The 112,248-nt window shown below is 61.2% G+C and carries 104 protein-coding genes, 2 tRNA genes, 1 other RNA gene and 1 pseudogene (1 of these 108 only partly in view); 50 read left to right on the top strand and 58 right to left on the bottom strand.

From position 1 onward, the window contains the following. Window positions 1-376, bottom strand: partial view of a dihydrofolate reductase gene (locus NIT7645_RS15465; RefSeq protein ID WP_008561836.1) — the 5' portion only. 101 nt of this gene lie to the left of the window's left edge; only the first 376 of its 477 coding nucleotides appear in the window; it begins with the start codon at window positions 374-376; the stop codon falls past the left edge of the window. 85 nt (window positions 377-461) lie between these two features. Beyond that, window positions 462-1,295, bottom strand: a complete 834-nt coding sequence (locus NIT7645_RS15460; RefSeq protein ID WP_008559084.1) for a thymidylate synthase — start codon at window positions 1,293-1,295, stop codon at window positions 462-464. A 220-nt stretch (window positions 1,296-1,515) separates the two neighbouring features. Between NIT7645_RS15460 and NIT7645_RS15455 the strand changes: the two genes are divergently transcribed. The 3 genes from NIT7645_RS15455 (at window position 1,516) to NIT7645_RS15445 (ending at window position 4,427) form a co-directional block, all read left to right on the top strand. Further along, a complete protein-coding gene (locus NIT7645_RS15455; RefSeq protein WP_037302212.1) occupies window positions 1,516-2,454 on the top strand; it encodes a hypothetical protein in 939 nt (312 codons plus the stop codon). A 4-nt stretch (window positions 2,455-2,458) separates the two neighbouring features. Further along, the gene (locus NIT7645_RS15450; RefSeq protein WP_008559601.1) at window positions 2,459-3,880 is read left to right on the top strand and encodes a surface lipoprotein assembly modifier; all 1,422 of its coding nucleotides are present in this window, start codon (window positions 2,459-2,461) and stop codon (window positions 3,878-3,880) included. Window positions 3,881-3,998: 118 nt separating this feature from the next. Continuing rightward, window positions 3,999-4,427: a VOC family protein gene (locus NIT7645_RS15445; RefSeq protein WP_008562217.1), complete on the top strand. Its 429-nt coding sequence runs from the start codon at window positions 3,999-4,001 to the stop codon at window positions 4,425-4,427. A 538-nt stretch (window positions 4,428-4,965) separates the two neighbouring features. Here the strand turns inward: NIT7645_RS15445 and NIT7645_RS15440 are convergent. The 3 genes from NIT7645_RS15440 to NIT7645_RS15430 form a co-directional block, all read right to left on the bottom strand. After that, window positions 4,966-5,463, bottom strand: a complete 498-nt coding sequence (locus tag NIT7645_RS15440) for a MarR family winged helix-turn-helix transcriptional regulator (protein ID WP_173644470.1) — start codon at window positions 5,461-5,463, stop codon at window positions 4,966-4,968. A gap of 79 nt (window positions 5,464-5,542) precedes the next feature. Continuing rightward, the gene (locus tag NIT7645_RS15435) at window positions 5,543-5,827 is read right to left on the bottom strand and encodes a succinate dehydrogenase assembly factor 2 (RefSeq protein ID WP_008560859.1); all 285 of its coding nucleotides are present in this window, start codon (window positions 5,825-5,827) and stop codon (window positions 5,543-5,545) included. Continuing rightward, a complete protein-coding gene (locus NIT7645_RS15430) occupies window positions 5,824-6,219 on the bottom strand; it encodes a helix-turn-helix domain-containing protein (protein ID WP_008560282.1) in 396 nt (131 codons plus the stop codon). Before NIT7645_RS15430 ends, NIT7645_RS15435 begins: the two co-directional genes overlap by 4 nt. A 97-nt stretch (window positions 6,220-6,316) precedes the next feature. Between NIT7645_RS15430 and NIT7645_RS15425 the strand changes: the two genes are divergently transcribed. Both NIT7645_RS15425 and NIT7645_RS15420 read left to right on the top strand, forming a co-directional pair. Then, entirely contained in the window at window positions 6,317-7,519 is a 1,203-nt protein-coding gene (locus NIT7645_RS15425; protein ID WP_008559641.1) for a pyridoxal phosphate-dependent aminotransferase, read from the top strand. A 9-nt stretch (window positions 7,520-7,528) separates the two neighbouring features. Continuing rightward, complete coding sequence (locus tag NIT7645_RS15420; RefSeq protein ID WP_008562866.1) at window positions 7,529-7,984, top strand: hypothetical protein; 456 nt, start codon at window positions 7,529-7,531, stop codon at window positions 7,982-7,984. 121 nt (window positions 7,985-8,105) lie between these two features. Here NIT7645_RS15420 and NIT7645_RS15415 read toward each other — a convergent pair whose 3' ends face one another. The 3 genes from NIT7645_RS15415 to NIT7645_RS15405 form a co-directional block, all read right to left on the bottom strand. Beyond that, a complete protein-coding gene (locus NIT7645_RS15415; RefSeq protein WP_008559249.1) occupies window positions 8,106-9,500 on the bottom strand; it encodes an MATE family efflux transporter in 1,395 nt (464 codons plus the stop codon). 143 nt (window positions 9,501-9,643) lie between these two features. Continuing rightward, window positions 9,644-10,585, bottom strand: coding sequence for a polyphosphate kinase 2 (gene ppk2, locus NIT7645_RS15410; protein ID WP_008559102.1), 942 nt, complete (start codon window positions 10,583-10,585; stop codon window positions 9,644-9,646). Window positions 10,586-10,782: 197 nt separating this feature from the next. Next, window positions 10,783-12,201 carry a pyridoxal phosphate-dependent decarboxylase family protein gene (locus tag NIT7645_RS15405; RefSeq protein ID WP_050687472.1) on the bottom strand — a complete coding sequence of 473 codons (1,419 nt, stop codon included), beginning with the start codon at window positions 12,199-12,201 and terminating at the stop codon, window positions 10,783-10,785. A 295-nt stretch (window positions 12,202-12,496) separates the two neighbouring features. Between NIT7645_RS15405 and parE the strand changes: the two genes are divergently transcribed. From parE to NIT7645_RS15385, 4 genes are all read left to right on the top strand, one after another. Beyond that, on the top strand, window positions 12,497-14,455 hold the full coding sequence (gene parE, locus NIT7645_RS15400; protein ID WP_008561322.1) for a DNA topoisomerase IV subunit B: 1,959 nt from the start codon (window positions 12,497-12,499) through the stop codon (window positions 14,453-14,455). A gap of 1,933 nt (window positions 14,456-16,388) precedes the next feature. Then, entirely contained in the window at window positions 16,389-17,141 is a 753-nt protein-coding gene (locus NIT7645_RS15395; RefSeq protein ID WP_008559111.1) for a hypothetical protein, read from the top strand. A 187-nt stretch (window positions 17,142-17,328) separates the two neighbouring features. Then, window positions 17,329-19,416, top strand: coding sequence for a molybdopterin-dependent oxidoreductase (locus NIT7645_RS15390; protein ID WP_050687470.1), 2,088 nt, complete (start codon window positions 17,329-17,331; stop codon window positions 19,414-19,416). Between the two features lie 133 nt (window positions 19,417-19,549). Then, window positions 19,550-20,320 carry a hypothetical protein gene (locus NIT7645_RS15385; RefSeq protein ID WP_008563197.1) on the top strand — a complete coding sequence of 257 codons (771 nt, stop codon included), beginning with the start codon at window positions 19,550-19,552 and terminating at the stop codon, window positions 20,318-20,320. 55 nt (window positions 20,321-20,375) lie between these two features. Here NIT7645_RS15385 and NIT7645_RS15380 read toward each other — a convergent pair whose 3' ends face one another. From NIT7645_RS15380 to proS, 4 genes are all read right to left on the bottom strand, one after another. Beyond that, window positions 20,376-21,077, bottom strand: coding sequence for an ABC transporter ATP-binding protein (locus tag NIT7645_RS15380; RefSeq protein ID WP_008562430.1), 702 nt, complete (start codon window positions 21,075-21,077; stop codon window positions 20,376-20,378). Further along, window positions 21,070-22,362 (bottom strand): lipoprotein-releasing ABC transporter permease subunit, encoded by a 1,293-nt coding sequence (locus NIT7645_RS15375; protein WP_008559764.1) that lies wholly within the window; start codon window positions 22,360-22,362, stop codon window positions 21,070-21,072. Before NIT7645_RS15375 ends, NIT7645_RS15380 begins: the two co-directional genes overlap by 8 nt. A gap of 88 nt (window positions 22,363-22,450) precedes the next feature. Further along, entirely contained in the window at window positions 22,451-23,263 is an 813-nt protein-coding gene (locus tag NIT7645_RS15370) for a glycosyltransferase family 25 protein (protein WP_278245784.1), read from the bottom strand. 111 nt (window positions 23,264-23,374) lie between these two features. Further along, a complete protein-coding gene (gene proS / locus NIT7645_RS15365) occupies window positions 23,375-24,727 on the bottom strand; it encodes a proline--tRNA ligase (RefSeq protein ID WP_008559255.1) in 1,353 nt (450 codons plus the stop codon). Here proS and NIT7645_RS19775 point away from each other — a divergent pair. The 4 genes from NIT7645_RS19775 (at window position 24,726) to NIT7645_RS15350 (ending at window position 28,504) form a co-directional block, all read left to right on the top strand. Further along, window positions 24,726-24,854 carry a hypothetical protein gene (locus NIT7645_RS19775; protein WP_278245779.1) on the top strand — a complete coding sequence of 43 codons (129 nt, stop codon included), beginning with the start codon at window positions 24,726-24,728 and terminating at the stop codon, window positions 24,852-24,854. The genes proS and NIT7645_RS19775 overlap by 2 nt on opposite strands. Window positions 24,855-25,017: 163 nt before the next feature. After that, a complete protein-coding gene (locus tag NIT7645_RS15360) occupies window positions 25,018-26,085 on the top strand; it encodes an AI-2E family transporter (protein ID WP_008561907.1) in 1,068 nt (355 codons plus the stop codon). 8 nt (window positions 26,086-26,093) lie between these two features. Next, a complete protein-coding gene (locus tag NIT7645_RS15355) occupies window positions 26,094-26,909 on the top strand; it encodes a P-loop NTPase family protein (RefSeq protein ID WP_008561305.1) in 816 nt (271 codons plus the stop codon). A gap of 47 nt (window positions 26,910-26,956) precedes the next feature. Further along, a complete protein-coding gene (locus NIT7645_RS15350) occupies window positions 26,957-28,504 on the top strand; it encodes a Ppx/GppA family phosphatase (protein ID WP_050687468.1) in 1,548 nt (515 codons plus the stop codon). Between the two features lie 59 nt (window positions 28,505-28,563). On the opposite strand, the gene NIT7645_RS15345 is transcribed toward NIT7645_RS15350, so the two are convergent. The 7 genes from NIT7645_RS15345 to NIT7645_RS15315 form a co-directional block, all read right to left on the bottom strand. Next, window positions 28,564-29,013 (bottom strand): hypothetical protein, encoded by a 450-nt coding sequence (locus NIT7645_RS15345; RefSeq protein WP_008561455.1) that lies wholly within the window; start codon window positions 29,011-29,013, stop codon window positions 28,564-28,566. A 106-nt stretch (window positions 29,014-29,119) separates the two neighbouring features. Beyond that, a complete protein-coding gene (locus NIT7645_RS15340; protein WP_008561027.1) occupies window positions 29,120-30,115 on the bottom strand; it encodes an endonuclease/exonuclease/phosphatase family protein in 996 nt (331 codons plus the stop codon). Continuing rightward, entirely contained in the window at window positions 30,096-30,794 is a 699-nt protein-coding gene (locus tag NIT7645_RS15335) for a molecular chaperone DjiA (RefSeq protein WP_008558847.1), read from the bottom strand. Before NIT7645_RS15335 ends, NIT7645_RS15340 begins: the two co-directional genes overlap by 20 nt. A 9-nt stretch (window positions 30,795-30,803) precedes the next feature. Beyond that, window positions 30,804-31,328: a GNAT family N-acetyltransferase gene (locus NIT7645_RS15330; protein ID WP_008563101.1), complete on the bottom strand. Its 525-nt coding sequence runs from the start codon at window positions 31,326-31,328 to the stop codon at window positions 30,804-30,806. Next, window positions 31,325-31,927 (bottom strand): VOC family protein, encoded by a 603-nt coding sequence (locus tag NIT7645_RS15325; RefSeq protein WP_008559837.1) that lies wholly within the window; start codon window positions 31,925-31,927, stop codon window positions 31,325-31,327. The genes NIT7645_RS15330 and NIT7645_RS15325 overlap by 4 nt, the downstream gene beginning before the upstream one ends. 134 nt (window positions 31,928-32,061) lie before the next feature. Continuing rightward, complete coding sequence (gene scpA / locus NIT7645_RS15320) at window positions 32,062-34,185, bottom strand: methylmalonyl-CoA mutase (protein WP_008562708.1); 2,124 nt, start codon at window positions 34,183-34,185, stop codon at window positions 32,062-32,064. Beyond that, complete coding sequence (locus tag NIT7645_RS15315; RefSeq protein ID WP_224832877.1) at window positions 34,148-35,095, bottom strand: hypothetical protein; 948 nt, start codon at window positions 35,093-35,095, stop codon at window positions 34,148-34,150. The genes scpA and NIT7645_RS15315 overlap by 38 nt, the downstream gene beginning before the upstream one ends. Window positions 35,096-35,288: 193 nt before the next feature. Here NIT7645_RS15315 and NIT7645_RS15310 point away from each other — a divergent pair, with 193 nt between their 5' ends. After that, a complete protein-coding gene (locus NIT7645_RS15310; RefSeq protein ID WP_037302751.1) occupies window positions 35,289-35,852 on the top strand; it encodes a DUF4174 domain-containing protein in 564 nt (187 codons plus the stop codon). 25 nt (window positions 35,853-35,877) lie between these two features. On the opposite strand, the gene NIT7645_RS15305 is transcribed toward NIT7645_RS15310, so the two are convergent. The 7 genes from NIT7645_RS15305 to NIT7645_RS15280 form a co-directional block, all read right to left on the bottom strand. Beyond that, complete coding sequence (locus tag NIT7645_RS15305) at window positions 35,878-36,405, bottom strand: hypothetical protein (protein WP_008559104.1); 528 nt, start codon at window positions 36,403-36,405, stop codon at window positions 35,878-35,880. Between the two features lie 9 nt (window positions 36,406-36,414). After that, window positions 36,415-38,460 (bottom strand): acetyl-CoA carboxylase biotin carboxylase subunit, encoded by a 2,046-nt coding sequence (locus NIT7645_RS15300; RefSeq protein ID WP_050687524.1) that lies wholly within the window; start codon window positions 38,458-38,460, stop codon window positions 36,415-36,417. 194 nt (window positions 38,461-38,654) lie between these two features. Then, window positions 38,655-38,858, bottom strand: a complete 204-nt coding sequence (locus tag NIT7645_RS15295) for a hypothetical protein (RefSeq protein ID WP_008558821.1) — start codon at window positions 38,856-38,858, stop codon at window positions 38,655-38,657. Window positions 38,859-39,329: 471 nt separating this feature from the next. After that, the gene (locus NIT7645_RS15290) at window positions 39,330-39,686 is read right to left on the bottom strand and encodes a hypothetical protein (protein WP_008560063.1); all 357 of its coding nucleotides are present in this window, start codon (window positions 39,684-39,686) and stop codon (window positions 39,330-39,332) included. Between the two features lie 69 nt (window positions 39,687-39,755). Next, on the bottom strand, window positions 39,756-39,896 hold the full coding sequence (locus NIT7645_RS19550; protein ID WP_008562807.1) for a hypothetical protein: 141 nt from the start codon (window positions 39,894-39,896) through the stop codon (window positions 39,756-39,758). A 235-nt stretch (window positions 39,897-40,131) separates the two neighbouring features. Then, a complete protein-coding gene (locus NIT7645_RS15285; RefSeq protein ID WP_008562932.1) occupies window positions 40,132-40,689 on the bottom strand; it encodes a DUF6497 family protein in 558 nt (185 codons plus the stop codon). A gap of 276 nt (window positions 40,690-40,965) precedes the next feature. Next, window positions 40,966-42,498 carry an acyl-CoA carboxylase subunit beta gene (locus NIT7645_RS15280; RefSeq protein WP_008561210.1) on the bottom strand — a complete coding sequence of 511 codons (1,533 nt, stop codon included), beginning with the start codon at window positions 42,496-42,498 and terminating at the stop codon, window positions 40,966-40,968. Window positions 42,499-42,736: 238 nt separating this feature from the next. Between NIT7645_RS15280 and NIT7645_RS15275 the strand changes: the two genes are divergently transcribed. The 3 genes from NIT7645_RS15275 (at window position 42,737) to NIT7645_RS15265 (ending at window position 46,845) form a co-directional block, all read left to right on the top strand. Then, window positions 42,737-44,053: a M10 family metallopeptidase C-terminal domain-containing protein gene (locus NIT7645_RS15275; RefSeq protein WP_008559228.1), complete on the top strand. Its 1,317-nt coding sequence runs from the start codon at window positions 42,737-42,739 to the stop codon at window positions 44,051-44,053. Window positions 44,054-44,098: 45 nt separating this feature from the next. Beyond that, a complete protein-coding gene (locus tag NIT7645_RS15270) occupies window positions 44,099-45,310 on the top strand; it encodes a multidrug effflux MFS transporter (RefSeq protein WP_008561034.1) in 1,212 nt (403 codons plus the stop codon). Between the two features lie 146 nt (window positions 45,311-45,456). Then, a complete protein-coding gene (locus NIT7645_RS15265; RefSeq protein WP_008558758.1) occupies window positions 45,457-46,845 on the top strand; it encodes a helix-turn-helix domain-containing protein in 1,389 nt (462 codons plus the stop codon). Between the two features lie 9 nt (window positions 46,846-46,854). Here NIT7645_RS15265 and NIT7645_RS15260 read toward each other — a convergent pair whose 3' ends face one another. From NIT7645_RS15260 to NIT7645_RS15235, 5 genes are all read right to left on the bottom strand, one after another. Further along, window positions 46,855-47,349 (bottom strand): P-loop nucleotide/nucleoside kinase family protein, encoded by a 495-nt coding sequence (locus NIT7645_RS15260; protein WP_050687466.1) that lies wholly within the window; start codon window positions 47,347-47,349, stop codon window positions 46,855-46,857. Between the two features lie 278 nt (window positions 47,350-47,627). Next, entirely contained in the window at window positions 47,628-47,867 is a 240-nt protein-coding gene (locus NIT7645_RS15255; RefSeq protein ID WP_008559143.1) for an HP1242/YdcH family protein, read from the bottom strand. 151 nt (window positions 47,868-48,018) lie between these two features. Then, window positions 48,019-49,674 carry a choline dehydrogenase gene (betA, locus tag NIT7645_RS15250; RefSeq protein ID WP_008562631.1) on the bottom strand — a complete coding sequence of 552 codons (1,656 nt, stop codon included), beginning with the start codon at window positions 49,672-49,674 and terminating at the stop codon, window positions 48,019-48,021. 93 nt (window positions 49,675-49,767) lie between these two features. Then, window positions 49,768-51,225: a betaine-aldehyde dehydrogenase gene (gene betB / locus NIT7645_RS15245; RefSeq protein WP_008560382.1), complete on the bottom strand. Its 1,458-nt coding sequence runs from the start codon at window positions 51,223-51,225 to the stop codon at window positions 49,768-49,770. Between the two features lie 352 nt (window positions 51,226-51,577). After that, window positions 51,578-52,786 carry a choline transporter gene (locus tag NIT7645_RS15235; protein WP_008559174.1) on the bottom strand — a complete coding sequence of 403 codons (1,209 nt, stop codon included), beginning with the start codon at window positions 52,784-52,786 and terminating at the stop codon, window positions 51,578-51,580. A gap of 162 nt (window positions 52,787-52,948) precedes the next feature. Here NIT7645_RS15235 and betI point away from each other — a divergent pair, with 162 nt between their 5' ends. Continuing rightward, window positions 52,949-53,524, top strand: coding sequence for a choline-binding transcriptional repressor BetI (betI, locus tag NIT7645_RS15230; protein WP_008560335.1), 576 nt, complete (start codon window positions 52,949-52,951; stop codon window positions 53,522-53,524). An 11-nt stretch (window positions 53,525-53,535) separates the two neighbouring features. Here the strand turns inward: betI and NIT7645_RS15225 are convergent, their stop codons facing one another. From NIT7645_RS15225 to NIT7645_RS15215, 3 genes are all read right to left on the bottom strand, one after another. Further along, a complete protein-coding gene (locus NIT7645_RS15225) occupies window positions 53,536-54,573 on the bottom strand; it encodes a DUF1036 domain-containing protein (RefSeq protein ID WP_037302204.1) in 1,038 nt (345 codons plus the stop codon). Window positions 54,574-54,635: 62 nt separating this feature from the next. Further along, the gene (locus tag NIT7645_RS15220; RefSeq protein WP_050687522.1) at window positions 54,636-55,568 is read right to left on the bottom strand and encodes a DMT family transporter; all 933 of its coding nucleotides are present in this window, start codon (window positions 55,566-55,568) and stop codon (window positions 54,636-54,638) included. An 84-nt stretch (window positions 55,569-55,652) separates the two neighbouring features. Further along, window positions 55,653-56,282, bottom strand: coding sequence for a LysE/ArgO family amino acid transporter (locus NIT7645_RS15215; RefSeq protein ID WP_008558744.1), 630 nt, complete (start codon window positions 56,280-56,282; stop codon window positions 55,653-55,655). A gap of 109 nt (window positions 56,283-56,391) precedes the next feature. Here NIT7645_RS15215 and NIT7645_RS15210 point away from each other — a divergent pair, with 109 nt between their 5' ends. Together NIT7645_RS15210 and NIT7645_RS15205 are read left to right on the top strand one after the other, a co-directional pair. After that, the gene (locus NIT7645_RS15210; protein ID WP_008562192.1) at window positions 56,392-57,282 is read left to right on the top strand and encodes a LysR family transcriptional regulator ArgP; all 891 of its coding nucleotides are present in this window, start codon (window positions 56,392-56,394) and stop codon (window positions 57,280-57,282) included. 54 nt (window positions 57,283-57,336) lie between these two features. Further along, window positions 57,337-58,026, top strand: a complete 690-nt coding sequence (locus NIT7645_RS15205) for a nitroreductase family protein (protein ID WP_050687464.1) — start codon at window positions 57,337-57,339, stop codon at window positions 58,024-58,026. Between the two features lie 150 nt (window positions 58,027-58,176). On the opposite strand, the gene NIT7645_RS15200 is transcribed toward NIT7645_RS15205, so the two are convergent. Then, entirely contained in the window at window positions 58,177-58,917 is a 741-nt protein-coding gene (locus NIT7645_RS15200; protein ID WP_008560183.1) for a YebC/PmpR family DNA-binding transcriptional regulator, read from the bottom strand. A gap of 188 nt (window positions 58,918-59,105) precedes the next feature. Here NIT7645_RS15200 and NIT7645_RS15195 point away from each other — a divergent pair, with 188 nt between their 5' ends. Further along, on the top strand, window positions 59,106-60,881 hold the full coding sequence (locus NIT7645_RS15195) for an SLC13 family permease (RefSeq protein WP_008561437.1): 1,776 nt from the start codon (window positions 59,106-59,108) through the stop codon (window positions 60,879-60,881). Between the two features lie 141 nt (window positions 60,882-61,022). Continuing rightward, on the top strand, window positions 61,023-62,693 hold the full coding sequence (locus tag NIT7645_RS15190) for an FAD-binding dehydrogenase (RefSeq protein WP_008560809.1): 1,671 nt from the start codon (window positions 61,023-61,025) through the stop codon (window positions 62,691-62,693). A 51-nt stretch (window positions 62,694-62,744) separates the two neighbouring features. Here NIT7645_RS15190 and NIT7645_RS15185 read toward each other — a convergent pair whose 3' ends face one another. The 3 genes from NIT7645_RS15185 to NIT7645_RS15175 form a co-directional block, all read right to left on the bottom strand. Beyond that, window positions 62,745-64,523, bottom strand: a complete 1,779-nt coding sequence (locus tag NIT7645_RS15185; RefSeq protein WP_008562633.1) for an SLC13 family permease — start codon at window positions 64,521-64,523, stop codon at window positions 62,745-62,747. A gap of 312 nt (window positions 64,524-64,835) precedes the next feature. Further along, window positions 64,836-65,648 carry a TIGR00282 family metallophosphoesterase gene (locus tag NIT7645_RS15180; RefSeq protein WP_037302748.1) on the bottom strand — a complete coding sequence of 271 codons (813 nt, stop codon included), beginning with the start codon at window positions 65,646-65,648 and terminating at the stop codon, window positions 64,836-64,838. Between the two features lie 127 nt (window positions 65,649-65,775). After that, a complete protein-coding gene (locus tag NIT7645_RS15175; protein WP_008559678.1) occupies window positions 65,776-66,273 on the bottom strand; it encodes a lactoylglutathione lyase family protein in 498 nt (165 codons plus the stop codon). A gap of 115 nt (window positions 66,274-66,388) precedes the next feature. Between NIT7645_RS15175 and NIT7645_RS15170 the strand changes: the two genes are divergently transcribed. Continuing rightward, window positions 66,389-67,303 carry a LysR family transcriptional regulator gene (locus tag NIT7645_RS15170; RefSeq protein WP_008559809.1) on the top strand — a complete coding sequence of 305 codons (915 nt, stop codon included), beginning with the start codon at window positions 66,389-66,391 and terminating at the stop codon, window positions 67,301-67,303. Between the two features lie 12 nt (window positions 67,304-67,315). On the opposite strand, the gene NIT7645_RS15165 is transcribed toward NIT7645_RS15170, so the two are convergent. Next, complete coding sequence (locus tag NIT7645_RS15165; RefSeq protein ID WP_008562723.1) at window positions 67,316-67,876, bottom strand: 5-formyltetrahydrofolate cyclo-ligase; 561 nt, start codon at window positions 67,874-67,876, stop codon at window positions 67,316-67,318. A 33-nt stretch (window positions 67,877-67,909) separates the two neighbouring features. Further along, the gene (gene mgtE / locus NIT7645_RS15160; protein ID WP_008560451.1) at window positions 67,910-69,298 is read right to left on the bottom strand and encodes a magnesium transporter; all 1,389 of its coding nucleotides are present in this window, start codon (window positions 69,296-69,298) and stop codon (window positions 67,910-67,912) included. Between the two features lie 133 nt (window positions 69,299-69,431). On the opposite strand from mgtE, the gene guaD reads away from it, so the two are divergent. Beyond that, a complete protein-coding gene (guaD, locus tag NIT7645_RS15155) occupies window positions 69,432-70,718 on the top strand; it encodes a guanine deaminase (RefSeq protein WP_050687520.1) in 1,287 nt (428 codons plus the stop codon). A gap of 28 nt (window positions 70,719-70,746) precedes the next feature. On the opposite strand, the gene NIT7645_RS15150 is transcribed toward guaD, so the two are convergent. From NIT7645_RS15150 to NIT7645_RS15140, 3 genes are all read right to left on the bottom strand, one after another. Beyond that, window positions 70,747-72,087, bottom strand: a complete 1,341-nt coding sequence (locus NIT7645_RS15150) for an 8-oxoguanine deaminase (protein WP_050687462.1) — start codon at window positions 72,085-72,087, stop codon at window positions 70,747-70,749. 115 nt (window positions 72,088-72,202) lie between these two features. After that, window positions 72,203-72,997 carry a histidinol-phosphatase gene (gene hisN / locus NIT7645_RS15145; protein WP_050672236.1) on the bottom strand — a complete coding sequence of 265 codons (795 nt, stop codon included), beginning with the start codon at window positions 72,995-72,997 and terminating at the stop codon, window positions 72,203-72,205. A gap of 65 nt (window positions 72,998-73,062) precedes the next feature. Further along, complete coding sequence (locus tag NIT7645_RS15140) at window positions 73,063-73,431, bottom strand: helix-turn-helix domain-containing protein (RefSeq protein ID WP_037302203.1); 369 nt, start codon at window positions 73,429-73,431, stop codon at window positions 73,063-73,065. A gap of 360 nt (window positions 73,432-73,791) precedes the next feature. Here NIT7645_RS15140 and NIT7645_RS15135 point away from each other — a divergent pair, with 360 nt between their 5' ends. Next, the gene (locus NIT7645_RS15135; RefSeq protein ID WP_008558929.1) at window positions 73,792-74,760 is read left to right on the top strand and encodes an NADPH:quinone oxidoreductase family protein; all 969 of its coding nucleotides are present in this window, start codon (window positions 73,792-73,794) and stop codon (window positions 74,758-74,760) included. A gap of 77 nt (window positions 74,761-74,837) precedes the next feature. Here the strand turns inward: NIT7645_RS15135 and NIT7645_RS15130 are convergent, their stop codons facing one another. Beyond that, a complete protein-coding gene (locus tag NIT7645_RS15130) occupies window positions 74,838-75,725 on the bottom strand; it encodes a LysR family transcriptional regulator (RefSeq protein WP_037302745.1) in 888 nt (295 codons plus the stop codon). A 127-nt stretch (window positions 75,726-75,852) separates the two neighbouring features. Between NIT7645_RS15130 and NIT7645_RS15125 the strand changes: the two genes are divergently transcribed. From NIT7645_RS15125 to NIT7645_RS15115, 3 genes are all read left to right on the top strand, one after another. Continuing rightward, complete coding sequence (locus NIT7645_RS15125) at window positions 75,853-76,068, top strand: DUF1127 domain-containing protein (protein ID WP_008563269.1); 216 nt, start codon at window positions 75,853-75,855, stop codon at window positions 76,066-76,068. Between the two features lie 212 nt (window positions 76,069-76,280). Continuing rightward, window positions 76,281-77,057: a Bax inhibitor-1/YccA family protein gene (locus NIT7645_RS15120; protein WP_008559079.1), complete on the top strand. Its 777-nt coding sequence runs from the start codon at window positions 76,281-76,283 to the stop codon at window positions 77,055-77,057. 101 nt (window positions 77,058-77,158) lie between these two features. Further along, complete coding sequence (locus NIT7645_RS15115; RefSeq protein ID WP_008561501.1) at window positions 77,159-77,632, top strand: GNAT family N-acetyltransferase; 474 nt, start codon at window positions 77,159-77,161, stop codon at window positions 77,630-77,632. Window positions 77,633-77,891: 259 nt separating this feature from the next. On the opposite strand, the gene rpmG is transcribed toward NIT7645_RS15115, so the two are convergent. From rpmG to gatC, 6 genes are all read right to left on the bottom strand, one after another. After that, a complete protein-coding gene (gene rpmG / locus NIT7645_RS15110; protein ID WP_007814563.1) occupies window positions 77,892-78,059 on the bottom strand; it encodes a 50S ribosomal protein L33 in 168 nt (55 codons plus the stop codon). Between the two features lie 109 nt (window positions 78,060-78,168). Beyond that, an RNA gene (gene rnpB, locus NIT7645_RS16225) (RNase P RNA component class A) lies at window positions 78,169-78,589 on the bottom strand. Between the two features lie 83 nt (window positions 78,590-78,672). After that, window positions 78,673-79,359: an N-acetylmuramoyl-L-alanine amidase gene (locus NIT7645_RS15105; protein ID WP_008558717.1), complete on the bottom strand. Its 687-nt coding sequence runs from the start codon at window positions 79,357-79,359 to the stop codon at window positions 78,673-78,675. After that, complete coding sequence (locus NIT7645_RS15100) at window positions 79,359-80,141, bottom strand: hypothetical protein (RefSeq protein ID WP_008558801.1); 783 nt, start codon at window positions 80,139-80,141, stop codon at window positions 79,359-79,361. The genes NIT7645_RS15105 and NIT7645_RS15100 overlap by 1 nt, the downstream gene beginning before the upstream one ends. A 39-nt stretch (window positions 80,142-80,180) precedes the next feature. Next, window positions 80,181-81,668, bottom strand: coding sequence for an Asp-tRNA(Asn)/Glu-tRNA(Gln) amidotransferase subunit GatA (gene gatA, locus NIT7645_RS15095; protein ID WP_050687461.1), 1,488 nt, complete (start codon window positions 81,666-81,668; stop codon window positions 80,181-80,183). 3 nt (window positions 81,669-81,671) lie between these two features. After that, entirely contained in the window at window positions 81,672-81,959 is a 288-nt protein-coding gene (gene gatC, locus NIT7645_RS15090) for an Asp-tRNA(Asn)/Glu-tRNA(Gln) amidotransferase subunit GatC (protein ID WP_008561736.1), read from the bottom strand. Between the two features lie 206 nt (window positions 81,960-82,165). Between gatC and NIT7645_RS15085 the strand changes: the two genes are divergently transcribed. Beyond that, entirely contained in the window at window positions 82,166-82,858 is a 693-nt protein-coding gene (locus NIT7645_RS15085; protein WP_050687459.1) for a metal-dependent hydrolase, read from the top strand. An 11-nt stretch (window positions 82,859-82,869) separates the two neighbouring features. On the opposite strand, the gene NIT7645_RS15080 is transcribed toward NIT7645_RS15085, so the two are convergent. Together NIT7645_RS15080 and NIT7645_RS15075 are read right to left on the bottom strand one after the other, a co-directional pair. Then, the gene (locus NIT7645_RS15080) at window positions 82,870-83,484 is read right to left on the bottom strand and encodes a DNA-3-methyladenine glycosylase I (RefSeq protein WP_037302744.1); all 615 of its coding nucleotides are present in this window, start codon (window positions 83,482-83,484) and stop codon (window positions 82,870-82,872) included. Window positions 83,485-83,565: 81 nt separating this feature from the next. Continuing rightward, complete coding sequence (locus NIT7645_RS15075; protein ID WP_008559562.1) at window positions 83,566-84,024, bottom strand: nucleoside deaminase; 459 nt, start codon at window positions 84,022-84,024, stop codon at window positions 83,566-83,568. Window positions 84,025-84,087: 63 nt separating this feature from the next. Here NIT7645_RS15075 and NIT7645_RS15070 point away from each other — a divergent pair, with 63 nt between their 5' ends. The 15 genes from NIT7645_RS15070 (at window position 84,088) to NIT7645_RS15000 (ending at window position 99,999) form a co-directional block, all read left to right on the top strand. Further along, a complete protein-coding gene (locus NIT7645_RS15070) occupies window positions 84,088-85,332 on the top strand; it encodes a pseudouridine synthase (protein WP_008558709.1) in 1,245 nt (414 codons plus the stop codon). Window positions 85,333-85,527: 195 nt separating this feature from the next. Beyond that, window positions 85,528-86,436: a 5-bromo-4-chloroindolyl phosphate hydrolysis family protein gene (locus NIT7645_RS15065; protein ID WP_008562273.1), complete on the top strand. Its 909-nt coding sequence runs from the start codon at window positions 85,528-85,530 to the stop codon at window positions 86,434-86,436. Window positions 86,437-86,504: 68 nt separating this feature from the next. After that, the gene (locus NIT7645_RS15060) at window positions 86,505-87,701 is read left to right on the top strand and encodes a toxic anion resistance protein (RefSeq protein WP_008561268.1); all 1,197 of its coding nucleotides are present in this window, start codon (window positions 86,505-86,507) and stop codon (window positions 87,699-87,701) included. Continuing rightward, window positions 87,698-88,654, top strand: a complete 957-nt coding sequence (locus tag NIT7645_RS15055; RefSeq protein WP_008559506.1) for a DUF2927 domain-containing protein — start codon at window positions 87,698-87,700, stop codon at window positions 88,652-88,654. The genes NIT7645_RS15060 and NIT7645_RS15055 overlap by 4 nt, the downstream gene beginning before the upstream one ends. 57 nt (window positions 88,655-88,711) lie before the next feature. Further along, window positions 88,712-89,899, top strand: coding sequence for an SPFH domain-containing protein (locus tag NIT7645_RS15050; protein ID WP_008559156.1), 1,188 nt, complete (start codon window positions 88,712-88,714; stop codon window positions 89,897-89,899). Between the two features lie 69 nt (window positions 89,900-89,968). After that, window positions 89,969-90,496: a cytochrome b/b6 domain-containing protein gene (locus NIT7645_RS15045; RefSeq protein WP_050687458.1), complete on the top strand. Its 528-nt coding sequence runs from the start codon at window positions 89,969-89,971 to the stop codon at window positions 90,494-90,496. A gap of 11 nt (window positions 90,497-90,507) precedes the next feature. After that, entirely contained in the window at window positions 90,508-91,665 is a 1,158-nt protein-coding gene (locus NIT7645_RS15040) for a TFIIB-type zinc ribbon-containing protein (protein WP_008561550.1), read from the top strand. Window positions 91,666-91,697: 32 nt separating this feature from the next. Beyond that, the gene (locus NIT7645_RS15035) at window positions 91,698-92,369 is read left to right on the top strand and encodes a nitroreductase (RefSeq protein ID WP_370728822.1); all 672 of its coding nucleotides are present in this window, start codon (window positions 91,698-91,700) and stop codon (window positions 92,367-92,369) included. Window positions 92,370-92,401: 32 nt separating this feature from the next. Next, window positions 92,402-92,851, top strand: a complete 450-nt coding sequence (gene dtd / locus NIT7645_RS15030; RefSeq protein WP_037302199.1) for a D-aminoacyl-tRNA deacylase — start codon at window positions 92,402-92,404, stop codon at window positions 92,849-92,851. A gap of 502 nt (window positions 92,852-93,353) precedes the next feature. Then, window positions 93,354-94,940 (top strand): ABC transporter substrate-binding protein, encoded by a 1,587-nt coding sequence (locus NIT7645_RS15025; protein WP_008560285.1) that lies wholly within the window; start codon window positions 93,354-93,356, stop codon window positions 94,938-94,940. A gap of 13 nt (window positions 94,941-94,953) precedes the next feature. Continuing rightward, on the top strand, window positions 94,954-95,910 hold the full coding sequence (locus NIT7645_RS15020) for an ABC transporter permease (RefSeq protein WP_008559095.1): 957 nt from the start codon (window positions 94,954-94,956) through the stop codon (window positions 95,908-95,910). Continuing rightward, window positions 95,907-96,722: an ABC transporter permease gene (locus tag NIT7645_RS15015; protein ID WP_008561483.1), complete on the top strand. Its 816-nt coding sequence runs from the start codon at window positions 95,907-95,909 to the stop codon at window positions 96,720-96,722. The genes NIT7645_RS15020 and NIT7645_RS15015 overlap by 4 nt, the downstream gene beginning before the upstream one ends. Further along, window positions 96,719-98,356, top strand: coding sequence for an ABC transporter ATP-binding protein (locus NIT7645_RS15010; RefSeq protein ID WP_008563239.1), 1,638 nt, complete (start codon window positions 96,719-96,721; stop codon window positions 98,354-98,356). The genes NIT7645_RS15015 and NIT7645_RS15010 overlap by 4 nt, the downstream gene beginning before the upstream one ends. A gap of 181 nt (window positions 98,357-98,537) precedes the next feature. Beyond that, the gene (locus NIT7645_RS15005) at window positions 98,538-99,374 is read left to right on the top strand and encodes an alkaline phosphatase family protein (RefSeq protein WP_008562762.1); all 837 of its coding nucleotides are present in this window, start codon (window positions 98,538-98,540) and stop codon (window positions 99,372-99,374) included. A gap of 52 nt (window positions 99,375-99,426) precedes the next feature. Beyond that, a complete protein-coding gene (locus tag NIT7645_RS15000; RefSeq protein ID WP_050687456.1) occupies window positions 99,427-99,999 on the top strand; it encodes a DUF4453 domain-containing protein in 573 nt (190 codons plus the stop codon). A gap of 16 nt (window positions 100,000-100,015) precedes the next feature. Here the strand turns inward: NIT7645_RS15000 and NIT7645_RS14995 are convergent, their stop codons facing one another. The 5 genes from NIT7645_RS14995 to NIT7645_RS14975 all read right to left on the bottom strand — a co-directional run bounded on the left by NIT7645_RS14995 (window position 100,016) and on the right by NIT7645_RS14975 (window position 105,845). Continuing rightward, window positions 100,016-100,942, bottom strand: coding sequence for an alpha/beta hydrolase (locus tag NIT7645_RS14995; protein ID WP_037302196.1), 927 nt, complete (start codon window positions 100,940-100,942; stop codon window positions 100,016-100,018). A gap of 126 nt (window positions 100,943-101,068) precedes the next feature. Continuing rightward, window positions 101,069-102,964: an acyl-CoA synthetase gene (locus NIT7645_RS14990; protein WP_008560348.1), complete on the bottom strand. Its 1,896-nt coding sequence runs from the start codon at window positions 102,962-102,964 to the stop codon at window positions 101,069-101,071. A gap of 181 nt (window positions 102,965-103,145) precedes the next feature. Continuing rightward, window positions 103,146-104,945: an ABC transporter transmembrane domain-containing protein gene (locus NIT7645_RS14985; protein ID WP_037302742.1), complete on the bottom strand. Its 1,800-nt coding sequence runs from the start codon at window positions 104,943-104,945 to the stop codon at window positions 103,146-103,148. A 181-nt stretch (window positions 104,946-105,126) separates the two neighbouring features. Continuing rightward, a tRNA-Gly gene (locus NIT7645_RS14980) sits at window positions 105,127-105,200 on the bottom strand. A gap of 99 nt (window positions 105,201-105,299) precedes the next feature. Next, window positions 105,300-105,845: an SRPBCC family protein gene (locus NIT7645_RS14975; RefSeq protein WP_008560479.1), complete on the bottom strand. Its 546-nt coding sequence runs from the start codon at window positions 105,843-105,845 to the stop codon at window positions 105,300-105,302. 249 nt (window positions 105,846-106,094) lie between these two features. On the opposite strand from NIT7645_RS14975, the gene NIT7645_RS14970 reads away from it, so the two are divergent. The 5 genes from NIT7645_RS14970 (at window position 106,095) to NIT7645_RS14950 (ending at window position 111,360) form a co-directional block, all read left to right on the top strand. Further along, window positions 106,095-106,808: a response regulator transcription factor gene (locus NIT7645_RS14970; protein ID WP_074964270.1), complete on the top strand. Its 714-nt coding sequence runs from the start codon at window positions 106,095-106,097 to the stop codon at window positions 106,806-106,808. 17 nt (window positions 106,809-106,825) lie between these two features. Next, entirely contained in the window at window positions 106,826-108,085 is a 1,260-nt protein-coding gene (locus NIT7645_RS14965; RefSeq protein WP_008561689.1) for an FIST N-terminal domain-containing protein, read from the top strand. Beyond that, complete coding sequence (locus NIT7645_RS14960; RefSeq protein ID WP_050687454.1) at window positions 108,070-110,280, top strand: hybrid sensor histidine kinase/response regulator; 2,211 nt, start codon at window positions 108,070-108,072, stop codon at window positions 110,278-110,280. The genes NIT7645_RS14965 and NIT7645_RS14960 overlap by 16 nt, the downstream gene beginning before the upstream one ends. A gap of 135 nt (window positions 110,281-110,415) precedes the next feature. Next, window positions 110,416-111,165 (top strand): sirohydrochlorin chelatase, encoded by a 750-nt coding sequence (locus NIT7645_RS14955; RefSeq protein ID WP_008560187.1) that lies wholly within the window; start codon window positions 110,416-110,418, stop codon window positions 111,163-111,165. 121 nt (window positions 111,166-111,286) lie between these two features. Further along, window positions 111,287-111,360 (top strand) — tRNA-Cys (locus tag NIT7645_RS14950). Between the two features lie 81 nt (window positions 111,361-111,441). Here NIT7645_RS14950 and NIT7645_RS14945 read toward each other — a convergent pair. Further along, complete coding sequence (locus NIT7645_RS14945) at window positions 111,442-111,651, bottom strand: hypothetical protein (RefSeq protein WP_242656113.1); 210 nt, start codon at window positions 111,649-111,651, stop codon at window positions 111,442-111,444. 80 nt (window positions 111,652-111,731) lie between these two features. Between NIT7645_RS14945 and NIT7645_RS14940 the strand changes: the two are divergent. Beyond that, window positions 111,732-112,248, top strand: a pseudogene (locus NIT7645_RS14940) (IS5-like element ISRusp2 family transposase); the annotation flags it as partial.

Here is a 112,248-nt window from a genome sequence, read left to right as displayed (position 1 = left end):
GCGTATCGGGAGAGTCGACGACAGTGTCGACCTCGGTGATGACCATACGGTCGGCAATCGGCAGCATCTCTCGGTAGATCCCTGCCCCACCAATGCCATAGATCCGCAGATAGCCCTGCGCGCGCGCCTCTGCCAGCGCGGCCTCGATGCTAGGGCAGACAATCTCCGCTGCGTTCGGATCGGATGACACCACAAGATTGAGCCGGTTTTTCAAGGGCTTGAACGGCAGGCTCTCCCAGGTGTTGCGCCCCATGATGACGGCCCCACCCAGGGTTTCGCGCTGAAAGCACTTCAGGTCTTCGGGCGCGTGCCAGGGGATGGTGTTGTCCTTGCCAATCGCGCCGTTCTGGTCGCGTGCAACGATAAGGGTAATCATGAGATACCTTTCATGGGGCGGGTCATGGGGCCGGTTGGCGTGACGGAAAAGACTGCATCAGGCAGCTGGGGACAAGGCGGCCGGATCAGACAGCAACCGGGGCCTTGATCACCGGATCAGGGTCGTAGTTCACCACCTCGAAGTCTTCATATGTGAAGTCAAAGATCGACGGGACATCCCGTTTGATGTGCAGCTCCGGCAGCGGTTTGGGGGTGCGTGACAGTTGCAGCTTCACCTGATCCATGTGGTTGGAATAGATATGCGCATCCCCGATCGTGTGAACAAAATCCCCGGCCTCATACCCCGTGACATGCGCCAGCATTTTCAGCAGCAGCGCATAAGAGGCGATATTGAACGGCACGCCCAGGAACATGTCCGCAGACCGCTGATATAGCTGCAGATGCATCTTGCGACCCTGCACCCGCACCTGCCACAGCGTATGACAGGGCGGCAGCGCCATGTCGGGCACATCGGCGGGGTTCCAGGCAGAGACAATCAGACGGCGGCTGTCGGGCGAGGTTTCGATCATCCGCACCAGATCTGCAATCTGATCGACACTGCCCGCACGATACAGCGGCTCGTCACCGGTTGTGCCCTCGGCCAGTTCAAGCCGCGGAAAATGCCGCCACTGATGGCCGTAAACCGGCCCCAGATCCCCGTTTTCATCGGCCCACTCATCCCAGATTGAGACGCCGTTTTCCTTGAGATATCGGATATTTGTGTCGCCAGACAGGAACCACAACAGTTCGTGTATGATAGAGCGCAGATGCAGTTTCTTGGTGGTCACCAGCGGAAAGCCATCGGCAAGCGGATAGCGGGTCTGCATCCCGAAATAGGAAATCGTGCCGGTCCCGGTGCGGTCCGAGCTGGCCTCACCATGGGTCAGAATCTGTTCAAGAGCCTCGTGATACTGGCGCATTCTGTCCTGTCCCCCTGGCCTCTGCCTGCTTTCTTTTGTCGTTGCCACAGGTCAATGGCAAAGTCAAAAGGTCCAATACCGCACTTGGCGGCGTTGGGCTGTGGTAACACATCCGCCACGGTTGCAGCCAACACATCCCCCACCCGGCCAATTCAATTGACTTTCGCAGGCCCGGGCCGGACACTGGCGCAAACAAAAATGATATTTGAGGGCAGTTGAAATGAAACGGGTTATGCTGGGACTCGCGGCGACGGCTATGCTGTCTGCCTGCGGTGGTGGAACAAACCCCTTTAACACAGGTGACGGGACCGACGGCGGCACCGGCAGCGGGATCACGATCCCCGAAAATCTGGCCTCTGACCTCGACAGCGTGGCCTATGACCCAGATGCGGGGACATTGGTGATTTCAGGGTTGAGCCTGGATGACACACCGTTTTCGGCAACCTATCGGCGCCGGCCCGCGCTCGACCGTGAGGGGTATCTGGCCTACACCGCGCAGGATTCATCGCTGGACCGGCACGTTACGGCTTATGTGCGCGAAATCGAGGATGGCGCCTTTGCGGTTGCGGTCGCGACAGGCGGGCAGTTTTCCTATTACTTTGCAGGCACCCATTATGGTCGCCGCGGCAACTATAGCGCGCCGACCGAGGACGTCGCCTCCGGCGGTATCGTGAGCTATGCGGGGACTTATGTCGGGCTTTTGAACATCGCAGGCGACGGCGGCGACCTGCTGCCAGTCGCGACCGGCACCCCCGCAGCCGTGCGCCCGACCCAGGTCGCAGAGGTGACAGGCGATGCCTTCATCAACGCCGGTTTCCGCGACAATGTCGTGAACGGGACCATCTACAACCGACAGATTCAGCCGCTGACCGATGGCGCAGCTGCCATTGACGCAACCACGCTGAACCTCGCCCCCACAACGATTGAAGCCAACGGAACCTTTGCTGGCGACACCTCGATTGAGGTGAACGGCACCCGCACCGTGGTTGGCGAATACGGCGGTATCTTTGCGGGCACAGATGCGACGTCTGTCGCAGGATCAGTCAGGGTCAGCGAACACCTCGACGGCTTCAACGGCGAGGAAGAGTTTGGCATCTTTGTTCTTGGCCAATGCGGCACTGCCTCCAGTTCGGACGTCTGCAACCAGCCGGTCCCTTGATCCGATGCGCAGGCGGCTGGCCGCTGCGCTGTTGCTGGTGGGGATGCTCCCAGCCCTGCCCTCGGCACAGCCCAAACCCGAATATCACCTGAGCCTGGATCAGGGCCGCCTGCTGGCGGCCCAGGCGCTTGGCAATGGCAAGCCGGAACTCACGCTGGATCTGACCAAGGCGCTGCTGCGGGCAGATCGGCAGGATTCGCTGGCCTGGTATCTGCGCGCCGCAGCCCAGGCACGGCTGAACGCAGCCGGTGCCGGGCGCAGATCTGCAGCGCGGGCCTATCGGTTTGCGCCCGACAGCGCCGGGAAGTTTCGCGCAGCCCAGCTGGCCGCGCGCCTGTCCGTCACCGAAGAACGCCATACGCTGGCACAGATCTGGCTGCGCCGGACAGCCATCCACGCCCCGGATGAAACCAGCGAAGAGCGGATCGCACAGGACTATAAGGTGCTGCGCCGCCTGAACCCCTGGGCCTTTCAGCTGCGCGGCGAGCTGCGCCCGTCAAACAATGTGAACAACGGCGCAGACAGCACGCTTGAGGTGATCGACGGGGTGCCGACCCTTGGCCGGTTTGGCCCGCGTGCGGTGGCTCTGGACGGTGTCGTGGGCGTGGTCGATGCCAGCCTGTCCCGCCGCCTGCATCAAACGGCAACAAGCCGCACCACGCTGAGCGCGCGGGCCTATGTGCAACGGGTGGCACTGTCCTCTGGCGCCAAGGCCGAGGCCGCGCTTCTGGCCCAGCAATCGGGCACCACGGTGCCACGCAACAGCGAATTTGGCTCCACCTATGGGGAACTGGCCCTGAGCCACGGTTTTGCCATCGGCCCGGCCGACAAAAAAGGGACCGCAGCGGTCGGCGTGGCGCTTGGCAGCGCGTGGTATGGCGGCGACAAAAGCTATGACCTGATGCGGCTGAATGGTCGGCGAAGCTGGCAATTGTCGGCCCAGAACGCCCTGATCGTCGATGTAAGCGGCGAGCAGCGGTTTGACCCGCGCAGCCCGGCACAGGACGGGCAGGTCTATGGGCTTGGGCTGCGGCTCAACCGGCGCTTGGGCAACGGTGACCAGCTGGATGTCAGCCTCGCGCTGCGCGACACCCGTGCAGGCCATGTCAATGCCACCAGCCAGACCGCAACCCTGCGGCTGGGCTACAAATTCGCAGACGCCATCGGCCCGGCGCGGATCTCAACCGGGTTGATCCTGGGGCGCACCGACTACGACCAGTATATCGCAGGCTTTCCCGCCCGCTATCTGCCGGACGGGCGCGAAGACACCTCGATCTATGCGGATCTGAACATCTTTTTCGAAGACTACGATTATGCAGGCTTTGCCCCCACATTGCGCCTGCGCGCGGGCAAGAGGGACAGCAATCACAGCCGCTTTCAGTCGCGCGAGGTGTCTGTCTCGCTTGGAATTCAGTCCAAATTCTGATCAACCGTTGATTTCGCTCTGGCCGCGCGGGCACATTGCATTAATGTTAGCGCCTTGAATCCCTGTCGGTGGATCCGCATCTGACAGGGAACGACAGACCGACAAGAGGAGCATTCAGATGCCGCTGAAATATCTGCACACCATGGTGCGCGTGAAGGACCTTGAGAAATCCATGGCGTTTTACGAGCTGCTGGGTCTCAAGGAAATCAAACGCCATGACAGCGAGGGCGGTCGCTTCTCTCTGATTTTCATGGCCGCCGAAGGCCAGGAAGACACGCCGATTGAACTGACCTACAACTGGGACGGCGATGATGCGCTGCCCAGCGACAGCCGTCATTTCGGCCACCTCGCCTATGCGGTGGATGATATCTATGCGACCTGCCAGCATCTGATGGACAATGGTGTCACCATCAACCGCCCGCCGCGTGACGGCCACATGGCGTTTGTGCGCTCGCCTGACAACATTTCGATCGAGCTGCTCCAGCATGGTGACGCCCTGCCTCCGGCAGAGCCGTGGGCGAGCATGGAAAACACCGGTCACTGGTAAGCCCATCGCAGTGCGCCGAAACTGCGCTGCGGGAAATGCATTCGACGGTCCTGTCCCATTCGGGCGGGGCCGTTTTCTTTTCGCGGTCTTGGCGGGGTCTTGAACGTGTCTTGGCGGGGCGCAGCCATACACGGACGCCCGCGAGGCTAGCTGAAACCGCCGCCTTGGTGCGGATCATCGCCGCGGCGTCCCTCCCCTCCCACCTCAGGCGAAGGTCATGAGGCAAAAGCGGCAACACAAACATCACCAACAGGGCACGCCCCCGTGGTGGTCATCGTCTATTCGGGAAAATCCGGGCCGAAAGGTCCATTCTGGTCCTTGCATCCGATCCATTCACGGCATTCTGCACAGGAAGATCGGGGTTGGCCTGGGTGTCTGACCTGTCCGTTTTGACAGCTCAATCTGCGCTGTGGTGCTCTGGCGCGCGGCGTTCTGCCCCGTATTCTGCCAAGTCCGACCTGTTCGCGGTCGTCACCATCAGCCTAAGTCTTGCGCGCCCCGCCATCGACGGGCCTCGCGGTTGCCAGCAAAAGCCGCGTCAGTAGATATAGCGGATCTGATCCGACCAATACCGTTCCACACGCTTGAGCGAGGCTGTGATATCTTCGATACCTTCGCTGCTGATCACACCTTTGCCTTCCAGACCTTCGGCGTGACGCGAAAACAAGGCCGCGACGATATCACGGATTTCGCGACCACGTTCGGTCAGGCGCACACGCACAGAACGACGGTCAATTTCGCAGCGCTGGTGGTGCATATAGCCCATTTCAACCAGCTTCTTCAGGTTGTAGCTGACGTTGCTGCCCTGATAATAGCCGCGTGATTTCAGTTCGCCTGCCGTGACCTCATTGTTGCCGATGTTGAACAGCAGCAGGGCCTGGACCGCATTGATCTCCAGCACGCCGACGCGCTCAAACTCGTCCTTGATCACATCCAAAAGCAAACGGTGAAGGCGCTCAACCAGGGCGAGCGCCTCAAGATAGCCAGTCATGAACCCCTTCTGGTCCTGCTGGCCGATTGGCAATTCCATACTCATCCGCATCTCCGACTCGAGGGTTACTTCGGAACACAATGCGGAAAATTCCCGAAAAATCCGTTAAGCTCGGATTTTATTCTTATTGGTGGGTTTGCGCGATATCCGCAATGAGCACAGAATAGCCCTGTGGCGCGGCGACCTGCCCCGTCACCCACTGGTACAGATCCTGATCGTTCTCGTGCAAAAGCGCATCGTAGAGATCAAGGTCGGCATCGCTCATCGCGGCCAGCTTTTGGGCGGCATAGGCCGACAGAAGGATGTCCATTTCCTTGATGCCCCGCCGCATGGAACGCATGGTCAGCCGCTTGATCCGGGTCTCGCGGCTTTCATCGGCAGGTGGCGGGCTGGCCTTCAGGTCGATCATTGCGGCACACCTTCGATAACCAGACGCAGACGTTTTTCCAGCCGTGCGGCGCGTTCGACATTGCCACGCATCTCTTCACGCAGCTGGCGCAGCTCTGTCAGGATCGCAGCCAGATCCTGCGGCACCTGCTCGCCTGCGGGGGCGTCCATGCCCTCGCCTTCACCCGTCAAGAGCCAGCCCATCGACACGTTCAACAGCCCCGCCATCATGGTCAGCTTGTTGGCGCGCGGTTCAGACAGGTCCTGCTCCCAGCCAGTCAGAGTGGTCTTCTTGACGCCAAGGCGGCGCGCCAGTTGAGCCTGTGTCATGCCTGCAGCCTCGCGTGCGGCTGCAACGCGGTCTCCAAAGGTTGCGGCCTCTGGCCCGTACCAATTCATGTCATCATTGCTCATAACTTGACCCCTTTCGGTCTGCCTGTTGATCTCACTTGATCGAGAGATAGGCGCACCCTATGACAGTTCCATATGATATTCAAACAGAGGTCATTTTATGCCATTTCTGTCCGACAGCCTGTCCCGCGTGAAGCCATCTCCGTCGATTGCAATCACGACACTCGCGGGTGAGTTGCGCGCAGCTGGACGCGATGTCATCGGCCTCAGCGCGGGAGAGCCGGACTTCGACACCCCCGAAAACATCAAGGCAGCGGCGATCAAGGCGATCGAAGAGGGCAAGACGAAATACACCGCCCCCGACGGCATCATCGAGCTCAAGCGTGCGATCTGTGACAAGTTTCAGCGCGACAACGGGCTGAGCTACACACCCGAGCAGGTCTCGGTCGGGACCGGTGGCAAACAGATCCTCTACAATGCGCTGATGGCAACGCTGAACCCCGGTGACGAGGTCATCATCCCCGCGCCCTATTGGGTGTCCTACCCCGATATGGTCCGCCTTGCAGGCGGCACGCCTGTGATCGTCGAAGGTCAGCTGGAGACCGGCTTCAAGATCACCGCCGAGCAGCTGGAACAGGCGATCACCCCGCGCACAAAATGGCTGATCTTCAATTCGCCCTCCAATCCGACCGGCGCAGGCTACCGCGCGGATGAGCTGAAAGCGCTGACCGATGTGCTGATGCGGCACCCGCAGGTCTGGGTGATGACCGACGACATGTACGAGCATCTGGTCTTTGGCGATTTCACCTTCTGCACCCCCGCAGAGATCGAGCCCGGCCTTTATGAGCGTACCCTGACCTGCAATGGCGTCTCCAAGGCCTATGCCATGACCGGCTGGCGCATCGGCTATGCCGCAGGCCCGAAAGAGCTGATTGCCGCCATGCGCAAGGTTCAGTCGCAATCAACGTCGAACCCCTGCTCCATCAGTCAATGGGCGACGGTCGAGGCACTGGAAGGGCCGCAGGACTATATCGAGACCAGCAAAGAGGCCTTTGTGCGCCGTCGCGATCTGGTGGTCGACATGTTGAACCAGATCGACGGTGTGACCTGCCCGGTGCCGGATGGCGCGTTTTACGTCTACCCTTCGATCAAGGGGTTGATCGGCCGCACCAGCCCGGCCGGGACCGCCATCAGCGATGACGAGGCCTTTGCCAAGGCGCTTCTGGCAGAGGCGGATGTGGCCGTGGTTCATGGCGCGGCGTTCGGCCTGTCGCCGAACTTCCGGGTGAGCTATGCCGCCTCCGACGATACCCTGCGCGAGGCCTGCCGCCGGATCCAGTCCTTCTGCGCCAGCCTGAGCTGAGCCGGGATCATGACAGCCTCTCTGCCCGAATATTACTTTCGCGTCCGTGACAACGGGGCGTTTGTCTTTCGGGTGGAGAGCGAAAACCGACAGCGGCGGCTGGAGATGGATCAGATCGCCGTTGTCAAACTGCGCAATGGCGAGATCAAGCCCCACGGCGATCGCACCCTGAGCGACGCAGACCTGAGCGCAATCCGGGCGTGGATGGCTGACCGGCAGGCGCTGCTGGCCACGCGCGAGATTGATGACATCCGCCGCACCATCGACCATCTCAACCACACGGCGCAATGGGCCCAAAGCCGCGCCGATGATGACCAGCTTGATGCGATCTCGGATGACTTGTTGCTGGCGATGCACGACCTGCGCAGCGTGCTGATCCGCAAAAAGGCGGACCGCCTGCAACGTGCAGCAAAGTCAGAGGCCAAGCAGGACAGCAAACAGGATAGCAAGCCGGAAAAGGGCTGATCGCCTCCGCCACACGTGTTTGCCAGCGCGCCGATTTCTGCGCGCCCCAAACCACTGCTTTTTCGCTGGTCCTGCGGCAGTGGCGTCAGATCAATGCATCCAGCCCCTAGCTCACAGTCCCCTAGCCCACAGCCTTGATGGAACGCATCCAGAACCGTGCCATCAGCAGGATCCCGGCGGCAGAAAGACCGATCACCAGACCGAACCAGACCCCAATGCCGCCCCAGCCAAAGACAAAGCCAAACAGATAAGACACCGGAATGCCGACCGCCCAATAGCTCAGCACCGCAATCACCATCGGCCAGGCGGTGTCCTGCACCCCCCGCAACAGCCCCAAGGCCACAACCTGCATCCCGTCCATCAGCTGAAACAGGGCCGCTGCCGCCAGCAACCCAACACCCAGTGCAAGGATCTGCGGCTTTTCCGGGTCATCGCTATCCAGGAAAAGCGCAATCAGCGGCTCGGGAATGGTCAGCATCAGCACGATACCGATCGCCGACATCGCAAGCGACATCGCCATCACCACCCGCGCGCCGCGCGCAAGATGGTCCCGATCGCGTCGCCCATAGGCATTGCCCGCCCGCACCGTCGCCGCATTGGACAGACCCAGATGCACCATAAAGGTGATCCCGGCGAGCGAGATCGCAATCCCATGCGCCGCCAGCGCAACCGTCCCGATCCAGCCCATCATCATGGCAGAGGCGGCAAACAGGCTGCTCTCTGCCACGGTGGTCAGCCCGATGGGCGTGCCCATCCGCAGCACCCGGCGCATCATCTCCCAATCCGGGCGCAGAGCGTTTTTCAGCAACTCATGCTCTGGCAGGATCCGCAGCGCATAGCCGATCACCAACCCGAATGAGATGAAATTGGTGACCAGTGAGGCAATCGCCGCCCCTGTCACACCCAGCTCTGGCGCGCCCCAATTGCCAAAGATCAGCGCATAATTGACCACACCATTGATCAGTGCCGCAAAGACAGAGAACCACAAAACCGCCTGGGTGCGTTCCAATGCGGCCAGATAGGATTTCACCACCATGTACAACAGCGCGGGGAAAATGGCCCAGCCGGCGATGCGCAGGTATTCCGCCGCGCCATGCGCGACCTCCTGGTTTTGGCCCAGAAACAACAGGATCGGCTCAGACCACCACAACAGCGGCACCGCCAAGGCGCCGTAGATCAGCGACAGCCAAAGCCCCATGCGGGTGGTGCGTCGGATCTGGCGCTCTTCTCCTGATCCGGCAGCGGCGGCAACCATCGGCATCACCGCAAAGGCAAAGCCCGAACCCAACAGGAAGATCGAGAAAAAATAGGTCGACCCCAGCGTGACCGCCGCCAGCTCAGCAACGCCATACCAGCCCAGCATCACCGTATCGGTGAGGCCGATGGAAAACTGCGCCACATGGCCGCCGATCATCGGCAGACCAAGCAGCAAGAGTGCCCGGGAATGGCCGAGAACGGTATTGGGCGACGGGGGCTTGCTGCCGCCTGTGGGCGGCAGGCCGCTTTCTGGGGTCATGGTATCAGTCATGACACCAGCCTTAGGCACGGCAGGGAATTACGGCAAGCCTGATTCTACCATCCGTTGCAACCGGTCCCGTCTTGCCCGCAGACAGCAAAAGGGGCCGGACGATACCGGCCCCAGACGGCTGTGGCGCGGGGCTAGCCTGCGCGATTGTCGGGATGCAGCGCCTTGCCCAGAATGTGGTCTGACCGCTGGATCACATGGTGCGCCTGCCCCACAATCAGCGGGTCGGGTGCGGCGGCAACCTGCAAATCCTTGCCGGGATAGTCGAGCGAGGCGAGAAAATGGCGCATGCAGTTCAGCCGGGCCCGTTTCTTGCAGTTCGATTTGATCACCGTCCAGGGCGCATCTGCCGTATCGGTGTAAAAGAACATCGCTTCCTTGGCTTCGGTGTAATCATCCCATTTGTTCAGGGACGCCTTGTCGATGGGAGACAGCTTCCACTGTTTCAAGGGATCGGTCTCGCGCGATTTGAACCGGCGGCCCTGCTCGCTCTGGGTGACAGAGAACCAATATTTGTAAAGCCGTATCCCCGAGCGCACCAACATCCGCTCCAGTTCGGGCGTCTGGCGCATGAACTCAAGATATTCGTTGGGTTCACAAAAGCCCATGACCCGCTCAACACCGGCCCGATTATACCAGGAGCGGTCATAAAGCACCATTTCACCGCTGGTGGGCAGGTGGTTGATATAGCGCTGGAAATACCATTGGCCGCGCTCTTCGTCGGTGGGTTTGTTCAACGCGACGACACGGGCCAACCGGGGATTCAGATGCTCGGTAAAGCGCTTGATGGTGCCCCCCTTGCCCGCCGCATCGCGCCCTTCGAACAACAGGACAAATTTCTGGCCCGTTTCCTGGGCCCACAGCTGCACTTTCAGCAGCTCCGCCTGAAGCAGGGCCTTTTCCTTTTCATAGGCCGGGCGCGACATCTTGCGCGAATAGGGGTATTGCCCGGTCTCAAAGGCGCGACGGATGTCCTCGTGGCTCGGCGTTGGTTTGGTCGCGATGACTGCGGGCACCTTTGCTTCGGCTTTGGGGGTCTTTGCGGCGGCATCCTGTCGGGTCATGTCTTTGGGCATTCGGGGCTCCCTCTCCAATGGCTATACACTGAGTTGTTTTGTTCGCCCCGGACTCTACCCCTCGTGCGCACTGTCCGCGCTGACCTGTGTCAAAGACAGCCGCCCCGCGCCCTGTTAATCAGAAAAAACGCGGGTTTCTGCATCACTCAGCATCGCCCTGCGTCACCCCGTTGCGCCCGTGCCCCGTGGCAAGGCGCTCAGACCGCGTCTGCCTCTCGTGCGACAGCGGCAATCGCGGCCTCAACATCGGCCACGCGGCTGCGATGATTGGTGATCGCCGCGCGCAGCATCACGACATCCCCAACCCGCGTGGTGGAAAACACCGCCTCTCCGCTTTCCTGCAGGCGCTGCGCGATACGCGCATTCAGGTCGGATTGCGCCTGCACCGGTAGATCCGCCCGCGCCGTAAAGACACAGACGTTGGACACCACCGGCGCCGCCAGCGCCATGCGGTGCTCTGCCTCGACCTGCTGCCCCATCACCTGCGCCAGCTGACAGTTGAGCGTGATCGCCTCGCCAAACGCCGCCGCGCCATAGGTCTTGAGCGCGGTCCACACCTTCAGCGCCCGATTTCCCCGGCTAAGGTCGATGCCGTAATCGCAAAACCACGGCTCCCCACCGGCAAGGCCGCGCTCTGCCCCTTCCAGATAGCTGGGCCGGGCCGCAAATGCGGCGCGATGCTCTGCCTCGTCGCGCAAGAGGGCCATGCCGCAGTCATAGCCGACATACATCCACTTGTGGAAATCCAGCGCGATGCTGTCGGCGCGACCGATCCCATCACTCAGCGATCGGTAAGGCTCATCCGCGATCCGCGTCCAGGCCCCAAAGGCCCCATCCACATGCAGCCACAGCCCCAGATCTGCCGCCGCATCAGCCAGGGCGTTCAAATCATCAAACAGGCCCAGATCAACCGATCCAGCCGTCCCCACCACCAGAAATGGCAGCGCCCCTGCGGCCTTGTCCGCGGCCACCATTTCTGCCAGCGCGGCGCAGTCGATCTGTCCGTCCACCAATGGCACCTTGCGCAGATTGTCCGAGCCGATCCCCAACAGCTCCACCGCCTTCAGTGTCGCGTTATGGACCCCCTCGCCCGCATAGGTCGTCAGGCGCACCCCTCCCTGACCTGTCTTGCGCAGGCCGCTCAGCACCCTGAGCCGCGCCGCCTGAAAGGCGATGACCGTCGCCTGAGAGGTGCCGGTCACCAGGATCCCGCTCGCCCCCTCCGGCAGACCCATGCTGGCGCGCGTCCAGTCCACCACGGCCCGCTCCATGTAGTTCGCCCCGTGGTCGCGCCCGCCCATGTTGGCATTGACCGCAGCCGCCGCAACCGAGGCAATCATATCGCTCGGCAGACCCGATCCCTGCACCCAGCCCCAGAACCGCGGATGGGTGTTGCCGCCATGATACGGCATCACATCGCTCAGGATCTGATCCACCGCCGCCCCGGCCCCATGCGCCATGCCGTCAATGGCATAGCGTGCATCAATGTCCTCTGGCACCGGCTGCCAGGGATGGTCAGAGGCCGTCTGCATCTGATCCAGCGCAGCCTCCAGCATGCGCCGCGCCTCGGCACGAAAGGCCTCCCAGTCCTGCGTCTTGATTCCCTGTCCCGTCATCCTGCGCGCTCCTCCTGTCGTTGCCACAGACCTACAGCGCCAATCGCCCGCAAGCACGGAAATAGTGTGTGACCCCAACCCGGCGCCGCCGATCAGCCCCGACCGCCCTCCACCCGCGGCCCGGAACGCCCCCATTGTTCCGCAATCCCCCTTTCGCCCACGGCCGCCCGCATTCGGCCCCGTGACCAAAGCCCCGGCCCACCTTATCCACAGCCCCTTGCGTCCCTCTTCCACCCGGCCCCAACACCTGCCATAATGGGCGCCAACCAACACCAAGGAAGAGCAGCTCCCGCACATGGCCGACGATCTCCTCAGCACGCCTGCAGCCGATACCTATGACGCCTCCTCTATCGAGGTTCTCGAAGGCCTCGAACCCGTTCGCCAACGCCCCGGCATGTATATCGGCGGCACGGACGAGCGCGCGCTGCATCACATGGTTGCCGAAATCCTCGACAACTCCATGGACGAGGCGGTCGCAGGCCACGCCAATCGCATCGAAGTGGAACTGCACGCCGATTACGCCGTCACCATCCGCGACAACGGCCGTGGCATTCCGATCGACCCGCACCCCAAGTTCCCGGACAAATCCGCGCTTGAGGTGATCCTGTGCACGCTGCACGCCGGCGGCAAATTCTCTGGCAAGGCCTATCAGACATCGGGTGGTCTGCATGGTGTGGGCTCTTCGGTGGTGAACGCATTGTCGGATTCGATGGTGGTGCAGGTTGCCAAGAACAAGGAACTGTTCGAACAGCGGTTTTCCCGCGGCATCCCCCTTGGCGGGGTGGAAAAGGTCGGCGCAGCCCCCAACCGGCGCGGCACCTCCGTGACCTTTCACGCGGACGAGCAGATCTTTGGCTCGCACCGTTTCAAACCCAAACGCCTGTTCACCCTGGTGCGTTCCAAGGCCTATCTGTTCTCTGGCGTCGAAATCCGCTGGAAAAGCCACATCGACGATGGCGAAACCCCGACAGAGGCGACCTTCCACTTCCCCGGTGGTCTGCGCGACTATCTGACCGAAGTGCTGGGCAAATCCTCTGTCTACGCAGATGTGCCCTTTGCGGGCAAAGTCGAATTCCGCGAGAAATTTGGCGAACCGGGTTATGTGGAATGGGCGATCAACTGGACGCCCTCGCGCGATGGCTTCACCCAGTCCTACTGTAACACCGTCCCCACGCCCGAAGGCGGCACCCATGTCACCGGGTTCTGGGCCGCGATCCTCAAGGGGATCAAGGCCTATGGCGAGCTGGTCAACAACAAGAAAGCCGCCCAGATCACCCGCGACGACCTGATGACCGGCGGCTGCGCGCTGGTAAGCTGCTTCATCGCCGATCCCGCGTTTGTCGGCCAGACCAAGGATCGCCTGTCCACCGAGGCCGCCGCCAAGATGGTGGAAAACTCGGTCCGGGACCATTTCGACAACTGGCTGGCCGCTGACACCAAATCAGCCGGCGCCATCCTCGATTTCCTGATCCTGCGCGCCGAGGAACGCCTGCGCCGCAAGCAGGAGAAAGAGACCCAGCGCAAGACCGCCACCAAGAAACTGCGCCTGCCCGGCAAGCTGACCGATTGCACCTCCAAGGACCGCTCCGGCACCGAGCTGTTCATCGTGGAGGGCGACTCTGCGGGGGGCTCTGGCAAGGGCGCGCGCAACCGGGTCAATCAGGCGCTCCTGCCTCTCAAGGGCAAGATCCTGAACGTGCTGGGCGCGGCGTCGGGCAAGCTGGGATCAAACGCCGAGATCCGCGACCTCTGCGAGGCGCTTGGCGTCGGCCTTGGCACCAAGTTCAACCTTGATGATCTGCGCTATGACAAGATCATCATCATGACCGATGCGGACGTCGACGGCGCCCATATCGCGTCGCTCTTGATGACCTTCTTCTTCACCCAGATGCGCCCGCTCATTGACGGCGGCCACCTCTACCTCGCCTGCCCGCCGCTGTTCCGCCTGACGCAAGGCGCACGCCGCGTCTATTGCCTTGATGAGGCAGAGCGCGACATGTGGCTGGAAAAGGGCCTTGGCGGCAAAGGCAAGATCGACGTGAGCCGCTTCAAGGGTCTTGGCGAAATGGACGCCAAGGACCTGAAGGAGACCACGATGGACCCCAAGACCCGGAAATTGATCCGGGTGACAATCGACGAGGACGAGCCGGGTGAGACCGGCGACCTGGTCGAACGCCTGATGGGCAAGAAACCCGAACTGCGCTTCCAATATATTCAGGAGAACGCGAAGTTCGTGGAGGAGCTGGATGTTTGAGGGGGAGTGGGCTGAATAGTCTAAATCTGTCCGGACTGTTCGCTGAGCTACTACCTTCTGAATAACCCAAGAACCCTTTACTTTACTTACCCTATGGTTGAATTTGCAGCCTAAATTGCTGTGAATCAATCTAGATCATGGAGACAAAATTGAAATCGGCTTTTTCCATCGCAGCTTTAACCCTTTGCTCTGGTTGTCTCGCGACAACTGAAGGGTACAAGTCACTTGTTGGAAGCTGGGTTGACGCCTCAGAGACTGAGCTCGTTGATCGCTGGGGCGTTCCAGACGCGGTGTATACTTCCGGGAAAGCCAAATTTCTAAAGTATGGAAGCCAGCGAAATGTGTACATTCCTGGAACCAGCCCAACCTATACCAGCACAGTTATCGGCAATACAGTTTTCACCAACTCGTATGGCGGGACATCAGCGCAAAACATAACGATGACATGCATCACTACTTTTAGGATCGAAAATAGTCGTGTGGTTGGCGGAACATTTGAAGGAAATGATTGCAAGGCCAAATTGCCCCCTCCGGCCTAGCTAATTCTCTTTGTGCTCTTCGAGGAAAATGAACAGCATTCATAGGATTCCAAGAGCTAGCAATACTCCATCCTGCTAACGTCACCACACAAGGCCCGCGCCTGACCTTGGGAGGGCGCGAATGCGCCTTCCCGGGGGGAAGGTCAGGCGCGGGCCGTGCGGCTGACGCCTCACGTCCCAAGGGGCATCCTGCCAGTGCCGCTCTTTGATTTGCACGGTTGGATGCGAGGCGCCCCTTCACCAACCAGCGTGAACTCCCGCATCTAAGGTCAGGCGCGGGCCGTGCGGCTGACGCCTCACGTCCCAAGGGGCATCCTGCCAGCGCCGCTCTTTGACTTGCACGGTTAGATGCGAAGGGCTCCGCCCGTCCACGCCTCAAACAGTCCCCCGGACTGTTTGTCCCTGCGGGAACCGGCCTGAACTCCCCCATCTAAGGTCAGGCGCGGGCCGTGCAGCTAACGCCTCACGTCCCAAGGGGCATCCAGCCAGCGCCGCTCTTTGATTTGCACGGTTAGATGCGAGGCGCCCCTTCACCAACCAGCGTGAACCCCCGCATCTAAGGTCAGGCGCGGGCCGTGCGGCTGACGCCTCACGCCCCAAGGGGCATCCTGCCAGCGCCGCTCTTTGACTTGCACGGTTAGATGCGAGGCGCCCCTTCACCAACCAGCGTGAACTCCCGCATCTAAGGTCAGGCGCGGGCCGTGCGGCTGACGCCTCACGCCCCAAGGAGCATCCAGCCAGCGCCGGTCTTTGATTTGCACGGTTAGATGCGAGGCGCCCCTTCACCAACCAGCGTGAACCCCCGCATCTAAGGTCAGGCGCGGGCCGTGCCGCAGCGCGCCACGCCCCAAGGGACACCCGGCCTGATCCTCCCTCCCTGTTGCGCTGCGGTGCAAAACTGCGAACGCAGTGCTCACGGTGGGTTAAATCCGCTCTGTCATAGTGGTCTGCGTCGCGACTTTGGTGCAGCCTGGCACGCTGCACCCCCAACAGGAGACCGGACGCCCCGCACACCATTGGGGCGGTTTCGCACCAGACGTTTCGCGAAGATGGGCCCTGCCCGTCCCACTCTCCGCCTTTGGCCCTGATGGAGACATTGGGCCCTTGGCGGCGCCGCCCTCTCTTTTGCCCGTTGCGTGTCCAACACGTGGGCCATGGCTAGCCCCATCGCACCGCAGATGCGCAGCCAGAGACAGATCAACAGGTCAAACAGCAGGCCAAACATCAGGCCCCACAACAGGCCCAGACGACCCAGAGCCCCCACCCGCAAGCCCCACCGCTTGCGGCGCTGAGATCCTGCGCAAAATCCACCTGACACCTCTGTGAGGACTGTTGCCGCGCCCCGGCACAGTTTCTAGGGTTGGAGCAATCAACACAGGCAGGAGATGACCCCCATGATGACCATCGCCGACAATCAGCTGATGCTCATCCTCATGTGCTTTGCCGTGGGCAGCGTCGCCACCGCCTTTCTGTTTCGCCACCCCGCAGGACACAAGGTCTGGCGCCTGGCGGATCTTGGCTGGGTGGTGCTTGGCGGGATCGGCGCGCTGGTTGCGGTGCTTGCGGGCATCTACAAGGCCGATACCGGCCGGCTCGAACGCCAGATCGACATCGCCTATGCCGCAACCGAAGCCTTTGACCGCGACGCCGCCCGCTTTCGACTGCGGTTCTGCGATCCTGCGTATGATGCGGATATCGCGGTGCTGTGCGACAAGGTCGAATTTCTCTCCGCCTCCACCGCGGGCAATGCCGAACTGCCGCTGTTCATTGCCGTCACCGATCAGGTCGCGCCACTACAAGGGCTGCGCATCTTCTTTGGCGGCAGTGGCGTGCGTGACGACATGGAAACCATGGCCGCCCAGGCCGATGCCTTTGATCCCGAAGCCTTTATCGTCTTTGCCGCGCTGGATGAACCAACCGAAGCCGCCGTCGCCAACCTGCGCCGCAAAGTGCCTGCCATCGCCGGAGATTTCCTGATCCTTGCGCGCGCCTACGAGGCGCTGATCGATCAGGTCGGCCAGCTCAAGGCAGAATGGGAATACCTGCAGGAAAACGCTCATATTCTGGTGCTGCAGATCCTTGCGCTTTGCCTGGTGGCCTTTGCCGCGCCCTTCCGGCTGGGCAAATCGGTGGTAGAGCTGCGCTAGCAGGCCCCGTGCCACCACTGCTGCGCCGGTTGCTCTGCCTGCGTCCACGCTTCTCTGGCCTTATGAAATCCTTGCAAACTGGCCGTTCTCATCAGGGCAGTGATGGCCCTAGTCTCGCAGGCAGACAATCCCCCGTTGCAGGTGCCGCAACAGGCCCCGCAACCGCCAGATCCGAGACCGACCAGCCATGCGCGATGACATCCACCCCACCCCATCCGGCACGCCCGACAGTGGCGCAGCCCAGACCCTGCCCAGCGTCTGCCCGCTGGACTGCCCCGACACCTGCAGCCTTTCCGTGACCGTGCGGGACGGCCAGATCCGCGCTGTGCACGGCTCCCATGCCAACCCGTTCACCGCCGGTGTGATCTGCAACAAGGTCGCGCGCAGCTATGCCGGTTTCGTGCACGGGCCCAATCGGCTCACCCGGCCCCTGCGCCGCACCGGACCGCCCGGTGGCGATGGGTTTGAACCCATCAGCTGGGAGGAGGCGCTGGATCTGATCCACGCAGGCTTCAGCCGCGCGATCGCGGCCCACGGCGGCCAGTCGGTCCTGCCGCTGAACTATGCAGGCCCGCACGGAGAGCTGGCAGCAGGATCCATCGACCGTCGGTTCTTTTACAAGATGGGCGCAACCCGCATGAACCGCGGCCCGCTTTGCGGAGGTGTGCGCGGCGGCGCCTATGAGAGCCTGTTTGGCACCGCCCCCGGCATGCCCCCCGCGCAGGTTCTGCATTCGGATCTGGTGCTGGTCTGGGGCAACAATGTCACCGTGTCCAACCTGCATCTGGCGCCCCTGTTGAAACAGGCCCGCAAGGCCGACGCAAAACTGGTGGTGATTGATCCCAAACGCACCAAGATTGCCGAGCAATGCGACCTACACCTTCAACTGGTGCCGGGCACCGATGTGGTTCTTGCGATGGCGCTGGCGGCCGAACTCGACCGTCGCGGCGCGCTGGATCAGGACTTCATCGCGCGCTGGACCACGGGCGCCGACCCGTACATGGCGGCGGCACATGGCTACACCCCGGATCAGGTGCGCGACATCTGCGGCCTGCCGGTGGAGCAGTTCAACCAGCTCGCCGACTGGATCTGCGCGGCACGGACCATGTCCACTTCGCTCGGCAACGGGATCGAGCGGGGCCGCTCCGGTGGTTCTGGCCTGCGCGCAGCGATGGCCTTGCAGGCGCTCACTGGCCAGCATGGGCGCATCGGCGCGGGCGTCATGGCGAAACCCGGCTTTGCGGCCCCCAAGACACCGGCCCGGCTGCAAGGCGACCACCTGATCGACCCGGACACGCGGGTCATCAACATCCTAGATGTGGCCCGCAAGATGCTGGACCCGCAGATGCGCATCCCGATCCGGGCCGTGATGATTTACAACCACAACCCGGTCGCCACCCACCCAGATCAGGCCCGCCTCATCGAGGCACTGAGCCAGGAAGACATCTTTGTCGCAGGCAGCGATGTGGTGATGACGGATTCCATGCGGATGTGTGACGTGATCCTGCCCGCCTCCAGCCATTTCGAGTGTAATGACGTCTATGGCGCCTATGGTCAGAACTACATCCAGCGCGCCGCCCCCGTGATCGCGCAGGTGGGCGAAAGCCTGCCAAACACCGAGATCTTTCGCAGGCTTGCCGCCCGCTTTGGCTATGACACGCCAGAATTCCGCGACAGTGACGCAGAGCTGATGGATCAGGCCATGGACGCCCAAAGCCCCTATCTGCAGGGCTTTCGTCCGCAGGATATGCCGCTGGATCGGGCGCTTGAAATCACCACGGCGGACGGTCGGGAACCGGTGATGTGCGACAGCGTGCTGCCTGCAACCCCCTCTGGCAGGATCGAACTCTTCAGCGACAGATACGAGGCAGAAGGCGGCTTTGGTGTGCCCCGCTATGACCCGGCCACGCGCAAGCTGCCTTTCGTGCTCATCACGCCCTCTTCCAGCAAGCGCACCAATGCGACCTTTGGCGATCAGCCGCTTTCCGATGGCGAGGAAATCGTCGAGATTCACCCCAAAGACGCGCGCAGGCTGGACCTGCAGGAGGGTGACAAGGTGGATCTATTGAACGATCAGGCGACCGTCGGTCTTGTGGCGCATATCACCGATGCAACCCGGCCCGGCGTGCTTTACAGCCCCAAGGGCACCTGGCGCAAAAGCAGCCACACAGGGCTCACCGTCAATGCGTTGATCCCGATTGATTTGCGCACCGATATCGAAGACGGCGCCTGCTACAATGAAACCTGTGTAGAGCTGCGCAAACGCGCGCCCTGATACGATGCCGCCTGACCGGATCACATCTGACAGGATCCCACCTGACAGGATCCCGCCAAGCCCGATGCCGCATTTGCATGGCTCCGGCGAATTGTGACTCCCCGCCTTGGGAGAGTTGCCCTAGGCTGGTGGCATGATCGCGCGTTTCCGTCTTTGGCTGACCTGTCTTGCGCGCTCCCGCTTTGGGCGGGGGCGGCTGATACAGCGCAGACTTTGGATCGGGCTTGTGGCCGGCCTTGGGCTGATCATCGCAGCCTGCGGTCGTCCCGTGTCTGACGGAGAGGCAGAATTTCTGAGCCTCATCCACGGCGATGAACTGGATCTGAACCGGCTGCGCATCCACGAGGGCGCACCGCTGTCCCAAGTCACCTTTCGCCGCAAACCCCGCCCGCGTGTCACCTGCCGCGAACGCATTCTGCCCCCCGCCAAGGACGAAATCGTCACCTCCTCCCCCGCGGCGCTGGCGCTGTTCAACCGGATCTTCTACGTGCAGGATTGGTATGTCGACGACTATATGCCCGCCTACCCCGAACGGCTCTATCTGGTAGAGGCGATGCTCCTTGCGCATGAGGCCACCCATGTCTGGCAATGGCAGCAAAGGGCGAAAACCGGCTATCACCCGCTTCGCGCCGCCGCCGAACACCGCGCGAGTGAGGACCCCTATCTGTTCGACCTCAGCACCGATCAGAGCACCCGCCGGTTTCTAGATTTCGGCTATGAACAGCAAGGCGCCATTGTCGAGGAATATGTCTGCTGCCGCGCGCTTGATCCCACCGGCAAGCGCACCCAGCGGCTGCATGAGATGCTGAAAGGGGCGATGCCCGTCACCGACCTGCCACAAAGCCGCGAAAGCGATGTCTACCTGCCGTGGAAAGGCGTCGACGTGCGCGCCATCTGCGCCTGAGCGCGAACCATCAGAAAACGGGCCGGGGCGCGTGGTGGTCTCCTCCCCGCCGTTTTCACAGACCGCTGTGCAGCTGCCCCGCCTCAAGTCGCACCACGCGGTCCATGCGCGCTGCCAGGTCCAGGTTATGGGTCGCAATCACCGCCGCCATACCGGTTGCAGCAACCAGATCCATCAGCGCCGCAAACACCTGATCCGACGTCCCCGGATCCAGGTTGCCAGTCGGCTCATCCGCAAGCAAAAGCCGTGGACCATTTGCCAGCGCCCGGCAGAACGCCACCCGCTGCTGTTCGCCGCCAGACATGGCGGCGGGGCGATGACCGGCACGCGCCGCAAGCCCCACCCGCTCCAGCAGCTCGCGCGCCCGCGCGTCGGCTGCGCTTTGGCTCACTCCATTGGCAAGCTGCGGCAGCACGATGTTCTCCTGTGCCGTGAACTCTGCCAGCAGGTGGTGGAACTGATAGATGAACCCCACATCCTGCCGCCGCATGGCCGTGCGTTTGCCATCGGATTTTCCGCTCAGTGCCTGGCCTGCGATCTCGACGGTGCCGGCATCGGGCGTATCCAACAGGCCAGCGATATGCAGCAGGGTGGATTTGCCCGCACCCGAGGGCGCAACCAGCGCAACCACCTCGCCTGCTGCGACGCTGAGATCGACACCAGACAGCACATCCACCTGATTGGGCAAACCCCGATTGTAGGATTTCTCAACCCCGGCAAGATGCAGAACGGGGGTCGCGGAGGACGGGTTATTCATAGCGCAGTGCCTCCACCGGGTTCATGCGGGCCGCCCGGCGGGCGGGAAAGATCGTCACGATAAAGGACAGCGACAGTGACAGCCCGACCGCCGACAGCACATCAGCCAGCCGCAGCTCTGCCGGCAAGGCATAGATCCCCCGGATCGACGGATCCCAAACGCCGCCGCCCATCACATAGTTTACAAAGGAAAAGATCGGATCGATGTAGATCGCAAACAGACAGCCCAGAACAACACCCAGCGTGGTGCCAATCACCCCGGTAAAGGCCCCGCAGATAAAGAACACCCGCATCACCGATCCCTCGCTCAGGCCGATGGTGCGCAAGATGCCAATGTCGCGCCCCTTGTTTTTGACCAGCATGATCAGACCCGAGACGATGTTCATCGTGGCAATCAGAACAAGGATCGACAGGATGATGAACATCACATTGTCCTCAACCTCCAGCGCGCGCAGAAACCCGCCAGAGGCATCGCGCCATGTCCAGACACCGATGGCATTGCTGATTTCGCCCGTCGCGCTCAGCAGCGGCAGAACCAGCCGCTCGACGTTTTCGGGGTCTTCGACGATCACCTCCACTTCATCGGCAAAGCCCTCGCGGTTGAAATAGCTCTGCGCCTCGGCAAACGGCATGTAAAGGCGTGTACGATCAATGTCATAGCGCCCGGCCGTAAAGATATAGACCACCTCGTAGGCATTGACCCGCGGGCTGGTGCCAAAGGCGGTTTTCACCCCGTTCGGGGAGATCAGCTTGATCCGGTCGCCGATCTGAACGCCCAGCTCGCGCGCAACGCCAGAGCCGATGGCAACCCCCTCTTCAAACCGGTCCAGATCACCAATCGCCTGCTCGCTTTCGGCAACCCCCGGAATGGTGCGGATGTTCTCGGCGGAAATTCCAAAGACCTCGACACCTGAATTGCGCTGCTGCAGGCTCGCCATCACTTGCCCCTTGATCAGCGGTGCGGTGCGGATGACACCGGGCACCTCTGCCGCGCGGGCGGCCAGCGCATCATAGTCGGTCAGCTTGCGGTCAATGCGGCCCTGATCGGTGACCGTGCCGTGGGAATAAAGCGTCACATGCGCATTGGCCCCCAGAATGGTGCCGACAAATTCAGAGCGAAACCCGGTGCGCACCGCAAGCGTCGCAATCAGCGCAAACACCGCCAGCGCGATCCCGATCAGGCTGATCCAGGTCATCGTGCTGACACCCCCCTCGGCCCTGCGCGCACGCAGATATCGCCAGGCAATCAGCCATTCGAAACGGGAAAAAGGTAGTGGAGTGGCCATGTTGGTCCCTGCCCGGAAATTTTGCGCCAAAGTGGGGGTTCAGGCGGGTGGGGTCAAGGTGCAGGTCAAAGGCGCCACCAGCCACGCTCTATGTTACATCCAAAACAAGCGGCAGGTTGCTTGGCCCTTCAATCGGATCCAGACGACCGCCCGTCAGACGCAGAACAGGATCAGTCACGAGCCGCTCACGGCACCTGCTCGCTGCTCTGCAGATCTCTTTCTTCAAACGATAAAGGACAGGCCCCTTGTCGCGCGTCTCCCCTGAGATTTGGGAAACACTCAATTGGGCTGGAACGCTTGCCCGAGGGCTGGCGCACCCAGAATTCTGCGCCTGCATACAAATCGGTCGTTCGAGTTGAAAGAGAGAGAGGTGTTTTTGCTGCGAAAAGATAAAGTCGTCTACGGTATCGCAAAACGCCTGCGAGCGATGCAACAGCACCTCTGCCGCTTCGGGAGTGAGAACATAGGCAGCCGAGCTTGGCACCGGCTGCAAAAGCCTGCTCAGTTCCGCACCGCTATCATTTGCTGGCAGAGCGCCCCGACGGATCGGCATGTCGAGCCAATCCAGTTTCACCAGGTCTTTTCCACCAAGCCGCCCCGCAACGGCATCAATCGTTTCACCAAACTGCGAACACAGCAGAATATCGTCTTCCAGAATGACCGTGACTTCCTGGGAGGCGACAACCTGCTTCCATGCTGTTCGATGGCTGAGAAAACATCCAAGCTCCCCCGGTGTCAGCTCCCAGCGAGACCGCCATTCATGCGGGCGATATTCAGGGACACGGCCCACGGTCCGCCCATCAACAGCAGAGATTCTGGTGACATTGTAAAGCCCAGCTGCCGCGAGTTGGGTTTTCATGAAATTGCACCGGTCTAAGGCCCGATCCAAATTGATCAGCAAAACTGGCAAACGCAAAACTGACGTCTCCGAAATAAATTCGAAATCAAATCAAATTCTTGCTCTCCCCCCCCTTCATCCATGAGAGGGGGGAGAGAGACAAAAGATGGTATCTCAGAACCCCTGCGGCGTGCGGTGGTTGGCGTAGATCTCGATGATCTTGGCAACGGCGGCTTCCGGGGCCAGCTCTTCGCTCTCGCCGGTGCGGCGCGAGGTGAGTTCGACCACACCGTTCTTGAGCCCACGCGGGCCGACGGTGATGCGCCAGGGCAGACCGATCAGATCCATCGTCGCAAACTTGCCGCCTGCGCGTTCGTTGCGGTCATCATAAAGCGGGTCAAGACCGGCAGCGACCAGCGCCTTGTAAAGATCCTCGCAGGCCCCATCTGCCGCTTCGTCACCCTGTTTCAGGTTCACGATGCCACAGTGGAACGGGGTCACGCCTTCGGGCCAGATGATGCCCTTGTCGTCGTGGCTGGCTTCGATGATGGCCCCCAACAGACGCGATACGCCAATCCCGTGCGAGCCCATGTGAACCGGCACTTCGCCATCGGGGGTTTGCACCTTGGCCCCCATCGCTTCGGAATATTTGGTGCCGAAATAGAAGATCTGGCCCACCTCGATCCCACGGGCCACGCGGCGGCGGTCTTCCGGGATCTCGTTGAACAGCGCTTCGTCATGGGTTTCATCGGTGCGGGCGTATTTGGAGGTGAACTCCTCCAGAACGCCCTGGCACTGCTCTACGCTGTCGTAATCGATTTCACGATCGCCAAAGGTCAGATCGGTCACCGCGCTGTCATAGAACACCTCGGACTCACCGGTTTCGGCCAGCACCAGGAATTCATGGGTGTAATCACCCCCAATCGGGCCACCATCGGCGCGCATCGGGATCGCCTGCAGGCCCATACGCTCATAGGTGCGCAGATAGCTCACCAGGTGGCGGTTGTAGGCATGCAGCGCGTCTTCTTTCGACAGGTCAAAGTTGTAGCCGTCTTTCATATAGAATTCGCGGCCCCGCATCACGCCAAAGCGCGGGCGGATCTCGTCGCGGAATTTCCACTGGACCTGATACATGGTCAGCGGCAGATCCTTGTAAGAGGACACGTGGTTGCGGAAGATGTCGGTGATCATCTCCTCGTTGGTGGGGCCAAACAGCATGTCGCGGTCGTGGCGGTCCTTGATGCGCAGCATCTCCTGGCCGTAGTCGTCATAGCGACCCGACTCGCGCCACAGATCGGCAGGCTGCATGGTCGACATCAGCATCGGGATGTGACCCGCGCGCATCTGTTCCTCGTGAACGATGCCTTCGATCTTTTTCAGAACCTTAAAGCCCAGCGGCAGCCAGGAATAGATACCGGCGGCGGACTGTTTGATCATGCCGGCACGCAGCATGTAGCGGTGGCTGACGATCTGTGCCTCGGAGGGGTTCTCCTTCAGCACGGGAAGAAAATAGCGGGACAGGCGCATGGCGGTCTCATTTGTGTATCTGGTTTCCCAAGCGATCTACGGCATCAGCGCGGCTGGGGCAATCACGCTTTGTGTTTTGCACGCCCCCTGCCCCCGGATCGGGCGGGGCCTGCCGCAGGCCGAATGAAACCGCAGCCAGATCCACAGGGCGAGCGACGTGATCGCGTCCCTAGATAGCCCGTTGGACGGAACCCTGTTGCGGTCATTGGGGTTGCATCACCGGGGCGCATCGGCGAAGACTTCCATCCGACAGACGCCGCAGGATCAGGCTGAGAGCAGGGACGCAGAACATGGCACTTCCGGCACAGAAGCAATTGAAATACTGGGGCATTGCCGCCGTCGTCTTTGCCGTGGTGATGTGGGCCCTTGGTGATGTCCTGCTGCCCTTTGTGCTGGGTGCGGCCATTGCCTATCTGATCGACCCGATTGCCGACCGGCTGGAGGACGCAGGGCTCAGCCGGACGGCAGCAACCGCAACAATCACCGTGGCAGCGGTTTTGCTGTTTGTGGTCATGCTGCTGGTTGTCGTGCCAACGCTGATCTATCAGATGATGGACCTTGCCCGCGTCCTGCCCGAGGCGTTTAACAATCTGCGCGAATTTGCCCAGCAACACGCCCCCTCTCTCTTTGACGAGGGCAGCCGCGCGCAGCAGACCATCGTCTCCATCGCCCAGACCCTGCAAAGCAAGGCCATCGCCGTCCTTGAGGGCGTGGTGGGATCTGCTGTCTCGCTGGTCAACGTGATGGTGCTGTTCGTGATCGTGCCGGTGGTTGCGGTCTATCTGCTGCTGGACTGGGACCGCATGGTGGCCCGCATCGACGAACTGCTGCCGCGCGATCACGCGCCGACCATTCGCCACCTTGCCGGACGGATCGACAAGGTGCTGGCGTCTTTCATTCGCGGGATGGGCACGGTCTGCCTGATCCTTGGCACCTACTACGCCGTCGCGCTGATGGTGGTTGGTCTGAACTTTGGCCTTGCGGTCGGGTTCATCGCCGGGCTCGTCACCTTCATCCCCTATCTCGGGGCGCTGATTGGCGGGGCGCTGGCGATCGGGCTTGCGCTGTTCCAGTTCTGGGGCGACTGGTGGTCCATTGGCATGGTTGCAGGCGTTTTTGTGATCGGCCAGGTGGTGGAAGGCAATTTCCTGACCCCCAAACTGGTTGGCAACTCGGTCGGGCTGCATCCGGTCTGGCTGTTGCTTGCACTGTCGGTCTTTGGCGCGCTGTTTGGCTTTGTCGGCATGCTGATCGCGGTACCGGTCGCAGCCGCGCTGGGAGTGATTGCACGTTTCCTGGTAGAGCAGTATCTGGACAGCCGACTCTATCAGGGCAAAGCCCACAATGACGCGGACTGAACTGACCAATGGCCCAGCAGCTGAGCTTTGACCTTCCGGCGAAACCGGCGCTGGGGCGGGATGATTTCTTTGTCGCCCCCTCCAATGCGATGGCAGTGGCGATGCTGGACCCCTCGTTTGCCTGGCCCGGCGGCAAGCTCGTGCTCAGCGGGCCGAAACGGTCGGGCAAGACACATCTTGTCCACGTCTGGGCCAGCAATTCCGGCGCGCAGATCCTGCCTGCCTGGCAGCTGACCAAGGCCGCTGTCCCGCAGCTTGCGGAAGGGCCGATCGCAATCGAGGACGTGCCGGATATTGCCGACAACACCGAGGCCCAGGATGCGCTGTTTCATCTGCACAATCTGGTGTTGGCCAATGGCCATGCCCTGATGCTGACCGGGCGCGCAGCGCCCCGGCTATGGGGGATGTCGCTCCCCGACCTGCAAAGCCGGATCGAAGGCGCGCCCCATGCGCAGCTGCAACCCCCAGATGATGCGCTGTTGTCGGTGGTGCTGGCAAAGCTGTTCAACGACCGCCAGATCACCCCAAAGCCCGATGTGATCCCCTATCTGGTCGCCCATATGGACCGGTCCTTTGCCGCGGCCTCGCAGATTGTGGAGGAGCTGGACCAGCTGTCGCTGGCTGAGGGGCGGATGGTGTCGCGCGCGCTTGCGGTGCAGCTGATGTCTGACCGCCCGCAAGATGCCGCAAGGGGCGCAGCCCCGCCCCCCATCGCCCAGCCCATCGCTGATCGCCCCGCTGATGCCCCGGCTGACGTCCCGGCACCGGGGACAGCCACAGGCCAAGATGCAACCAAAACAGACGATGATCGGCGTGGCGATTGACCGCTTCGCGCTGATCCCCCATCCTCATGACACGAAACGGAGCTGACATGGACGTGACACCTGAACCAGCCACCGCCGAATGGGGGCCGTTTGGCCGCCCGATTTTTGATGACCCCGGCGCGCGCGCGCTGTCTCGGGTGGGCGTTGTGGACGTCGGCTCCAACTCAGTCCGGATGGTGATCTTTGACGGCGCGGCCCGCAGCCCCGCCTATTTCTACAACGAAAAGATCATGTGCGCTCTGGGTGCGGGCCTGTCTGAAACCGGTCGGCTCAACCCCGAGGGGCGTGTCCGGGCGCTGTCTGCGTTGCGCCGGTTCCAGCATCTGGCCAAGGGCATGGGCATGCCGCCCCTGTCGGTGGTGGCCACGGCGGCGGTCCGCGACGCCAGCGATGGGCAGGAATTCTGCGAAGAGGTGCTGCGCGAAACCGGGCTGAAGATCCATGTGATCGACGGTCAGGAAGAGGCGCGGCTGTCAGCCCAAGGTGTTTTGCTGGGCTGGCCCGGCGCCTATGGGCTGATCTGCGATATCGGTGGCTCGTCGATGGAGCTGGCCGAAATCCATGACGGTCAGGTCGGCAAGCGCGTGACATCCTCTCTTGGCCCGCTGAAACTGCGCGACATTCCCGGTGGCAGACGGGGGCGCAAGGCGCATATCACCGAGGGCATTCAGGATCTGCACGAACAGATGGGTCAGCAGCGCGATCGTCTGTTTCTTGTCGGCGGCAGCTGGCGTGCCATCGCCCGCGTCGACATGGAGCGGCGCGGCTATCCGATGCGGGTTCTGCACGAATACCGCATGAGCGCGCAATCCGTCCGCGACACCCTGCGGTTCATCGAAACCTCTGATCTGGAAGAGCTGCGCGCCGCCTGCGGGATCTCCAGCGCGCGGATGTCACTGGTGCCTTTTGCAGCCGACGTGCTGTCGCGGCTGATCAAGACGTTCAAGCCCAAGGATATCGCGGTTTCCAGCTACGGGATCCGTGAGGGGCTGCTGTACGAGCAGATGCCCGACCGGCTGCGCAACCGTGATCCCCTGATCGAGGCCTGCCGTTTTGCCGAGATGAAGGACGCGCGCATTCCGGGTTTTGGCCGCACGCTTTATGATTTTGTCAGCCCCCTGTTCCGCGCCTCTCCGCATACCAAAATGCGTCTGGTCAAGGCCGCCTGCCTGCTGCATGACGTCAGCTGGCGCGCCCATCCCGATTACCGCGCCGAGGTCTGTTTCGACAACGCCACCCGCGCCAATCTGGGCGGGCTGAAACATTCGGAACGTGTGTTTCTCGGGCTGGCGCTGTTGCACCGCTACCGCAACAAGCGGCAGGGCACGGCGTTTGAACATCTCTATGAGCTGCTGGATGAACGTGGCCGCAAGGAAGCTGAGATCCTAGGCAAGGCGATGCGTTTCGGGGCTATGCTGATGGTCTCCAAATCGGGCGACATCGGCAAGCTCACCTGGCAGCCGCGCAAGAAACACCTGCATCTGGAACTGCCCAAGGAAGCCGAGCCGCTGTTTGGTGAGGTCGCAGAATCCCGGCTCAGCTCCCTCGCCCGCTCGCTTGAGGCTGAGGTGACGGTCAAACTGCGCAAACCGTAGGGTCAGCCCCCCTTGCACCAAACCAAAAAGGCAGCCCCGTGTGGCTGCCTTTTTTCTTCTCAGATGTCCGTGGTGCCCTCTGGCGGGAGGGCGTTCGGGGCGGTTTCCGGTTCGCTTTCGGGGGCGGTGTCCGGTTTGCGGCGGATGATGATGTCGCCGTTGGGCAGGATTTCGGGCCGTTCATAGACGCTCCAATCCTCAACCTGAGCCGCGATATCAGCAAGAGCCGGGCCCATTTCAGACAGGAACCCCTGCAGGCTGGGGCCGAATTCATCCGCCAGGGCACGCAGGTCATCAATGGCGGGGGCCATTTCCTGACGCAGCCCCTCCCAGAACAGCTCAGCCCCGCGCTGCATCAGGGTGCTGCCCTCTTCTTCTGTTGCTGGCGGCTGGGTGTCCTGCGCGGTGGCAGGCAGCGCCAGCGCAAGAGCCAGCGGCAGGGCCAGCGCGACACGGGTTCGCGTGCCCGGGGTCCGGGGGGCGGCGACGGAAGAGATCAGCAGATGCATTTTTGGTGTCCCTCTGTGGGATGTGGCGGCCAGGAGAGTGGCCCGTTGAAATGGCGCGGCGGCGGCGGTGGCGGCATACCTGATATAAGACCCCGGCCCGCCGAGTTTAAGGCAGATCGATATCCAGGCTCACGGGGAAATGGTCAGAGGCCTGCAGCAAAGCCTCGCGCAGCGGCGCATCCTCGTAGCAGGCGGCATCCTCGAACGGGTGCCAGATCCGCCAGCGCGGCTGATGGCGCATCAACCCCGGCGACAGCATGATGTAGTCGAGAAGAGCGCTGAAATAGCGGCGGGTTTCCTTGTTGTAAAAGCGTGCAGTGCTGGGCAGCACCCGCAGACGCGGCGCCAGCAGGCTTTGGGCGTGGGGGTCGTGCAGATCGCTGTTCATCACGATTTCGACCGACGAGCGGTTGAACAGTTTTTCATACTGATCAAGCCCCGGACCGTCGTTCAGATCGCCCAGAACAATGACGTCCTGCCCCTCTGCCAGCCGCTGATCGATGCGGCGGCGCAACCAGATCGCCTGCGCCAGCTGTTTGCGCCGATTGGCAATCGACAACGTGGTGACCGCAGCCGGGGTACGCGCGCCATGCGGTGCCTTTGATTTCAGATGCGCCCCGATCAGCGCAAGGCTGGTGCCGCCCTTTGTCTTGACGGTCAGTTCCAGCGGCGGTTTGGAAAAGGCGACTTCGTCCTTTTGGGCGTCGATATCAAGATCGATGTGGAACACCCCGTCAAAGCGCGGCGCGGCGTCGTTTTGGCCGGGTGTGTGAACCGCGTCCATGACGTCTGGATCATAGAGAAAGGTGATTTCCTGCTGCGTATCATTGGAAAAGCCACTGATCGCTTCGCGGGCGCGCAGCCCTGCTTCTGCCGCGAAATGTTCAAGCGCGCGCACGCTCTGCTGGCGAGAGTTGGTGTCCGGCGCCTCGATCACCATGATGCCGTCGGCGTCGAGCGCAGTGAACACCTTTGCCAGGGCGCGGGCTTGGGTTGCACGGTCAATCCCGTGGCGGCCCGACAATTTGCCATCCAGCACCAACCGGTCGGCGCGATCAAACAGCGCCGAAAACCATTCGACGTTATACGTGACGAGCCGCATGGCCGGAACACCCGCTGATTTCGTCCCAGGCCCTGTTGATGTCAATCATCCGCTTTTCAGCAAGGCGCACCGCCTCTTCCGGCACGCCGCGCGCCATCATGGAATCGGGGTGGGTTTCGCGCACCAGCTTGCGCCAGTGTTTGCGGATCTCATCGCGCGGCATGTCGGGCGATACGCCGAGCACCGTATAGGGATCGCGCGGCGCGTCAGGGACAAATCGCGCGCGCAGGGCCTGAAACTGCTGCGGGGTCTGGCCAAAGATGCGGCTGACCTCCTCCAGAAACTCGTTCTCGCCGGGATGATAAAACCCATCCGCCATGGCGATATGAAACAACCCTTCCATCAGATCGCACAGCGTCTGCGGGTCGTTGGCGAACATCTTCTGGATGCGGGCGGCATAATCCTGATAGCCCGCGATATCCGTCCGTGCCAGATCAAACACCCGCGCAGCGCCGGCCTCATCCTCGGCTGCGATCTGAAACACCTCGCGAAAGGCTGTGACCTCATCGCGGGTGACCTGACCATCGGCCTTGGCCATCTTGGCCCCAAGCGCGATCACCGCAATGGCAAAGGCGACGGTGCGTTCGGGGGGCGCGCGGAGCGTGTCGAAGACTTCGCTCAGGCTCTGGCCTGCGGCCAGGGCAGAGAGGGCTTCGGTGATGCGGGTCCAAAGTGACATGACCCCAGATTAACCGCTCTGGCCGGTGCTGTCAGGGGCTCTATCGTTCGATGGCGTCAGAATTTTCTGCATCAGCACAAGATCCAGCCACTGGCCCCACTTGTACCCCACTTCGGGCATCCGCCCCACCTCGGCAAAGCCCACGGCGGCGTGAAAGGCCACACCGCCGGGATTGGCGGCGCTGATGCCCGCAACCAGCACATGGACGCCCTCGGCGCGCGCGACATCTTCAATCGCGGTCATCAGCGCCCGCCCTGCCCCGCGCCCGCGGGCGGTTTCGGCCAGATAGATCGCATGTTCACAGGTGCGCGCATAACCGGGTCCGGTGCGAAACCCCCCAAGATTGATATAGCCGAGGATCTCTCCGGCCTCTTCGGCCACCTGCAGGCGCGCCCCTTTTGAGCCGATATCAGCCGCGACCTCTGCCGGGGTCTTTTCATCCGTGGTGAAGGTGATCAGCGTGTCGCGGATGATCTGGTTGGTGATCTCTGCGATGGCGGGCGCGTCTGCCGAGGTCGCCTGACGGACAATCATCGCAGCACCCGCCGCCCGTGGGGGGTGTCAAACTCTGCCTCGAACCCTGCCGGGCCGCTGTGGATTTCCACACGCGGATCATCCAACGGCAGCGCCTTTGCCAGTGCCGTGCTGTCCGGGTGCGACAGGTGCAGGCGGCGCAGGGTGCAGCCCTGCTGGGTCAGCTGCGCGGCGGGATGGGGGCTGTGCCACTGCATCAGTGCCGGGAACATGTTGTCAAACGGCAGGATGCCATCGCCGGGAACCGCCATCTGCCAGCGCAGATCGCCGCGTTGCAGATCAACGATCTCGCCTGCCCCCTTTGGCGCGTTTTCCAGGGCCCTCACCAGATCATCGCAGCGACAGATCCAGTTGGTGATCCGCGCAGGCCCCTGCCTGCGATCCATGTCAAACCAGCGCGGGCTGCGCTGGGGTGTTGCGGTCGGATCAATCGCAATGGCCTCCATGTAGAGACCATCGGCCAGCCCCAAGAGACGGTTATGGGTGCCGAAGACCGCATGGCTGCCACCGGGTTGCATCGGCACGCCAAGGCTGTCTTCGACATGGGCGACTGCCTCTTCCAACGTGTCTGCGGCAACGGCCAGATGATCGAGCTCCATGACGTCTCTCCCCTTGTTCGTGCGGATCATGCTGCGGGGAGACTAGCCGCCAGCGGCACAGGTGCAAGCGGGAAAGAAAAACACCCGCCCCGGCAGTCCGGAACGGGTGTGGCCATGCCCAAACGACGGGCAGATCAGCTCTGGCGGATCAGGTTCAGGATATCCTGTGCCGCCTCTGGGATGTTGGTGCCGGGGCCAAAGATTGCCTTGACGCCATTGTCATAGAGGAACTGATAGTCCTGCTGCGGAATGACACCGCCGCAGATCACGATGATATCCTCTGCGCCCTGCTCTTTCAGCGCCTTGACCAACTGAGGGGCCAGCGTCTTGTGACCCGCCGCCTGGCTGGAGATCCCGACCACATGCACGTCATTGTCGATGGCATCCTGCGCGGCCTCTTCCGGGGTCTGGAACAGCGGGCCGACGTCAACGTCAAAACCGATATCGGCAAAGGCTGTGGCAATCACCTTGGCGCCGCGGTCGTGGCCGTCCTGGCCCATCTTGACCACCAGAAGACGCGGGCGACGGCCCTCTGCCTCGGCAAAGTCCTCGATGGATTTCTGAATGGCGGCAAAGCCTTCGTCGCCCTCGTAGGCGGCACCATAGACACCGGCCAAGGTTTTAACCTCGGCGCTGTGGCGGCCGAATTCCTTTTCCATTGCCATGCTGATTTCTCCGACTGAGGCGCGCGCGCGCGCGGCTTCGACTGCGGCAGCCAGAAGGTTGCCACCTTCCTTTGCGACGCGGGTCAGGTTGTCCAGCGCGGCCTCGCAGGCGGCGCTGTCACGGTCTGCACGCAGGGTTTCAAGACGGGCGATCTGGCTTTCGCGGACGGCGACATTGTCGACATCCAGAATGTCGATCGGGTCTTCCTTTTCCTTGCGGTATTTGTTGACGCCGACGATCACCTCTTCGCCGCGGTCAATCATCGCCTGACGTTTGGCGGCGCTCTCCTCGATGCGCAGTTTCGGCATCCCGGAAGCCACGGCCTTGGTCATGCCGCCCATTTCCTCGACCTCTTCCATCAGCGCCCAGGCCTTTTCCACCAGCTCGTTGGTGAGGCTTTCGACATAGTAGGAGCCGGCCAGCGGATCGACCACATTGGTGACGCCGGTTTCTTCCTGCAGGACCAGCTGAGTGTTGCGGGCAATGCGGGCAGAGAAGTCGGTGGGCAGCGCGATGGCCTCGTCCAGCGCGTTGGTGTGCAGGGATTGCGTGCCACCCAGAACCGCAGACATCGCCTCATAGGCGGTGCGGATCACGTTGTTGTAGGGGTCTTGCTCTTGCAGGCTGACGCCCGAGGTCTGGCAGTGGGTGCGCAGCATCTTGGAGCGGTCATTCTTGGCGCCAAAGTCGGTCATCACACGATGCCAGAGCGTCCGGGCGGCGCGCAGTTTGGCGATCTCCATGAAGAAGTTCATGCCAATCGCAAAGAAGAACGACAGGCGGCCTGCGAATTTATCGACATCCATGCCCGCCTCCATCGCGGCGCGCACATATTCGCGCCCGTCCGCAAGGGTATAGGCCAGCTCCTGCACGAGGTTCGCGCCCGCTTCCTGCATGTGGTAGCCGGAAATCGAGATGGAGTTGAACTTCGGCATCTCGTTCGAGGTGTATTCGATGATGTCCGAAATGATCCGCATCGAGGGTTCGGGCGGGTAGATATAGGTGTTGCGGACCATGAACTCTTTCAGAATGTCATTCTGAATGGTGCCCGCCAGCAGCGATTTGTCGTGGCCCTGCTCTTCGCCTGCGACGATGAAGTTCGCAAGGATCGGGATCACCGCGCCGTTCATGGTCATGGAGACCGACACCTGATCCAGCGGGATGCCGTCAAACAGGACTTTCATGTCCTCGACACTGTCGATGGCCACGCCGGCCTTGCCGACATCGCCCACAACGCGGGGGTGGTCGCTGTCGTAGCCACGGTGGGTAGCAAGGTCAAAGGCGACAGAGACGCCCTGCTGACCGGCGGCAAGGTTGCGGCGGTAAAAGGCGTTGGATTCCTCGGCGGTGGAGAAGCCCGCATATTGGCGGATGGTCCAGGGGCGCCCTGCGTACATCGTCGCCTTCACCCCACGGGTGAACGGGCCAAAGCCCGGCAGCGTGCCCATATGGGGCAGATCCTTGGTGTCCGCTTCGGTGTAAAGCGGTTTGACATCAATGCCTTCCAGCGTTTTCCAGGTCAGCGCGTCCAGCGAACGGCCGCGCAGTTCCTTTTCAGCCAGGGCCCGCCAATCGTCGGTTTTGGTCGTCATCGGAAGTTCCTCTTGTCAGGTCGGATGAGGACGGGTTCAGGCCCGCCGCTTTTTTGTCGGGGTCGGCCACCAGCCGGGCCAGTCCATCGGCACCGGCGTGTAGCCACATCAGATCATCGGCATAGCGTTCCCGCAGGGCTGCGGATTGCGCTTCGCTGAAGGGGGACCATCGGCCCTCGCCTCGGGGCAGCTGGTGGGCCTGTTCCGGCCCCAACTTGTGGCGCAGCACCGGGAGCGGATCGGCGCAGTTGATGCGGTCCACCTTGCGCAGCCGGGCCAGGCGTTTGCCGGTCAGCTGCTGCAGCTGCACTTCGGGGCGGTCGCCATAGGTTTCATAGGGCATGACCCAGATCCGCGCCTCTGGCAGGGCGCAGGCCAGATCGCTCAGGACATCGCGCCAGCTGCGGGGCGTGTCGGCCAGCTCTGCCAGCAGATCGGCGTCTGGCAGCGGGTGGCCGTTGGCCACCATGGATGCCAGCAGTGACCCCCAGAACCGATCCGGGCTGCGCAGGATGACCATCACGTCGCGCACCTGCCCGTCAAAGGCGGCACCATAGCGCGCCATGCGGTCGCCAACGCTGGGGTAAAGGCTGCGCGCGCGCAGGATCTCATGGCGCCGTCCCATCATGCGGGGGCCACAAATCAGGAGATCATCGGCGCCACTGCGACGCACCTGTTCCAGCCGCATCTGAACCCGGCCACGGGCCCGACGGGCAAGGTTGCGGCCGGTGACAGGCGCAGGGCCTGGCAAGGCCCCATGCAACAGACCATCGCGCGTCACTTCCGGCCCCCAAAACGCCATGCCATCCGCCGCAAGCGTGGCGGCGTGGTGGCGTACGAAGGCCTGAAAATACCCGGTCGCGCACCGATGTGCGCCGACGTGCAGCATGACATCCATAGTCTTTGCCATCCCCCTTGCGACAGTCTGCAGACAGGGCTGCAGAGGTTGCGGAAGGGCAGAGTTTGCCATGACTGTGCTGACAGCAGAGTTAACAGGAGATCGGCGCAGCGCGGCCTTTTTTGACCTGTTTTTTGCAAAATGCGCGGTTTTGTGCATCGCAATCCGGTTCACCGGGCATATATTCTGGGGAACAGGAGAGCTGATGAAACACTTGTTTGTCTTTGAAAAAATCCGACTGTTGGGCGCTGTGTCCGCCTTGGCAGGCCTTGCAGCCCTGGAGCCCATGACCGTCTTGGCACAGTCTGCGGATCTATCTTCAGCTGCGCCCGCTGCTGCATCAGAACAGGCGCCGGCAGATCCGTCTGCTGTGGGGGATGGCAGCGCATCCAACGATGATCCCATCACCCGGCTGATCCGCTCTGGTGATACGGTGGATCTGGACAGTCTGAAATGGACCCATCGCCCCATCGTGGTCTTTGCCGACAGCCCGGCAGACCCGCAGTACAAGGAACAGATCGACCGGCTGAGCGCGGGCGCAAGCGCCTTGCTGGAACGGGATGTGATTGTGCTGACCGACACGGACCCCAGCACACGATCGGCGCTGCGCAAGAAGCTCAGACCGCGCGGGTTCATGCTGGTGCTTTTGGGCAAGGACGGCGGCGTCAAACTGCGCAAGCCACGGCCCTGGACCGTGCGCGAGCTGAGCAGAACCATCGACAAATTCCCCTCGCGCCTGCGCGAGGTCGAAGAGCGGCGCGGCAGCTGACGGGGCTGGGCACGGCCAATCAGCATCAGATCGCCCTGCCCTGCGCGTAAAACAGGCGTCGGTTCTGGCGATCGACAACCGCCATGAACGGCTCTGTCGGGTCATAGATCAGAACCGATGCGGGATGCAGAAGCGCCTTGAGATAGGCATCGCTCACGTCGTCCAGCATGCAGTCCTTGCCGACGATGCCGGACCTGAGAATGCTGTTGCCGCGCGTGCTGTCCGCGCTCATCACTTCCAGCGACACCATGTCGGGGGACAGGCCCGCCACCTCAAAGGCGACGGGGCTGTTGTTGTCTAGAAGGCGCAGACCCGCCTTGATCGAGCGCGCCTTGGGCAGGCGCGAGGAAATCCGGGTGGCTTTGATCTCAAAAACACCGGCGGCGCAGTTGCGGCGCGAGAAGTAATACTGCGTCTCGCCCAGCTGGACCCAATCCCCAACCGCTGCGCGCGCCTGTGCTTCGTCCTGCATTGCACAGCCTGCCAGCCCCATGAGGGCCAGCACCGCAACAGCGCGACGCGCCGTTTTGTGGTATGACTGCGCAAAGTTCATGGGCTCGTGTTACTCGAATTCCATGATCACTTCGTCAACGGCGAGGCTGTCACCGGGCGCGGCATTGATCGCGCTGACCACGCCCTTTCTCTCGGCGCGCAGGATGTTTTCCATCTTCATCGCCTCGATGGTGCACAGCGCCTGGCCTTCCTGCACTTCCTGACCGACTTCGACATCCAGTTTCACCACCAGACCCGGCATCGGGCACAGCAGCATCTTGGAGGTGTCCGGCGGCAGTTTCTCCGGCATCAGCTTGGCCAGTTCAGCCTGACGGGGGGTGCGCACATGCACCTTCAGATCCGCCCCGCGCGAGCGGATGCGGAAACCGCCGGAGATCTTGCCAACCTTCTGCACCAGCGGGCTGCCGTCGACTTCGATATGGGCCAGCTGATCACCCGGCGTCCAGTCAGAGGTGATGCGCAGCGCAGTGCCATCGCCAAAGCCCACGGTAGAGCCGTCACGATCTGCATCGATGGTGACCGCGTGATCCTGCCCCTGAAGGGAGACAACCCAGTCGGTGCCGACCTTGCGTTCGTGGTTGTCCATCCGGCCCGACACGCGGGTGCGGCGGATTTCGGCAACCCGGTGCATTGCGGCACAGGCCGCCGCGATCCGGCGCAGATCGCTGTCTGGCAGGTCCACGCCTTCAAACCCGTCGGGGTATTCCTCGGCGATGAAGGCGGTGGTCATTTCACCGGAGATGAACTTCGGGTGATCCATCACGGCAGCCACAAATGGCAGGTTGTGACCGATGCCTTCGACCTCGAAGCTGTCGAGCGCCACGCGCATGGCCTCGATCGCCTTGTCGCGGGTCGGACCCCAGGTGCAGAGCTTGGCAATCATCGGGTCGTAGTACATCGAGATTTCGCCGCCTTCAAAGACGCCGGTATCATTGCGCACTGCGGTTTCACCGGTGGGGGCATCGCCATGCCAGACGTTGTTGTCCACCATCGGACCCGCTGCAACCTCCATCGGTGGGCGATAGCGGGTCAGACGGCCGATGGACGGCAGGAAGTTGCGATAGGGGTCTTCGGCGTAAAGACGGTTTTCGATCGCCCAGCCGTTCAGCTGCACGTCCTCCTGTGCGATGGTCAGCGGCTCGCCATTGGCGACGCGGATCATCTGCTCTACCAGATCGACACCGGTGATCAGCTCTGTCACGGGGTGTTCCACCTGCAGGCGGGTGTTCATTTCAAGGAAGTAGAAGTTCTTTTCCCCGTCGACGATGAATTCCACGGTCCCGGCAGAGGCATAGCCAACAGCCTTGGCCAATGCGACCGACTGTTCGCCCATCGCGCGGCGGGTTTCTTCATCAAGGAAGGGCGACGGGGCCTCTTCGACGACTTTCTGGTTGCGGCGCTGGATGGAGCATTCCCGCTCGCCCAGGTAGATGCCGTTGCCGTGGGCATCGCAGAGCACCTGGATTTCGATGTGGCGCGGTTGCGTGACGAATTTTTCAATGAAAATCCGGTCATCGCCAAAGGAGTTCGCGGCCTCGTTCTTGGAGGACTGAAACCCTTCGCGGGCCTCGTCGTCGTTCCAGGCAATCCGCATGCCCTTGCCGCCGCCACCGGCAGAGGCCTTGATCATCACCGGGTAGCCGATTTCATTGGAAATCTTCACCGCCTCTTCCGCGTCCTCGATCAGGCCCATGTAGCCCGGAACGGTCGAAACGCCTGCCTCCTGCGCGATCTTCTTGGAGGTGATCTTGTCGCCCATCGCCTCGATTGCGCCCTTCGGGGGGCCGACAAAGGCCACGCCGGCGGCTTCGAGCGCCTCGGCGAATTTGGCGTTTTCCGACAGGAAGCCATAGCCCGGATGCACCGCCTGCGCACCGGTCTGTTTGATCGCCTCCATCACCTTGTCGATGACGATGTAGGACTGGTTTGCCGGTGGCGGGCCGATGTGCACGGCTTCATCGGCCATTTTCACATGCAGAGACTGTTTGTCGGCGTCGGAATAGATGGCAACGGTCTTGATGCCCATCTTGCGGGCCGTCTTGATGACGCGGCAGGCGATCTCGCCCCGGTTGGCGATCAGGATCTTATCAAACATAGGCAGTCCCTTGTCTTCGATGTCTTGGATGAGGTGCCGACCGGTGGGCGGCACGGTGTCTTGGATGGTCGGAACACGAAAAAGGCCGCGCCGGAGGGGTCTCCGGGCGCAGCCTTTTGGTGGTGATGGCGCAGGCCTTTGCCGCCCCGAATGCGCGGGGCGTCACAAGACCAGCAGAAATCAGAACAGGTGCATCAGCACTTGCGCGGGTTTTCCTTGCAGTAGATGACATTGGCCGCAGCGCCGACAGCGGCGCCGGTGACGAGATTGCCATCAATGAGAGCCGAACCGAGCGCGCCGGCCCCTGCCCCGTAAACCACCTGTTCGCCCGTGGTGTCGCCACAGGCCGCCAGGCCGGTACATGCTGCGAATGCCGCGATGATGAGCTTTGCCTGCATGAGCGTAGTCCTTTGCTGTTTGTCTGATTGCTCGCGCAACTCTTTGCCGTGCGATAACGGTAGGACAATACAAAGGAATTTCCAGCGGATTTATGCGCGGGAGCCTGCCAAACACTGGGGGGCAATTGGCAAGCTTCCGCCTCTGCATCCGAGAAAAAAATGGGCAGGCCGCGATTGGGGGGGCAGACCTGCCCTTCCAGGCGAAGGGGCTGGATCAGATGCATGACAGCCTGTGCTGTCATCCCCACCATGCACGGGCGATCAGCCCGGCACAGCCCCTGTCTTGGCTGCCCTGCGGATTTGGCAGGAAGTCGCGCAAATCGCGGATACGCTTGCAGATTTACGCCGAAAGCCCAGGTTTGCGCGGCATATGTCCGACGAACGGATGCCCCGGCCCACGCCCTCTGCACGCCAGCGCCCACAAGGGACAGCGGCGCCGCGGCAGAAGGATATGTGAGCCAGGCCGCCATATCAGTAGCCGCCCCCTTCGAAGACTTCGGGAAAGGACAGCTGCGCGACCGAGACATCAATGACCAGCAAGGCCTCATAGCTTGCGGGATCAAACGGCTCTTCTGCCGGGATCACTTCGCGGCCAAACAGCCAGCTCAGACGGCCGGCGTCGAGATTGCCGCGTTCAAAGGGCTGATCGCCAAAGTTTTCCCACAGCGCCTGCATGAAACCGGCATCGGCGCGCCGGTCGGCAGGACGGCGGTCGCGAAAGCGTTCGCGCCGCGTGATGGGTGTCACCCCCTTGGGGTTGGGGCGGCGGATGATGAATTGAAAATCTGTGCCCGGCAGACGGCCGGGGAACCCGCGATGTTTCAACATGATGGTGCCTCCGATCCGGCACCCCGCGGGACGGTGGAATCCGGCCGCAGGGCCGGACCCCTGTAGTGATTACTTGTACTTGCCGGTGTGGACCGGTTCGACCGAGATGGGCTCGGGCTCAACCACAACATATTCTTCTTCCTGCTGTGCGCAGGCTGCGACTGCGGCGAGCAGGCCCGCCAGGGCAACGAGTTTGATGCTCTTGGACATTTCTGTCTCCTAATTGTGTCTTTGAAACCTGCGTGGCCTGCGGCCGACGCCAGCCTCATCCTCAAATGACGGATCACGGGAAGGTGATCCGCATGCAGGATAGCCGAGAGTCGTTGCATTTCACATGACAAAGACCAAGGCGCGTGAATATCTGCCGACAAAGCTGCAAAAAAGCGCCAGTTCGCCTGTCCAGACAGGGGTTTGGGGGCGATGAGGTGATGCAGATGCGCAGCCATCAGAAGGCCTCCCACAGGCAGGCGTCGCCTTCGGGGCGGTAGGTTTCGAAAAACTGCGTCGCCTCGGCATCCATCGCACCGAAGGGCACAAACCGGTCCGACAAGGAGATCACGATCCGGGCGGGCGACAGCGTGTGCTGGCTGAGGTAGGGCAAGGCCAGCGTATGACAGAGGTGGTTCATGTCCGGCTCTGCCGTCTCAAAGCTGACCTCGTTCAGGGCGCGCGCGATCTGCGGGGCGAGGAAGCGAAACCGCACCCACAGCTCTCCCGGTGTTTCATCCAGCAGCACCTCCTGCAACGTAACGCTAAGACCCGAAGGCACATCGACCGTCTGCGCCCCTGCCGCACCCGCAGCAAACGGCGTCAGGCAAAGCGCCGAAACCGCCAGCGCGTGGCGCAGGGCACTGGTGACAGATCTGCTGATAGGCCCGTCGATGTTGGTAAAAGACAGCTCATTTCCGCAGCCCCGACCCCAAAAGACTTGGGCTCCTCCTGTCGGGGCTGCAGGCGCGTCACACGCAGTGCGCGCTGTCCGATATGAGCTGGCGCGGATCATGGGGCAGATTCGGCTCCGGTGTCAAACGTTGAGGTTAATTTGAGCAGCAGTCGCGTTGATCGCTCAAATTGATCGCATTTTGTGAACAATCCCCACGTGGATGAGGGATTGGTTCCAGGCTGTTGAAATTCAACCGCTTTGCCGGGCGCCGAACACTGGCTGGGTGATCCCTGCCGCAGATCCGCGAGAGGCGAGCGGAACAAATCAGAAACAACCAAGAGGTTATTTACCTTTGCCCGCAACGCTCTGTGGCAGGTGTTCCGGCGCCCGCCGGTGTTACAGAGGAATGTTGTCGTGCTTCTTCCAGGGGTTCTTGAGCTGTTTGTTGCGCAGCGATGCAAAGGCGCGGCTGACGCGTTTGCGGGTCGATTGCGGCATGATCACCTCGTCGATGAAGCCCCGTTCAGCCGCCACAAACGGATTGGCGAAACGCTCTTCATAGTCCTTGGTATGCTCGGCAATCTTTTCCGCATCGCCCAGATCGGCGCGATGGATGATTTCGGTCGCCCCCTTGGCCCCCATCACCGCGATTTCCGCCGTCGGCCAGGCATAGTTGAAATCACCGCGCAGATGTTTGGAGGCCATCACGTCATACGCACCACCATAGGCCTTGCGCGTGATCACGGTCACTTTTGGCACCGTCGCTTCGCCATAGGCAAACAGCAGCTTTGCGCCGTGCTTGATGACACCGCCATATTCCTGGCTGGTGCCCGGCAGAAAGCCCGGGACATCCACAAGGGTCAGGATCGGAATTTCGAAACAGTCACAGAAGCGGACAAAGCGCGCTGCCTTGCGGCTACTGTCGATGTCGAGACAGCCCGCCAGCACCATCGGCTGGTTGGCAACAACACCCACGGTCTGCCCCTCAAGGCGGATGAAGCCGGTGATGATGTTCTTGGCGTAATCTTCCTGAATTTCGTAAAAATCCCCCTCATCCGCGACCTTCAGGATCAATTCCTTCATGTCGTAAGGGGTGTTGGGGTTTTCAGGGATCAGCGTATCAAGCGAGGCCTCAACCCGGCCCGGCTCATCAAAAAACGGACGCACGGGCGGTTTTTCGCGGTTGTTGAGCGGCAGGAAATCCACCAGTCGGCGCACCTCGGCCAGGGCTTCGACGTCGTTTTCAAATGCGCCATCCGCGACAGAGGATTTCCTGGTGTGGGTCGAGGCGCCCCCCAGCTCTTCGGCGGTGACCACCTCGTTGGTGACGGTTTTCACAACGTCGGGTCCGGTGACGAACATGTAAGAGGTGTCTTTCACCATAAAGATGAAGTCGGTCATCGCAGGCGAATAGACCGCACCACCCGCACATGGCCCCATGATGACAGAGATCTGCGGGATCACGCCCGATGCCATGATGTTGCGCTGAAACACCTCGGCGTAGCCTGCAAGCGAGGCCACCCCTTCCTGAATACGCGCACCACCGGAATCGTTGATGCCGATGACGGGCGCACCGTTCTGCATGGCCATGTCCATGATCTTGCAGATTTTCTGGGCATGGGTTTCAGAGAGAGAACCGCCGAAAACGGTGAAGTCCTGGCTGAACACATAGACCATTCGGCCATTGATGGTGCCCCAGCCGGTGACCACCCCGTCGCCCGCAGGACGCTGTTTTTCCATCCCGAAATCGGTGCAGCGGTGCGCCACGAACATATCGAATTCTTCAAAGCTGCCTTCATCCAGCAGCAGTTCAATCCGCTCGCGCGCGGTCAGCTTGCCGCGGCCGTGCTGCGCATCGATCCGCTTTTGTCCGCCACCCAGCCGCGCTGCTTCGCGACGGTCTTCCAGCTCGGAAAGGATATCTTTCATGGCTTTGTCCCCTCATGAATTTCCGCTGACCATAGACGTGCATGCGGCGAACCCAAAGGGATTAATGGCAAATTTGCAAAGTCTTTGCGAAGCTCAATCGCTAATTTGCAAATCGGCTCATTCCTGCGCAAACCCAGCGCAAACCCGCGCAGATCATGGCCAGGCGGCCGGCCTTCTTGATGTGCTGCCGGGAGTGATCGTATCACCGGGGACGACCAACGGAAACGGAACGCCCCCCATGCTACAGCCCTCCCAGATCATTCAGGCGATGCAGTTCGACAGTTTTTACAACAGCGACCCGCTGAACACCGCAAATGCGCCGCGCCTGACGATCACCTACCAGTTCGCAGACACCACAGAGCCTGCCGACCTGCCAACCAATACGACATTCTACGACTGGCAGACCTTCACCGCCGCCGAGCGTGAGAACTTCCGCGAAGCCTTTGCCCATATCGAGACCTTTCTGAACGTCGATTTCGTCGAGGTGAACGGGCAGAGCGATCCGGATCTCAACCTCGGGCTGGTGTCCATTCCGGGCTCTACCGTGGGTATTGGCGGCTACAGCATCGGCTATCGTGGAACCACCATCACCAGATGGGATGGTTTTGCCGTATTCGACAACCAGCAGGACATGTCGCGCGACGACCGCGAGAGCCTGATCCTGCATGAGATCGGCCATGCGATGGGCCTGCAGCACAGTTTTGAGGCCAACCCGGCCCTGCCTGCGGAATTTGAAAACAACCTCTATACGGTCATGTCCTATTCCCCCAATCCAATCAACGGGTTGGATAGCGATGCGATGATGCTATTCGATGTGATCGCCCTGCAGGACATCTGGGGTGCGGCGCAATACAACAGCGGCAACACCACCTACAGCGGTGCGCGCACCGACACCGTGGACCTGATCTGGGACACCGGCGGTGTTGATACCTTTGATGCAAGTGATCGCAGCAGCGGTGTCAGACTGGACCTGCGGCAGATGGCCTTCTCCAGCTTTGATGCCGACAGCGACGTGGTGATCGGCCATGGTGTGACCATCGAAAACGCCATTGGCGGCCTTGGCCGGGACCGGCTGACCGGCAATGGCAGCAACAATCAGCTGACCGGCGGGCGGGGGCGCGACACGCTCCTTGGTCAGACCGGCAATGACAGCCTTGTCGGCAACGGTGGTGTCGATATCCTCAAGGGCGGCAGCGGGCGCGACACGCTCAGGGGCGGCTATGGCAATGACCGGCTGCTTGGCAACTCCGGCAACGATCTGCTTTTGGGAGGGCCTGGACGGGATACTCTGAACGGCCAATTTGGCAATGACCAGATGCAGGGAATGGGCGGGGCGGATACCTTTCAGTTCTTTGGCAACACCGGCAATGATACGATCCGCGACTTTCAGGACGATATCGACACGCTGCACATCCGCGGCCACGGCACGGCAGACCAGGTGCTGGCGCGGGCCAGCGAAGTGGGCAACGATGTTGTCTTTGACTTTGACGGCAACCACAGCCTGACCCTGCGAAATGTGACGCTGGATCAAATCAGCGACGATCTGCTGGTCTGATCCGCCCTTATGGACAATCGCCGCGGGCTGCCCTAGATCCTTCACATGCGAAGCAATCCGCGGCGGTTTCTCAACCGCTCCACCAACCCCACCCTTGGCACACTGATCCTGCTCTCCGGGCTTTCGGCGCTTGCCATGAACATTTTCCTGCCCTCCCTCCCCGGGATGGCGCGCTATTTCGAAGCCGATTACAGCCTGATGCAGCTGTCTGTTGCGCTCTACCTCGCGGTGAGCGCCGGTGTGCAGATCTTTGTCGGGCCAATTTCCGACAAACTGGGGCGCAGGCCCGTGATCCTGTGGGGGGTTGCGCTGTTTCTGGTGGCCACGCTTGGCTGCCTGTTTGCTCCAACGGCCGAGATTTTCCTGTTTTTCCGGATGTGCCAGGCGATTGTCGCCGCCGCGATGGTGCTGAGCCGGGCGGCTGTGCGCGACATTTATGACGGCCCGGAAGCTGCCAGCATGATCGGCTATGTCACCATGGGCATGGCCGTGGTGCCGATGATTGGCCCGGTGATTGGCGGCTTTCTTGAAGAGAGCATGGGCTGGCAGGCCAATTTCTGGCTGCTGATGCTGCTTGGCGGTGCCACCTTTGCCATCACCTATTTCGATCTGGGGGAAACCGCCGCCAAAAGCGGCAAAACCCTGATTGCCCAGTTCCGCGAATACCCAGAGCTGCTGCGCTCGCCCCGGTTCTGGGGGTATTCGCTGGCCTCCGGCATGTCGTCGGGTGCGTTTTTTGCCTATCTGGGGGGCGCGCCCTATGTCGGCACCCAGATCTACGGGCTGACCGCAGCAGAGCTGGGCGTTTACTTTTCCACCCCTGCCATTGGCTATTTCCTCGGCAACTTTGTTTCCGGGCGCTTTTCCACCCGAATTGGGGTGAACCAGATGGTGCTGCGCGGCTGCATCATCAACAGCGTCGGCGTCGGGGTCTCCATGGCGCTGGCGGTGATGGGGCTGGACAGCGTTTATTCCTTCTTTGGGTTCATGACATTGGTGGGCCTGGGCAATGGCATGTGCATTCCAAATGCCACCGCCGGTGCCATTTCCGTGCGCCCGCATCTGGCGGGCACGGCCTCTGGGCTGGCGGGGGCGATCATGATCGGGGTGGGTGCCGGGCTTAGCGCTTATGCTGGTTATCTGCTGGGTGACGGCGCCACCGCTGCGCCGCTGCTGGAGCTGATGATGGCGACTGCTGTTCTGGGCTTTGTCTCTATCATCGTGGTGATCCGCCGCGAACGCCAACTCGGCCTCTGACGCGGCGGGCTATTTCGCGGCAGGCCAATTGCACATCGGACCATTCGCACGTCAGGACCGATGCGAAGAGGCACGCCAGAGGGCTTGCACCGTAGGGTTTGCAATTCTACAGTTCCGGCATCCAGGATTTGCAAAGGGTGTCAGCCGTGGCGCAACAGAAACTTTATGCCGGGGCCAAGCTGCGGGAGATGCGCACGCGCCTGTCCCTGACGCAGAAGGAATTTGCGGCAAAACTCGGCGTGTCCCTGCCCTATCTCAACCAGATGGAAAACAACAACCGCCCGGTTTCTACCACGGTGGTTCTGGCGCTGGCGCAGGAGTTTGGTCTGGACGTGACCGAGCTGTCGACCGGCGACAGCGAGCGGCTGGTCAGCGACATGCGCGAAGTGATGGCCGATCCGGTATTTGCCAGTGATGCCCCCCCGATGGCGGATCTGCGGCTCACTGCGTCAAATGCACCAGCACTGGCGCGGGCGTTCCTGACCCTGCATCGCGCCTATCGCCAGACCCACGAGCGGCTTGCCTCGCTGGATGAGGCATTGGGCCGCGAGGACGCGCGCATTCAGGCCTCTCCCTGGGAGGAAGTGCGCGATTTCTTCCATTATTGCGACAACTACATCGATGCGGTGGACCGCGCAGCGGAACATTTTGCGGGCCGTCTTGATCCCCGCAGCGCCGCCATCGCCGCGTTGGAACACGCGGATATCACCGTCGCCTGGAGCGACATCGACGGGTTGCGCAGCTATGATGCGGCCAACAAGGTGCTGCATCTGTCCAACCGCGCCTCGCCGCAGACGCAGTTGTTTCAGCTTTTGCTGCAGGTGGCGCTGTTGCGCCAGAATGATCTTCTGGAAGCGACGCTGGATTTTGCGCGGTTCCAAAGCGATGCGGCGCGCTCCATCGCCAAGATCGGATTGGCGAACTACTTCGCAGGCGCGGCGATGATGCCTTATCAGGCGTTTCTGGAAGCGGCGCAGAGCTGCCGGCATGATCTGGAGCTGCTGTCCACCCGTTTTGGTGCCTCTATTGAACAGGTGGCCCACCGTCTGTCGACGCTGCAGCGCCCCGGCGCCAAGGGCGTGCCGTTTTTCTTTGTCCGGGTGGATCAGGCGGGCACGATCACCAAACGGCATTCTGCCACGCGGTTGCAGTTTGCCCGCTTTGGCGGTGCCTGCCCTCTGTGGAACGTGCACCGTGCGTTTGAAACCCCCGGTCGATTTCTGCGTCAGCTGGCGGAAACGCCCGATGGGGTGCGCTATATCTCGCTGGCGCGTGATGTCTCAAAACCTGGCGGCTCTTTTGGCTCTCCGGTGCGGCGCTATGCGATTGCCCTTGGCTGCGAGGTGCGCCACGCCGATGCGCTGGTTTATGCGGACGGCCTGGATGTGAGCAATGACAGCGCCTACGAGCCGATTGGCATTTCCTGCCGGATCTGCGAGCGGCCCGACTGTCATCAGCGCTCTGTCCCCCCGCTGGAGCGCCGACTGAGCATCAACACGGACCAGCGGGGGGTTCTGCCCTACGAGGTGAACTGAGCCGCGCAGCTAGCGCGCATCGTGGCGAAGGATCTTGTACCCCTCTTCGGGTTGGGGCGGGACGAAGTGTTTGGAAACACGATGAAACTGCGCCTCGCTGACCGCAAAGGGATGATCACCCGCTGCGGTGCGGGCGTGCATTCGGGCGATGCAGACGTCATCTGGCGGTGCCAGCAGATGCAGGCAGTGATCCGCCCCGCTTTGGTCAAGGATGCCGCGCATCCAGGCGCGGGTTTCGACCGTATTGGCGGGGAAATCCAGCACAACGCAGCTGCCCGCCTGCAACAGCTGCGCGACATGGGGGCCAAGCACGGTGCGCAGCCGCGCAGCACAGCGCACGTAATCCTGCAAACTGGCCATCTGATCGCCAAACAGCGCGTGGAGCCAGGCATCTTCACTGATGAGGATGGTGTGATCTGCCTTGGCCAGCTCTTTGGCGAGTGTGGATTTTCCAGCAGCGATCTTGCCGCAGATCATATGCAGCAGAGGGGTGTCGTGGGACATGAGAAACCTTTGATATGATGAGGCGCGCGCGCTCAGGCGGCGCAGGTGTTTCAGACAGGATTACCCGGCCCGGCGGTTCAGGCCGGGATGGTAATTCGCGCGATCAGACGCGCGGCTGATGTGTGAAACGGGCTCATCATCGGGGTGTGGTGCCGCAAATGTCCTGTGCTGTCCAGAAAAACCTGTCCGCGAGGGAATGGTCATCTGGGTGGCGGGCAGACCAAAAGGGCGCCCGATGGACGCCCTTTTTCGAGATCTTTTCAGATGTGCGCGGTGGCTCAGGCCTTGGCCAGAATGCCCCAGATTTCGTCCTTGAGCGCAGCGCGCTGTTTGCGCATCTCGGTTTCGGCCTGTTCGCTGACGGGCTCTACGTTGGTTTCGGCGCGGTGCACGGCGCGGTTCACCTCGTGGTAGCTGTCTGCCAGCTTGGCGAAATGCGCGTCGGATTGTTTCAGCGCGTGGATCTGGTCGCGCTTTTCCGGGAATTCGGCGGCAAGCTCATGGGGGGTGTTGGACATCTGTTCGCTCCTTCTTTCTAGCTTCAGGGTGACGTTAGCCGCCGCCCTGCCCCGCCACTTTGACCCGGATCAAACTGGACCGCTCCGCGACAAAAAAAGACGCCCGCGCAACCAGGTGCAGCGGGCGTTTCAGGGAAAGCTATGTCAGGGATCAGCGCTGGGATGTTTCCCAATTCGGATTGAACCACGCTTGGGCATTTGAAGACGGCAGGCGACGGCCAAGGATATGATCCGACGCTTTTTCGCCGGTCATGATCGAGGGCCCGTTGAGGTTGCCGTTGGTGATGCGCGGGAAGATCGAGCTGTCTGCGACGCGCAGGCCATCGACGCCGATGACACGGCATTCCGGGTCAACCACGGCCATCGGATCATCCACGGCGCCCATTTTGCAGGTGCCACAGGGGTGATAGGCGCTTTCGACGTGCTCGCGGATAAAGCCGTTCAGCTCTTCGTCGCTTTGCAGGGCGTCGCCCGGCTGGATTTCATGTTTGACGAAGGGCTTCATGGCGTCCTGACCAAAGATCTCGCGGGTGAGGCGGATACATTTGCGGAAGTCTTCCCAATCCTTTTCCGTCGACATGTAGTTGAACAGGATCTTTGGCGCGTCTTTGGGGTCGCTGGATGCGAGGGTGATTTCCCCACGCGAATCCGAGCGCATCGGGCCCACATGCGCCTGGAAGCCATGCCCTTCGGCTGCGGCCTGACCGTCGTAGCGCACGGCGATGGGCAGGAAGTGGTACTGAATATCAGGGTAGTCCACGCCTTTGTCGGAACGGATGAAGGCCGCGCTTTCGAACTGGTTGGAGGCGCCAAGACCGGTTTTGGTGAACAGCCACTGCGCGCCCACCCACGCCTTGCCCAGAAGGTTCCAGTATTTGTAGAGCGTGATCGGCTGTTTGGACGCGTATTGGAAATAGAATTCCAGGTGATCCTGCAGGTTCTGACCAACGCCGGGGCGATCTGCGACCACCTCGATGCCATGTTCTGCCAGATGGGCTGCCGGGCCGATGCCGGAGAGCATGAGCAGTTTGGGCGAGTTGATGGAGGACGCCGAAAGGATCACTTCGCGGTTGGCGCGGATCACTTCGATCTTGCCACCGCGCTCGACCTCAACGCCGACGGCGCGGCCCTCTTCGATCACCACGCGACGGGCAAAGGCACGGGTCAGTTCGCAGTTGTCCCGCTTGAGCGCGGGTTTCAGATAGGCGTTGGCGGCGGACCAGCGCTGACCTTTGTAGACGGTCATTTCCATCGGGCCAAAGCCCTCTTGCTGCTCGCCGTTGTAGTCTTCGGTGACCGGGTAGCCCGCCTGTTCGCCCGCCTGGACAAAGGCATCATGCAGCGGGTTGTCACGCGGACCGCGTGTGACATGCAGCGGGCCGTCCTTGCCGCGCCAATCCGGATCACCGCCCTGGCCTCGGGGGGTCCAGGTTTCCATGCGCTTGAAGTAGGGCAGCACGTCAGCATAGGACCAGCCGGTTGCGCCGCTTTCGGCCCAGTGGTTGTAGTCGCCCGCGTGACCGCGCACGTAGACCATGCCGTTGATCGAGGACGACCCGCCAATGACCTTGCCGCGCGGTGTGACCAGCTCGCGCCCGCCCAGATGCGGCTCGGGCTGGGATTTGTAGCCCCAGTCATAGAGCGGCATGTTCATCGGATAGCTGAGCGCACCCGGCATCTGGATAAACGGCCCGGCATCGCTGCCGCCGTGTTCGATGACGAGAACCTTGTGGCCTGCTTCGGACAGGCGGTAGGCGATGGCACAGCCGGCGGACCCGGCCCCGACAATTACATAATCTGCGTTCATTGCGTCTCTCGATAGTCGTGTCGGGCGGCTCCGCAGCCTCTTGCGGGCCGCCCGTCGTTCAGGTTTGGCGTCGATTGCGGGATGGCCCGGCGATCAGAACGCCGCTTCGACGTCGCCCATGCGGACGTAGACCGATTTCACCTGGCTGAAGTGCTTGATCGCCTCTTTGGAGTTTTCGCGACCCACACCCGATGCCTTGACGCCGCCGAAGGGGGCTTCGACCGGGGCATCGTTGTAGGAGTTGATGAAGCAGCTGCCCGCCTCCAGCTGGCCGATCACGCGGTGGGCGCGGCTGAAGTCGTTGGTAAACACGCCAGCAGACAGGCCGAATTCGGTGTCATTGGCGCGCGCGATGACTTCTTCCTCGGTGTCGAAGTCGAGAACCGACATCACCGGGCCAAAGATTTCTTCACGGGCGATGGTCATGTCATCCGTCACATCGGCAAAGACGGTCGGTTCGATGAAGTAGCCATCCATGTCTGCGCGCTTGCCGCCGCAGATCAGGCGCGCGCCTTCCTCTTTGCCCTTTTCGATGTAGCCCAGCACGATATTCATTTGGTTTTCGCTGACCATCGGGCCAAAGCTGGTGGCCTCGTCCTGCGGGTCGCCCAGAATGGCGTTGCCGGTGCGCTCTGCCAGGCGGGCGAGGAATTTTTCCTTGATGCCTTTCTGCACGAACACGCGGGTGCCGTTCGAACACACCTGACCGGAGGAATAGAAGTTGCCGTTGATGGCGCCGCCGACGGCGTTGTCGATGTCGGCGTCATCAAAGATGATCAGCGGCGACTTGCCGCCCAGTTCCATTGTGACATGCTTCATGCCCTCGGCAGCGGCGGCATAGACCTTTTTGCCGGTCGGCACCGAGCCGGTCAGAGAGACCTTGTCAACGCGCGGATCGGTGACCAGCGCGCCGCCAACCTCGCCCATGCCCTGGATGACGTTGTAGATGCCGGCAGGGGCGCCCGCCTCGTGCAGGATTTCGGCCACTTTGAGGGCGCAGAGCGGTGTGGTTTCAGACGGTTTGAACACCATCGAGTTGCCGCAAGCCAGCGCAGGCGCGCCCTTCCAGCAGGCAATCTGGGTCGGGTAGTTCCAGGCGCCGATACCAACACACAGGCCCAGTGCCTCGCGCACGGTGTAAACCCAGTCCTCGCCCATCGGGATGTGCTCACCCGTCAGGGAGCCAGCCAGACCGCCGAAGTATTCCAGCGCGTCGGCGCCAGAGGTGGCGTCGGCAATCAGGGTTTCCTGCAGCGGCTTGCCGGTGTCGTAGGTTTCCAGAACCGACAGTTCGTGGTTGCGTTCGCGCATGATGTCGGCAGCACGGCGCAGGATGCGGCCACGTTCGGTGCCGGTCATCTTGGCCCACGCCTTTTGCGCCTCTTTTGCGGTGGACAGCGCACGGTCCACGATCTCTGGGGTCGCGGCGTAGACAGTGGCGATCTGCTCGCCTGTGGCGGCATAGATCACCGGGATCGGGGTGCCGTTGGTGTCTTCGACGTATTCGCCGTTGATGAAGTGGCTGGCGGTGGGCTGTGCGGGATGGGTCATGGCGTGTTCTCGTCCAATCTCTTGTGTCTGTTCGCGGGTGTTGAGCGTGCGACTGTCAGGCTCAACGATGCATCTGGTCAAATGGTTGCGGGTCGCGTCGCCCCTGTTGGCGACACGAAAGTGTGAATTCAGGCGCGGATCGGCGCGCAAAGACGCGCAAGGCCGCTCAACGAGGCAACCGGGGTCAGGCGGATGGTCGGTGCGTTCATCTTGTCTACGTCTCCTATCTGGTTGGCGGTGCAGATCTCGCAACCGCCGGGTCTGTGGATCGCGGCGGGGCCGCTGTGATGAGGTATGGGCGCAGACACGGCCTGCGCCCCAAGGCCCCGGCCCAGTGGCCGGGGCGCCCGGGTTAGTGGGCTGTCTTGATCTTGTTGAAGTCGAGCACGTTTTCCTCGGGCGAGGCGGTGATGCTCATGACTTCGCTGCGTTTGAACAGGATGATGTAGGCCAGGCAGGCCACATAGATCCCGATCACTGCGGTGCCGATCCACTGGATCTGCAGCCACTGGCTCTGGAAGGCGAGGGTCAGGCCAAACAGCACGACCGCATTGCCCAGCACGTAGGGAATGGTGCCCAGGCGCTGTGCCGACAGGTTGAGGTTGTCGGTGTAAAGGCGGATTAGCGAGTCAAACGAGTTGATCACGAAGATGATGCCAACCGCGACCATCGAGATGTTGATCAGCAGCGTCGTTTCGATGCCGTTCAGGTGGTAGAAATACAGCACCGAGAACCAGATCCCCAGCGGGATCGACGGGAACACCAGAAGCGATGCCAGCACCTGCCAGGTCTTCAGCCCGCCCACAAAACGGGAGGTGAACTGCCCGATCATGATCGACCACGCGAACCACCAGAACAGGTAGAATTCGTGGTAGTCGGTGAGCGGCAGGATGAATTTGTGGATGTTCGCAAAATAGCCGCCGATGTTGGAGGCAGTATCAACGAACTGGCCAAAGCCCATGCCCGCATAGGCCCACATCCCCAGGATCAGCGCCAAAAACAGCGCGGTGGAGCCAACCGACAGCACACGCACGTATTTGATATCGGTCGAGGAGAAGGCCGCAAACAGGATCACCAGGAAGGTGATGACGTAGAATTCCGTGATGACGCTTTCACCATCGCCCATGAAGGTGGCGTAATACGGCAGGTAGATCAGGAACAGCGCACCGGTAAAGGCGCAGGTGCCGATGATCACGATATTGTTGATCAGCTTCACCAGCGGGATTTCAAAGAACTTCACCCGCGGTTCGATCACACAGAAGTAGAAAGTGGTCAGGAAGTAGAAGCCCCAGATCAAAAAGCCCCAGAAGCCGAACTCCAGCGCCAGCGGGTTGGTGAAGGCATAGGCGGGCTCTGCCGTGGTGTCGGCATAAAGCGGGAAGTCCCAGGCCAGCGGGAACATGATCAGGCCGACATCCAGACCGGAGGTGAACAGGATCGCGATGAAGGTGAATAGGTGCACGGGGGTCACGCCGACATTTCGGACATTCCACCACTTGATCACGCAGAACACCACCAGCGCAAAGGCCAGCAGAATCCCGAATGAGATAATTGTTGTCATACGTCCCTCCCTTGGATGGGCGTTGATCGCCCTTAGTGACATATCGGACTGACATAACACGAAACACTGTCCGCCCAAACCAATTTTTGAACGACCATTCAAGTTTCAGATTTTTCATAACAGGAGTTGAAAGATGGGCCGAGCTATCGCAAAACTTTCCTCATGGGTAGGAAACGTATTCGCGACATCCGCAACGAAGAGCTGATCGAGGCAACAATCGTGGCTGTGCATACGCGCGGATATGGCGTTGTAACGATGGCAGAAATCGCGCGCGAAGCCGGGGCATCAGCTGCGTCGATCAACTACTATTTCGGCTCCAAGGAAGGCCTCATGGAGGCCACGATGCGACATCTTCTGAACAAGCTGAAGCAGGCGATGATCCGGGGCTACTCAACCGCAGATACGCCAAAAGACCGGCTTTATGCGGTGATGGATGCCAACTTTGACGACGATCTTTTCAAGGTCGCGCAGTGCAGCCTTTGGATGCAGTTCTGGGCCAGCGCGCCCTATTCGCCGCGCTTGTCACGCCTGCACCGAATCAACAGAAACCGCGTCCGCAGCCATTTTCTGGCAGAGCTGCGCCGCCTGGTCCCGCCGGAACAGCTGGAGACTGCGCGCCATGCGTTGCAGTGCTATATGGATGGTGTCTGGCTGCAGGCTGCGCAATCGGATGTTCCGCTGGACCCGGCCAAGGCGCGCAAGGCCGCGCATCGGGTTGTGGATCTGGTGGTCGGCTAACCGCCTGACGGCTACTGTGATGGCTGGCGGTTGAACCGCAGCTCCTTGCCAAGCGGCAGATAGGCCAGGATCAGGCTGCTCTCATCAAGGCTGAGAATGCGATAACACAGCGTCGGCCCGCCGCCATCGCTGGACTGGGCGAGAAGATATGGCCCCTCGCCGCTGTGGTCGCCGCAACTGGACTGGATCGACAGCATTTCAACCGAGGTGGGGATATCACCATAGAAACTGATGCGCTCTGCCCCTTTGACCCGGAAGCGGTCAAAACTGTCGGCTTCTGACACCCATGTGCCCTCAAGATCGGCGAGCATCAGCTCTGTGCCCCTGTCCCGGCGTGGCACAACCTGATCCAGACGCGCCTGCGTGACGGTGTCAAAACGATTGACCTCAGTCCCGCGCAGCTGAACCCGCGTGCCCTCGGGCAGATTTTGCAACGCAGCCAGAATGCTGAGGCTGGTGAACCCATCATCATCCACACAGATCTGCCCCTTGGCGCTGGTGAATTTGCACTGCAGCACCCCGTCACCCCGGCGAATGTCACAGCCTGTGAAGGTCGCCTCCAGCTTCAGCTGCGGCAGCTCTCCAGTGCCCTGGCGATCACCGGGGAGAGAATAGGCAGACAGGTAGACATCGAGATTGCCCTCTTCCGTCACGGCAAGCCCCCTGCCCGGTCTTGTGTCGATTTTGGCAAAGGCGCCAGGCAGATAGCCGCGCACCGCACAGTCATGATCCCCGAAGATGGTGAAATCCTCAGGCCCGACACAGAAGTTGATCCGCTCGTCGCGGAAGGTCCAGCCGGGGCTTTCACTGCGGAAATAGTAGAACCGATTAGTCAGCGGCCCCTCGACGATCGGCGCGCAGGCCCCTGGCAGGAGCATGGTCCAGCCCTCAGATATCCATTGCCCATCCCGGCGAAACGCCACCGAGGAGGATTGCGGCACAGAGGTATCATTGCACAGGCGGATCCGCTCTGCCGCTGGCGCTGCAGAGGTGGCACCACCCCAACCCAAGGCGGCAAGAAGAATTGCAAATGCAATTACGGCCTGCATTTTAGTCACCATGTTTCCCCACGGTGTAAAATCTACCACAGTTTTGTAACCGAATTACGAAATCAAACCTTTGTCGCCAAACTCGCGGGCGTAATTGCCCGTTTTTTAAGCACTGCCTCGCGCCAGGTGATAAAGCTGACCGCCGCAAGGATCAGGCAACCGCCAGCCACGACCCAGATATCGACCGGTTCGGCAAAGACCAGAGCCCCCAAAAGCGTGGCCCACAACAGCTGCAAGAACGTGACCGGCTGGGTCACCGTGACCGGCGCCGCCGCAAAGGCCAGCGTCATGGTGTAATGTCCCGCGGTTGCGAAACTTGCCACTGCAAAGAGAATGGCCAGTTCCCACAGATTGGGCGTGACCCAGACAGAGATTGCAAAAGGCGCAAGAAAGATGGTGACCCAAATCGACAGCATGGCAACCACCACAACCGGGTTGGTGCCTCCGACTGTTGACTTGGCCAGAAGGTAGGAGGCGCCAAACGCCAGCGCCGTGAACAGCATCGCGATATGCCCCATCTCAACCTCGCGGAAGCCGGGGCGCAAGATGATCAGGGCGCCGATCAACGCCACCACGATCGCCCCAACGCGGCGCAGCGCCATCCGCTCTCCTAGGAACAGAGCCGCGCCGATGGAAACGTAGATGGGCGACAGGTAGTTCATCGCCGTAACCTCGGCGAGCGGGATCTGCGTCATCGCAAAGAACCACAGGATCACACCCAGCGTGTGCACAAACCCGCGCAACGCAAACAGCTGCCACAGCCGTTTGCTGATTTGGGTGCGGCGCAGTGCGGGCAGCATCGGCACCAGAAAGACCAGCCCCAGAAGATAGCGCAGAAACGCGGATTCCGCGGGCGGGATACGATCGCCCAGATATTTGACCAATGCAGTCACCGCCACAAAGCAAAGCCCCGTGACCAGCATCCAAAAAACCCCCATGACCGGCTGGCTGGCAGGGCTTTGGGGGGTGGTTGTGGTTTGGCTGTTGTCGGTCATGGTGCGGATCAGATCACTCCCCGCGTCGCGCCACAACCCTTCACATATGAAATATCCGTGCAAGGGAGGGTTCGCGACGTTTGGTTACATCAGCAAGAGTTTTGCGGCGATGGCCCACATGGTGAGCCCGACCAGAGCATCCAGCACCTGCCACGCGCGCGGTCGGGCAAACACCGGGGCAAGCACCGCAGCGCCATAGCCGAGGCTGAAGAAGAACGTAAAGCTCGCCACGACCGCACCGGCCCCGAACAGAAGCGGGTCAGGATATTGTGCTGAAATCGAACCGAGCAACACCACCGTGTCGAGATAAACATGCGGGTTCAGCCAGGTCAGCGCCAGAACGGTGGCCATCACGGGCAGCAGGGCCACGACCCTGCCCTCCTCTGCTACGCTGTCCAACTGCGCACCGCCCTGCCAAGCAGAACGCAGGCTGCGCGCGCCATACCAGATCAGGAATGCCGCGCCGCCAAGCCGCATCACGGTTTCAAACCAAGGCACTGCCCCAGCGAGCGAGCCAAACCCCAAAACCCCGGCTGCAATCAACAGGGCATCTGATCCCGCACAGGTCAGGCAGATCCAGAACACATGCTGACGCCGCAGACCCTGACGCAGCACAAAGGCATTTTGCGCACCAATCGCCATGATGAGGCTGAGGCCAAGGAAAAACCCCGCGATCAGGCTTGGGGGGATCGTCGTCGAGAGGGCGGCAATCATGGGGCCTGTTCCTTTTACCAGTGGCGAGAGCTGTCGGGGCAAGGTTTTGACTACCCAGTCCCTGCAGTGTAATCAAATTAAAGAGATTGACCCTGATTTAGATTATCTAATGCAGTTCGACCCCAACCAACTCGCGGCGCTGGCGGCGGTTCTTCGACTGGGCAGCTTTGAGGCGGCGGCGCATGCTCTGTCGGTCACGCCATCGGCCATTTCCCAGCGGATCAAGGCGCTTGAGGATCGCGTTGGCAGCAGTCTGGTTCAGCGCGGCATCCCCTGTCTGGGCACCGAGGCAGGGATACGCATTGCCAAACACGCCGAGGATGTCGCCCTTTTGGAGGCCGCGGTGTCCAAGGATCTGCGGCTGGATCGCGCCGCCGGTGCCACGCGTCTGCGGGTGGCGATCAATGCCGATAGTCTCGCCACCTGGTTTATCGCGGCAATGGCGGCCTGTGAGGGGGTAGAGTTTGATCTGGTGCTGGATGACCAGGATCACAGCGCGGACTGGCTGCGACGGGGCGAGGTTTCGGCGGCAGTCACGGCCCATTCCAAACCGGTCACGGGCTGCGACGCTTATGCCCTTGGCACATTGCGCTATATCGCCACCGCGTCGCCCGGATTTATTGCCAGGTGGTTTGCCGAGGGAGTGACGGCGCAGAGCGCGGCCCGGGCGCCCTGTCTGGTCTTTAACGCCAAGGACCGGCTGCAAAGCAGCTGGCTGGAGCAGCATGTTGCCCAACGGCTTGCGCCCCCGGTCCATTTCCTGCCATCCAGCCAGGCCTTTATCGATGCGGCTCTTGCGGGTGTGGGCTGGGGCATGAACCCGGACCAGCTGGTGGCGGGTCACCTTGGCTCTGGAACGCTGTGTCCCCTGAAAGAAGATGCTGCGCTCTTCGTTCCCCTGACCTGGCAGGTCAGCAGGGTCATGGCCCCTGCCCTCGCAGATGTGACCAAGGCGGTGCTGGCCTCTGCAAGGGAGACGCTGTTACAGTCAGCGCAATAGCCAAAAATACCTGTTGGGCCAGCCTTGCAGGTGAAGAAAAGACAGGGACCACTGATGTTTGCACGAACCGCGCTTTCCTATGACCCGCTGCCGCTGCCCGATCGCACTGATCTGAGCCCGGCAGAAATGCAGGACAAGGCCGAGGCCTTTCTGAAGCATATGCAACAGCGCCACACGGTGCGCGATTTCACCGACCAGCCGGTAGAGCGCAGCGTTATCGAAACCTGCATCCGGACCGCAGGCAGCGCGCCTTCGGGCGCCAATCATCAACCCTGGTTCTTTGCCGCGATTTCTGATCCCGCGCTGAAGGCGCGGATCCGTGAAGAGGCCGAGGAAGAAGAGCGACGCTTTTACGAAGGCGGCGCCGGAGATGAGTGGATCAAGGCGCTGGAGCCGATCGGCACCGATGCCCACAAACCCCATTTGACCATCGCCCCCTGGCTGATTCTGGTGTTCGCCCAGCGATGGGGAGAGTTCGACGACGGCACCCGCTACAAAAACTACTATGTGCCCGAAAGCGTGAATATCGCGACGGGGTTCCTGCTGGCGGCGCTGCACACGGCCGGGCTCAGCACGCTGACCCATACGCCCAACCCGATGAAGTTTCTGAACGGCGCGCTGGGGCGGCCTGCCTCTGAAAAGCCGACAATGATCATCGCGGTTGGTCATCCGACAGCGGATGCAACGGTGCCGAGCGTGGCCAAGATGAAAAAGCCGCTGGAGGAGATTTCAGCGTTTTTCTGATTGCGCCCAGTATTCTGATCGCGCCAATCGGGACAGCCTGCGCGGGCTCCTTTGATTGGCGGGCTTTCTGGACCTCCCGCTCCGCACCACAACGCACAAAAAAGCCCGCCATATCGGCGGGCTTTTTTCAGCTTTTGGAATGACGCCGGATCAGAGCTGCGCCATGACCTCGTCCGAGGCTTCGAAGTTGGTGGTGACACGCTGGACGTCATCGTCGTCTTCCAGCGCATCCACCAGCTTCATCAGCTTTTGCATGCCTTCCAGATCAAGCTCGGTCGTGGTGGTCGGTTTCCAGACCAGCTTGGTCGACTCGGATTCGCCCAGCTCTGCTTCCAATGCGTTGGACACCTCGTGCAGATCGGTGTCCGCGCAGTAGATCAGATGGCCTTCTTCGGAGCTTTCGACGTCTTCGGCGCCTGCCTCGATCGCGGCCATCATCACGGTGTCAGCATCACCAACAGAAGCCGGGTAGGTCACTTCGCCCTTGCGGTCGAACATGAAGCCAACAGACCCGGTCTCGCCCAGGTTGCCACCGTTCTTGGAGAAGGTGGAGCGCACGGTAGAGGCGGTGCGGTTCTTGTTGTCGGTCATGGTTTCGACAATCACGGCAACGCCATTGGGGCCGTAGCCTTCGTAGCGGATCTCGTCATAGCTCTCTGCGTCGCCACCCTGGGATTTCTTGATCGCGCGATCGATCACGTCCTTGGGGACAGACTGGCTTTTGGCTTCCTTGACTGCCAGACGCAGGCGCGGGTTCTTTTCCGGATCGGGGTCACCCATCTTAGCTGCGACGGTGATTTCCTTGGAGAGTTTGGAGAACAGTTTCGACCGCGCGGCGTCCTGACGGCCTTTGCGGTGCTGGATGTTCGCCCATTTGGAGTGGCCTGCCATGGTGCATCCTTGCTAATTCAATTTTGGATCTGGCGCCCATATAGCCCCGACACCGGGGGGCTTTCAAGCGCTGTGGCCCTGCAACGCCTGTCAGCGCCTGCCCCATGTGCCGCTCATAGCGCCCTTTTTCCCGCAGCGCGCGCCATTGCAGCGGTTGCCCCCTGCCCGCGAGCGACTAGACTGGCGGCATGACATTTGACCAAATCGTGCTTTTCAGCCTTTTCGCCGCCGTCTTTGCCCTGCTGCTTTGGGGGCGTTACAGATATGATCTGGTGGCGTTCTCGGCGCTGATGATCGCTGTCGTGGTTGGTGTGGTGCCTGTGGATCAGGCGTTTTCCGGCTTTGGGCATCCAGCCACGCTTGTGGTGGCGCTGGTTTTGGTGGTCTCCGCCGGCTTGGTACGGTCGGGGGCGGTGTTTCTCATCACGCGCACGCTGGTGGACAGCAGCCGCGCGTTGGGCGCGCATATCGCGCTGATGGGCGGGATCGGTGCGGTTCTGTCAGCTTTCATGAACAACGTCGCGGCACTGGCGCTGCTGATGCCGGTCGACATCCAGACCGCACGCAAGGCCGGGCGGGCACCTGGGCTGAGCCTGATGCCGCTGTCCTTTGCCACCATCCTGGGCGGGATGGCGACACTGATTGGCACGCCCCCCAATATCATCATTGCCGCGATCCGGCAGGAAACCCTGGGTGAGCCCTTTGCCATGTTCGATTTCGCCCCGGTCGGCGGCATCGCGGCACTGGCAGGGCTGGTCTTTGTGGCGCTGATCGGCTGGCGCCTGATCCCGACACGCGAAAACGCAGCCGGGGCATCAGAGGCGCAGCTGGCGCAGTATATTGCAGAGCTGACGGTGCCGGAGGGGTCACCGCTGATTGATCGGAGGCTTGGCTCACTGGACGAAGAGGCGGACAAGGCGGATGTGGCCATCCTGGGGCTGATCCGCAATGGCAAGCGTCTATATGGGCGCGCAGCAGGTCAGATCCTGCGGGCGGGCGACGCGCTGGTTCTGGAGGCAACCCCCGAGGCGCTGGACGAGTTTCGCAGTGCAACCTCGCTCGACTTTGCGGATGCGGCGCGGCAGGAGAAGCTGACCGCCGCTGGCGAAGGTCTGGAACTGATCGAGGTCGTGGTGCCGGAAACCGCCCGTATCAAGGGGCGCACGGCGCAGTCGCTTGGGCTTGCGTGGCGGCAGAACACCGTGCTGATGGGGCTGGCACGACAGGGGCGCAGGCTGACCAGCCACATCCGCCAACAGGAAATCGAGGCCGGAGACATCCTGTTGCTGCTGTGCCCGCGCGACCGCGGCGCCGATGTGACAGAGTGGCTGGGCTGCCTGCCGCTGGCAGAGCGCGGCCTGTCAGTGACGGCGAATGACAAGACATGGCTTGCCATCGCGCTGTTTGCAGGTGCGGTTCTGGCGGCGTCGCTGGGGTTGATCTATCTGCCCATTGCGCTGGGTCTGGTCGTGGTGGCCTATGTGCTGACCAAGATCCTGCCCCTGGCCGAGCTGTATGACCACATCGAATGGCCCGTGGTGGTTCTATTGGGGTCGATGATCCCGCTTGGGGCGGCGCTGGACAGTGCGGGCGGCACCGCGTTGATTGCCGACAGTCTTCTGGCGCTGACCGAAGGTCTGCCCGCCTGGGTGATCCTGACTGTGCTGATGGTGGTGACAATGACCCTGTCGGATGTGCTGAACAACACCGCCACGGCCATCGTGGCGGCACCGGTTGGCATTCAGATGGCAAATGGGCTGGGCGTGTCGCCCGACCCGTTCCTGATGGCTGTGGCCGTGGCGGCCTCTGCGGCGTTCCTCACCCCGATCGGCCACAAGAACAACACCTTGGTTCTGGGCCCCGGCGGTTACCATTTTGGCGACTACTGGCGCATCGGCCTGCCTCTGGAGGTGCTGATTATCGCAGTGTCGATCCCGTCGATCCTGCTGTTCTGGCCGCTTTGATCCACCCAAGACGATTGCGCCCCTGTCCAAGCCACCTGCCCTCCCCGTGACCCGACGACATCCTGCCGGGTCCCTGCAGAGGATTTGCCTGAACACCCAGCTGCCGCTTAGGCTGGCAACAGGCAAACGGAGGGCCAGAGCATGACACGACCTGCCGATACCAGTGCTGATGTGATTATCGTGGGCGCAGGGCTTGCGGGGCTGGTCACCGCCGCAGAACTGGGAGATCGCGGCAAATCCGTCATTCTGGTCGAGCAGGAGCCGGCACATTTCATGGGCGGTCAGGCGCATTGGAGCCTCGGTGGCCTGTTCATGATCGACACGCCAGAGCAGCGCCGCATGGGCATTCGCGATTGCACCGATCTTGCGCGGCGCGACTGGTTTGGCAGTGCCCAGTTCGATCGCGCCGAGGACCATTGGCCACAACGCTGGGCGCGGGCCTATCTGGACTTTGCCAGCGCAGAGATGCGCGCCTGGCTTTCCGGGCTTGGCATGCGCTGGTTTCCGGTTGTGGGCTGGGCCGAACGCGGGGGTGGCAGTGCCGAGGGGCATGGCAACTCCGTCCCCCGATTTCACGTCACCTGGGGCACCGGACCCGGTGTTGTCGCCCCGTTTGCAGAACGCGTCAGGGCCCATGCCGAGGCCGGGCTGATCCAGCTGCGGTTTCGCCATCAGGTGAGCCACATCATTACCCAGGGCGGCAGGATCCAAGGGGTTTCAGGCGAGATCCTCGCCCCGGATGAGGCCCCGCAGGGCGCGCGCACCAACCGCCATGAGATTGGCGAGTTCGAAATATATGCCCCATCGGTTCTGGTCGCCTCTGGGGGGATTGGTGGCAACCTTGAGGCGGTCCGGCGCAACTGGCCGACAGAGCGGCTGGGCCCCGCGCCAAAGACCATGGTGGCAGGTGTGCCCTTTCACGTTGATGGCCGCATGATCCCGATTACCGAGGCCGCAGGCGGCCATGTCATCAACGCGGACCGGATGTGGCATTACACCGAAGGGCTGCGCAACTGGGATCCGATCTGGCCCAACCACGGCATCCGCATTCTACCCGGCCCGTCCTCCATGTGGTTTGACGCCAAGGGCGACCGGCTGCCTGCGCCCTATCTGCCGGGGTTTGACACGCTTGGCACACTGCGCGAGATCCTCAAGACCGGGCATGACTACAGCTGGCTCATCCTGAGCCAGAAGATCATTGAAAAGGAATTTGCCCTTTCCGGCTCTGAACAGAACCCGGATCTCAGCTCGGGCAGTTGGCGCGAGGTGTTGCGCGCGCGGCTTTTGTCCCGTGGCAAGGCCCCCGCCCCGGTCGAGGCTTTCAAAAAGCACGGCGCTGATTTCGTTGTCGCCGACACCCTGAGCGAGCTGGTCAAAGGCATGAATGAAATCGGTGATGTGGCGTTGGAAGAAACCCACCTGCGCCGCCAGATCGAAGCGCGTGATGCGCAGGCCGACAACCCCTTTGCCAAGGATGCGCAGCTGATCGCGATACATGCCGCGCGCCGTTATCTGGGGGATCGGCTGATCCGCACGGCCAAGCCACATCGCATTCTGGACCGGGCCAATGGGCCGCTGATTGCGGTACGGCTGAACATTTTGACCCGCAAGACGCTTGGTGGTTTTCAAACCGATCTTGAGGGCCAGTTGATCGGCGCGGATGGGCGGGCGATCCCCGGTCTGTTTGCCGCCGGAGAGGTCGCGGGATTTGGCGGTGGCGGATACCACGGCTATAACGCGCTGGAGGGCAGCTTTCTTGGCGGCTGTCTGTTTACCGGTCGACAGGCAGGCCGATCCCGCGCCATTGCATGACCGACGATTTCCGGCAGAAAATCATGGTTAACAAACCCTTGCCGATCGCAGTTAAAGCGGCCAGATGAACGGGATCAGCACAGAGGCCAAAAGCCCGATGCTGAGGTTCAGCGGAATGCCCACGCGCAGGAAATCGGTGAATTTATACCCACCTGGCCCGTAAACCAGCATATTGGTCTGATAACCGATTGGCGTCGCAAAGGAGGCCGATGCCGCCACCATCACCGCCACCACCAGCGGGCGCGGGTCGATCCCCATCGCCTGGGCCAGCCCCACGGCGATGGGCGTCACCACCACGGCCACCGCGTTGTTGGAGACCAGTTCCGTGAGGACAGATGTCAGCAGATAGACCGCCCAGACCAGCAGAAACGGCGGCAGCAGCGACAGCGACGGCGCGATCGCATTGACGATCAGGGCGACGGCACCCGAACTCTCCAAAGCGGCGCCAATCGCCAGCATCGCAAAGATAAGCGTGAGCAAACGCCCGTCGACAAACGAAAACGCCTCGTCCGCGTCGATGCAGCGGGTCACAAGGACAATGGACACCGCAAGCACCGACAGCATCAGGATCGGCGCAACGCCAAGGGCCGCCAGCAGGACGATGCCGATCAACGCCACGATGGCAATCGGCGCGTGACGGCGGCGATAGGCCCGCACGGAAGGTTGCGAAACAGCCGCCATGTCCATATCTGCCGCGAGACGCTGAATGTCCTCGGCGTTGCCTTCCAACAGAAGGGTATCCCCCACACGCACCACCAGATCCTCAAGCTGAACACCGATGTTCTGGTTTCTGCGATGCACGGCCAATGTGTAGACACCATAGCGCCGACGCAGGCGCATGGCGCCCAGCGAGCGCCCGACCATCCGGCAGCCGGGGGTAATCAGCACCTCAACCGTGGTGGTTTCCACGGTGGAAACCTGATCCACGCGCTTGAGCTCTTTGTTGCGCTGCAGACTGAGCAGTTCGGTCATCTGGGTGCGCAGCACCACCCGGTCGCCCACCTGCAGCTCTACCCCCTTGAGAGAGTTGCGCAGGGAGATATCGCCGCGAATGACGTCGACCAGGCGGACACCGGGGCGCTTGAACAGCTGGACGCCAGTGACTTCGCGTCCGATCAGGTTGCTTTCCGGCGGGATCACCGCTTCGGTGAAGAACTTCATCCGCGACCGATCGCTGAGCAGGCTCGCCATGCTGCTGCGGTCAGGCAGCAGGCGCGGCGCGACAAAGCGCAGATAGATCATCCCCCAGGCCACCAGAATGAGCCCGAGCGGTGTGACCTCGAAGATCGAAAACGGCGCAAGACCCTGGGCGCGGGCCACGCCATCCACCAACAGGTTGGTGGACGTCCCGATCAGGGTCAGCGTCCCCCCCAATATGGCGGCATAGCTGAGCGGAATGAGCAGTTTCGACGCCGAAACGTTCAGCGTGCGCGCGATCTGGATGAACACCGGGATCATCACAACCACCACGGGCGTGTTGGACACCACGGCAGAGGCCGAGATCACAAACGCCATGAGGAGCGCAATCGCCAGTTTGGGGTTAACCTCGGCCTGTTTGCGGGCCTGTGCAGTAAAGGCATCAAGCGCCCCGGTCCGCACCAACGCCCCCATGATGATGAACATCGCCGCGATGGTCCAGGGCGCGGGGTTGGCCAGAACCGGCAAGGCCGCTTGATAGGGCAGAACACCGGTTGCCAGCATCACCGAAACACCGGCGAGCGCGACCACTTCGGTCGGAAAGGTCTCGCGCAGGAACGCCACGAACATTGCCACGACAATCAGCAGCGTGAGCACCGCGTCGCCTGTTTCACCAAGGGAAAAAAACTGCATGAGGGGTGATGACATCCAAGAGGTTAAAACAGGGTTTCCCAGTCAATCCAAAGCGCCCAGCCAGCCGTCAGGCCGGTGTGCGCCCGCCGGAGTGAACCCTAACACAAATTCTCAGGCAAGTGTCTTGCACAGTTGAAACAAAGGTGGCGAAAAAAACGGAACAGGCGTTTGCACGTCGATTGAGGGCGGGACTTATTTTCCCCGCAACGCTGCAAAAGCGGCACCAGATTTCGACCTGAAAACACTGGGCTGCCGACCCCACGGCCCGTGGTGGCGCCAAAGGCGCGCACCGACGGCAGTGAGGGTATGGAATCAGGGGGCCGCTTCCTCCAACAGACCGCCTTGGCGGACCATGCGGATCGACTTGGCTGCGCCCGTGCGGTCGTCTGTTTCGACAAAGACCCCGGACAAGGTTGCCGGCCCTTCTGCGGGGGTAAAGCGGCTTTTGGGCATGCCAGTGAGGAAACGGCGCATCGGCTCGGCCTTGTCCATACCGATGACCGAATTGTAGTCGCCGCACATCCCCGCATCTGTCAGATACCCGGTTCCTTCGGACAGGATCTGTGCATCAGCCGTCGGCACATGGGTATGCGTGCCCACCACCAGCGAGGCACGCCCATTGCAGAAATGCCCCATGGCCATCTTTTCAGAGGTCGCTTCGCAGTGCATGTCCACGATCACCGCCTGTGCAAGCCCACCGCGCGGATGCGATTTCAGCACCGCTTCGACCGCACCAAACGGATCGTCAAAGGCGCGTTTCATGAACACCTGGCCAAGCGCCTGCACCACAAGAACCTTGCGCCCACCTGGCGCGTTGAACAACCGATAGCCCCGTCCCGGCGCATTCTTGGCAAAGTTCAGCGGCCGGATGATGCGCGGTTCTTTTTCGATGAACTGCAGCATGTCCTTCTGGTCAAAAGCATGATCGCCAAGCGTGAGGCAATCCACACCTGCCGCCAGCAACAGCTCTGCATGGTCAGCCTTCAGCCCCATGCCGTTAGAGGCGTTTTCGCCATTCACCACGACAAAATCCAGCCGCCACGCCTCGCGCAGTTGCGGCAGGTTTTCGGTGATCGCCTTGCGCCCAGCGCGGCCCATCACATCGCCCAGAAACAGAATTCTCATGAAATCCGGCATAGGGGCTGCATGACCAAAGCACAAGGCCATGCAACTGGGGCGAGTGCGCAGGGCAAAGCGCTGCCAAAAGCGGCGGTCTGGCTGGCAGAAACCGGCCAGACCCGCCCCCCGGGGCCTAGGCGTAGGCCCCCGGCGAATAGGTCAGCTCGTAGCTGTGGGTGTAGATTTCAAAGACATTGCCGAAGGGGTCTTCGACGTAGACCATCTTGTAGGGTTTTTCACCGGGATAGTATTCGCGGATGGGCATCCGCTGCTTGCCGCCCGCTGCAACGATCTTTTGTGTCAGCCCCTCGATATCGGGATCCTGAACACAGAAGTGAAAGATGCCATGGCGGCGGAAATCCAGATTGTTGTCGGGGGCGTGGTTAGCTTCGAATTCGAACAGTTCGATCCCGACGCGGTCAGCGGTCGACAAATGCGCGATGCGCAGTCTCCCCCAGCCCTTGCCGAAGACATCTGTACACATGCGCCCGATCTCGCTGTCGTCTTCGACCACCTCGGTCGCATCCATGATCACGTAAAAGCCCAGAACGTCGCGGTAGAACCGGATCGCTGCGTCGAGATCGGGAACAGAGAGACCGATATGTGAAAATCCGCGGGGTGTTGGCAGCATGACGTTTCCTTTCTGTGTCGCCTTGATGTCGGCAGAGTTGCGTATGCGAAGGATGTAGGCTTGCCCGTTCAGAAAGAAAAATTATGATGTGGGAAAGCAACCATAACGAATTGGAATGGACGTGCCGCTGAACGCTACATGGTTGGAAACCTTCACCACGCTAGGCGACGTCATGAGCTTTACCCGCACCGCCGAGCGGCTGAACATGACCCAACCGGGTGTCAGCCAGCATATCCGCAAGCTGGAGGACCAACTGGGACAGCCTCTCTTGCTGCGCGACGGCAAGCGGCTTGCCCTCACCGAAGCGGGGGAGCATCTGCGACAGGTTGGTCTGCGACGCAGGCAGGAAGAGCTGCATCTTCGCCAGCGGCTTGGTCGGGATGATCCCGGTCAGGGACAGGTGCGTATCGGCTGTTCGGGTGGCTTTGCGCTGTTGCTGTGGCCTGCGCTCCGGGCGCATCTGCAGCGCCATCCGGGGCTGCAGATGTCCCTGGTTGCGATGCCTGCGCGCACCATGGAGCGGGCGCTGAGCGATGGCGAACTGGATCTTGCGATCATGCACGCGCCATCATCAATGGCGCGTTTGGAAAGTCGGCAGATAGGTCAGGACCAGATCCGCCTGCTGCTGCCGCCGGGGTCCGCTGCGCAGGTGGAACCTGACACCCTGCGCGAGCTGCCCTTTGTGGGTCATCCTGATGGGCAAAGCCTGCTTGCACGGGTGTGGCGGCGCAACTTCTCTGGCACGTTGCCCGAGGCAGAGCCACGGGTGTTCATCAACCAGATCGGGCAGATCCTGTTGCCGGTGGAAGCCGGGCTTGGCTATACGGCCTTGCCGGAAAGTGCGTTGCGCGCATTGTCTGGAGCCTCGCAGCAGAGCGTCACAGTCGCGAGCCTCCCCAATCCGTTGTCGGACCCTTTATGGCTGATTGCCCCCCAGCAGGAGGCAGAGCCTGCGCGCCTCCATCCCATCAGAGACATCATCTCTGAGGTGGCTGCCAGTCTGGCAGAGGCCCCCGCCCCTGCCCGGTAGTGGCGCAATGGCTCAGCGGATGTCGTAGATCCCGTTCTCGGTAACGATCATGTCCAGCGGCTGATCGGTTGGCTCCAGCGGTAAAGCGTCGGCGCGCTGTGCCTCATAGGCAAAGCCGATCGCAAGCGTCGGCCGTTTGCCGCGCAGCAGCTCCAGCGTGCGGTCATAAAAGCCGCCACCATAGCCAAGCCGCCCCCCTCGCGCATCAAACCCAACAAGCGGCACAATCAGGATTTCGGGTTCGAAGTAGTCGTCGATCTCGGGGACCTTCGCCCCAAAAGGACCATCGCGCAACGCCCCTTCCGGTGTCCAGCGGCTGAACTTCAAAGGGGTCTCGGCGGCCTGGATCACTGGCACACCAACCGGGCCATGCGCGGCGGCCTCTGCCATTGCGGGCAGCGGGTCGATTTCGGTGCGGATCGGCATGTATCCAGCCAGCGGCACACCACGGTAGCCTGCCAGAACTTCGGACAGATGGCCCGCCGTGCCGGGCTTGTTCATGTCATGGGCTGCCTTGCGACGCTGAAAGGCGGCCTTGCGAGCTTCGGCTTTGATCTGGGTGAGATCTTGCATGGGGGATCCTTTTTAGTGCGCGCCCCTGCCCGACTAGAACAGGACAGCGCCTGCCAGCCCGAGAAAGGCAAAGAAACCAACGATATCCGTCACAGTCGTCACAAAAGCCCCAGAGGCGAGGGCCGGATCAACCCCGACTTTTTCAAGGATAATCGGCACCACCGTTCCAGCGAGCCCCGCGACGACCAGATTGATGACCATTGCGACTGCGATGACACCACCAAGCTGGGCCGAGCCAAACCAGATGATGCCGACGACGCCCATGATGATCGCAAAAGCGAGACCATTCAAAAGCCCCACCAGCACCTCACGGCGGATGACCCGCCAGACGTTCGAACCTGTCAGGTCGCGCGTGGCAAGAGCGCGCACGGCCACGGTCAGTGACTGGGTGCCCGCATTGCCCCCCATTGAGGCCACGATCGGCATAAGGACCGCCAGCGCCACGAACTGTGCGATTGTGGCCTCGAACTGGGCGATCACGAGAGAGGCCAGAACAGCCGTGCCAAGGTTGACCGCCAGCCAGGGAAAGCGCTGTTTCGTTGTTGCGATGACACGGTCAGCCAGGCTGCCGTCGCTCACACCCGCGAGGCGCAGAATGTCCTCTTCGTGTTCTTCGTCCAGAACGATCATGGCATCATCAATGGTGATCACACCAACCAGCCGCCCCTCGTCGTCAACAACCGGGGCTGAGATAAGGTGGTACTGGTTGAAGGCATAGGCCACATCTTCCTCGTCCTGATCGACGGGGATGATCTGAAAGGTCTCTTCGACAATATCGGTCAGCCTGACATCACGCTTGGCGCCCATGATACGGCCAAGGGTGACGTTGCCGACAGGATGCAGGCGCGGATCAACCAGCACGACGTGATAGAATTGATCCGGGAGGTTGTCCGATTCCCGCATGAAATCAATTGCCTGACCCACGGTCCAATGTTCCGGCGCCATCACGACTTCGCGCTGCATCAAGCGACCAGCGGAGTTTTCCGGATAGCTCAGCGATTGCTGGACCGCGACCCTGTCAGCGTCTTCAAGCGATTGCAGGATCGCTTCCTGCTGGGGTTCCTCTAGATCTTCCAGAAGGTCGACAACATCGTCGCTTTCCAGATCCCGCACCGCCTCTGCGAGAACCTGCGGATTGAGGAGCCCGATCACCTCTTCCCGGATCGATTCATCCAGTTCCGACAGGATTTCACCGTCAAACTCTCGCCCGTACAGCTGAATGAGCGCGGCGCGATCCGGTGCGTTGATCTGCTCCAGAAGGTCGGCGATGTCGGCCGCGTGCAGCGGCTCCATCAACTCGGTCAGGAGGGCCTGATCATTTGCTTCGACCGCATCAAGGATCTGGGCCACGCGCTTGCGGTCCAGCTCATAGGCGTCCTCAGATCCCGGATCGACCATGTCTGCGTCGTTATCTGTGACCATCTGAGGCTCCTTTCCTGATTGCGTATGAAATAAAAGAAGCAGTTACCGAAAAACAATGACAATGTCGGAATTTACCGTCGGTGATGCTGCGCGTATCCTGCGCACTCCGATTTGGCAAGAAAGGACCGCATTCATGCAGGCGGAATACATCATTAGTGGGCAGGTGCTGTCGTTCGAGCACTCCCCCTTTGACGCAAATACCCCTGAAGACGCGGCCCGTCTGCATGAGGCCGTTGCCATCGGTGACGGCAAGATCCTTGCGGTTGGCACCAAGGCAGGATTGCAGGCAGATCATCCGGGCGCCGAGGTCGTGGATCACGGCGACCATCTGATCCTTGCAGGGTTTGTCGATGCCCATGTGCATTTCCCACAGACCGCCATCATTGCAAGCTGGGGAAAACGGCTGATCGACTGGTTGAACAGCTACACCTTTCCCGAAGAGATGCGGTTTGCTGATCGTGCCTATGCCGATGATATCGCAAACCGCTATCTTGATCTGACACGGGCCAATGGCACCACGACGATGTGCAGCTACGGCACCATCCATCCCGAAAGCGTTGATGCGTTTTTCAGCGCCGCCAAGGCACGGGGCCAGCGCGTGATTGCCGGTAAGACCTGCATGGATCGCAACGCCCCCGACGGGTTGCGCGACACGCCGCAATCTGCCCATGACGACAGTGCTGCCCTGATCGCGCGCTGGCACGGGGTGGAGCGCTTGTCCTATGCCATCACCCCACGGTTTTCACCCACCTCGACGCCCGAGCAGCTGGAGGCAATGGGCGCGCTTTGGGCCGATCACCCCGACTGTCTGATGCAGACCCATCTGAGCGAACAGACAGACGAGATTGCCTGGGTCAAAACCCTTTTCCCTGACGCCCGCGACTATCTGGACACCTACGAGAGCTTTGGCCTGCTGGGCGCGCGCGGGGTCTATGGGCACGCAATCCATCTGGAACCGCGGGAACGGGATCGACTGCGCGAGGTTGATGCCGCTTTGGTCCATTGCCCGACCTCCAACACCTTCATCGGATCCGGCCTGTTCGACATGGCGGGCCTGATGGCTGATGGTCATCGCGTTGGCCTGGCAACCGATACGGGCGGCGGATCCAGCTTTTCCATGCTGCGCACCATGGCTGCGGCCTATGAAGTGGGGCAGCTGCGTGGCACGCCCCTTCATGCAGCGCAGCTTTTGTGGCTGGCGACCCAAGGTTCGGCGCGGGCATTGCGACTGGACGATTGCATCGGCAATATCACAGTCGGTCACGAGGCGGATCTGGTGGTGCTGGATCTTGCCTCGACACCCGCAATTGCCCAGCGTAGCGCCCGCGCCGAAGACATCTGGGAGGCGGTGTTTGCCACCATCATGATGGGGGACGACCGCGCGATCGCAGAGGTCTGGATCAACGGCAAACGCGACTGACAATGAGAGGCGCTAGCGCGCCTCTCGCTCAGCCAAGCGCCATCAAACGGCGTGCCGCGCTTTGGTGGCGCTCTATGAGGGTTGGTAGATCCAATGTGGTCAGCATTCCATCGCGGACCACCTGCCGCCCCTCGACGAACAGATGTTTGACCTGCGTTGGGCCAGCCAGAAGCATCGCTGCCGGATCCCAGCTGCCGCTTGAGGCAATGGCCGTCACATCCCAGATCGCGATATCCGCCCGTTTGCCGACAGCCAGTTGCCCCACGTCGGGCCGACCCAGCACCTCTGCACCGCCGCGGGTGGCAATTTCGAGGGCCTCATAGGCGCTCATCGCGTCGGCCCCCTGCATCACCCGCTGCAACAACATGGCCTGACGGGCCTCTGCGATAAGGCTCGCCATGTCGTTGCTGGCAGACCCATCCACCCCCAACGCCACCGGCACCCCGGCATCGCGCATCGCCCGTGCCGGCGCGATACCGCTGCCAAGCCGACAGTTGGAGCACGGACAATGGGCAACCCCGGTTTTGGTGCGCTGGAACAGGTCTATTTCACCTGCGTCGAGTTTCACGCAATGGGCGTGCCACACATCCGGGCCGGTCCAGCCCAGATCCTCGGCATATTGGCCGGGGCGGCAGCCGAACTGGGACAGGGAGTAGGCAATATCCTCGTCGTTTTCCGCCAGATGAGTGTGCAGCATCACGCCCTTGTCACGGGCCAAGATCGCACTGTCGCGCATCAGCTCGCGGCTGACCGAAAAGGGGGAACACGGCGCCAGAGACACCCGGCACATCGATCCCTCTGCCGGGTCGTGGAAGGCATCGACCACCCGGATCATATCGTTGAGGATGTCCTCTTCCTTTTCGACCAAGCTATCCGGCGGCAAGCCTCCTGCGCTTTCGCCGATGCTCATGGCGCCCCGCGTGGGTTGGAAACGCAATCCGATGTCGCGGGCGGCGTGGATTGTATCCTCCAGCCGGGAGCCGTTGGGATAAAGATAGAGATGGTCAGAGGTCAGCGTACATCCTGACAACGCCAGTTCTGCCAGCCCGAGCTGGGCCGAGACATGCATGTCGTCAGGCGTGAAGGCAGACCAGATCGGATAGAGCCTCTGCAGCCAGCCAAACAACAGCGCATCCTGAGCGCCGGGGACGGCGCGGGTCAGGTTCTGGTAGAGATGGTGATGGGTGTTGATCAGTCCCGGTGTCACCACTGACCCTCGCCCATTCACGATGCTGCCATGCGTTTCAAGCTGCGTGCCGATTTCGGCGATGACGCCATCCTTCAGGCGGATATCGGCGCCCTCAAGCTTGCGGCGCTGATCGTCCATCGTCAGGACAACATCTACGGATTGAATAAGAATTTCGGACATAGGTCACACTCCACCAGATTGCCCGTTTCGGTGATGAAGTGTGAAGTGGCGCCGACAGAATACGGGCAAAGGACTCGGCGCGCGGCCACAGACTAGCCCGGAAACCGTCGTCTTATCAAGCCGTTTGCTGAATAAGCTCCAGCGCGGCAGCGTGCAGCTCGGCTGTGGCTGCGGCAATCACCTGCCCGCCGTGATGGGCTGTGCCACCCTGCCAGTCGGTGACAATGCCCCCAGCGGCCTGGATCAACGCAATCGGCGCCTGAATGTCGTAGGCATTCAGCCCTGCCTCGATCACAAGGTCACATTGCCCGGCCGCCAATAGCGCATAGGCGTAGCAATCCATGCCATAGCGGGTCAGACGGACCTTGTCGGCCACCCGGTGAAAGGCCGCAGCCTCCGCGGCGGTTCCGACCTCGGGGAATGTGGTGAACAATGTCGCTTCGGACAGATCGGTCGTCTGGCGAACCTTGAGCAGGTGCTGCCCCATTGGACCCGTCACGCTTGCCCCGTCGGGGGAGCCGATGAAACGCTCACCGATGTAGGGCTGGTCCACCACGCCAAGGAAAGGCCCATTCTGATCCCCCAGGGCAATCAGGACACCCCATGTTGGTGTTCCGCTGATGAACCCACGGGTGCCGTCGATCGGATCCAGAACCCAGGTCCGCCCAGACCGGCCCTCGACTGCGCCGAACTCTTCTCCCAGGATGCTGTCCTCGGGCCGCAGATCGCGCAGAACCGCGCGCATCGCCTCTTCGGCGGCACGGTCAGCCACGGTTACAGGGTCGAAGCCCTGGTCCAGCTTGTTGTCGGATTGAAGGCCTGCGGCGCGAAAATGCGGCAGGATAGCCTGACGTGCAGCATCGGCCATCCGATGGGCAACGTCTGTATCAGAAAGCGCGGTCGGTGTCATAGTGGAACGGGTGACATCCGACCGCGCAAATTTCAAGTCTTCTCCTGCCCCTCGGGGCTGGAATTTCAGGCGACGTCGCTCAGAACACGTGCGAGTTCAAAGAGGCGGCGGCGCTGGTTTTCCGGGATCGCGTAGTAGGAGCGAACCAGATCCAGAGCTTCCTTGTCGCCCATCAGATCGTCAGGCACCTGCGATTTTTCGGCAGCGCCATCGTCTTCCTGCAGCCCCTCAAAGAAGAAGCTGACCGGCACGCCAAGAGCGTCCGAGATATCCCAAAGACGGGAGGCGCTCACACGGTTTGCACCGGTTTCGTATTTCTGAATTTGCTGGAACTTGATGCCTACAAGTTCAGCAAGTTGCTGCTGCGTCATGCCGATGAGCCACCGGCGGTGCCGGATGCGCTTCCCCACGTGCACGTCCACTGGATGAGCCATGCGTTTCTCCTAATTTTTAATGCTGGAACCCGTCATCCAAACGGCTGTCATTTATTCCGCACACGTTGTCAGGGCCAATTGCCGTGTCATCGCTAACGGAATTCCCCATTAAGCCAATCGGAGCGTTCCCATTGCAGTTGAGTTTACGACCCTAGCGGTTGAATTCAAGCTGATACTCGCCCTGTTATGGGCCTTCGCGCGACAAACGCATGATTTTAAGCCCTATTTTTTCTTGTATCGTTAACGTTTTTTTCACGGCGCTCCAACCTCCCCCTAAATAGTGAGGTGTGAGCAATCCGAATCTGGCATGCTCTGCCCCAGTCGAATCACCAAAACCCCACTGAGATATGGAAAAATAGTATGCGCGCCTACCGAATAGATAATTTTGACGTAGGGCCAGCTATCGCATCGGTTGATTTCACGCCCCCCTCTTCTGGTCAGATTGGGGTCGCGATTTACGCCTGCGGGTTGAATTTTGCAGATCTGCTCCTGCTCAAGGGGCAATACCAGGACACGCCGCCCCTACCCTTTGTTCCGGGGCTGGAACTGGCTGGCGTGGTGACTGCGGTTGGTTCTGATGTTGAGGGGTTTTCCATTGGCGACCGCGTGGCCGTTTTCTCCGGTCAGGGGGGGCTTGCGGATTACGGCTGTTTCGACGCCGCACGCGCGGTGAAAATTCCCGACACCATGAGCTTTGCTGACGCGGCTGCGTTTCAGATCACCTATGGCACCGGCCTGGTTGCCCTCGAACACTGTGCCCGGCTGCAACCGGGTGAGACCCTGTTGGTTACCGGCGCTGCTGGGGGTGTGGGGCTGACTGCTGTCGAGATTGGCAAACGTTTGGGGGCGCGTGTCATCGCCCATGCGCGGGGGGCTGAAAAGTTGGCAATCGCAAAGGCCGCTGGCGCGGACCATCTGATTGATGCCAGCGAGGATCTGCGCAGCAAGGTCAAGGAGCTGGGCGGCGCTGATGTCGTCTATGAAGCCATCGGTGGCGACGTCTGGACCGCCGCCTTTCGTGCGACCAATCCCGGCGGCCGCCTGCTGCCCATCGGATTTGCCGGGGGCGAGGTGCCGCAGATCCCGGCAAATCACCTGCTGGTCAAGAACCTGACCGTGATCGGCTTTTACTTTGGTGGTTACCTGAAATCCCATCCCCATGTGATCCGCCGCGCGATCTCCACGCTGATCGACTGGTACCAGGACGGCTCTTTGCGACCGCATATCAGCCATAAGCTGCCACTAGAGCGTGTTGACGAAGGGCTGGAGCTGCTGCGCAGCCGCAAGGCGACGGGCAAGGTTGTCATTACCCTGCGCGACGAGACCTGAAGGAAAGCCTCGACGCCTCGGCTCAGTAAGAGCAGGCATCGAGGCTGGACATTTTACACCATCAGCTTTCGGCCGCGTCAGGCAGCGTTCCACTGGGGCGACTGCAGCGGTGTGCTGATGGTACGAAACGCCTGACGGACCAGCGCCGCCAGCTCGTTCACGATGGGAGAGCCAGAAGTCTCACCGCCATAGAGGTTGATCAGCTGGACCGGCAGTTCAGGCAGCGCGCCGCCGTGGTCGACCTGCGCCAGGTGGGGTGGCTCGGTGCCTTCGATCATTGCCGTCACTGCGAGATCGGCGCTGACAGTTGCTTCGATCGTGCGATCGCTGTCGGTTTCGACCATCAGCTCCCAGGAAATCCCCGCCGCGTCCAATGCCCGCATCACTTTTGGGCGGAATGTGCAGTAGCGCCCGAAGGCCAGCTGCAACGGTTGCTGACGCCAGACGGACCCGGTCGGTGCACCGATCCAGCACAGGGGGCGCTCGGCAAGGATTTCGCCATTTTCAGCCGTCGCTGTCTCGGTGGTGAGGATGAGATCACATTCACCGCGGGCAAACTGCTCCTTGAGCGAACGGGTATAGCTCGACAACAGCTGCACCTTGACCCGGGGGTATTGCGCATTGAACCGCTGCAGGACCTGCGGGATGGCCGGGTAGACGATGTCATGCGGCACGCCCAGAACGATCTCTCCCTCATAGGCCTGGTCTGTCAGACGGCTGACCGCTTCGTCGTTCAGCGCAATCATGCGGCGCGCATAGGCCAGCAGCTGCTCTCCCGAAGCGGTGAGCGCGATGGTGCGGCCGGAGCGGTCCAGGAGTTGCAGCCCCAAAAGCTCTTCAAGGCGTTTCAACTGCATGGAGACCGCCGATTGCGTCAGGTGCAGAAAACCGGCAGCTCGGGTAACCCCGCCATTGTCTGCCACAGCGACAAACGACCGCAGAGTGGTGATATCAAGATTTCTCATCATCACAATCCTTGATCAGTAAGATCATAAACATTCGTTTTTCAAATCAATCATACTTCCCCACATACATCAACAGAATTGATAGCAAACGGATCTACCATCACCGATCCAGAAAAGGACACACATCATGACCTACATGGACACACTTTGCAGCACACCGCCCCGCGCACAGCACAGCTCTATTCTTGGGGCGCTGATCAACCGGATTTCGCTGTGGCGCGAACGTCAGACCCTTGCAAAGCTGGATGATGCGGCCCTTCTGGATCTTGGAATTTCTGCCCGCGCCGCCGCCGAAGAGGCGCGCCGCTCGTTCTGGGACGTACCGACCAACCGCGCCGTCTGATCGTCGCACATCCCTGAAAAGATCCGCAGAGAGGGAGGCCGGCTTACCGGTCTCCCTTTTTGTCTATAATTCGACCGAAAACTGGCTCTGCAGACTTGAACCAAAGCGCGGTTGAACCGATATTTGCGGGGAACGCCAGTTTCCTGCGCCGCTCCTCTTATGGTGGCGGGAAAACTGCGCGAGGGAGACTATTTAGACGGAGACCATGACACATGGCACAGTTTGACACCATTCGATCCGCAGCCGGTGCCCGCACCGCAGAGATCGATGCAGGGCTTCGCGCCCACATGAACAAAGTCTACGCCACAATGGCGGCAGGCACGTTCATCACCTTTCTTGCAGCTTGGGCCATTGCGGGCCTCGCGGTCACCAGCGACCCGAGCGCGGCAGCGGCACAGCTGAATGCTGACACCTACCTGACCAGCCTTGGCTATGCGCTTTATGCGTCGCCGCTGAAGTGGGTCATCATGTTTGCTCCGCTCGCATTTGTTTTCGGCATCGGCGCCGCAGCGAACCGCATGTCGGCGGCTGGCGTACAGCTGCTGTTCTACGTCTTTGCCACCGTGATGGGGATTTCCATCAGCTCGATCTTCCTGGTGTTCACCGGCGAAAGCATCGTGCAGGTCTTCCTGATCACCTCCATCGCCTTCACTGGTTTGTCGCTGGTTGGCTACACCACCAAGAAAGACCTGAGCGGCATGGGTGCGTTCCTGATCATGGGTCTGATCGGCCTGATCGTGGCGTCCGTGGTCAACATCTTCCTGGCGTCGTCGGCGTTGGCGTTTGCCGTCTCCGTGATCGGCGTGCTGATCTTTGCTGGCCTCACCGCCTATGACACCCAGCGCATCAAGAATGACTATCTGCAGATGGTCCACATGGGTGACCAGGAATGGCTCGCAAAGTCCGCAATCATGGGCGCGCTGAGCCTCTATCTGGACTTCATCAACATGTTCATGATGCTGCTCCAGCTGCTTGGTAACCGCGAATAACCCACGGTTTCATATCCAGCACATCAGGGGCGGATCATAGCGATCCGCCCCTTTTCTTTTGTCCGGGCCCTTGTTGGTCCATTTGATCGTTTGAGAGACACATGAAATTCGTCACCATTCCCCCAGAGGACGCCCATCGCCTTGTGCCGCTTCTGCAGGACCTCCATGCGCTGCATGTAAGCCACCAGCCCCAGCGCTACCCTGCCAACCCTACAGCAGAGGCCCTGCAGGCCTGGCTGGCCGATTGGCTGAGCGACGAGACCATCACCGCCCGCGCCGCCGTCAGCCCCCAGGGAACCGTCATGGGCTATATCATCTACGGCATCGAAGAGCGCACCGCCCTGCCCGTCCGGATTGGCGAAACGCGTGCTATGCTGCACCACATTGCGGTGGCCGAAAGCTGGCAGCGCATGGGGGTCGGAGCGGCGCTCATCAATGATATGAAGGCCCGCGTGACAGCAGATGGGATCAAGGTGATCGCCACCACCTACGCCCCCTTCAACACCGCCTCAGCCGCGCTCATGACACGCATGGGAATGGAGCCTGTCGTGACGATGGCAGAGTGGCGCGCCTAGTCCACCAGAGCCGTCTCAGGGCCGCTATAAAGGAAGGGAGGAGGTGCAGGTCTGGCGCAATTAAACTGGCCGCTGCCTGCCCTCTCCTGTCCTCTCCGACCCCGGACACTGGCATGCGCGTCATCCAAAGTCGCAAGCCCCCCCAAACAACCCATCGAGCTCACGCAAAAGAAAAGGGTCACACGCAGCGTGTGACCCTTTCTTCAACTGTCCCGAATATCGGGTGATACCTGGCCTGTGGCCTTGGGCATCAGAAGGCTTATTTGATTTTGCCTTCTTTGTACTCAACGTGCTTGCGCACGACCGGGTCGTACTTACGCACAACCATTTTCTCGGTCATGGTGCGTGCGTTTTTCTTGGTCACGTAGAAGTGGCCCGTGCCCGCGGTCGAGTTCAGGCGGATCTTGATTGTGGTCGGCTTCGCCATGGTGCATCTCCTGCGTCCGAAAAGGCAGGGGGCCTCTCGGTAAATTCCTATATGAGCGTGCGCTTTTACCTGCACTACCCTGCGAGTCAAGGGGGGTCGCCGGGTTATTTTGCGCAGAGGGCCTGTAAGCCGGATTTTGTTCCAGGGCCAAGGCCCCTTCGACGACCATTCGTCTAGGATGCGCATTGCTGCGCACCTCCAGCTGCCAACCCGACCCCTCTTGGCCAAAACATGCCTAGCGGTGGTCGCGGCTTTCGCCGTGACGTCCCGCGCGGGGGTCCTATTTGGCATTGCTCCCGGTGGGGCTTGCCGTGCCACCCCTGTTGCCAGGGGTGCGGTGGGCTCTTACCCCACCGTTTCACCCTTACCCACAGGGATCATCTGACAGGCAGATGGCTGCGGGCGGTCTGTTTTCTGTGGCGCTCTCCGTCAGATCGCTCTGCCCGGGCATTACCCGGCACCGTCGTTTTGTAGAGTCCGGACTTTCCTCACGAAACCCGAGGGTTTCCCGCGGCCGTCCGGCCCTCTGCGCGTGCAAACGCCTAAGGAGAAGCCAGACGCGGGTCAAGCTGATTGTCACCGCCACAGCCGCGTGCTGCGGATCGAACAGCTGTCAGCGCTGCGCGGGCTCCATCAGCACCGCCAGATCCTCGGCAGATACAGGACCGCGCCCCTGCGGGCGAAAGCGCAGCCGCACGGCCTCTAGCAATGTGGTCTGATCGACGGGTGCTGTAAAACCACGGGCACGGGCACGCGCGCAGAACTGCTCTGCCAGCGTCGCGGCGCCCTCTTCCGGGATATCCGCCCCCCCTGCTGGTGCAGCCAGCCCCTGACGCGCCAGACGCGGCCAGTCGAACCGTGGGCCGGGGTCGAACTTGCGTCCAGGCGCCATGCAGCTATGTCCGATCACCCCATCGGGGGCAATCGACCAGCGCGCCATGATCCCGCCCAACACCTGTTCCAGCCGGGTCATCTGTGCAGCGCCAAAGGGGTGGTCACCGCGATTGTCCAGCTCAATACCGATAGACCGGGAATTGATGTCGTCGAGCCCCGCCCATTGCCCTGCCCCGGCATGCCAGGCCCTGTCTGCCTCGCGCACCATCTGCCAAAGCGTGCCATCAGCGCCGATCAGGTAATGGGCCGAGACCTCGGCCTCTGGATCGCAAAGGCGCTCCAGTGCCGCCTCGGCACTATCCATAGCGGTGTAGTGGATCACGATCAGATGAGGGCTCAGCCCGTCCCTGCGTGGCCCATAGTTGGGGCTCGGCCGCCAAGTCGCAGCCGACGCATCAACCGTCATCAGTTCTGAACAGCGCGACGATAAGGGGCGGGATCCCAGCCGCAGGCATATCCGTCGCCATCGGGATCCAACGCCTTGCGGTCCCGCTTGGGGCCACCCGCCTCGAGAAAGGCGATCTGCGCAAGTTCCGGTGACGCAAATCCAGCGCAGTTTCGGGCAGAACGCGCAGCCAGATTGATACCGGAGCGGGAATAGATTCGCTGGCCGCGTGGGTTCGACGTGCTCAGGGCATATCGCACGATATTGGTCGTTTCTTCACCAGAGCGTGTGGGAACCGCGGTCGGGGTCACCACCTCGTATTGCGCACGCTGGCGGGCCAGACGTTCTGCGTCGCTTTCGATGCTCTGACGGGACGAGACAGCATCAAAGTCGTTTTCATCCGAAATGCCTGGATTGCCGACAAGTGTCGGCGCCGGGTTCGAGGGGCTGGCCTCTAGCGGTGCCACGCCCGAATTGGTGCGCGCCGCTTCGATCGCGGCGGCAGCATCGCGAGCGATGTCCGCGCTGCTGTTGGTGCTGGCCGGAGAGGTTGCAAGGGTGCCTGCCCCGCTGCTGCGGGCAGCCACGCGCGGTGCGGGCTGGACCGAAGCATCAAGCGGGGCGGTCGTCACACGTGCCGGAGGAACCAGCGGATCACCATTGATCGTTGTCCCGACGCCGGGCGCAGGATCAAACGGGCTGGAGCCGAAACCGGCTTCTGCCCCGCTGTCCGGGACCGGTGGCTGACAGGCCGCCAGCAGCGCAAGGCTGCTGAAGGCAACGACGGACGCGATTGGACGCATGATGACACCCTGTTGGTTCTGCTCAACTCAGAGCAGGGTTTACCACCATTGGCCCGGTTTTGCTACAAAACCGGCCGCGCTTTCCAGTGCATAGGCGGTATTGAGCAGATCACCCTCTTCCCACGGACGGCCGATCAGCTGCAGACCCAGCGGCAGACCTTTGGAATCAAGACCTGTCGGCACCGAAACACCTGGCAAACCGGCAAGGTTCACGGTGACGGTGAAAACGTCGTTCAGGTACATCTGAACCGGATCTGCATCGGTCATCTCGCCCAGACCAAAGGCCGCAGACGGGGTTGCCGGGGTCAGGATAGCGTCGATGCCCTGGGCAAAGACATCCTCAAAGTCCTTTTTGATCAGGGTACGAACCTTGCGGGCGCGATTGTAATAGGCGTCATAGAAGCCAGCGGAGAGCACATAGGTGCCCACCATCACGCGGCGCTGGACCTCGTGACCGAAACCAGCGGCGCGGGTTTTCTCGTACATCTCGGTGATGCCGTCACCTGCTTCGACTGTGGCACGCTGACCGTAGCGCACACCGTCGTAACGTGCGAGGTTCGACGACGCCTCGGCAGGGGCGATCACATAGTAGGCAGGCAGCGCGTATTTGGTGTGCGGCAGGGAGATATCGACGATTTCCGCACCGGCAGCGCGCAGCATTTCGGCCCCTTCGGACCAGAGCTTTTCGATCTCGGCAGGCATGCCATCCATGCGATATTCACGCGGGATGCCAATTTTCTTGCCTTTGATATCGCCGGTCAGCATCGCCTCAAAATTCGGCACGGCCAGATCGGCACTGGTGCTATCCTTGGGGTCATGCCCACACATCGCCTCAAGCATCATCGCAGCATCACGCACCGATTTGGTCATCGGACCCGCCTGATCCAGCGAGGAGGCAAAGGCCACAACACCCCAGCGCGAGCAGCGCCCGTAGGTCGGTTTGATGCCGGTGATGCCCGTAAAGGCCGCAGGCTGACGAATCGAACCACCGGTGTCGGTGCCGGTTGCCGCAAGGCACAGATCAGCGGCCACAGCCGCAGCCGACCCACCAGAAGAGCCGCCCGGTGTGAGCGGTGCATCGTCGCCTTCGCGCCGCCAGGGGCTGACGGCATTGCCATAAACGGAGGTCTCGTTGGACGACCCCATGGCGAATTCGTCCATATTCAGCTTGCCGAGCATAACCGCACCAGAATCCTGCAGCTGCTGGGAAACGGTGGATTCATATTCGGGCTTGAACCCTTCCAGGATGCCAGAGGCCGCTTGGCTATCAACGCCTTTGGTGCAGAACAGATCCTTGATGCCAATGGGCAGGCCACACATGGCAGGCGCATCGCCTGCCTGGATACGGGCATCTGCTGCCTTGGCGCGCTCCAGCGCGATCTCGGGCGTCTTGTGCACAAAAGCGTTCAGCGCATCTGCGGCGTCAATCGCCTTGAGGCAGGCCTCGGTCAGTTCGACAGAGGTGGTATCGCCCTTGCGCAATGCGTCACGGGCGTCGGACAGGGTGAGTTTGTTCAGTTCGGTCATGTCTTATTCAACCACCTTGGGCACGGCAAAAAACCCTTCGCGGGCATCGGGGGCGTTGGCGAGGATCTTGTCCTGCTGATTGCCATCGGTGACTTCATCCACACGGCGCTTCAGGCGCTGCGGCGTCACCGAGGTCATCGGCTCGACCCCTTCGACATCCACTTCGTTCAGCTGCTCGATAAAGCCGAGAATGGTGTTGAACTCATCGGCCAGCGCAGGCAGCGCATCCTCTTCGACCTTGATACGGGCCAGTTTGGCCACCTTGGCGGCAGTGCTTTGGTCAATCGACATGGAAACCCTCATCTCGTGTTAGGACGCATTTACCGCCGCGCCGCTCTCGCCGCAAGCCTGCGGGGGCGGGAAAGCGGTGCGAATTCCCCCACGCCCACGTCTGCGAGTGGATTTTTATGCTCAGCGCGATAGGCTTGGGCAAAGAGCGGACCCCATCGGGTCCTGGGCTTGAAACTTGGCGCAACACAGAACGAGGAGCGCAGACCATGAAAATCATCTGGCTGGGGCATGGCAGTTTCCGGATCGAAACGGCAGGACAGGTGCTGCTGATCGACCCTTGGCAAACCGGCAATCCGATGCTTGCTGAAGACCAGCATGACGCCGCGCTGGCTGGTGCGACGCATATTCTGCTGACCCACGCACATTTCGACCACGCAGCCGATGTGCTGCAACTGGCGCGCACGCTGAACGCGCCCCTGGTCGGGCAATATGATCTCATGGGGTATTGGGGAGAAACCGAAGAGGTCGAAACCATCGGCTTCAACAAAGGTGGCACCGTTGATCTGAACGGGCCGCGCCTGGCAATGGTCCCTGCGTCGCACAGCTCCAGCTTTTCCACCCCAGAGGGGTTGCGCCCGGCCGGTTCAGAAGTGGGTTTCATCCTCATGAGCGAGGGAAAAACCGTCTATATTTCCGGCGACACCGGGCTGATGGCCGACATGGACTGGATTGGTGACTACTATAAGCCCGACATCGGCATCCTGAGCGCAGGAGGTCATTTTACCATGGACATGGAGCAGACCGCATATGCGGCCAAACGCTATTTTGACTTCAAAACGCTGATCCCCTGCCACTATCGCACCTTTCCCTTGCTGGAACAAAGCGCAGCACTGCTGAGAAAGGCACTGCCAGAGGTCAATGTGATCGAGCCGGAGGTATTGCAGGCGATCGACCTCTAGGACCCGTCGCCTTACCTCCCCGCCGGAGAGCGAAATGCCGCCCGCGCGGCGGCGGCTTTCCGACGGCAAACACAGTCTTCGGCGTGATCGTTGACCAACCCCATCGCCTGCATGAATGCAAAGACGGTGGTGGGGCCAACAAACTTCCAGCCACGCTTTTTCAGCTCTTTGGACAGGGCCGTTGACTGCGGCGTGATGGAAACGGTCTGAGGCGGAACCTGCTCATCCGGGCCGGGCTCATAGCGCCAGAAGAACGCAGCCAGCGAGCCTTCCTGCTCTACCATTTCAACGGCACGGCGGGCATTGTTGATCACCGCTTCGATCTTGCCCCGGTGGCGGATGATCCCCGCGTCCTGCAGCAGCCTGTCCACGTCGCCTTCGTCGTACTGGGCGATCCGCTCCCAGTCGAAATGGTCGAACGCTGCGCGAAAATTTTCACGCTTGGCCAGGATGGTCCGCCAGCTCAGCCCGGACTGAAAGCTCTCAAGGCAGATCTTTTCAAACAGACGTCGATCGTCGCCCACCGGATAGCCCCATTCCTCGTCATGATAGGCCAGAAACTCTGGAACTGCCCCGGCCCACGCACATCGCAACGCCCCATCAGGGGCAAGAAAACCGTTGGTCATATTCGAGGCATCTCCTGCAAGCGAATTTGAAAACTCATGGTCAAAGAGGCGAAAGCCACAGCGTTCCTTCAAAGAAGAGCACTACCCGTTTGCTCGCTTTGCGGCGAAAAAATCGCGTAGGAGGCGTTCGGCGGGGGCTGCGCTGATCCCTTCGTAGACCTCGGGGGCGTGATGAGCTTGGGGGTGGGAAAACACGCAGGCACCGTGGGCAACGCCACCGGATTTCGGGTCGGAGGCCCCATAGTAGACGCGGCGTATACGGGCGGCGGCGATAGCGGCGGCGCACATCGCGCAGGGCTCCAGCGTGACGTAGAGATCATATCCATTAAGCCGTTCACTGCCGATCGCGGCACAGGCCTCGCGGATGACCAGTACCTCTGCGTGGGCGGTGGGATCGGACAGTTCGCGTGTGCGGTTACCGGCTTGCGCCACAACAGTTCCGTCCGGTGCAATCAGCGCAGCCCCCACCGGCACCTCGCCCCGCTCAGCAGCGGCACGGGCTTCGGAAAGGGCGACATCCATGTGCGAACGAAACGGCATCTTCCCTCCCTGCCCCAGAATGGGAGCTTTCGCAACCGCGCGGAATGATCTATGGCCTGAGACATGAGCAAAACACCTTCCTCTCCCACCGGCAAGGGCTCTCGCCCTGCCAAGGGCCAGCGCCCGGCCAAATCCAATCCTGCCCGCAGCAAGGCGGCACCTGCCCCTGATGACACCAGCAGCGGCCCAGACGGCGATCGCATTGCCAAGGTGCTGTCACGCGCCGGTCTTGCGTCGCGTCGCGAAGCAGAACGCATGATCGCCGACGGTCGGGTCGAGGTGAACGGCAAGGTGATCGACAGCCCCGCGCTCAACGTCGTCGTGGGCAAGGACCGGATCGTGGTGGATGGAAAACAGGTGGAAGAGCCTGAACCGCCTCGCCTTTGGTTGTATCACAAGCCTGCCGGCCTTGTGACCACCACCAGCGATGAACTGGACCGCAAGACCATCTTTGATGATCTGCCCGAAGATCTGCCGCGGGTCATGACTGTTGGGCGTCTCGATCTCAATTCCGAGGGGCTGCTGCTGTTGACCAATGATGGCGGCATCAAACGACAGCTGGAGCTGCCTTCGACCGGGTGGTTGCGGCGCTATCGTGTTCGTATCAATGGCCGCCCGCAGGACAGCGACTTTGAGCCGCTGCGCAAGGGGCTGGTGATTGAGGGAGAGAAATTCCAGCCGATGATCGTGACGCTTGATCGGCAACAAGGGGCCAATGCCTGGCTGACGGTCGGTCTGCGGGAAGGCAAGAACCGCGAAATTCGCCGCGCAATGGAAGACATCGGCTTTAGCGTTAACCGCCTTTTGCGGTTGTCCTACGGACCGTTTCAGCTGGGTCAGCTCAAGCCCGGAGAGGTAGAAGAGCTGCGCCCGCGCGTTGTGCGCGACCAGTTGGGGCTGGCAGCCCCGGAAGAAGAGCAAGACAGCCCAAAACGCCCCGGCACCCGCCAGCGGCCGATGCGAGGCAAGCCCGGCACCCGGCCAGGATCCGGCCAGTCTGATCGCGGCACCGATAGCCGCGCTGGCGCAGGCCGCACCGGTCGGCCGGGATCTGCGCCCAATGCCAAAGGCACCGGAAAGGGCACAGGCAAGCCACTGTCCAAGGCAGGCGGCAAGTCGATGGGCAAACCAACCGGCCGCCCTGGTGCCCGGTCTTCCGACAAAGCGGCCGGCAATAGCGGCCCAAAAGGCAACGCCCGCCCAAGCGGCAAGTCCTTTGGCGCAGGACGAGCGGACAGCGGCAAACGCGGTGGCGGCAACTCTGCCCCCTCGGGCAGCCGGGGTCCGGGCAAGCCACCCCGGCGTTAAGCGACAAGCCGCCAGAAGCCAACCTGAGCAACCTGGCACAGAGTTCCCCCTAGTAAGTGAGCCCTGCATATCCTAAGTTTCCAACTGGTTGCAGTGTTCAACGTGGGGGAACAGACGTGCAGAAACTCGCCTTGGTGGCCTTGCTGATCCTGATGGTTGGCCTGGCAACCGGCCTTGTGGCCGGAGGCTGACGGCATGGCAAAACGCTTTGGTGGGAAGTACAGCCCCGACGATCATCGCGATGATGACGAACAGAACGCCGCGCCGCGCTCTTCCTCTGCGAGTTTCCGAAATGCACGGGTCGACCCGGTGGGGATCGGCGCGAACCTGATGATGGTGCCGCCGGGGCTCATGGTGCTGATGGCGGTGATCTCGGATGCGGCGGGCCTCGGCTTTGGGCTGTTGGCTGCGGCGTCTTGGGCCGCTGGTGCCTATCTGCTGCGTGACGGGCTTCGGGCCGAAGCCGCTTACAATGATCGCAAGGTGGCGCGCCGCCCGGCCCTGCCGCGCAAGATCCTTGCTGCAGGCCTGTGTGGTGCCGGCGCTGCTTTGGCTGCGTTGCGGGTTGACCCAAATCTCATCAGCACCGTGATTTATGGCGCAGCCGCGACTGGCCTTCACCTTGCGGCGTTTGGCATCGACCCCATGCGCAACAAGGGGACGGAGGGTGTCGACGACTTTCAGCGCGATCGCGTCGCCCGTGTAGTGGATGAGGCGGAAACCTACCTCTCTGCCATGTCCGATGCGGCCTTGCGGGCGCGTGACCGTCAGGTCGAAGCCCGCGTTGAGGCCTTTCAGGATGTTGCGCGTGATCTTTTTCGCACGGTAGAGGACGATCCCCGCGACCTGACAGGGGCCCGCCGCTATCTGACCGTCTATCTGATGGGCGCGCGCGACGCGACGATCAAGTTCGCCGATATCTACGCGCGCAGCGGTGACGCGAAGGCCCGTAACGACTACCTCGCTCTGCTTGCCGATCTGGAGCAGAACTTTGCGGCCCGAACCCGCAAGATGCTGCTGGAGGATCGGACCGATCTTACGGTGGAAATCGACGTGCTGCGGGACCGGTTGCAGCGCGAAGGGGTGCATCTGGACCGCCGCTGACACACAACTGATACCTTAGCCGACGACACATCACGCGACCCGCCACGAGACTGAAAAGGAACCTGCCCATGTCCGAGACGACACAACACAAAGCCGCTCAAGAAACGCAGGAAATTTCCCAAGTTGCTGCGATCCAACTGCCGGAACCGGTGGCGGAGGTGCAATCGCTGGAGGCAGCGGACGCCCCCACCAGCGCTGAGATCCGCAGCCGGATGGATGAAATCAACATGGCTGACACCAATTCGATCATCAACTTCGGCTCTGGTGCGCAGGCGGAATTGCAGCAGATCAGCCAGGCCATGCTGAGCGATGTGCGCAACAAGGATGTAGGCCCTGCCGGTGACAGCCTGCGCGACATCGTGACCACGATCCGTGGGTTTTCCGTCTCTGAGCTGGATGTCCGCCGCAAGCCGACCTTTTGGGAGCGGCTGTTGGGCCGCGCTGCCCCTTTTGCGAAATTCACCGCCCGCTTTGAAGATGTGCAGGGCCAGATCGATCGGATCACCGACAATCTTCTGGGCCATGAACATCAGCTGTTGAAGGATATCAAATCCCTCGACCTGCTTTATGAGAAAACGCTGAAGTTCTACGATGAACTGGCGCTCTACATTGCCGCGGGTGAAGCCAAGATTGCCGAGTTGGACAGCACAGAGATTCCCGAACTGGAAGCCGCGGTTCAGGCCGCCCCGGAAGCCGATCAGGTGATGCGCGCGCAAGAGCTGCGCGATTTGCGGGCCGCACGCGATGATCTGGAACGCCGCGTGCACGATCTGAAGCTGACGCGTCAGGTCACGATGCAGTCGCTGCCCTCGATCCGCCTGGTGCAGGAGAACGACAAATCCCTCGTGACCAAGATCAACTCCACGCTCGTCAACACTGTGCCGCTTTGGGAAACCCAGCTGGCGCAGGCTGTGACCATCCAGCGCTCTGCCGAGGCCGCGGCAGCGGTGCGCGATGCCAATGATCTGACAAACGAGCTGCTGACCTCCAACGCCGCAAACCTGCGGGACAGCAACAAGATGATCCGTCAGGAAATGGAACGGGGCGTCTTTGATATCGAGGCCGTCAAACAGGCCAATGCGGATCTGATCGGCACCATTCAGGAAAGCCTGCAGATCGCCGATGAAGGCAAGGCCAAACGTGCCGCTGCAGAGGCAGATCTGAAAGCCATGGAAGCAGAGCTGCGCGACACACTTGCAGCGGCAAAGGCCCGCCGCGACGGGCTTGGCGATACGGCAGCCACCTCTGTGCCGGGCACCGCGTGATCGGCCCTGCCCCATCCTCTCTGCGCCACCTTTGGCGCGCCACCTCGGCACTGGCGATAACCGCGCTGGTGGCGGGGTGTATCGACATGGGGCAGCGGACCTCTCTTGTTCCGCCAAACCGGCCTTCTGACCTCGCGCCGCAGCGGCAAGAACCCTCGGCAGAAAGCGCGCGGCTCAGCCGGTATTACGCCGCCCTTCAGCAAGATCTGCTGACACGCGGGTTGATGCGCATCGATGGCGGCGGACCTGAGACCCCCTATGATGCCGACGATCTGCGCGAGAACTTTGAACGCATTGCGTTTTACGATGAATACGGCAGCGCCAGCGGAACGGCTGGGGCGCTTGGACGCTGGAGCGGTCCGGTGCGGCTGCGCGCCGCCTTTGGCCCCTCCGTAAGCCCGGAGCAGCGCGCCAAGGACAGCGCAACCCTGGAAGCCTATGCCGCCCGTCTCGCGCGGCTGACCGGGCATCCGATCTCTGTGACCAACAGCCCGGCACGCACGAATTTCCTCGTGCTGTTTGCAAGCCAGGACGATGGCGCCTTTGTTGCAGAGCAGGTGAAAACCGTGTTGCCCAATATTTCGGGCGGCGATCTGGATGTGTTTGTCCGGCCTCCTCAGACCTACTATTGCCTCGTGCGCGCAGGCGGGGTGCAAAGCGAGCCGTCGGCCTACAGCCGGGGTGTCGCGCTGATCCGCGCCGAACATCCCGATCTCGCCCGGCGCAGCTGCATCCATGAGGAAATTGCCCAAGGGCTGGGGCTGCGCAACGACAGCCCACGGGCGCGGCCATCGATCTTTAATGACGACGACGAATTTGCCCTTTTGACGAGCCACGACGAGAAGCTGCTGCAGATCCTCTATGATCCGCGTCTGCGTCCTGGCATGTCCGCGCCTGAAGCCCGGCCGATCGTGCGCCAGATTGCCTATGATATTATGGGAGAGCCGAAGTAACGGCCCCCGCAAAAGACGACCCAGATGCCCCGGCATCGCCGAAAGAGGATGGAGACAATGGGTATTTTCGACTTTCTCAAGGGAGAGTTCATCGACGTCATTCATTGGACCGATGACACCAACGACACCCTTGTGTGGCGCTTTGAACGTGAAGGCCATGCGATCAAATACGGGGCAAAGCTGACCGTGCGCGAGGGCCAGGCGGCCGTGTTCGTTCACGAAGGCCAGCTCGCCGATGTCTTCACACCCGGTCTCTACATGCTTGAGACCAACAACATGCCGATCATGACAACCTTGCAGCATTGGGACCACGCGTTTCAATCGCCGTTCAAGTCAGAGATCTACTTTGTCGACACGACCCGCTTCAATGATCTGAAATGGGGCACCAAGAACCCGATCATGGCCCGCGACCCGGAGTTCGGGCCCGTGCGCCTGCGGGCCTTTGGCACCTATAGCATTCGCGTGGTGGATCCGGCCCGGTTCCTGACCGAGATCGTGGGCACCGATGGTGAATTCACCATGGACGAGATCTCTTTCCAGATCCGCAACATCATCGTGCAGCAGGTCAGCCGGGTGCTGGCAGGGTCTGGCATCCCGGTTCTGGACATGGCGGCGAACACAGCCGATCTGGGCAAACTGGTTGCGGCTGAAATCGCGGCCACTGTTGCCGAATACGGCATCGCGATCCCGGAATTGTACATCGAAAACATCTCGCTGCCGCCAGCTGTCGAAGAGGCAATGGACCAGCGCACCAAGATGGGCATTGTAGGCGACCTTGGCCGCTACACCCAGTTCAAGGCCGCCGAAGCGATGGAGGCTGCCGCCAGCACCCCCAACAGCGGCATGGGCGCTGGTTTGGGTATGGGCATGGGTATGGCGATGGCGCAGCAGATGGGGCAGGCCCTGCAGGGTGGCGCCCCGCAAGCTGCGGGTCAGGCCAGTGGACCATGGGGCGCCCATACTGCGCCCGCTGCAACGCAGTCGGCACCGCAGGCAGCACCCGTTGCTCCACCGCCTCCCCCCGTCGAACACGTCTGGCACATCGCCGAAAACGGCCAGACCACCGGCCCATTCTCAAAGGCTCGGCTGGGTCGCATGGCGAGCGAAGGGACGCTTGGCCGCGATACTCTGGTCTGGACACCGGGCCAGGACGGCTGGAAGCGTGCAGGAGATGTGATCGAGCTGGCACAGCTCTTTACGATCCTGCCGCCACCACCGCCGCCGCCTCCGCCACCTGCCGGGTAACGGCCACCATGCCATCGGACCGGGCAGCGAACTGCTGCCCACGACTTACCAGATCGGATCTGCACGCTGATGAACCGACGTACTGCGCTGAAATGGCTCCACTGGCTGAGTCTTGGGCTCATTCTCTATTTCTTTCTGGTGGAGCCGGAAGAGAGCCAGACAAACCCCGGCCTTGCGCTGGCAACCCATGCTGGTGTGGGTCTCGTTCTTGCCGTCGTGGTTCTGGTCTGGACGCTGGTCTACCTGCGCAAAGGGCTTGCCGGGCGTGCAGGCCCAAAGCTGCCGGGCTGGGCAAAGCGGTTTCATCTGCTCAATCACAAGGTGCTGCAGATCGGATTGCCGGTCATGGTGGCGACCGGCGCTCTTGCGGGCCTTTTTGCCCCTTTTGCAATCCGGGCCTTTGGGGTGGTTCCGATCAACCCGGCCATTGGAAGCCGCAGCCTGCACGGATTGGCAGAAGAGCTGCATGAAATCGCATTTGACGCGCTGCTGGTTGCCATCGTGCTGCATGCCGTGTTCCATTTGTGGCGGCATTTTCTGTTGAAGGACAATGCCCTGCGCATCATGGTGCCGAAAGTGCTCCACAAGTATCTCTGAGGCGATCCACTGTGACCAACATCCCCCCACCACCGCCCGGCGGCGCTGATTTTCCACCACCGGCTGATGCCAAGACCACATCAGGCGCGATCGTGGAGGAGCACCGCTTTCCCTGCGAGCAATGTGGGGCGGATTATCGCTATGACCCGGAAGCGGGCACGCTGAGCTGTGACCATTGCGGACACCGTGAAACGATCCGCTCCGGACCCTGGCAAGGCGGCAGCCTGCGGGAGCTGGATTATCAGACTGCGCTGACATCCGGCCTTTCTGAAGCGGACATGGAAGAAACGCGTGTTTTGAGCTGTCCCAATTGCGCAGCTCAAGTGGAGTTTGACGCGAACACCCATGCGGGTGAGTGCCCGTTTTGTGCCACCCCCATGGTGACTGACACCGGCACCCATCGCCATATCAAACCCAAGGGTGTCCTTCCTTTTGCCTTTGACCAACGTGCAGCCCATAACGCCATGTCGGACTGGCTGGGTGGTCTGTGGTTTGCCCCCAACGGGTTGCAGCAATACGCCCGCAAAGGTCGACGGATGAACGGGATCTATGTGCCCTATTGGACCTTTGATGCACAGACGCGCACCCGCTACCGGGGCCAACGCGGGACCGTCTACTATGTGGACGAACCAGTGATCATCGATGGCGAACGCAAGACGCGCCGCGTGGCAAAGGTGCGCTGGCAGCCGGTGTCAGGGCGGGTTCAGCGTTTCTTTGATGATGTGCTGGTCCTCGCCTCGAAAAGCCTGCCCAAGCGCAACACGGATGCGCTGGAACCCTGGGATCTTTCGGCGCTGGAACCCTATCAGCCGCAGTATCTCGCCGGGTTTCGGGCCGAAGGCTATGCCGTGCAATTGCCGGAGGGCTATGGCGAAGCCAATGAGAAAATGCGCCGGGTCATCGAGCGCGACGTTCGGTTTGATATTGGCGGGGATCGCCAACGCATCGACCATCTTGAGAGCGACTTTTCCGACATCACGTTCAAACATGTGCTGCTGCCTGTCTGGCTGGCCGCCTACAAGTATCGCGGCAAGACCTATCGCTTTGTCGTCAACGGCCAGTCTGGCCGGGTTCAGGGCGAACGTCCCTACTCCGTCTGGAAAATCGCCGCCGCAGTGATTGCTGTTGCGATCATCGGCGGCGTCATTGCTGTGCTTGGCGGCAAATAACCCCCGGGAAAAGGACTAGAAAATTGAGCACCCTGCCTGATCTGAGCGCACTGGATGCGCTGATGTCTGCCCGCCACAGCTGCCGGGGGTTTCGGCCAGATCCCGTGCCGCGCGCTGTCATCGAGGATATCCTGAGATGCGCCCAAAAGGTGCCATCATGGTGCAACGCCCAACCTTGGGAAGTCACTGTTTTTTCCGGCACGGCCACCGACAAGTTGCGCACAGCCCTTGCCGAGACCATCGCCTCTGCCGGAGCGACCCCGGATCTGCCTTTTCCGGAACGCTATAGCGGTGCCTATAAAACCCGCCGTCAGGAATGCGGCTGGGCGCTTTATGAGGCGGTGGGCGTTCAAAAGGGCGACCGGGTTGCCTCGCACCAGCAGATGCTGCGGAACTTCTCTCTTTTTGATGCCCCCCATTGTGCCATTCTCAGCACCCCCAAAGAGCTAGGCCCCTATGGCGCGATGGATTGTGGTGGATTTGTCACCGCGTTCACACTCGCGGCACAGGCCGCCGGGGTTTCGACCATCGCGCAGGCCGCTGTTGCGAGCTATGCGCCAATGCTGCACGCCTTCTGCGAGATCCCAGAGGATCGCAATATCCTGTGTGCGCTGTCCTTTGGCTACGGCGATCCGGACCATCCGGCCAACCAGTTCCGCACCACCCGTGCGGATCTGGCAGAATTTGCAACCTGGCGGGACTGATCCGCTCCCCCCATACAGACGAAAGCCCCCTTATGCGCGCTCTTATCCAACGTGTCAGCCGAGCCTCCGTGACTGTCGATGAGGCCATCACCGGAGAGATCGGTGAAGGCCTGCTCATCCTCATTTGCGCGATGGAAGGTGACAATGAGGCCCAAGCAGAAAAGATGGCCGAGAAAATCAGCAAGCTTCGCATCTTTCGTGATGACGCAGGCAAGATGAACCGGGCGCTTCGCGACACGGGTGGCAGCGCGCTTGTGGTCAGTCAGTTCACCCTCGCCGCGGACACGAGGCGCGGCAACCGGCCCGGTTTTTCCACCGCCGCAGCACCGGATCGTGGGCGTGCCTTGTACGAACATTTTGGCGCGCATCTGGGCAGTCTGGGCATTCCCATCGCTTGGGGATGCTTTGGCGCGGACATGCAGGTCTCTCTGGTCAATGCCGGTCCCGTGACGATCTGGATGGACAGCGACGACTGGGGGTGATCCGCATCCACCGCACCCAGTTTTCCGGCCCGTGTTCCCCCCGGTGTCACACGCGAATTTTGCTGGTTGAGACCAGATTGGCGGCTCTGACCTCCCCTCCCCCACGCTGGAACCTTCTGGGCGTGTGATCAGGCAAAAACGACACCCATGAACCGAGATTCCGCCGCAAAACTCCCGCATGACGGGTGCCTACGCGTCCGAAAAGGCACCTGGGCATATAAATTCGCCATTTGCGGCATATAATTTTTGACCAATTCAGACGGTGCATCTTTGCAAAGATTGCCCTGAGATCCGTGTCAATATGGCGAAAAGCGACTTTGATACTCAAAAACGCGACGCGCATTCGGTTTTCTGCAGATTGTGTACGCCCTGCTGGCCGGAAATAGGTCGCTAAATGGGGTTGCGAGGTCGCATCAAATGCGCAAACCTTGAATGGCAATTCAAGAAAAAGTGCAGGCCGCGTGTGACCGCACGCATGGCGCACATAAAAAGGGAGACTGCAATGAAAGACCAACTCGACTATATGACGCAAAGCGTCACCTCCGGAAAAATGACCCGGCGGGAGTTCATGGGTAAGACGGCAGCGCTCGGCATCAGCGCCGCAGTTGCGGGTAGCCTGTTTACCCGTGCGGTCGAGGCCGCAGGCCCGGTCAAGGGTGGCACACTGAAGCTCGCGTCGATCGGCGGTGGCAGCACCGACTCTCTTGATCCGGCGCTGGCAGCAAGCCAGGTGCCCTACCACAACCTCAATCAGTTCGGTGAAACCCTGGTCAACGTGACCGAGAACGGCACCATCGAAAACCGCCTCGCGGAAAGCGTCGAAGCAAGCGCAGACGCCAAGACCTGGACCTTCAAGATCCGCAAGGGTGTTGAGTTCCACAACGGCAAGGAACTGACGGCCGAAGACGTGATGCGCACAATGGAGCGCCACTCCAACGAAGACAGTAAATCCGGTGCGCTTGGTATCATGCGCGGCATCGAAGGCATGAAGGTCGATGGCGACAACTTCATCGTCGAACTGGGCACCGCAAACGCCGACCTTCCCTATCTGATGGCCGACTATCACCTGATGATCCAGCCCGATGGCGGTTTCGACAACCCCGCAGCTGGTGTTGGCACCGGCGCCTACATGCTGGTCGCAGACGAGCCTGGCGTGCGCCATGCCTACAAAAAGAACCCCAACTACTGGGATGACACCCGCGGCCACGTTGACGAAGTCGAAATCGTTGTCATCAACGATGCAACCGCCCGTATGGCTGCTCTGCAGTCTGGCCAGGTTCAGATTGCCAACCGTGTTGAGCCGAAAGTCGCAGGTCTGCTTGACCGCGCGCCCAACCTCACCGTGCACTCGACCGCGGGTCCGGGCCACTATGTGTTCATCATGCACTGCGACACCGCGCCGTTCGACAACAACGAACTGCGTCTGGCGCTGAAATACGCGATCAACCGTCAGGAAATGGTCGACAAGGTTCTGCGCGGCTATGGCTCCGTCGGCAACGACATGCCAATCAACGCAGCCTATCCGCTGTTTGACGAAAGCATCCCGCAGCGCGAGTACGATCCGGCCAAAGCGGCGGAGCACTATAAGAAGTCCGGCCATGACGGCAGCCCGATCATCCTGCGCGTCTCTGACGTTGCCTTCCCGGGTGCGATCGATGCCGCCCAGCTGTTCCAGCAGTCCGCAAATGCCGCTGGCATCCCGCTGGAGCTGAAGCGCGAGCCGGGTGACGGCTACTGGTCCGAAGTTTGGAACGCACAGCCGTTCTGCGCCTCCTACTGGGGTGGCCGTCCGGTGCAGGACCAGATGTATTCGACCGCCTATCTGTCGACTGCAGACTGGAACGACACCCGCTTCAAGCGTGAAGACTTTGATGCGCTGCTGCTGCAGGCCCGCGGTGAGCTGGATGAAGCCAAGCGCAAAGCTCTCTACAGCCAGATGGGCATGCTGGTCCGCGACAATGGCGGCTTGATCTGCCCGATGTTCAACGACTTCATCGATGCCACCAGCAACAAGGTCCAGGGCTGGGTTGCGGACCCGACCGGCGACGTGATGTCGGGCAAGTGGTCCCACAAGTGCTGGCTGGCCTGATAGAGGTTCATCCATGCACCCCGTTGTAAAACTCGTGTCCCAGCGCCTCGCGCTGGGACTCCTGCTCCTTCTTGCCGCGTCGGCGCTCATTTTTCTGGGCACCTTGATGCTGCCGGGCGATGTTGCCCAATCCATTCTCGGCCAATCTGCCACCCCTGAAGCCCTCGCAAACCTGCGGGAAGAGCTCGGTCTGAACCGCCCGGCGCTGGTGCGGTACTTTGACTGGCTGTTTGGCGCCCTGCAGGGCGACCTTGGTACGGCGCTGACCAATGGTCAGGATATCGCCGAAAGCATCGGCAAACGTTTGGGCAACACACTGTTCCTGGCCTTCTGGGCCGCGGTGATTTCGGTCCCACTGGCGATTTTCCTCGGTCTTCTGGCGGTACGTTACCGCGACCGCTGGCCGGACAAGCTGATCTCGGCCGTTACCCTGGCATCGATCTCCATCCCTGAATTCCTGATCGGCTATCTGCTGATCTATTTCGTTGCTGTGCAGATGGGCTGGTTCAGCTCTGTCGCAATGATCAACGATTCCATGAGTTTGCTGGACAAGCTCAACGCGATTGCTCTGCCTGTTGCGGTGCTGACGCTGGTTGTTCTGGCACACATGATGCGCATGACACGGGCCGCGATCCTCAATGTGATGCAGTCCGCCTACATCGAAACCGCCGAGCTGAAGGGCCTGAGCACCTTCCACGTGATTGCCCGCCATGCGTTTCCCAACGCCATCGCGCCGATCGTCAACGTGGTCATGCTGAACCTTGCCTATCTGGTTGTGGGCGTGGTCGTGATCGAAGTGGTGTTCGTCTACCCCGGTATGGGCCAATATCTGGTTGACCATGTTGCCAAGCGCGATGTTCCGGTGGTGCAGGCCTGCGGTCTGATCTTTGCCGCTGTCTACATCCTTCTGAACATGATTGCCGATATCGTGGCGATCCTGTCCAACCCGCGTCTGAGGCATCCGAAATGAAGAATATCCCTATCTCTGCCATGATCGGGCTGTTTTTCACGGCCCTCTACTTTCTGATGGCAATCTTTGCCCCCCTGCTGGCCCCCTACGGGATGGCCGAAATTGTCGGCGACGTCTGGGAGCCCCGCTCGGCTGAGCATCTCCTTGGCACCGACAACATTGGCCGCGACCTGTTGAGCCGGATGATCTATGGTGGCCGCACCACCATCTTTATCGCCACGGCTGCAACGGTCCTGTCTTTCGTGACCGGCTCCGTCCTTGGCTTCTTTGCTGCCGTTGCCGGTGGCTGGGTTGACCAGGTTCTGTCGCGCTTTGTCGATCTGATCATGTCGATCCCGACCCTGATCTTCGCGCTGGTCGTCCTGTCGGTCATGCCGGTCACGGTTCCTGTCCTGATCGTTGTCATGGGTCTGCTGGATTCTACCCGCGTCTACCGTCTGGCACGTGCCGTTGCGGTTGATATCGAGGTCATGGACTACGTCGAGGCCGCCCGCCTGCGAGGGGAAAAGATGAAGTGGATCATCTTCCGCGAGATCCTGCCAAACGCCCTGTCTCCGCTGGTGGCGGAAATGGGCCTGCGCTTCATCTTCATGGTTCTGTTTGTCTCCACTCTCTCGTTCCTTGGTCTTGGCGTTCAACCGCCTGAGGCTGACTGGGGCGGCATCGTGAAGGAAAACAAGGACGGCATCGTCTACGGGATCCCCGCAGCGCTTCTGCCTGCCTTTGCCATTGCCACCCTTGCGATCTCGGTCAACCTGGTTGCCGACTGGGTCCTGAACCGCACAACTTCGCTGAAAGGAGGTCGCGGATGAGCGAACCCCTCGTGAAAGTGCGCAATCTCAAGATTGGCGCAACCGTCTATCCGCCGGGTGAAAAACCCCATGACATCGAAATCGTGCACGGCGTCAGCTTCGATCTGCAGCCGGGCAAGGTTCTGGGTCTGATCGGGGAATCCGGTGCCGGTAAATCCACCATCGGTCTGGCCTCTATGGCCTATGGCCGGGGTGGGGTCAAAATCACCGGTGGTGAAGTCTGGATCAACGGCCGCGACGTTCTGAAGTCAAAACTGCGCGACGTACGCCGTCTGCGCGGAGGTGAGGTCACTTATGTGTCCCAATCCGCCGCCGCGTCCTTCAACCCAGCCAAGAAGATCATGGAACAGGTGATCGAGGCCGCCGTCGAGCAGGGCAAATTCTCCAAGAAGGAGGCAGAGGCCCGCGCGCGGACCCTCTTTGCCAAGCTGGGCTTGCCGGATCCGGACAACATTGGTGATCGCTATCCTCACCAGGTGTCAGGCGGTCAGCTGCAGCGTTGCATGACGGCGCTTGCCCTGTGCCCTGAGCCGGATCTGGTGGTGTTTGACGAACCGACAACCGCGCTGGACGTGACCACGCAGATTGAGGTTCTGATGGCGATCAAGGAAGCCATCCGGGACACCGGTGTCGCCGCGCTATACATCACCCATGACCTCGCGGTTGTGGCACAGGTAAGCGATGACATCATGGTACTGCGCCACGGAAATACCGTGGAATACGGACCTGTCGACCAGATCATCAACAACCCGCAAGAGGAATACACCCAGGCGCTGGTCTCGGTGCGGTCGATCGAACACGACGAAAAGGCCCCGACCCCAGAGCCGGTCCTGAGCGTGCGCAATATCACCGCGCGCTACAAAGGGACGAAGTTTGATGTTCTGCACAACGTGAATGTTGACCTGCATCCCGGCCAGACCCTTGCTGTTGTGGGGGAATCCGGGTCGGGCAAGTCCACGCTTGCACGGGTCATCACCGGTCTGCTGCCTCCGCGTGAAGGCGAGATCGAGTTTGCGGGGCGCACCCTCTCGCCGGATCTGGCCGGACGCAGCCGCGAAGACCTGCGTGAACTGCAGATGATCTACCAAATGGCGGATGTCGCGATGAACCCGCGCCAGACCGTCGGCACCATCATCGGCCGTCCGCTCGAGTTCTACTTTGGCATGCGGGGTGCGGAAAAGCGCAAGCGTATCATTGAGCTTCTGGACGAGATCGAACTTGGCGAGAGCTTTATCGACCGCTACCCGGCCGAGCTGTCGGGCGGGCAAAAACAGCGCGTTTGTATTGCGCGGGCCCTGGCGGCAAAGCCCAAGATGATCATCTGTGACGAGGTCACATCCGCTCTGGACCCCTTGGTTGCAGACGGCATTCTCAAGCTGCTGCTGGAGCTGCAGAAAATCGAGAACGTGGCCTATCTGTTCATCACCCATGACCTCGCCACCGTGCGGGCCATCTCTGACAACATCGCGGTGATGTATCAGGGCAAGGTTCAGCGCTATGGCGGCAAGACAGAGGTTCTGAGCCCGCCGTTTGACGACTACACCGACCTCCTGCTCAGCTCGGTGCCGGAAATGCGGCTTGGCTGGCTGGAAGAGGTGATCGCCAACCGCAAAATGGAAAGCGCTGGCAACTGACGGCAGACCACCTCAAACACAGCAAAAGCCCGCGCCAACCAGCGCGGGCTTTTGTCCAACTGAACCGCAGCCATAACACGATGGCTGACACATATCCCCTCCCCGTCGCTTTTGGACCAGCACCGCATGTCGCTGCCACGATGATGGGAACAAACTCACCCGCAAACACAGGATTCGGGTCATGAACAACAAGCTTCTTCTGATCATTCTGGACGGCGTACCCTGGCGCAATTTTCGTCGTCTCTTTGGAAACCTCGAAGGCTGGGTAGAGAGCGGCGATGCGCGGGTCTGGAAACTGCGCGCGGTGCTGCCGTCCACCTCTGCCAGCTGTTATGCCTCGATCCACACCGGGGTCGCACCTGCGGTCCACGGATGCACCGGCAACGCCAATGTGTTCCGCCTGAAGGAAAAGGACGTCTTTGGCCAGGTCCGCGAAGCAGGCGGAACAACAGGCGCTGTTGCGCACAGCTATTGGTCCTCATTCTTCAATCGTCACCCGTTCGATCCGGTGCGCGACATTGAATACGATGAACCGGAAAGCACGACCATCAATCACGGCCGGTTTCACACCATGTCGGGCTACAACCTCGACAACCAGATGACGCCATCCGACGTTGATCTCTTTGCAACCCTCACCAACCTCTGCCAGCGCTTTGGGCTGGACTACGGGATGCTGCACACCTGTACGCTCGACAGCATGGGCCACCGTTATTTCCATGACTGCCAGGAAATGGATCACGCCTGTTTTGTGATGGACGAAATGCTCGCGCCTTTCATCACCCGCTGGCGCGAGATGGGATATGAGGTCATCGTGACTGCCGACCACGGCCAGGACGAACGCGGCCATCACGGCGGGCGCGACCCGCTCCAGCAGGAGACCGCGCTTTATTACTTTGGCAATGCCGAGGGACCAGACGCAGAGGAAGTCATCGATCAACGCCGCCTCGCCCCGACGATCCTGTCCCGCCTTGGCGCGCCCATTGCCGACACGATGAAAGGCGAGCCTTTCCTCAAGTAAGAAACCGTGGCAGGCTCCGTCTCGTGCAATTTCAGCACCTTGGGAGCCTGCCATGACCAAATCACTTTTGATTTCTTTTTTTCTGACCACAGTGACCCTGCCCATCGGCGCTTTTGCCGGTGAAACCTGCGAGGACCTCTGGTTCACCCGCAACTTGATCATGGACCGAGCCGGATATTGCTTTGGCAGCGCTTTGGGCCAAAGCCTGTTTGACAATGGCGATTGCCTGGGAAAATCCGTGGTCCTGGACGCCGCCAACACTCGTCTGGTGCAAGAGCTGCGCGCCCGCGAAGCTCAGTTCGCCTGCAAGGTAGACACCAGCCGACGCAGCCTGTCCCTGGAAGATGGCCATCTGCGACAGTTGCTTATTGATCTGCCTATTGCTGACGATTTGGAAAGCGCATGTCTTGGCTGGCTTGGCAATCCAGTTCCGCTTTACTCTGCGCGCGGCGCCAACAGCGCGCGGATCGGCTACATCCAGGCCGACGACATCATCCGCTATGCCCATGACTCCGTTGGGAACTGGTCCTACGTCACGGTCCATTCCCCTGACTGGCAGCTAAAGACGGGCGGTTGGTATGATCACGATGCTGATCCGGAGGCCTGCGCGCAGTTTGCAGGCTAAGACCGCCAGTCGTGCCTCAGTCGTAGGGCCAGACGCCCTGCCCCAACGCCTCCACCGCAACCGAGATCCTTTCGAAACTGTCACGTGCCCGGCCGACGCTGTGGCGTGCCCGCAAATAGCCATGCACCAGACCCGGCTCATTGATCCAATGAGTCTTGCCTCCCGCCTCCAGGATCTTGTCCCGGTAATCACGGGAATCATCGCGCACCGGGTCGCAGTCCGCGGACACCAGCACCGTCGCAGGCAGGCCAGAGAAATCCGTATCAGACAGCGGCGCCATCGTCGGATCAGGATCCGTGCCTTGACCCTCTGGCCTGCGGATATCGCCGTAGAACAGGATGTCATCGCGCGTGAGCATGGGCGCATGGGCGTGCTCCAGGTAGGAGCCTGCATTGATGTCACCGCCAAAGGCACCGTAGATCAACACCTGGCCGACAATCCGGCTGGTCCGACCCCGAGCGTAATGGGCAACAGCAGCGCAGAGATTGGCGCCGGCGCTGTCACCCACAAGAACGATATCCCCCTCATAGCTGTGCTGCAGCCACTCACAAACTGTCCAGGCATCTTCAAAGGCGGCTGGGTGTTTGTGTTCAGGAGCCAGCCGGTAGTCCACCGCAACAACCCGGTAACCAGTCTGGGCACAGATTTCTGCACAAACGTCATCATGGCTCTCCAACCCGCCGACGACGAAACCGCCCCCATGGCAGAACATGACGGTATAACCGGGTTCACCCGCCGTGTAGATGCGGATCGGCACGCCCTCAACGGTCCGGTCCTCGCAAGTCACGGCGTCTGGGCGGGCCGCACGGAACTCTGCGGCCATGGCGTCATAGACCTTGCGCTGTTCTTCAATCGACAGATCAACGGCGTCGTCGGGATAACATTCACCCGTCTTGCGGATAAAGGCCCAGGTCTCTTCGTCAATCAGCCGTTCGTAGTTCATCGCCCTGCCCCGTCTGCTGGTTCCAATCCAGCCGAGCCTATCAGCGAATGCGCCAATGGCCATGCCCTTCCAGCAAAAAAGCCCCCCGGTGGGGCGCTTTCCTGGTGGCTATGGTGACGCTAGCCGTCAGTCTTTCGGCATGGGCTCCCACGGGCGCGTAAACACGCCCAGAACATCGCCAATGTCCTTCGCTGTTGCGCCGTTGTCTTCCACTTGGGCAATCAGACCGCGGCTCTTGTCATCCACCACCTGCTCCACGCGGGCTGGCAGACCCGCCTTCAAGAGCGCCTCGTTGTAGATACGGGTGATCGCATGCTTGCGAAGATCCGGTTTGAAGACCTTTCCCACGGCAGTCTTCGGCAGCTCATCCATGACAGTCACGTGCTTTGGGATCGCCGCACGTTCGTGAACGTGGATCTTGCAATATTCCAGCAATTCCTCGGCGCTTGCAGTCGCGCCGTCGACCAGCTCGACAAAGGCACAGGGGATCTCGCCCGCGTGGGCATCAGGCTGCCCGATTGCACCGGCAAAGGCCACAGCTTCATGCCCCAAAAGCGCCTCTTCAATTTCGGCTGGGTCGATATTGTGGCCACCCCGAATGATCAGATCCTTCGCACGCCCGGTGATCCAAAGATAGCCATCGCCATCCAGACGTCCCAGATCCCCGGTGCGCAGGTGCGTTCCCTGATAGAAAAGCCCTTCGTTCTTTGCCGCCTCGGTATAGGTATTGCCTGCGTAGACACCGGGGTTCGAAATGCAGATTTCTCCGACCTCGTCCGTGCCACATTCCACAGAACCACCATCGGTCCCCTTGACGATCTTGACGTTGGTATAAGGCAGCGGGATCCCGATAGAGCCGACTTTCTTTTCGCCATCGACCGGGTTGCAGGAGACAAGGCAGGTGGCCTCGGTCAGACCGTAGCCCTCGACGATCTTGACCCCTGTTGCCGTTTCAAAGCGACGGAACAGTTCCAGCGGCAGCGGCGCAGACCCCGAGAAGGCGGTTTTCACGGTCGAGATATCCGCATCCACTGGCCGTTGCATTTTTGCGGAAATGGCCGTGGGAACGGTGATGATAAAAGTGATCTTCCACCGCTCGATCAGTTTCCAGAAGTTGTCAAAAACACCTTCGCCCCGATAGCCCTGCGGCGTTGGAAAGACGACATGGGCACCGGACGCGACAGCCGCCATGAGGATCACGTGGCAGGCAAACACATGGAACAGCGGCAGCGGACACATGATGTTGTCGTTCTCGCTGAACAGCAGTTTGCTGCCGAGCCAGCCGTTGTAGTGCATCCCTGAATAGGTGTGCTGCGCGACTTTTGGCATCCCGGTGGTGCCACCTGTGTGGAAGTAGCAGGCCACCCGATCGGCTTCGCTGTCGGCAAACGCCAGCTCTGTTGGCTGTTTGCGCAGCTCTTTGTTGAAGTTCTTGTAGTCCGCGTGCGCGAGCTTGTCCTTGTTTTCCAGCTTCGGCCGGATCAGCGGCACGATCCACGATTTGGGTGGGGTCAGATAGGGGTTCAGGTCCACCTCAAGCACCGTGTTCACCTTGGGCGCATGTCGGACGGCCTCCGCCACTTTTTGCGCCACGTCGGTCTTTGGAAACGGCTTGAGTGTCACAACCACCTTGGCGCCTGTTTCCCGCAGGATAGAGGCGATCTGTTCGGGCTCCAGCAGCGGGTTGATCGGATTGGCAATCCCCGCAACCGCGCCGCCAAGAAGGGTCACGACGGTTTCGTTGCAGTTGGGCAGCACATAGGCCACGACGTCCTTCTCTCCCACACCGAGCGAGCGGAACAGGTTGGCGGCTTGCGTGACCTTATCCTTCAACTTGCTCCAGGTGAGCGTCTTTGCCTTGGACTTGGGGCCAGAGAGGATCTGATAGCTGACAGCCTTGTTGTCCGGAAATTTCCCAGCCGTTCGTGACAACAGCCCATAGAGGGTTGTTGGCATATTGCGCTCTGTGAACGGCATTTCATTTTCCAGTGCCAAGCAATCAGCAAGCGTGGCAAATCCCATGTGTTTCCTCCCCTATGCCCCCGTTTCAGGGGAATTCAGTTAAGACAAAATGATTAGAAACGGCGCGCCGCGCAAGCGTGCCGAGCGGGTCACGTCAAGGAAGCCTGCGCTTTGACGCAGCGACACTTGACGTATTTCAACCTTGAAAGTCTCTTTCAGGCCTAACTACGGGGCGTTTCGCCTATTCCGCAGCCACACCGTCGGTGAACTGCAGACGGGCCAAACGAGCATAGAGCCCCCCTTGCGCCACCAGTTCGTCATGGGTCCCGGTGGCAACAATGCGCCCCTCTTCCATGACGACAATCCGGTCTGCCTTTTTCACGGTTGCCAGACGGTGTGCAACAATCAACGTGGTGCGCCCCTGGCTCAGTTCATCCACTGCCGCCTGCACGAGACGTTCGCTCTCTGCATCCAAGGCAGATGTTGCCTCATCCAAGAGCAGAACGGGCGCGTCGCGCAGGATGGCACGAGCAATGGCGATCCGCTGTTTTTGCCCGCCAGACAGCATCACGCCCCGCTCTCCGACATTGCTGTCATAGCCCTGTGGCAGAGCAGAGATGAAATCATGGGCCGCAGCCGCACGGGCCGCAGCCTCGACCTCTGCGTCAGAGGCATCAGGACGACCAAAACGGATATTATCGCGCGCAGACGCCGCAAAAATAACCGGATCCTGCGGCACAAGCGCGATATGGCGGCGGAATTCATCACGCTGCAGGTCCTGCAACGCAAATCCATCCAGCCGAACCGCACCCTGGGTCGGGTCGTAAAAGCGTTGGATCATCTGAATGATGGTTGTTTTGCCAGCCCCGGATGGACCAACAAACGCAACAGTTTCCCCTGGCTTGACGGTCAGTGACACATCAGAGAGCGCCGGGATCTCAGGCCGGGACGGATAGCGGAAAGAAACATCATCAAATCGAATTTCCCCGCGCACCGCGTCGGGCAGCTGCTGGGGATTGGCTGGATCCTGCACGCGATCCGTAGCCGTCAGCAGCTCTACCAGACGCTCGGTCGCGCCCGCGGCGCGCTGCAGTTCGCTCCAGATTTCCGACAGCGCTGCAACAGATCCCGCGACCAGTACGGCATAGATCACGAACTGCACCAAGGTGCCTTCGCTCATCGCGCCCGCGCGCACGTCATTGGCCCCCATCCACAGAACGCCAACAACGCCGGAGAACACCAGAAAGATCACGATGACTGTCAGATACGCGCGTGTGCGGATCCGGTTCATGGACACATCAAACGCTGTCTCGGTCATGCGTGCAAACTCGCCTCGGCTTGCCGCTTCGTGGGTATAGGCCTGGACGGTCTGCACCGCGCCAAGCGCCTCGCCTGCGTTGCCGGAGGAGGCTGCAATCCAGTCCTGATTTTCCTTGCTGATTGCGCGCAAGCGGCGGCCAAGAAACAGGATAGGGACCACAACCGCTGGCACGATCAACAAGACCATGCCCGTCAGCTTGGCCGACGTGAGCAGCATCAGAACCAAGCCACCCGCAAAAATCAGCAAATTACGCAGGGCGATCGAAACCGAAGAGCCAAGCACCGATTGGATCAGGGTCGTGTCCGTGGTGATCCGGCTCAGGACTTCGCCGGTCATGATACGCTCGAAAAATGCAGGGCTCATGCCGATCACACGGTCAAACACCGCCTTGCGGATGTCAGCGACCACGCGCTCTCCCAGTCGTGTCACCAAAGCATAACGCAGGCCGGTTCCAGCAGCGAGCAGCGCAGCAATCACAAGGGCCGCGGCAAAATACTGGTTGAGCAGCGCCGCATCTGAAACCCGGAAGTTATCCACCACCCGGCGTACAGCCAGCGGCAACGTCAGCGACAGACCCGCGGTCAGAACTAGGGCAAGCGTCGCTGAAGCCATCAGCAGCCGATACGGGCGCATAAAAGGCCACAACGCGGAAAGAACACCAATCTTGCGCGACTTTTCACGCTCTTCATCCGCATTCGGGACCGCTCTATTGCGCGCCATGTCTGCTCCTTCGGTCTTCATATTGCAGGCAATCAATGCGCTGCACATCGACAAGGTTCATGACCGGGCGCGCGCACGGCGTCAAGCACAGAGGCCCCGGCAAACCGCCGCAGCCGTACGAGGGCCAGCAAAATACAGGACGAAGGTCGCTTCGGAGTGTCAAAATGATCTGGGGAAATCCTGGAGCGGGTAGCGGGAATCGAACCCGCACCTTAAGCTTGGAAGGCTCTTATGATACCATTTCACCATACCCGCTCAGGGAATTTGGTCTATAAATCGGGAGTTTCCGGGCGTCAAGCGGCTGTGCGTGCAAATTGCGACTTTTCCTGCCTGCGCAACCGCCTTTCCTGTCCATCAGCTGCCGAGCACCCGCCCGATCCAACCTTTGCGCGGGGTCTCTTCGCTCTCTTCGCCGGTCTCTGGCTGGTCTTCGGCTGCCGCTGTATCCTCTGCGCCGTCCCCTTCGATCTCAGCCTGAAAGCGTTCAAAGAACTGATCGGCCATCTTCTTGGCAAAACCATCAATGATCCGGCTGCCGAGCTGGGCCAGTTTACCGCCGACTTTTGCCTCGACTTCGTAAGTCAGCAAAGTCTGGCCATCCTCAGTGTCTGCGAGGGTCACATGGGCGTCGCCCTTGGCAAAGCCTGCAGCGCCGCCCTTCCCCTCTCCGCGCAGGGTCAGGCTGTTGGGCGCATCTAGATCCGACAGTGTCACCGTGCCTTTGAAGCTTGCCTTGACCGGTCCAACCTTTTGCACGACCACTGCGCTAAAGCCGTCTTCTGCGTTGCCGGCCATCTCCTGGCAGCCGGGCACGGCCTTCATCAGCGTATCTGCATCCAATAGCCCCTGCCAAACCTCGGCACGTGGCGCGGCAATTGTGCGTGTATCGGCAAGTTTCATGTGCAGATCCTCCTCCTGCTGCGGCTGACCTGCCTTCAATAGCCTGTCTGTCCCGCTGCGGCATATGCGACGTTGGTTCTAAGTGTCAGAGCACCAGCCAGCAGACTAGGACTTTCCGCCTATTGGTACCAGCGAATAACCTCGCTACCGTTTTCCCGATGCAGCCTGCAATTGAAACCCTGTAGACAGCTGGGCCATAGTGGCCTCCGCACGCCAGCCCAGCCACCCGTGACACCGTTGGAACGCCAGATGCCAGAGCACCAAAGCCAGCCCCACCAGGATACTGCCCTAGATGGGGGATCCTCCCCCCAGCGGTTCAACAGTGCGCTGATCGTAGAAGACCACCCGCTGTTTTGCGATGCGCTAGCCATGACGCTGCGCGCGACAATCGGGATCGGCAGCATCGCCACGGCCGCATCCCTTGAGGACGCGATGGATTTCCTGGCCTTGGGCCCGGTGCCCGACGTGATCGTCCTTGATCTGCATCTGCCAGATGTGCAGGGCCTGGACGGGCTGGTCCGGCTGCGCAACGCCACCGATGCGCCCATTCTGGTGGTCTCCTCAATGGCCGATAATCGCGTCATCAGCACGGCCATCCACGCAGGCGCCGCTGGATTTGTTCCGAAACATAGCCAGAGGGACGTCTACAATAACGCCTTTGACGCCATGCGCCGGGGGATTGCCTTTGTGCCGCCGGGCTATGATCTCCTGCCCCACGACAGCGAGGCCAACGATGCAGCGGACAGGCTGGCGACACTGACCAACCAGCAGGCCCGGATCCTGCAGTTGATCTGTGCTGGCAAACTGAACAAACAGATCGCATTCGACCTGTCGATTGCCGAAACAACCGTCAAGGCCCATGTCACTGCGATCATGCGCAAACTCGGCGTGCAAAGCCGCACGCAAGCTGTGCTGATTGCAAAAGAAACCAGCTTTGCAAACGTCTTGCAAGATCTCGGCTAGGCGGCCTACGATCCCCTATGACGACCAGATCCGCCACCGCGGCGGCCCCGGTTTCCGGGACGCCCCGCGCAGCCAACCCCTCGCTTTCATCTCTTGCCGCTGCCTCGGGGCAGATCGTCCGAACGGGCTTTGCCCCCGCTCACGCGCCAGATGCTGTTGACCAACTTGCACAGGCCCTGCATCCGGTGGCTGATTTGGATCTGGTGGTCCTGTTCGTCTCACCCGAGGCCGACGTTGCCCAAGTGATCGCCTCTGCAACCGAGCGATTTGGCCCTGCGCAGGTCGTCGGCTGCACCACCGCGGGGGAAATCGGTGCAACCGGCTACACCGACGGTGAAATCATTGCCATCGGCCTGCCCCGGAGCCACTTTGCCAGCCGCATCCTGCGCATCGAAGACCTGTCGGCCTATGACCCCCAGGCCATGATTGACGCCATGATCCAAAATCGCACGGAGATGACCCGCACCCATTCAGAGTGGGCGGGTGAATTTGCCTTGCTGATGGTGGACGGGCTGTCGATGCGTGAGGATACGCTGACAGCCGATCTCGCGCCGGGGCTAGGCCCGGTTCCGCTGTTTGGTGGTTCAGCCGGGGATGGTACGGATTTCGCGTCCACGCATGTCCTCTTTGATGGTAACGCCAGACAAAACGCAGCCGTTGTCGTCCAGGTGCGCAGCAGCTGCGGCATTCGCGTCTTCAACACGGATCACCTGCGACCGACCCAGCAGCGCATGGTCGTTACCGGCGCCAATCCGGCACAGCGGCAGGTTCATGAAATCAACGCCGAGCCAGCCGCGCGAGAATACGCCCGCCTGTTGGGAAAGGATCCCGAACAGCTCACCAGCTTTACCTTCGCAGCCCACCCGGTCGTTGTCAGGATCGGGGGCAAGCATCACGTCCGCGCCATCCGCAAGGTCGCGGACAATGGCGATTTGATGTTCTTTTCCGCAATCGACGAAGGCGTCGTTCTGACGCTCGCTCAATCGCAGGACATGGTCGGGCATCTCTCGACCGCGCTCAGCGATCTGACCCGGCAGCAGACACCTGATATCATCTTGACGTGCGACTGCGTCTTGCGCCGGATCGAGGCACAGCAAAAACAGCTGAGCCCACAGATTTCTGCGCTTTTGGCCAGCCACCGCGCTGTCGGCTTTTGCACCTACGGTGAGCAGGTAAATTCGATGCATGTGAACCAGACCCTCACAGGTGTCGCGATCTACCCCCCGACCGAGCTGACCACCACAACCGCGGAGGAAAAAGCATGGTCCAGGGCCTGATTGATCCGCGTGACACGCTGGAACGGCAAAACGAAAAGCTGTTGAAGATCGCTGCGACCCTGATGCGGCGTGTTGAGCAGGACACAGACAGTTCCGGATTGGCATACGCCCAGTTTGAACGGGCAGCCCTTCTGGAAGAGGAAGTGCGCAATCGCACCCGCGATCTTGAACGCACGCTGGATCTGTTGAACCTGTCGAACGCCAAACTGGCCGAGGCCAACCGCGAAACCGAAGCGGCCCGCGCAAACCTTACCAACGCGATCGAAGCGGTTCAGGAAGGCTTTGCGCTGTTCAACGCACAGGACGTGCTGGTGATGTGCAACAGCCGGTTTGGTATGCACATGCCAGACCTGCGCGACCAACTTCAGCCGGGGCTACGGTTTGATGCCTATGTGACCCTCGTCAGTCAGAACCCCGCGCTGGCGCTGCCGCCGGGAACGACCGCGGCAGATTGGGCCCTGCGCCGGATGACCCGCCATCAGGACCGCAGTGTCATGTTCAACGTCCGTCTGCACGGCGATCTGTGGATGCAGATCAGCGAACACCGCACGCCTGATGGTGGGACGGTGATCCTGCAAACCGATGTAACGGATATCATGCGGCTTCAACATCAGGAGCGCGAAAGGCTCCTTGACGATCAGGCCCGGCTGATCCGTGCAACTCTTGAACATCTCAACCAGGGGGTCTGCATCTTTGACACCCAGCGCAGGCTGTTGGGCTGGAACCGGCTGTTGGGGGATCTCCTGGCCATTCCGGTCGGCCGCTTCCGGTTGGGCAGTCGTTTTGAAACCATCTTGATCCGGCTGCGAGAGGATTTCGATTTTGCCGGGAATATCACCGCGAATGAGGTCGAAACCTGGGCCAAGCAAGACGGCCATCGCCCGGCATTGACCTTTGACATTCAGAACCCCGCCGGCCGGGTGCTGACGGTCTTTATGCAGGACATGCCCGATGGCGGCTTTGTCATCAGCTTCACCGACGTAACCCAAGAGCGCCAGTCCGCGCGCGCCATGAGCGAGGCAAAAGAAACGCTGGAACAGCGGGTCCTGGAACGCACGCTTGAGCTTGAGGATGCTCTGGCAGAAGCCGAACGCGCCAATGCGTCGAAGTCCCGATTTGTCGCGGCCGCATCCCATGACCTGCTGCAGCCTTTGTCTGCGGCCAAGCTGTTCGTGTCGGCCTTGGATGGCGAACTGCCAACCGGAGCGCCGCGCGACACATTGCAAAAGGCAGCCAATGCGCTGGACAGCGTGGAAACACTCCTTGAAGCGTTGCTTGATATCTCGCGCCTGGATTCCGGGCGCGCACAGGTCCATCTGGCTCCTGTCGATCTCAATCACTTGCTGCAACAGCTCATGGAGGAAATGCGCCCCATGGCAGAGTCAAAGGGACTGCGCCTTCGCCTCAGACCCACCGATCATGCCGTGTTGAGCGATATCACCTACCTGCGCCGGATCCTGCAGAACCTGCTTTCAAATGCCCTGCGCCACACCCAAACCGGCGGCGTCCTTGTAGGCGCCCGCGCCACCCGCAATGGCCTGCGGTTGGAAATATGGGATACCGGGTCCGGCATCGCAGAGGCCGATCAGACCCGAATTTTCGGTGAGTTCCAGCGCCTGAACGCCACGGCCAGCGCCGCCGACGGGATGGGCCTTGGCCTTGCCATTGTCGACCGCGCCTGTGCGCTGCTCGGCCATCCTCTCAGCCTGCGCTCCCGTCTTGGCCGAGGGACCGTTTTTGCTGTTGATTTGCCGCGCGCAGGCAACCCGCAGCCTTCCCCACCCCCAAGACACGCCGAGCGCAGCGGCGAGCCCCTGTCCAAGCTGATCGTGCTGCTGGTCGAGGCAGATACCGATCTTCGCGAGGCGCTCAGCCTGACGATGGAGCAATGGGGAATGGACGTGCTGGCCTGCGCCAATCCGGCAGAAGCCCAGAGCCTGATTGACGAAATCGGCTTGCCACCTGATGTGATGGTCGCCGACATCCCCCCAACGGAGTGCCCTGCGACCGCGCGGGCAATGGCTGCGCTGCAAGACAAACATGCCCCCTTGCCACTGTGCCTAATTTCGGCGGGTCGCGGACCACAGACGCAGGCAGTCGCCAGACAGCTCAACGTCCCGCTTCTGGCAAAGCCCTTGAACCCGGAACATCTGCGCAGGTTTCTTGTCGCCCAATCCCCCCGCGCCATTCCCTGACGGCCAAACCAGCGCAAGGGCGATGCGCTGACCCAATACAGATCCCCAAATATGTGCCTGCCCCTTGAAAACCGGCAGCGCCAATTATCTTTCACCCGGTATGGACCAAACGCAGCTGTCCGAGGGACGGCCCCCATGAGAAAGACCCGCTCCATGTCCCAAACACCGACCCGTCCCATCGCGGTGATCACCTCCCACGGCCAACCCTCCGAACCGGCCCCGCAGGAAGCGGCGCTGGCTCAACTTGCCTCTCAAGTTGCGCAGCAGCTGCCGGGTTGGGACGTGCGCTCTGCGACCTTGTCGACACCCGGCCTTCTTGAGCAGGTCACGCCGGACGGCGCGCTGGTCTATCCCTTTTTCATGGCAAACGGTTGGTTCACTGCACAGGTCCTGCCCCGCCGCCTGACGGGGATCGACGCAAAACTGCTACCCCCTTTCGGTCTCGACCCTGATCTGCCGCAGCTGGCCTGCGACGCATTGCGCCAGGCCTGCGCCGATCGGGGCTGGTCGTTGGCGCAGACCCGCATCCTTCTGGCCGCACATGGCTCTGCCCGCGGCCCCAAAGCCGCAGAGGCAGCCGAGGCCTTCGCCGAAACCATGCGGGCCAAGCTGCCCGGCAGTGACCTTGCCACCGGCTATGTCGAGGAAGATCCAAGGATCGCGGACACAGCCCGCCAGTTCGCCGCCCTCACCCCATCGCGACCTGCCCTCTGCCTGCCTTTCTTTGCCCAGGCCGGCGAACATGTCCGCGATGACATTCCAGAAGCCCTTGAGGAGGCGTCCTTTTCCGGCGACACCCTCCCCGTTTTGGGTGCCCTGCCCGCGGTTCCGTCGCTCATTGCGGCCGCGCTGAAACGGGCACATGACGAGGCGCCGAAGCCCTGACAAAAATCCAAGCCATCCGTGCCTGTTTGGACCGCAAAGCCGCATGTTTTGACTTGTGCTGACCCGTGAATCACGATACCTGCTGCCTCACACCACGAAAGACCTTGTTTCCAAGGCAGTAGGCGAGTTGGCGGAGTGGTGACGCAGCGGATTGCAAATCCGTGTACACCGGTTCGATTCCGGTACTCGCCTCCAATATTTTCAATGACTTAGCATAATGCGGCCCCTTGTTGGTATCACCGAGGGTATCAGATTCGCGTTCTGGTCCTGTTCTGTTCACAGTCGTTTCTCCGATGCTTGACGCGCTCGCATGATCTGACGGGCTTCCCCGGCATACTTGGCGATCATCTCTTTGGTGGCATGCCCGGAATAGCTGGCGATTTCATCATCATCACAGCCAGCCCATGCCAATTCCATAACGCCGCGATAGCGCAGAGCGTGAAGGTCATAGGCCTCAAGACCCAGTCGCTTGCGCTCTTTAAGCATGATTTGCGCCATGTACCGGCTTTGTTGCACAAATGGTGAGATGGATTCACTGTTTGAATCCAGTGGGGTAGCAACGGTGCATGAGCAGTTGGTCCCCTACGAGGTACAAGACCAGGAACTGGCCTTCGTACAACACGGCGCTGAAGCAGCGCGGTTCGCTATCAATTTGGTTTGATCCTGAGATGTCGTGGCATGCGCTGCCGACAGGCAAGCGGGGGCGTCAGCCCGAGTTCAGCGATGCAGCGATCCAGATTTGCCTGACGATGAAGGTGTTGTTCGGCATGCCCCTCCGGCAAACCACTGGGTTCGTCGAAAGCCTCCTCCGTCTGGCGGGACTGGACTGGAAAGTCCCGGACTTCAGCACCCTGTGCCGCCGTCAGAAGACACTGAACGTCGCCATCCCGTACCGGGGCGGATCGGGACCGCTCCACCTGCTGATCGATGCCACCGGGATCAAGGCCGAGGGCGAAGGAGAATGGAACGCGCGCAAACATGGCGGATCAAAGAAACGCCTGTGGCGCAAGCTTCATCTCGGTATGGATGAGGAAACACTGGAGATCCGCGCGGTCGGCGTCACGACAAGCAATATCGGCGATG

The organism is Phaeobacter italicus, from assembly GCF_001258055.1.
Taxonomy (GTDB): domain Bacteria; phylum Pseudomonadota; class Alphaproteobacteria; order Rhodobacterales; family Rhodobacteraceae; genus Phaeobacter; species Phaeobacter italicus.
Note: the sequence above shows the minus strand (reverse complement) of the source record. Positions and strands in the feature narration are given on the sequence as shown.

What these genes read in the sequence shown, in the direction of transcription:
- NIT7645_RS15460 (WP_008559084.1), bottom strand. Translation starts at nt 1,295, where the DNA reads ATGCGCCAGTATCACGAGGCTCTTGAACAGATTCTGACCCATGGTGAG.
- NIT7645_RS15455 (WP_037302212.1), top strand. Translation starts at nt 1,516, where the DNA reads ATGAAACGGGTTATGCTGGGACTCGCGGCGACGGCTATGCTGTCTGCC.
- NIT7645_RS15450 (WP_008559601.1), top strand. Translation starts at nt 2,459, where the DNA reads ATGCGCAGGCGGCTGGCCGCTGCGCTGTTGCTGGTGGGGATGCTCCCA.
- NIT7645_RS15445 (WP_008562217.1), top strand. Translation starts at nt 3,999, where the DNA reads ATGCCGCTGAAATATCTGCACACCATGGTGCGCGTGAAGGACCTTGAG.
- NIT7645_RS15440 (WP_173644470.1), bottom strand. Translation starts at nt 5,463, where the DNA reads ATGAGTATGGAATTGCCAATCGGCCAGCAGGACCAGAAGGGGTTCATG.
- NIT7645_RS15435 (WP_008560859.1), bottom strand. Translation starts at nt 5,827, where the DNA reads ATGATCGACCTGAAGGCCAGCCCGCCACCTGCCGATGAAAGCCGCGAG.
- NIT7645_RS15430 (WP_008560282.1), bottom strand. Translation starts at nt 6,219, where the DNA reads ATGAGCAATGATGACATGAATTGGTACGGGCCAGAGGCCGCAACCTTT.
- NIT7645_RS15425 (WP_008559641.1), top strand. Translation starts at nt 6,317, where the DNA reads ATGCCATTTCTGTCCGACAGCCTGTCCCGCGTGAAGCCATCTCCGTCG.
- NIT7645_RS15420 (WP_008562866.1), top strand. Translation starts at nt 7,529, where the DNA reads ATGACAGCCTCTCTGCCCGAATATTACTTTCGCGTCCGTGACAACGGG.
- NIT7645_RS15415 (WP_008559249.1), bottom strand. Translation starts at nt 9,500, where the DNA reads ATGACCCCAGAAAGCGGCCTGCCGCCCACAGGCGGCAGCAAGCCCCCG.
- ppk2 (WP_008559102.1), bottom strand. Translation starts at nt 10,585, where the DNA reads ATGCCCAAAGACATGACCCGACAGGATGCCGCCGCAAAGACCCCCAAA.
- NIT7645_RS15405 (WP_050687472.1), bottom strand. Translation starts at nt 12,201, where the DNA reads ATGACGGGACAGGGAATCAAGACGCAGGACTGGGAGGCCTTTCGTGCC.
- parE (WP_008561322.1), top strand. Translation starts at nt 12,497, where the DNA reads ATGGCCGACGATCTCCTCAGCACGCCTGCAGCCGATACCTATGACGCC.
- NIT7645_RS15395 (WP_008559111.1), top strand. Translation starts at nt 16,389, where the DNA reads ATGATGACCATCGCCGACAATCAGCTGATGCTCATCCTCATGTGCTTT.
- NIT7645_RS15390 (WP_050687470.1), top strand. Translation starts at nt 17,329, where the DNA reads ATGCGCGATGACATCCACCCCACCCCATCCGGCACGCCCGACAGTGGC.
- NIT7645_RS15385 (WP_008563197.1), top strand. Translation starts at nt 19,550, where the DNA reads ATGATCGCGCGTTTCCGTCTTTGGCTGACCTGTCTTGCGCGCTCCCGC.
- NIT7645_RS15380 (WP_008562430.1), bottom strand. Translation starts at nt 21,077, where the DNA reads ATGAATAACCCGTCCTCCGCGACCCCCGTTCTGCATCTTGCCGGGGTT.
- NIT7645_RS15375 (WP_008559764.1), bottom strand. Translation starts at nt 22,362, where the DNA reads ATGGCCACTCCACTACCTTTTTCCCGTTTCGAATGGCTGATTGCCTGG.
- NIT7645_RS19775 (WP_278245779.1), top strand. Translation starts at nt 24,726, where the DNA reads ATGGCGGTCTCATTTGTGTATCTGGTTTCCCAAGCGATCTACGGCATC.
- proS (WP_008559255.1), bottom strand. Translation starts at nt 24,727, where the DNA reads ATGCGCCTGTCCCGCTATTTTCTTCCCGTGCTGAAGGAGAACCCCTCC.
- NIT7645_RS15360 (WP_008561907.1), top strand. Translation starts at nt 25,018, where the DNA reads ATGGCACTTCCGGCACAGAAGCAATTGAAATACTGGGGCATTGCCGCC.
- NIT7645_RS15355 (WP_008561305.1), top strand. Translation starts at nt 26,094, where the DNA reads ATGGCCCAGCAGCTGAGCTTTGACCTTCCGGCGAAACCGGCGCTGGGG.
- NIT7645_RS15350 (WP_050687468.1), top strand. Translation starts at nt 26,957, where the DNA reads ATGGACGTGACACCTGAACCAGCCACCGCCGAATGGGGGCCGTTTGGC.
- NIT7645_RS15345 (WP_008561455.1), bottom strand. Translation starts at nt 29,013, where the DNA reads ATGCATCTGCTGATCTCTTCCGTCGCCGCCCCCCGGACCCCGGGCACG.
- NIT7645_RS15340 (WP_008561027.1), bottom strand. Translation starts at nt 30,115, where the DNA reads ATGCGGCTCGTCACGTATAACGTCGAATGGTTTTCGGCGCTGTTTGAT.
- NIT7645_RS15335 (WP_008558847.1), bottom strand. Translation starts at nt 30,794, where the DNA reads ATGTCACTTTGGACCCGCATCACCGAAGCCCTCTCTGCCCTGGCCGCA.
- NIT7645_RS15330 (WP_008563101.1), bottom strand. Translation starts at nt 31,328, where the DNA reads ATGATTGTCCGTCAGGCGACCTCGGCAGACGCGCCCGCCATCGCAGAG.
- NIT7645_RS15325 (WP_008559837.1), bottom strand. Translation starts at nt 31,927, where the DNA reads ATGGAGCTCGATCATCTGGCCGTTGCCGCAGACACGTTGGAAGAGGCA.
- scpA (WP_008562708.1), bottom strand. Translation starts at nt 34,185, where the DNA reads ATGACGACCAAAACCGACGATTGGCGGGCCCTGGCTGAAAAGGAACTG.
- NIT7645_RS15315 (WP_224832877.1), bottom strand. Translation starts at nt 35,095, where the DNA reads ATGGCAAAGACTATGGATGTCATGCTGCACGTCGGCGCACATCGGTGC.
- NIT7645_RS15310 (WP_037302751.1), top strand. Translation starts at nt 35,289, where the DNA reads ATGAAACACTTGTTTGTCTTTGAAAAAATCCGACTGTTGGGCGCTGTG.
- NIT7645_RS15305 (WP_008559104.1), bottom strand. Translation starts at nt 36,405, where the DNA reads ATGAACTTTGCGCAGTCATACCACAAAACGGCGCGTCGCGCTGTTGCG.
- NIT7645_RS15300 (WP_050687524.1), bottom strand. Translation starts at nt 38,460, where the DNA reads ATGTTTGATAAGATCCTGATCGCCAACCGGGGCGAGATCGCCTGCCGC.
- NIT7645_RS15295 (WP_008558821.1), bottom strand. Translation starts at nt 38,858, where the DNA reads ATGCAGGCAAAGCTCATCATCGCGGCATTCGCAGCATGTACCGGCCTG.
- NIT7645_RS15290 (WP_008560063.1), bottom strand. Translation starts at nt 39,686, where the DNA reads ATGTTGAAACATCGCGGGTTCCCCGGCCGTCTGCCGGGCACAGATTTT.
- NIT7645_RS19550 (WP_008562807.1), bottom strand. Translation starts at nt 39,896, where the DNA reads ATGTCCAAGAGCATCAAACTCGTTGCCCTGGCGGGCCTGCTCGCCGCA.
- NIT7645_RS15285 (WP_008562932.1), bottom strand. Translation starts at nt 40,689, where the DNA reads ATGATCCGCGCCAGCTCATATCGGACAGCGCGCACTGCGTGTGACGCG.
- NIT7645_RS15280 (WP_008561210.1), bottom strand. Translation starts at nt 42,498, where the DNA reads ATGAAAGATATCCTTTCCGAGCTGGAAGACCGTCGCGAAGCAGCGCGG.
- NIT7645_RS15275 (WP_008559228.1), top strand. Translation starts at nt 42,737, where the DNA reads ATGCTACAGCCCTCCCAGATCATTCAGGCGATGCAGTTCGACAGTTTT.
- NIT7645_RS15270 (WP_008561034.1), top strand. Translation starts at nt 44,099, where the DNA reads ATGCGAAGCAATCCGCGGCGGTTTCTCAACCGCTCCACCAACCCCACC.
- NIT7645_RS15260 (WP_050687466.1), bottom strand. Translation starts at nt 47,349, where the DNA reads ATGTCCCACGACACCCCTCTGCTGCATATGATCTGCGGCAAGATCGCT.
- NIT7645_RS15255 (WP_008559143.1), bottom strand. Translation starts at nt 47,867, where the DNA reads ATGTCCAACACCCCCCATGAGCTTGCCGCCGAATTCCCGGAAAAGCGC.
- betA (WP_008562631.1), bottom strand. Translation starts at nt 49,674, where the DNA reads ATGAACGCAGATTATGTAATTGTCGGGGCCGGGTCCGCCGGCTGTGCC.
- betB (WP_008560382.1), bottom strand. Translation starts at nt 51,225, where the DNA reads ATGACCCATCCCGCACAGCCCACCGCCAGCCACTTCATCAACGGCGAA.
- NIT7645_RS15235 (WP_008559174.1), bottom strand. Translation starts at nt 52,786, where the DNA reads ATGACAACAATTATCTCATTCGGGATTCTGCTGGCCTTTGCGCTGGTG.
- betI (WP_008560335.1), top strand. Translation starts at nt 52,949, where the DNA reads ATGGGTAGGAAACGTATTCGCGACATCCGCAACGAAGAGCTGATCGAG.
- NIT7645_RS15225 (WP_037302204.1), bottom strand. Translation starts at nt 54,573, where the DNA reads ATGCAGGCCGTAATTGCATTTGCAATTCTTCTTGCCGCCTTGGGTTGG.
- NIT7645_RS15220 (WP_050687522.1), bottom strand. Translation starts at nt 55,568, where the DNA reads ATGACCGACAACAGCCAAACCACAACCACCCCCCAAAGCCCTGCCAGC.
- NIT7645_RS15215 (WP_008558744.1), bottom strand. Translation starts at nt 56,282, where the DNA reads ATGATTGCCGCCCTCTCGACGACGATCCCCCCAAGCCTGATCGCGGGG.
- NIT7645_RS15210 (WP_008562192.1), top strand. Translation starts at nt 56,392, where the DNA reads ATGCAGTTCGACCCCAACCAACTCGCGGCGCTGGCGGCGGTTCTTCGA.
- NIT7645_RS15205 (WP_050687464.1), top strand. Translation starts at nt 57,337, where the DNA reads ATGTTTGCACGAACCGCGCTTTCCTATGACCCGCTGCCGCTGCCCGAT.
- NIT7645_RS15200 (WP_008560183.1), bottom strand. Translation starts at nt 58,917, where the DNA reads ATGGCAGGCCACTCCAAATGGGCGAACATCCAGCACCGCAAAGGCCGT.
- NIT7645_RS15195 (WP_008561437.1), top strand. Translation starts at nt 59,106, where the DNA reads ATGACATTTGACCAAATCGTGCTTTTCAGCCTTTTCGCCGCCGTCTTT.
- NIT7645_RS15190 (WP_008560809.1), top strand. Translation starts at nt 61,023, where the DNA reads ATGACACGACCTGCCGATACCAGTGCTGATGTGATTATCGTGGGCGCA.
- NIT7645_RS15185 (WP_008562633.1), bottom strand. Translation starts at nt 64,523, where the DNA reads ATGCAGTTTTTTTCCCTTGGTGAAACAGGCGACGCGGTGCTCACGCTG.
- NIT7645_RS15180 (WP_037302748.1), bottom strand. Translation starts at nt 65,648, where the DNA reads ATGAGAATTCTGTTTCTGGGCGATGTGATGGGCCGCGCTGGGCGCAAG.
- NIT7645_RS15175 (WP_008559678.1), bottom strand. Translation starts at nt 66,273, where the DNA reads ATGCTGCCAACACCCCGCGGATTTTCACATATCGGTCTCTCTGTTCCC.
- NIT7645_RS15170 (WP_008559809.1), top strand. Translation starts at nt 66,389, where the DNA reads ATGGACGTGCCGCTGAACGCTACATGGTTGGAAACCTTCACCACGCTA.
- NIT7645_RS15165 (WP_008562723.1), bottom strand. Translation starts at nt 67,876, where the DNA reads ATGCAAGATCTCACCCAGATCAAAGCCGAAGCTCGCAAGGCCGCCTTT.
- mgtE (WP_008560451.1), bottom strand. Translation starts at nt 69,298, where the DNA reads ATGGTCACAGATAACGACGCAGACATGGTCGATCCGGGATCTGAGGAC.
- guaD (WP_050687520.1), top strand. Translation starts at nt 69,432, where the DNA reads ATGCAGGCGGAATACATCATTAGTGGGCAGGTGCTGTCGTTCGAGCAC.
- NIT7645_RS15150 (WP_050687462.1), bottom strand. Translation starts at nt 72,087, where the DNA reads ATGTCCGAAATTCTTATTCAATCCGTAGATGTTGTCCTGACGATGGAC.
- hisN (WP_050672236.1), bottom strand. Translation starts at nt 72,997, where the DNA reads ATGACACCGACCGCGCTTTCTGATACAGACGTTGCCCATCGGATGGCC.
- NIT7645_RS15140 (WP_037302203.1), bottom strand. Translation starts at nt 73,431, where the DNA reads ATGGCTCATCCAGTGGACGTGCACGTGGGGAAGCGCATCCGGCACCGC.
- NIT7645_RS15135 (WP_008558929.1), top strand. Translation starts at nt 73,792, where the DNA reads ATGCGCGCCTACCGAATAGATAATTTTGACGTAGGGCCAGCTATCGCA.
- NIT7645_RS15130 (WP_037302745.1), bottom strand. Translation starts at nt 75,725, where the DNA reads ATGAGAAATCTTGATATCACCACTCTGCGGTCGTTTGTCGCTGTGGCA.
- NIT7645_RS15125 (WP_008563269.1), top strand. Translation starts at nt 75,853, where the DNA reads ATGACCTACATGGACACACTTTGCAGCACACCGCCCCGCGCACAGCAC.
- NIT7645_RS15120 (WP_008559079.1), top strand. Translation starts at nt 76,281, where the DNA reads ATGGCACAGTTTGACACCATTCGATCCGCAGCCGGTGCCCGCACCGCA.
- NIT7645_RS15115 (WP_008561501.1), top strand. Translation starts at nt 77,159, where the DNA reads ATGAAATTCGTCACCATTCCCCCAGAGGACGCCCATCGCCTTGTGCCG.
- rpmG (WP_007814563.1), bottom strand. Translation starts at nt 78,059, where the DNA reads ATGGCGAAGCCGACCACAATCAAGATCCGCCTGAACTCGACCGCGGGC.
- NIT7645_RS15105 (WP_008558717.1), bottom strand. Translation starts at nt 79,359, where the DNA reads ATGACGGTTGATGCGTCGGCTGCGACTTGGCGGCCGAGCCCCAACTAT.
- NIT7645_RS15100 (WP_008558801.1), bottom strand. Translation starts at nt 80,141, where the DNA reads ATGCGTCCAATCGCGTCCGTCGTTGCCTTCAGCAGCCTTGCGCTGCTG.
- gatA (WP_050687461.1), bottom strand. Translation starts at nt 81,668, where the DNA reads ATGACCGAACTGAACAAACTCACCCTGTCCGACGCCCGTGACGCATTG.
- gatC (WP_008561736.1), bottom strand. Translation starts at nt 81,959, where the DNA reads ATGTCGATTGACCAAAGCACTGCCGCCAAGGTGGCCAAACTGGCCCGT.
- NIT7645_RS15085 (WP_050687459.1), top strand. Translation starts at nt 82,166, where the DNA reads ATGAAAATCATCTGGCTGGGGCATGGCAGTTTCCGGATCGAAACGGCA.
- NIT7645_RS15080 (WP_037302744.1), bottom strand. Translation starts at nt 83,484, where the DNA reads ATGACCAACGGTTTTCTTGCCCCTGATGGGGCGTTGCGATGTGCGTGG.
- NIT7645_RS15075 (WP_008559562.1), bottom strand. Translation starts at nt 84,024, where the DNA reads ATGCCGTTTCGTTCGCACATGGATGTCGCCCTTTCCGAAGCCCGTGCC.
- NIT7645_RS15070 (WP_008558709.1), top strand. Translation starts at nt 84,088, where the DNA reads ATGAGCAAAACACCTTCCTCTCCCACCGGCAAGGGCTCTCGCCCTGCC.
- NIT7645_RS15065 (WP_008562273.1), top strand. Translation starts at nt 85,528, where the DNA reads ATGGCAAAACGCTTTGGTGGGAAGTACAGCCCCGACGATCATCGCGAT.
- NIT7645_RS15060 (WP_008561268.1), top strand. Translation starts at nt 86,505, where the DNA reads ATGTCCGAGACGACACAACACAAAGCCGCTCAAGAAACGCAGGAAATT.
- NIT7645_RS15050 (WP_008559156.1), top strand. Translation starts at nt 88,712, where the DNA reads ATGGGTATTTTCGACTTTCTCAAGGGAGAGTTCATCGACGTCATTCAT.
- NIT7645_RS15045 (WP_050687458.1), top strand. Translation starts at nt 89,969, where the DNA reads ATGAACCGACGTACTGCGCTGAAATGGCTCCACTGGCTGAGTCTTGGG.
- dtd (WP_037302199.1), top strand. Translation starts at nt 92,402, where the DNA reads ATGCGCGCTCTTATCCAACGTGTCAGCCGAGCCTCCGTGACTGTCGAT.
- NIT7645_RS15025 (WP_008560285.1), top strand. Translation starts at nt 93,354, where the DNA reads ATGAAAGACCAACTCGACTATATGACGCAAAGCGTCACCTCCGGAAAA.
- NIT7645_RS15020 (WP_008559095.1), top strand. Translation starts at nt 94,954, where the DNA reads ATGCACCCCGTTGTAAAACTCGTGTCCCAGCGCCTCGCGCTGGGACTC.
- NIT7645_RS15015 (WP_008561483.1), top strand. Translation starts at nt 95,907, where the DNA reads ATGAAGAATATCCCTATCTCTGCCATGATCGGGCTGTTTTTCACGGCC.
- NIT7645_RS15010 (WP_008563239.1), top strand. Translation starts at nt 96,719, where the DNA reads ATGAGCGAACCCCTCGTGAAAGTGCGCAATCTCAAGATTGGCGCAACC.
- NIT7645_RS15005 (WP_008562762.1), top strand. Translation starts at nt 98,538, where the DNA reads ATGAACAACAAGCTTCTTCTGATCATTCTGGACGGCGTACCCTGGCGC.
- NIT7645_RS15000 (WP_050687456.1), top strand. Translation starts at nt 99,427, where the DNA reads ATGACCAAATCACTTTTGATTTCTTTTTTTCTGACCACAGTGACCCTG.
- NIT7645_RS14995 (WP_037302196.1), bottom strand. Translation starts at nt 100,942, where the DNA reads ATGAACTACGAACGGCTGATTGACGAAGAGACCTGGGCCTTTATCCGC.
- NIT7645_RS14990 (WP_008560348.1), bottom strand. Translation starts at nt 102,964, where the DNA reads ATGGGATTTGCCACGCTTGCTGATTGCTTGGCACTGGAAAATGAAATG.
- NIT7645_RS14985 (WP_037302742.1), bottom strand. Translation starts at nt 104,945, where the DNA reads ATGGCGCGCAATAGAGCGGTCCCGAATGCGGATGAAGAGCGTGAAAAG.
- NIT7645_RS14975 (WP_008560479.1), bottom strand. Translation starts at nt 105,845, where the DNA reads ATGAAACTTGCCGATACACGCACAATTGCCGCGCCACGTGCCGAGGTT.
- NIT7645_RS14970 (WP_074964270.1), top strand. Translation starts at nt 106,095, where the DNA reads ATGCCAGAGCACCAAAGCCAGCCCCACCAGGATACTGCCCTAGATGGG.
- NIT7645_RS14965 (WP_008561689.1), top strand. Translation starts at nt 106,826, where the DNA reads ATGACGACCAGATCCGCCACCGCGGCGGCCCCGGTTTCCGGGACGCCC.
- NIT7645_RS14960 (WP_050687454.1), top strand. Translation starts at nt 108,070, where the DNA reads ATGGTCCAGGGCCTGATTGATCCGCGTGACACGCTGGAACGGCAAAAC.
- NIT7645_RS14955 (WP_008560187.1), top strand. Translation starts at nt 110,416, where the DNA reads ATGAGAAAGACCCGCTCCATGTCCCAAACACCGACCCGTCCCATCGCG.
- NIT7645_RS14945 (WP_242656113.1), bottom strand. Translation starts at nt 111,651, where the DNA reads ATGCTTAAAGAGCGCAAGCGACTGGGTCTTGAGGCCTATGACCTTCAC.